Below are 114677 nucleotides of genomic sequence, written 5' to 3' on the forward strand. Positions count from 1 at the left end.
CAGTGTCTGCAAAGAGCTTGGTTGATTCCCTTCTACACTGAGGCTGCCATGTGCGTTAAAGTCTCTTATCCAACCATTTGCAGATATAGTAGCTGATTACACCTGCCAAGACAGAGACTAAAAACGAGTTGAACAAAAACATGCACCTCCTTCTGAATGAAAACTGCAGAAGGCACACACGGCACGATTATTATAGCATAGGTTGACTTTTTTAGGAAATTTCGTATAATGTAATTAGCTAAACGAGTTGAATAAAAACATGCAGGCCGTGGGAGTGGTTACCCACGGCCTTCGTGTTTTTAGTTTATCCGATAGTCTTGAAAGGATTTGATGGTTCCGGTCTCAATTCCGTGAATGAGTTCCCCGATTACCCGCGGGTCGGAATAGTCGAGCGGCAGGAAGCAGTCAGCCGCCTGATTGTAATAGTTGCGGACATCATTTTCAACTTCGAAGATATCCTCCGCAATCCGGGCTTTTCTGGCTTCATAGATACGGCCCGAACGAATGTAGCCCACGCTGGTAATGCTTCCCCAAAGGACGAAGAAGAACGACATCGCGACATGTGGCAGCAGCCCGGCTCCATAGAGCATCAGATAAACGGCAAACGTCACGAGGAAACCGCCCAACGCCCAGTGAAGCAGGGAAGGTTCCTGCCATTTGAGCTGCATGAGCCACAAATCTTCCATGACGGCGTATTTCCCGCGGATTGCCAGAAAATATTCTTTGAGCCGCTGCAACTCCGTCAGCAGTTTTTCCTTGTCGTCAGGAACTTCCGCTAATGCCTTGAGTTCTACTTTCTTCTGCTTTGTCCCTTCCATTCCGGAGGCTACAGACTCCCCACAGAAAGGGCAGCTCATCTGTCCCTCTTCCAATACACTTCCACATTTTCTGCAAATCATCGTTCTTCCTCCTTTCTCTCGTCTTTGCGTTGCTTGTTGCAATTATTTCTAGAAAAACCAACGATTTGAATGGTACTTTATTGGTATCTTATACTATTCGCCACAAAAATGAAATCCCCTGCTTTCGCGGGGGATTTTTTACAAATAATCTGATTTTCCCGTTATTTGGTCCGGAATTTGTTCACACTGTCTTTAAGTGAATCGGAGAAATTCGAAAGCTCCGTACTTGAGGCCGCACATTCCTCCGATACTGCCGAGTTGTCCGTAACAACGCCTAAGATATCTCGCGACAGGCTGTTCACCTGCTCCATCATCTTCTGCTGCGCTAGGCTCTGCTGGCGCAGTTGCTCGATTACCTTGTTGACCGCCTCGGTGTTCTCGGTAATACCCGACAGTGAATCGGCCGCAGTCCCCACAACTTTCGTTCCGCTTTCAATAGCAGAAAGTGCCTTGTTGATAAGCGTCTGGATATTCTGCGTGCTAAGAGCCGACTGCTCGGCCAGCTTGCGGACCTCCTCGGCGACAACAGCAAAGCCACGGCCCGCCTCGCCTGCACGGGCAGCCTCAATCGAGGCATTAAGTGACAAGAGTGCCGTCTGGCCAGTAATCTCATCGAGTGTGCCAAGAATCGATCGGATTTCTTCTGAGGCCGCACTGATATCATGCATGGCGGCCACGACATTGTCCATCTGCTGACGGCTCATATCGATGCTTTCATTCGTCAAGCGGCTCGACTCGCGCGCCGCCTCCACGAACGATTCAACTTTGGCATTTTCGGCCATCGTCTCATGAATCTTATTCTGGAGGTCCTGCACACTCTCATTCTGAGACATTGCCCCTTCCGCCAGACTCTGCGATACTTTCGATACTTCGCCAGAACTTACCGCTACCTGCTCAGCCATATCCCCCATACTTTGCATTTCTGCGCAAAGTGCCTCTCGAATATGATTGAGATTGCGCTGAATCGGCTCATAATCCCCGATATATTTCATCCGCGTTGTTGATACCAAATCGCCAGCAGCCATGGTATTGAGATTTTTCTCGATGTCCTGTACATAGCCGAGGATTGCCGTACGCATCTCGTTGAGTAAATCGTAGAGTGCTCCGATTTCATCACGGCGCGGGTAAGTAAACTTTTGCGACATGTGCCCCTTGGCCAGTTGATTCACACTTCCCTCCAGCGAATCAAGCGGCTCTACCACTCGCTCCTGGAAGGTGTAATAAACGCGGCGCAGTACCAAACCAACCGCTGCAATAAAAGCAGCCAGCAGCAGATAAAGAATTACCGCCATTACATCCACTAAGGTCTGTGCTGCCTCTACCATCTCATTAGTCTTAGCAAAATATGTCTCACTTACTTCCAACAGATGAGCCGCATCTTTTGACTTTTGATATTCGCTGATGGCTGGTTTCACCTCAGTCATCCAATACTTTTCCGCCGCATCGCGCTTTTCTGGAAAACTTCCTAAATGCATACGGCTGCCCAATCCCTGCAAAATGGACTCAACCCGCTGGGTCGTATCCGAAGCATCACTGCCTGCCAAAACCTGCTTAACGACACGCTGCGATCCACCGCGAACGACACCAGCATCATTGACTACTGCTACATAGCTGGTAAATAAATACAAACTTACCGCTACTACCACCACAACACCCACGACAATGGCAAAAACCTGCGCCAATAGCCGCTGAATCAAATAGGCAATCGTTTCCTGCTTGTTCATCATCGAAACACTCCTTTTCCCATAACCCTAAACGATAGAATAGCCATTCTCCCCAGTTATAAATCCCCTAAATATAATTGTAACAAAAAAATTCTCACCAGGTTGTGACATTTGTTACACCCCAGTGAGAATTTTATCGTTTTATGAATTATTTTTTATTCATTAGTAGCTTTTGGACGTCTTAGACCGGTCTAGCCTGAATTGATGCATCTTCGACCGGCTCATCGGCTTCCACAGCTTTTTTGACTTCATCTTCGGTCAAGCTGCTCTGCGCAACGAGTTCATCCACCCATTTGCCATGATGTTTGACTGCATAGCTAGCCTTAACCGTACCATCAAGCATGCCGTGGCAGGAATCCGGATTTACACCAACGGCCAGATAGATATGGCCAATGGCAGCCGCGAACCCAAAGCCAGCGCAAATGCTATGCAGCGGAATCATCCAAGTGCGGATGACAGGGCTTACCACGCCATCGCCAAACCAAAGAACAGCTCCCGAAATGACGAGCAATGCCCAAAGAACAGCCTGCAGCAGGATGTTCATCTTCTCGCCGCCGTTATAGAAGCTCTGCGGCGGAATGCCCTCAGGCTCTTTGCCGATAAGCTCGGCCGGGAACTTCTGATTGAACACGATATCATCGCGGCCAAAGCTTACGACTTCCTTGACCAGACGACGGATCCCATCATGAGCCGTAACCAGTCCGATAATCGGATTCAGGATGAAAATGACCGCAAATACACGATGTGCGTACTGAAGCGTTGCCGCACCAAAGGTATCATAGAGGAAACGGAACGAATCCGCATAGAGCGGCAGGGCCGTAAGCAGCAACATAAAAAAGGAAACCGCATTGATCCAGTGGAAATAAACGAAGCCCATTTTATGGCGTTTGATGTATTTCTTATTGACAATCATCTCATTTTTCCCCTTTCTCGCGATTTGCTAATTTCTTGAAAGCTGCCATACCCAGGACGCCGACAATGGCACCAGCACCAGCGATTTTTCCGAGCGGACGCACGACATCCTTCCAGAGATCGATGGAATTCGGCGTCTGCGGATTTTCCGGCAGGTCATAGACCGACGGTTTTTCCGGCAGTACATAGAGCATGTGGATGCCGCCCACGCCCTGCGGGTTGTAAACGTTGGCATCTTGATGGCCTTCCTGTTTGAGGATAGCCACCCGCTGTTCGGCGCGCTTGAGCATTTCCTCCTTCGTGCCGAAGCGGATTGCATCGGCCGTGCAGGTCTTCGAGCAAGCCGGCTCCATGCCCTCAGCGATGCGGTCAAAGCAGAGATCGCACTTCGTCGATTTATTGGTTTCGGCATTGACTTTCGGGACGTCGAACGGGCAGTTATGGGCGCAATAACCACAACTCACGCATTTATCCTGATTGATGACGACAGCACCATTGTCGAGCTTTTCAATAGCTTCTTCCGGGCAGCCCTTAGCACAGGCAGGGTCGCTGCAGTGCATGCACTGACGCTTGAAGAAATCCCAGTGGAATTTCCCGTCAGAATCCACGCGCTCGTTCATCTGGATGAGATTCCAAGTCGTCGGGGTCAATTCCTTATGGGACTGATACTGTCCTTCAAACGGCGTTGACATATCGGCCGGCAGGTCGTGCCACTGCTTGCAGGCAACCATGCAGGCACGGCAGGCGCTGCAGCGTGCCACATCATGCAGCATAGCGATTTCTTTTGCCATTATAGTTCTCCTTTCGTACTCGCAAATACACAGTTTTACGCATTAGCGAGCATTACGCTTCCTTTTTTCTGGAGACTTTTCTCCTCGCCGAGGAAATCGAGATGAATCGTCGCCCAATCCCGCAGATAGACCTCTTCCTCACCTTCCTCATTGTACGTTTTGAGGTAAGCATGACATTTGTCGCAGACGTCAAGGCGCATAGCAGCTTCGCCCTCAGGCTCTAAGATATGCATTTCCTTGAGGTCATCGTTGCCGCAATAGACGCAGCCAATGCGGGCGTAAGGCCAAACGGTATGACAGCCGTCGCAAGCGAGCACGCGGGCGCGGCCCTCCTGCTCCTTGCGCAGCTGCGCCAGGACCGGCTGACGTCCGCAGATTGGACAGTAATTGCGTTTCCAGCCAATGCCTTGCCAGAAAACTGGGTCTTTGAGCCCGGCGGGAACCAAGACTTCGACCAGCTGCCAGCCCAGCGTGCGAACCAGCACCTCATTGAGCTTGTTGTCCGCTGCAAACTGCTGGATTTCTGCATCTTCCTGCCGCAGCAGATAGTCGAAGAACTGCTGGATTTCCGTAAGCTCGGCCTCCGCCGTCCAGCTCTGCCAATTCTTAAGGGCAGCCTTCATCATGTCAGGCGCTTCGATGTCCTTGAGGGCTTCCAGGCAATCCCCCAGCGATACGGCGGCCACCTTGACCATCGTACGCTGCAGCTGCGGCTGCTGCAAAAGCGGCATGCCGTCTTTGACGATTTTTTTGATGTCATCCTTCTCAGGAAAGGAAACCGGCGAGACTGCACCTGTAAGGATTTTCTCCATAGCAAGCTGCAAATTGGCCGTTTCCACAAGGAAAGGGTGTTTCTTCAGATATTCATCCATGGGTGATTTCTTGGCGGTTTTCATAAAAGTCTCCTATATCATACAGATTATGCTTTCACGATGTTTACCAGGCAGGCCTTGAACTCCTGCTCCTGCGTATTCGGGTCGAGGGCATCGATGGTCAGGTAGTTGGTGCTCGGTCCTTTGGCCAGGCCCTTGAAGCCCCAGCTGTACGGCATCCAGACCATATGCGTCTCCTCGCCGTTGACGGTGAGCGGCTGCGCGCGTTTCGTGACCATGGCTTTGACCACGACAGCACCACGGGCCGAGCTTACTTTTACCTTGTCGCCCTCTTTGATGCTGAGCTTCTTGGCCAGCTGCTCGCTGATTTCGACGAAAGGCTCCTTGACGAGCTCGTTGAGCCACGGAATGTTACGCGTAACGGTACCGGAGCACCAATGCTCGGCAATACCCGAGCTCGTGAGTACGTACGGGAACTTGTCCTTCGTACCCAGCGGCTGTTTTTCCGGGACGCGCGGATATTTGACACAGGGGTTGAACTGCGCCAGTTCATTCGTATGCAGTGCATTGTGGGTCGGGCTTTCGACCGGCTCATAGAACTCGGGAATCGGGCCATCGACCGGCGTCGAGGACGCATCGCGGGTCATGCCATCGGGATTCTTGTCCTTATAGGTGGCAGCAAAGAGGCGGCCAATGCCTTCGCCGTTCATGCGGAACGGTTTCTGGCCGTCCGGCGTATCCGGGCCAGCCGTGCGGTTGCCAACGTCTGGTACATCGTAGCCGGTCCATTTGCCAGCTGCCGCATCCCACCAGACGAGCGGATGCTCTTTATCCTTCGGCGTACCATCCAGATTGCACGATGCACGGTTGTAAAGGATATGGATGTTATCCGGCCATACCCAGCCAAACTGCGGGAAGATACCGATATCGCCCGGATCTTCCTGGCCGCGACGTTTCGTGCGGTTGCCCTCGCGGCTGATATAGCCGGCATAAATCCACATGCCCGAAGCCGTCTCGCCGTTATCCTTGAGTTCGCCGATGCCATTGACGAGCTCACCCGTGGCCACATTGTAGCCACTGATTTCCTTCATGACGTCTTCGATATAGTTTTCCTGGGAGTAGTTCCAGGACATATACTTGATTGGCTCGTCCTTCTTCTCCGTGGAATCTTTATAGAGCTCGCGGATGCGCTTCCAAAGCATATCGTTGATGATATAATCCGGCTTGGAATCGCCGACCGGTTTCGGGCCCTGCATGCGCCACTGAATCAGGCGCATCGAGTTCGTAATCGTACCTTCGCGCTCAAGATAGGAGCAAGCCGGCAGGAAGATGACCTCCGTCTGGATTTCACTTGGGTTGTCGTCTGGACGGTTCCAGAACTCGGCCGTCTCATTGACGAAGATATCCTGTACGATAAGGGAATCCATCTTGCAGAGGCCATCATGGACCATCGTGAGGTTGGCATTCGTCATCTGCGGATTCTGGCCGCAAAGGTAAAGCGCATGCATCGTTCCCTTCCAGGCATCCTCGAAGATGGCATAGATGGAGTCCGGATGATTGCCGTTGCGGATAGCGCCATAGTCAAAGCCATAACCGTTCTCCGGCGTAGCATGCTCGCCGAACCAAGCTTTCGTCATGTTGACATACCATTTGCGGCGGAACGTACCAAAGGCCTCCGTCCATTTTTCCAGCGTCGGCGTCTTATGCGTCGGATGGACGAGATAGCCCGGCTGCATGTTGAACTCGATACCGAAGTCCGTCGATGCCTGCACGTTTGGCTGCCCGCGCATAGCGATGATACCGGCGCCGGGGATACCGACGTTGCCCTTGAGCAGCTGCATGATCGTAAAGCAGCGGATATTCTGAACGCCGACCGTATGCTGCGTCATGCCGAGTGCATACATGATGATGGCCGGTTTGTCGTTTTCAATCCAGATGGAAGCTGCCCGCTTGGCATCTTCCGCCTTCATGCCCGTGATATTCTCGACCATCTCAAGCGTATAGCGGCTGTAGAATTCCTTGAGGCGCGACATGACCGTATTCGGTGCAAAGAGGTCGTTGGCCTTCTGCGGCTTGCCATCAGCGCCGAGGGCATAGCCCCAGGTCTCCGTATTCGTGTAGGCCTTCTTCTCGGCATCATAGCCCGAGAACAGGCCATCATCGAATTTGAAATCATCGCGGAGCAGGCAGGCACCATTGGTGTTCTGAAGGACGTACTCCTTGTTGAATTTGCCGGATTCGAGCATCTCATGAATGATGTAGCCCATGAAGACGATATCCGTACCCGGACGTACCTGGAAGAAATCATCGGCAATCTTCGACGTGCGCGTGAAACGCGTGTCGACATGAACGATTTTCGAGCCGTTCTTCTCACGGGCAGCCATGACGTTTTTGAGGCCCATCGGATGGCACTCAGCGAGGTTCGAGCCCTCAATCCAGATGAGGTGCGTGTTCTTGATATCTGCCCACGGGTTCGTCATCGCACCACGGCCAAAGGCAGCGCCCAGAGCTGGCGGCGTATTGGCATGGCAGACACGGGTCTGGTTGTCGATGTAGACAACACCGAGGGCACGGGCCATCTTGATATTCTGATAGCATTCCTCGTTGTTGATCTGGGAACCGCCGATGAACGACAGGCCATCGGTACGGCGAACCTCATAGGTCTTGCCATCGATTTCCTCCGTCTGCTTCCAGCCCTTCTCACGCGCATTCTTCATGGCATGGGCAGCCTTGTCGATAGCTTCTTCCCAGCTGATTTCCTCCCAGTGGTCGCTGCCCGGTGCACGGTACAGCGGCTTTTGCGCACGCTCCTTTGAGTTTGGAATATGACCGTAACCCAGGCCCTTACTGCACAGAGCACCACGGTTAATCGGGCTGTCAACAGCACCTTCGAGCTGGACGAGTTTATCGTCCTTCACGTAGCCGATGACGCCACAGCCACAAGCACAGAAGTGGCAAATCGAGGTAAACTCGCGTGCACCTTTGAGCTTGAATTCTTTTGCGGCAGCCTTGACCTTCGGCATGTCGAGTCCCAGGCTGGCCATAGCCAGGCCAATCCCGCTGAGACCTGTGGCTTTCAAGAAGTCACGTCTGCTCAAATTCATCAAAACTTCCTCCTTTAGTCTCCTAAAACCATTTCTAGTATTTATAAAATCATCCATATCCCATAAAATCTTTCTATCCTTCATAGCACGAAGCTATGAAAAATCAATATGTGACATTTATGATTCTATGCAAAAATAATATAGCGTTTTATGCTTCTTTTTCGGCACAATCATCATCCGCGACGATAATCCGCTCCGGATTCGTGTAGATGCAGAAGCTGCCCGGACGCATCCGCGCCACCAGCGTAATCCCTAATTTCTTCGCCAGCCGCAGCGACAGCGTCGTCGGCACCGACTTGGCGGCAACGGCACCAATGCCCATGCGGCCAAGCTTCAGCATCATTTCCGACGAGCAGCGGCCGCTGAAGATGATGATTTTATCCGCAAGGTCAATCTCCTTGCGCAGGGACCAGCCGTAGAGCTTGTCAAAGACGTTATGGCGGCCGATATCCTCGCGGAATACGAGGATACGGCGCTGGCGCTGGTCGTAGAGAATACCGCTGTGCACGCCGTTGGTCTTCTCATGCGTAGCCGCGAGCTCCGACAGCAATTTATCGGCACAGGCCAGGATGTCCTGGGCCACAAACTGCACGGTACGCGGCCGCGCAAAGATGCGCTCGGGCGCGCAGTCTAAAATCTCACGCGCCGAATAGTAGCGCGGATCATCAGCGGCATGGGCTGCCCACTGCTGGGCGTCCGCCGTGGTCTCCACATGGGCCGTAAACGCTTTCTCGTCAATGCTGAGGCTTACCATATCGCTGCTGGTACGGATTTTCCCCAGCTGTGCCAGCACGCCCGTCACGAGATCCTCAAGGTCGCCTGGCGAGCAAAAGGAAGTCGTAAGCCTTTCCCCATTGAGATAAATATCCAGATAACGCTCAATCGACGTGTACTTGTGGTCTTCGACAATCTGCCCCTGCTGCGCATCATAGCGCGTCACGGGGAAATCGATAAGCTCTGTATCTCTTGGCTGCATGGCAAACTCCTCCTCGTAAAATCGAATCTCTTTCAGCATCAGTTTAGCTTTTCCTCCTGTTTCCTGCGACGATTTTTATCACAACAAGACGAAATCCGCTACTGCAATTGCCATGGTAACAAAGATTTTGTCCATTGGCAAACGACAAAAAAACCGGCCAACGGCCGGTTATAAATAAAAATAATCTTATCATTATTGATTTTTGTGTCATTTGTCCCATCGCCAAAAACCTGCTGATGAATAATCTGACAAATCGCTTAAAAGTCTTTTCCCATAAGGAATTTCACCAGTTTTTCCGCCTGGGCAATATCGTCAATATCATAACAATATACCTGCCCGGACAAAGCCTCCGGCACCTCACCACCGGCAAACATAGCCGCTGTATCCTCCTGGATGCTGGGGGTTCCCAATCCACGCCAGAGAGACAATGCAGGCATCGTCCCATGGTTCCGGCTCTCAATCAGCACCAAATCCACATTCTCAAGCCTAGACGCCATCGAAACCAGCGAGGCCCGCTTTTCGGTCCGCTGCTCGATGAAATAGCCCGCCGGAGATACGACGGCCACGGCATCAGCCCCAGCCTGCGCAAAGCGCCAGCTGTCCTTGCCCTCAGTATCAACCTCATAACCATGACAATCACCTTTAACGACACCAACGCGGATCCCCGCTGCGCGCAAGCGCGGAATCAGCCGCTCAATGAAGGTCGTCTTGCCGGTATTGGACACTGGTGCTGAAACCGTAACCAGCGGAACCTCGCGCCAGCTGTTGGCCAGCCGGCCGCGCACCAGCCGCATATCGGCGGGCGTGTTGGCATTGAAAAAACAATTGATACGCGGAACCGGCACCAGCTGATGCGGCACCGTATCGATAACCGCCCCGAGCTTCCGCTCGCCATTTGCCAGTGCCGCGGCAAAAACCGGCGCCAAATCACGATGATAGATGGCGGCCAGCGGCTGGCGACGGCCATCCGTCTCTGCCATCAGAGCCATCAGTCCAGTTTGACCAGTCAATTCTGCCCCCAAAGGATCCAAGGCCGAGAAGACAAAGAACGGCATATCGCAGGAAAGTGCCAAACCATATTGCGTAGGCATAGCCGAAAGTCCGCGGCGCAGGCCCTCCATCGGACCAAGATCTGCCTGTTCATCCACCAGCAGTTCAAACTCATACTGCTTCGCCAATGCCAAAAGTTCTGCCGTCGCCCGTTCCACACACAGGTATTTGCACGCGAAGGCCTGCCGCTGTGCCTTGCGCAGCAGCCACTCGAGCATCGATGCCCCATCGTATTCCAGCCAGCGTTTATCCTGCCCCATCCGCGAACTTTGTCCGCCCGCAATCAAAAGCAGGCTCAGATTTGCCGTATCCATATCACTTCCGCCCGCATTCGCCGGCATCGCCGCGCAGGATTTCGATGCCATGCTGCAATTCCGGCAGGACAAAGCCAAGACATTCCTCAACAGCCTTAGCACTGCCCGGCAGATTGACAATAAGGCTGCGGCGGCAGATCCCCGCCTGTGCGCGGCTCAGCATTGCCCGATGGGTAACCTGCATCGAAAGCGCCCGCATAGCCTCGGGGATTCCCGGTGCCAGCCGCTCGCAGACGGAAAGTGTCGCTTCTGGCGTGATGTCACGCGGCGAAAAGCCCGTGCCGCCAGTCGTGACGATAAGGCCGATACCACGCGCAGCATATTCCTTCATCTTCGCTTCGAGCGCCGCCTGTTCGTCGGGCAGGATAGTCATATCGGCCACCGTGTAGCCAGCTGCCTCAAGCATTTCCTTGACCTTCGGGCCGCTCTTGTCAACGCGCTCGCCGCGGCTTCCCTTGTCACTCGCCGTGATGATGGCTGCATCAAGCGGCAGTTTTTCGCCTGCCAGCACGAGTTCGAGCTCATCGCCAACACTCACGCGGCCGCCGCGCAATACGCGCGCAAAGACACCTTCGCGCGGCATGATGCAGTCGCCAACCTGCTCGCGGATGGCACAGCCCTTATGGCATTCCTTGCCAATCTGCGTGATTTCAAACCACGCATCGCCGGCACGAAGGCGCGTGCCAACAGGAAGTTCCTTAAACCGGAACCCTTCGGCAACGACATTTTCACCAAACGAACCGAACTTCACGTCGACGCCGAGCTTGCGGAAATCCTCGATTTCCTTGAGCCCCAGGAAACTGACCTGGCGATGCCACTTGCCCGCATGGGCGTCACCCTCAATGCCCCATTCCGTCTGAAACAGCACCGAATCCACCGGTGCCTTTAAAGTGCCCTTCTTTTCACTCACGCAAAGTGCCTGAATCTTTCCCATTGTCATCCTCCTACTTGAACCATTGCCCTGCTGTCGCGAGCTTCGTTATGTTTATCCAGAAAAAAATGTTCCTCGGGTTTATGATAGATGGCCTGATAAATGGCCAGCCGCAAATTATCATCACGAATGCCGCTGCGCAGCAGCTGGCGGATATCAAGACCTGTCTTTGCATTTAGGCAGAGCTTCAAAAAACCTTCTGCCGTCAACCGCACGCGATTACACGAAGCGCAGAATTTATGCTCCATCGCATCGATAAAACCGACCTCTCCCTTAAAGCCGGGCAGACGGTAGTATACCGCCGGGCCGTTAACGGCCCCTTCCTTTATTCCCGCCGGCTTCATCGTTCCATAGGCACGCTCGATCAGCTGGCGAACCTTATCCATGGCTACGCCCTTGTACCCAACGTCATAGGCACAGCCTATCGGCATCAGTTCGATAAACCGCACCTTGACCGCCTGGTTGCGGGCCATTCCCACCAGCGCGGGAATCTCCGCCTCGTTTACACCTTCAATCGGCACGCAATTAAACTTGATGTTTTCCATACCCAGTGCCCGCAGCTTTTCGATTCCCGTTTCCACGCGCTGATAGAGCGGACGCCGCGTAATCTCAGCAAATACCTCGGGCCGCAGCGTATCGAGGCTGATATTTACCCCGCTCAGTCCTGCCGCCACCAGCGGCTCTGCCAGTTCATCGAGCAATACCCCATTCGTCGTCAGCACGACCTGCTCAATGCCGGGCACCGCACGAATTTCACGCACAAGGTCAACAATGCCGCGTCGCACCAGAGGCTCACCGCCAGTCAGCCGAACCTTGCGCACGCCCAGCGAAGCCAAAGCCTGCACAACGCGCACGATTTCATCAAAGGTCAGGATATCCCCATGACTCAGCTTTTCGATACCGCCTTCCGGCATGCAGTAACGGCAGCGCAAATTACAGCGGTCCGTAAGCGAAATGCGAACGTATTCGATTTTACGCTGATATTTATCAATCATATCCTCATCCCAATTCCAAAACTCTATAGGAACGCAACGCCCTTAGAGCAATACGACATCCACTTCTGTCCCCGGTTCCAGCGGATCAGTTCCTGCCGGAATCGCCACAAAGGCATTGCAGCCAACTACCGAGAACAAACTCCCTGAAGCATGCTGCTGGGGAAGTCTTACCTTGCCATCCTCATAATACGCACGGATAAAGCGGCGTCCTTTGCTGGCCTTCGGAAAAGCATCCGTCAAAACGGCCTGCGCCTGGCGAAGGGCAATCTTCTCATCCCCGCTCAGCGCCACGAGCACAGGCCGCGCGATGAGCTCAAACGTCGCATAGGCCGCAAACGGATTGCCCGAAAGCGCAATGCCAAGCGTCTTTCCAAACGTATAGGCAATCGCAGGTCCGCCCGGTTTCATGCAGACACGCCAGAAGAGCCTTTTGCCAATCTTACCGACAACGCCATGCATGATATCCTTCTTGCCAACCGACACGCCGCCCGTCGTCAAGAACAAGTCGACTTTGTCCTGCCACTTGGCAATCGCCGCGGCAGCTGCCTCAACATCATCGGGCAGGATGCCGAGCACTTCCGGCTCAAAACCGAGCTCACGCAAACGGCTGCTTATCATATAAAGATTGCTGTTATAGATTTTGCCTGGTGCCAACGGCTGGCCCGGCTGCAAGAGTTCATCCCCGGTACTCGCAATGGCAACGCGCACCCTGCGGATGACCTTTACCTTATCAAAGCCCATGCTCGCCAGCGCTCCCAGATGAGCGGCCGTAAGCCTGGTACCTGCCTTGGCCAGTCTCGTTCCCTGCTTAATATCTTCGCCAGCAAAGCAGTAATTTTCATGATGCTTCATGACAAAGGGCACGAGCAGCATATCACCATCTGCCGTGACATCTTCCTGCCGTACGACACAGTCGCAGCCAGCGGGAATCGCGCCTCCTGTCATAATGCGCACCGCTTTCCCCGCCGGCACTGACCCGTCAAAATACTGGCCGGCACATTCCTCACCGATAATCTCGAACTTAGCCGGCTGGGCTGCCGTTGCGCCAGCAGTGCTGCTGGCCGCAAACGTATAACCGTCAAGCGGTGACCGGTCAAAGGGCGGATTGTCAAAAGGCGCCGTGTAATCCTCCGCCAAAGTGCGGCCCAAGGCCTCCAGCAAGGGAACTTCCTCAGCCTCGTGGACTTTGCTGACCCGTGCCAGCAGTATCTCAATGGCCTTTTCCAACGAAATATCCTGCATTGTATCCCTCCTTAGTGCTGGAACCCGCAAACCGGGAAATGACAGGTCTTGCAGTTCATGCAAAGACCACCGATACCAAAATGGCGAATCTCACGGCGCGTCAAGCGCTCGCCGGTCATGACGCGCGGCAGTACAAGGTCAAAGACCGTGCGCGCCGCATACATGACGCAGCCCGGCAGGCCCATGACCGGAATCGTCCGGCCCTCATGCGTAAGATACCCGAGCAAAAACATCGCTCCAGGCAGTACCGGCGCGCCATAGGTGATGATATCGGCTCCGGCATCGCGGATAGCCGCTGGCGTGCGGTCATCCGGGTCAACGCTCATGCCGCCCGTGCAGATAATCATATCCATGCCAAGGTCCACGAGTTCGCGAATCGCATCGCGCGTATGCTCCGTCACATCATCGGTTATGCGGTGCTCATCAATCTTGAGGCCAAATGGTTTGAGCTTTCCCGCAATGACCGGCGTAAACGTGTCCTCGATACGGCCCAGGAATACCTCAGTGCCCGTCGTCACGACGCCGACTTTGATATCTTTTTGATACGGGCGCAGGCGCAAAAGCGGCTTATCGCCAGCCACTTTTTTAACCTGCTCCATCTTATCCTTTTTGATGACCAGCGGAATCACGCGCATGCCGGCCAGTTTCTGGCCAGCCTTTACCGGCATGTTCTGCGGCAGCGTCGCAATCGTCACATCGTCAAGCTCATTGACATCATCAAATCTTGACTCGTCCACCTGGAAGACACCATCAACCGTTGCCGTGAGCTCGATCTTGCCCTCTTTCGGCTCCGAGGCCGTCATGTATTCGTTCTGGCAGAGCTGCCGCAGGATTTCGGCCGCATCGTTTTCATGCAGAACCGTATCGTCATTCTCCCATACATAGATGTGGTCCTTGCCGACCGACAGCAGTACCGGGATATCCTCCTCGGTAATCACATGCCCCTTGCGGAACACAGCATCCTTCGTCACGCCTTTGATGATCTGCGTGATGTCATGGCAGAGAATCTGTCCGACAGCATCTACGGTTTTCATTTCCTTCATACGGCCTACTCTCCTATCTTGCTCGCCAATTTCCCCATAAACACAAAAAGACTACCTTCCATTTGACAGAAAGATAGTCTTCACCTATTGCGCCAGCAAAGAACCCCTTTTCAAAAATGGAAGGTCCCAGCGTTTCCCCTGGGGCCCCGGCTAAATATCATAGCCACCCGTCGTGACCTTAGACATTTTCGCTCGGAGTCGTTAAATTCTGCTTCTATTATACACGAAAAACAGCTTTTTGGCTTATGATTTTTGTTACTTTTTTATATTTATTGCTCATCATCATTATTTCTGTTTATCTTTGCAAAGGAGCTGCGCTTTGGTGATGCCGCCTTCGCCGAACTTTGCCCGGATCTTATCGATGGCCGCATAAAGATTATCCTTTTTGGCTTCATCCTGGAACAAGCTAAGTTCCCTGCCATCATCAAAACCGGCCGTGCTGACGCCGAGCAAACGGATTCCGCGAAATAGCTGCAGCTCATGGAACAGGTCCAGCACCGTATGATAGATTTGCTCATCATAACAGGTCGCCTCGGGAAGCGTGCGGCTGCGCGTAAAAGTCTTGAACCCCGACGACAGGCGCAATTTGAGCTGAATCGTCCGCGCCTTTTCTCCCGCTTTGCGGAGCCGCCAGCCCACCTTGCAGGAAAGATCCAAGAGGACGCGTTCGGCATCTTCGCTGCACTGCAGATCCTCCGTAAACGTCATCTCCTTGCCGATGGACTTAGCCCGTTCCCGCGGTGCCACGACACGGTGGTCGATTCCCGCCGCCAGCTGGTGAAGATGACGCGCCATATTTTCTCCCACCTGCTGGCACAGATGATGGGGATCGGCCCGGTAGAGATCGCCAATCGTCCGGATGCCGAGGTTTGCGAGCTGTTCATTCATCCGCCTGCCTACGCCCCAAATGCGGCCAACCGGCAAGGGGTCGAGCACCTGCCGTATCTTGTCGTCGGTGATAATTACCAAGCCATCCGGCTTTTCAAGGTCCGATGCCAGCTTGGCCAGGAATTTATTCGGCGCAATTCCTACCGAAGCCACAATGCCGGTCTTTTCCCGAATCTCAGCTTTTAGCTTCTTCGCATAATGAAGCGGTGTTCCCATGATTTTTCCCATGCCCGTAAGGTCAAGAAACGCCTCATCGATGGACAAGGGTTCAATAACCGGCGAATAGCGGTCGAAGATGGCGAAAATCTGCTTGGAAACTTCAGCATAACGCGGATAATTGCCTTCGATAAAAATCCCCTGCGGGCAAAGCTGCTGCGCCCGCCCCATCGGCATAGCGGAATGAACGCCAAACTTCCGCGCCTCATACGAACAGGTCGATACTACTCCGCGTCCCGCCAGGCCGCCGATAATCAAAGGTTTCCCACGATATTCCTCATGGTCCAGCTGTTCCACCGAAGCAAAAAAGGAATCCATATCAACATGCATAACCAACTGCTTCACGCTGCATCCTTCCTTTCTCCGTTTGTTTTATTATATAAAAAGACTACCGAAAAGGCAAACACCTTTTCGGTAGTCTTAAATCAAACGCATTATCAAATGCGGAACTTTTTCAGTTCGTCCTGCAAAGCCTGCGATACTGTCGTCAAATTATGAGCCGACGAAGCAATCTCCTCCACCGATGCCGACTGTTCTTCGGTAGCGGCCGAAACCGTCTGCGTCTCACTCGATACGGAATTGCTGGCCTCACTGAGGCGGTCTGCCGTATCAACAATGCCGTCTGCCCCAATGGCAACCGTGTTGATACTATCGCTCATCGTCTTAATCTCTTCATTCATCTTCGCCATAAGGCCAACAATTTCCCCGAAGGTCTGACCGGCCCGGTCCATGATGACCACGCCGGATTTCGTCTCCTGATTTCCGGTCTGCATCGATACGACAGCAGCTTCGGTATCGGCCTGAATCCCATGAATCAGCGAAGCAATCTCCGTAACGGCCTCACTGGAACTCTCCGCCAGTTTGCGGACTTCATCAGCAACGACGGAGAAACCACGGCCGGCTTCACCAGCGCGCGCAGCCTCGATGGCGGCGTTGAGTGCCAACAGGTTCGTCTGCTCCGCAATAACCGAAATCGTTTCGACAATCTGGCCAATCTGCTGGGAACGTTCGCCCAGCGAAGCAACGACCTTTGCCGCTTCCTCAACCGACGCACCGATATTGCGCATCTGCTCTACAGCCTTGTTGATGGCCTCCGAACCATCATCAGCCTTCTGCTGTGCTTCACCAGCATGAGCCAGGACCGCATTCGTCCCCTCATTGACCTGGTCAATCTGCTTGCGGATTTCTTCTACCGTAGCCGTAGTCGTTGCCGCCATATCGTTCTGCTCAGCTGCCGACTGGGCTACCCGCGTTATCGAATCTGCGATCTGTGTTGCCGCCTGTGCCGACTGTTCCGAACCCTGGCGAAGCATTTCTGCCGCATTGTTCGATTCTTCAGCACTCTGCTGGATCTTGCGCATCATAGCAGCCAGACGGTCCATCACTTGGTTATAATGACCGGCTAGCTGTCCAAGCTCATCGCCGGAAAGAATCGGCGCACGATCGCGAAGGTTGCCGTCACCCATCTTCGAGGAAATATCCTCAAGCACACGCACACCGCGCGTGATGCTGCGTCCCAAATACATAGCCGAAAGAAGAATCATCACAAAGGCCAGCACGAGCAGGACAATACTCATAACTGCGCCACGATGGTAGAACGCTTCCGCCTCTTCGTTGGCTTCATTGGCGCTGTCGATATTCATCTTCGTAAATTCTTCGAGCGCTCCGGCAATTACATCGTACTGTTTGAAACCGTCTACTGTGATGCCCTGCATCATGGATTCCTTATTGCCGGCTTCCATATCCGCACGGATTTTCTTGTTTATTTCAAAATTCTTATCGAGCTCTTTTTTGAGCTGCTCGAACTTTTCCTTATTGACTTTGGCCTTCTCCGGATTGATTTTCATCTCACGGTCCAAAGCGGCTTCGTATTTTTCAATGCCTTTCGTGATGTTGTCCTGATGCATCATCGTATCTTTCAGGCATTTATCGAGCACTGCTTTATCCGTTACATGCGTGTACTTATACGCATCAAAGCGCATATTGGCCGAATCTTCATACATGCGATGCGACGCATCGGTCATAATCAGCCAGTTTTCCGTAATCTCCGTTGCCTTGTCGTTCAAGGAATTCAGGTTGTATATCCCCACACCACCTAATACACACGCGACAAGCATGACCACCGTAAAGGTAAGCCGAATCTTGGTACTGATTGTACAATCATTCCATTGTAAAAACATCCATAATCCTCCTAAATCTCCCACATTTCACTCAATTTCAATCATAAGCAATCACAGACCGTCATCCATTATAACATAGAAAGGTTCTGACAACAAAGGAAAAGTTTGCATTCGCAAGTATATCGGTTACTTTTCACCCCTCGCGGACAAATTTTATACATCTGATAATAATTATTGACTTTTACGTGCTTATAATGTTACGCTAATATATGGACTTTTTAAGGAATTGAGACTACTACATGGAATTAGCAATGGACACAACTAAGGAAAATGAATTGATTCAGGAGTTTCAACGCACCGGTGATCCCAAGCTTGGCTCCGAGCTTGCCGACCGTTATGATTATCTGGTCACCACGGCCTGCCGGACCCTCTATATGACTTGGGCCGACCACGAAGATATTTTACAGGAAGGGCGCATTGGCTTGTTTAAAGCGCTTCGCGATTTCAAACCAGAGCGCGGCGTTTCGTTTCGTTCGTTTGCCACCCGCTGCATCCGCTGTGAATGTATCTCGGCCATCAACAAAGCCAATCGCTACAAACACGCGATTCTCAATCAGGCGCTTTCCCTCAATGTCTCCGTCTTTGAGGACAACGAAAAGACCTGCTGGCTCGATACGATTGCCGACCAGGAAACGAAATCACCAGCGCACGACTTGATTATCCAGGATGATTTTGAAAGCTGTGAGGAAGTGTTAAAAAAAATTCTTTCTCCCTACGCCTATCAGGTATTCATTTCCCGCCTGCAGGGAAACAGCTATGAGCATATCAGCCAGCAGCTGCAGCACGACAGCAAATCCATCGACAATGCGTTGCAGCGCTGCCGCCGCCAGATTGCTCACTATATGGACAATCATGACGACATTGATATCGATGCGCTTCGTCACTTCTGCCAATATATCGCCAACTACTTCACGGACTCCGATGATTTGACGGCTACGGTATCGTAATGATTGCCGTCGAAACAAAAACAGAGCTTGTTATCCTCCGCAAGGGTAACAAGCTCTGTTTTTATTTGGCGGCCTCTGCTGCCGCTTTAAGGCTCTTTTCCATATTGGCCACAACCTCAGGCGTGACACTTCCCTGTCCAGCCCGCTTTAATATCTGCGCGTGATGCATGATGTCTTCGATGTTCTCGATGTAATCCCGCTCCGCTGCATAAAGCGTGGCAAAGATAGGCTCTTTGCCTTTTCCTAGCACCTTGTCGGCAAGCTTTTTGAGCTCCTTCAAGGTCTTTTTTTGCGTCAGGATAAAGCCAACATTCTCGCGCTCCACCCGCGCCAGGGCCGTATCTATCTTATCATGAAGCTGCTGGATTTCCCGCATATTGTCCTGCAGCATGCTGAGCTGCTCTTTCTTGCGGCGAAGTCCGGCAATTTCTTCCGGGGTATGATGATGATCATGGCTGTGGTCATGATGGTGCCCGCAGGCACAATGTTCTTCACACATTCTATCTCTCCTCAAAACTCATCCGTCGTAATTCACTGCTATCTATTATACAAGAATCCCTGGAAAAAGTCTTGAGAACTTAGCCCTCATTTCCGGCGATAGATAATATCCCGGCGCCAAAAATATTCAAACGGCAGGCTCAGGCAATGTACGAGCCGGGTAAAAGGGAACAGCATCGCCAGCAGCATCCACGATACCATGTGCAGCTGAAACACGATTGGTACCTCATCCATCAGCGATACATCCGGGTGCAGCATCAGCACGGAACGGAACCACGGCGAAATCGTTTCGCGGTAGTCAAAGGCCCCGGGAATATTCGACAGGGTTCCAAGCATGCCCGAAGCCAAGGTGATCAGCAGCACGAGATAAAGCCAGCGATCCAATTGGCTCGTGTTGACCTTCATGCGGTCACTGCCTGCAAAGCGGCGCTTTAGCAGCAGCCAAAAGCCGCCCAAGAACAGAATCCCTGCCGGAATGCCGCCGATAAGTGACATCAGATGATACGTATGCTCATCTGTCCCACCCATTTCCGTCACAAATTTCGGCACGAGAACGCCGACAAAGTGACCGCCAAACGCCATGAGAAGCCCCAAATGAAATAATGGATTGCCCCATTTGCTGTCGCGCTTGGATAAAAACTCACTGGACTTCGTCGTCCAGTTCCGCTCGAAATACGCATAGCGGACTATCGTGCCGCCCACGAGTATCGTCGAAGCGATATAGGGCAGCACGCCATACAAAAATCCCTTCATGCCGTCTCACTCTCCAATTCTTCTGCTGTCGTCAGAATGACGTCCAGCAAAAACGTATGCGCCAGTTTCGCTTCGGTAAAACGGCTGCGCAAAAGTTCTACCTTCGGTGCCGCCACCTTCAAAACACTGCTGGCCCGCTCACGCGGAAGCGAAGCCGTAAGCTCGAGAACCGCTGGCAAAAAATCCGGCAATTCCTTATTGGTGTCATAACCATTTTCCAAAAACAGCCGCTTAAATTCCAGCATATCCTTCGCCTGCCGGCCAAAATCCGTGCGGTTGTGCATCGTCAGATACAAATTGGTATTGGCCGAGAATTCAAATACGCGGACATACCATTCTTCATATTCCTTCTGTCCCATGTCCTCGATGTAATCGATGACCGCCAGCAGTTCCTCGCGGCTTTGCTGGTGGGGAGATTGCTCGGCCGTCTGCCGCGCATCGGCGAGGGATTCCCACCACTTAGCATCGGGGTAGTCCAGCAGATACGCCGCCAGCGCTAACGTCTCTTTATATTCCTGCATCTCAGCACCCCCCTGGGCAGTTATAGCCACAAGTTCCCTGTAGCTCACGAAGCTTATCCTGTGACTTTGCCGAGATTCCCGCCGGAATATTACAGCGGTCTTTATACTTGGCAATCGCCAGCAGGCGATACATATCCTTATAAACGACCACATCTTCTGCCAGCCGCTGAGGAATTTCCTCACCGGTCTCCTGACAGCGCATGACCAGGCGCATATCCAGAAGTTTCTGAAGCGACTGCGCCACGACCCCGGTATTGCCAGCACCGAAAAGTTCTGCCAGATAGGCCAGCGGAATGCGCATGTCGTGAACCTCAGGCAGATAGACATCGGCTTCCATGCGGCGCGTAATCGGCGAAAGCGGCGGCACATACCAGACCATTGGCAGCGTCCGGTATTCGGCATGCAGCGGCAGAGCAATCTTCCATTCCTTAATCAGCCGATAGACCGGCGAGTGCTGCGCCGCCTCGAGCCAATTGGCGGGAATGCCTTCCTTACGGGCCGCCTCAATAACAGCCGGGTCATGCGGGTCCAAAAGAATATCCAGAACGCTGTGGTAGATATTTCCTGCCTCGGGTTCCGATGCCGCTTCCTTAACCTTATCCATATCGTAGAGCAGTACGCCCATATAGCGAAGACGCCCGACGCAGGTATCGGTACAGATTGTCGGCAGGCCATTTTCCAACCGCGGGAAGCAAAATATGCACTTTTCTGCCTTATTGGTCTTCCAGTTAAAATAAACTTTTTTATAGGGGCAGGCCGGTATGCAGTGACGCCAGCCGCGGCAGCCGTCCTGAGAAACAAGTACGACGCCATCTTCCTCGCGCTTATAGATAGCCCCGGACGGACAGGCCGCCACACAGGCCGGATTCAGGCAGTGATTGCAGACGCGCGGCAGATATTTCATAAACAGGTCATGAAATTCCATCGTGATTTCACCGGCCATATTTTTGAGGTTGATATCCTGACGGACGGACTCGCCATCGGCCAAATCATCTTCCCAGTTCGGGCCCCATTTGATTTCCATGCGCTTTTGGGTTATCAGCGAACGCGGGCGTGCCACAGGCTGATGTTTTTTGCGCTTCGACGAAAGCAAGGATTCGTAGTCATAGGTCCACGGCTCGTAATAATCATCCATTTCCGGCTGCTCCGGATGATAGAACAGCTTCAACAGCCGTTCGGATTTCGAACCGGACCGCAGCTGGAGTTTGCCGTCTTTTAATTCCCAGCCGCCCTTCCATTTTGCCTGATTCTCCCAGTGTTTCGGATAACCGGTTCCGGGTTTTGTCTCCACATTATTAAAATACATATACTCCGCGCCCTGGCGGTTGGTCCAGACGTTCTTGCAGGCGATGGAGCACGTATGGCAGCCAATGCACTTATCAAGATTCATGACCATGGAAATCTGCGCTTTAATCTTCAAGCCAATCTACCTCCCCCTGCATCTTGCGGGCTACTACATACATATCGCGCTGGTTGCCTGTCGGTCCATAATAGTTAAAGCCATAGCTGAGCTGGCCATAGCCGCCAATCATATGCGTCGGCTTCATGTGCAGCCGCGTCGGCGTGTTATGCGTTCCGCCGCGCGTCCCAGAAATCTTCGACCCTGGGACATTGATATGGTTGTCCTGCGCATGGTGCATGTAGACTACGCCCTGCGGCAGGCGCGGCGTCACGACGGCACGGGAAACCACAACGCCATTATGATTGTAAAGCTCTACCCAGTCGTTGTCCTTGACGCCAAGTTCTTTGGCATCTTTCTCGTTAAACCAGACCGACTGCCCGCCGCGGAACAGCGTCAAAAGCTGTTGGCTGTCAAAGTACATCGAATGGGTACTCCACTTGTTATGCGGCGTCAGGTATTTGAGCGTGAGTTCCTTGCAGCCGCCAAGTTTCTGCTTAATCGGCGCATAGTCAAGGATTGGCCGGTATGTTGCCATCGCCTCACCAGCCTCGCGCATCAGTTCATGGTCAAGATAGAAATGCTGGCGGCCCGTATTCGTGCGGAACGGCAGCAGTTCTTCAATATTGGTCGTAAACGGCGTATAGCGGCGGTTCTGGTTGGAACCCGTAAACGTCGGTGACGTGATGGACTCCTTTGGCTGAACCGTCAGCTGCTCAAACGTAAAGCGCTCGCTTTCCCGGTCTTTAGCCAATCGCGTGAGATTGCTAAGCCCGGATTCCTTTTCACAAGCCTCCCAGGCTTTGACCGCCACTTTGCCATTGGTTGTCGACGACAGCCCTAAGACTGCATCCGCGGCCTGCTTCGCCGAATAAATCGACGGACAGCCATAGGAAATATACGCCTTGTTATCGATGAGGCCATTGCGCTTGCCGATTTCCCGGTACTCGTCCTCCGAACTCCAGGTCATCGCCTCAGCCCCCATCGTCCTGGCTACACCGGGGCCCAGCGCAATCCATTTTTCATAGAGCTTCGTGTAATCAAGTTCCGTCTCAATGAGATTTGGCATCGTCTTGCCCGGAATTGGCTCACACTCGCCCTTGCTCCAGTCGCGGATCTTGCCGTAAGGCTGGGCAATCTCCCCCTTCGTATCGTGCTGGATTGGCATGGCCACCACATCTTTGAGCGGTTTTAAGCCTGCTTCCTTGGCCACCTCCGATACCTTCTTGGCCAGTGTACGGAAGATATCCCAGTCCGTGCGGGATTCCCACATCGGGTCAACTGCCGCCTGGAACGGATGAACGAACGGGTGCATATCCGTCGACGAAAGATCATCCTTCTCATACCAGGTGGCCGTCGGCAAAACCACATCGGCATACAGGGCCGACGATGCCATGCGAAAATCGATGTCCACCAAAAGATCCAATTTCCCTTCGGCTGCGCCACCGGATTGTTCGAGCTCGGCCGCCTCGCGCCATTTGATTTCTGTGGGACGGGTGGCACACTCTTCCTCCGCAAACAGACTATTTTTCGTCCCCAACAGGTATTTGAGATAGAACTCATGCCCCTTAGAGGAGGAACCAATGAGATTGTTGCGCCACATAAAGAGATTGCGCGGGAAATTCTCCGGCGCATCCGGATCTTCGATGGCAAACTGCAAGCTCTTATCTTTGAGACTGTCGACAATGTACTGTTTGACATCCTTGCCCGCGGCCGCTGCCTCATCATGAAGCTGCTGGCCGCTCTTGTTGAACGTCGGATACGACGGCAGCCAGCCGAGCCGTGCCGCCATGACATTGTAGTCCCCCGCATGGCGGTAGCGCGGCGTCTCGGTCGGCGAGGTGATGTCGGCGACATCAATCTCATCGCTTCGCCATTGGTCGGTCGCAAAATAATAGAACGACGTCGAATTCTGCAGCCGTGGCGGCTTTTTCCAATCGAGGCCCGTCATGATGCGCTGCCAGCCCTCAGCCGGACGCAGTTTCTCCTGGCCAACGTAATGTGCCCAGCCGCCGCCATTGCGGCCCTCAGCCGCCACAAACAGCAGGTTGTTTAAAATGGCGCGGTAGACGATATCCGCATGGAACCAATGGTTGATGCCGCCGCCCATAATGACCATCGTGCGGCCGCCCGTCTTAATCGAATTATCCGCAAACTCGCGCGCCGTATGGATAACCGTATCCATCGAAACGCCGGTGTATTTCTCCTGCCATTTCGGCGTATACGGAATATCCTCTTCATAGGAAGCCGCAGCCTCGCCGCCCAACCCGCGGTCAATCGAATAGTTCGCCAAGGTCAGATCATAGACCGTAGTGACGAGTATTTCCCCGTCTTTCGTCTTAACCCGTTTAACCGGAACCGCACGCGTAAGCGTCCGCGATTCCCGCTCGTTGCCAAAGTACGGCAGTTCCAGCTCAGCCACCTCATCCATACAGCCGAGAATCGAAAGCTGCGGCAGGATTTTTTCGCCAGTATCGGCATTCTCCTCGCGAAGATTCCACTTCTCATGGCGGTCCCAACGATCACCAATCGTGCCGTTTGGTATGACAAGCTGGCCGGTCTTTTCATCGATGACATAATACTTGAACTCCGGATTGGCATCCTTGCGGCCAAAATCGGCAGCAGTCAGATAGCGGTCCGTATGGTATTTGCCATTTTCCTTTTTCACGAGACGCACGAGGAAGGGGAAATCCGTGTACTTGCGCGTGTAATCCAAGAAAAACTTGCACGGCTCACCCCAATAATATTCGTTGAGGATAACATGGCCCATCGCCATGGCAAAGGCCGAATCACTGCCGACTTTAAGCGGAATCCAGGTGTCAGCCACTGCTGTCGACTCCGCATAATCCGGCGATACCGAGACGACCTTCGTGCCCTTATACCGCGCTTCGGTCAAAAAATGCGCATCCGGCGTCCTAGTCTGGGGCACATTGGAGCCCCAGGTCATGATGTAGCCGGCATTATACCAGTCCGATGATTCCGGTACGTCCGTCTGATCGCCCCAAATCTGCGGGCTGGCCGGCGGCAAATCTGCATACCAGTCGTAAAACGAAAGCCCCGCACCGCCGAGCAGCTGGATAAAGCGAATGCCGCCTGCATACGAAAGCATCGATTTGGCCGGTATGACCGAAAAGCCAAAGATACGGTCCGGACCGTATTTCGTCGCCGTATGCAGGACCGAAGCGGCAACGAGCTCTGCCGCCTCTTTCCAATTCGAGCGCACAAAGCCGCCCATACCACGGGCTTTTTTATACTGTTTCATCTTCGCCGGGTCATTGGCAATACTGCGCCAAGCCTCCAGCGCCGTTTTATGCTGCTTTTTCGCCTCACGCCAAAGTTCCGCGAGCTCACTGCGCAGATACGGATACTTGATGCGGTGCGGACTGTAAAGATACCAGGAAAACGACGCCCCGCGGGGACAGCCGCGCGGTTCAAAGTCCGGCATATCCGGCCCGGTCTCCGGGTAATCGTGAATCTGATTCTCCCAGGCCACCAGCCCATTTTTGACATAGATATTCCAGCTGCAGGAACCTGTACAATTGACGCCATGCGTAGAATGAACGCATTTATCAAACGACCAGCGGTCGCGGTACATGTTTTCCCAATCGCGCCCGCCTTCATGGAGTTCTTGGTGTCCACTTGCCGACTTTTCTTTCGGAACAAGGTACTTGAACTTCTTAAAAATATTGCTCACGTTAATCTCCTTCCCAAAACATAACACCATTTTTTCTTATTTTATTCGAGTCTGTTTATTTTTCATGTGACAAACATCACTATTCAATGATAAAAATAAATCTGCTCCATTCTGTAACAAAAAGCATCGACAGTTTTGCGGGCAGGTTATTACACTACGATAGAACGTATCCCCATGAAATTGATTTGGTAAATATTTTAGGAGGAACTACTATGCCACTGGATAAGGAGCTCTCAAATTATTTAATGAAAGAAGGCATTTTCCAGCAAATGTTTGACGTCATCCGCCTAGTCGAGCAGGACGGACATTACGTCTGCAAATGCAATCACGATGGGTCCTGCACCATTACCGATGAAACCTGTTTTTCCGTCTGGGGCAAAAAACAGCGCTGCCACAACTGTGTATCGCGGCAAGCCTATGACGAAGAACGCCAGCACGTCAAATTCGAATACGCCAACAACCGGTATTTTTTTGTCATCGCCCGGCCCATCTGGCTCCGAGGGAAAAAATACGCCATCGAATTCGTGATGGATGTCACCAACCAGTTCACACCAAACAATCCATCTGAAGGCAATTTTGTCATGAACCTGATCCATGAACTCGAACGCGTCTCCTCACGCGACCCCTTTACCGGCTTATTCAACAAAAATTATCTGCAAAAAGAATTGACGCAAGCCTTAGCGAAGCGCCATACAGAAGCCCAGTCCGACGCCCCGCTTTACCTTGCCATTTGGGACATCGACAATTTCAAGCAGGTCAACGATACCTATGGTCACGATATGGGCGACAAAATCCTCTTGCGTGCTGCCCAGGCCTTGCAGCGCGGCATAACCTCCGAAGACGGCATCACGGCCCGCTTTGGCGGCGATGAATTTATGATACTGTTTCATAAGACCGACCGCAGCTATTGCGAGCATTTGCTGCGAGCTATCAAAAATGACATCGACCACCAGACCCACAGCGGCCTGCTTTGCAACGAATCTTCCTGTTTCCGCGTCTCCATCAGCTACGGACTAGCCGACGTTCATGCCTATCCCACAGCCGCCGAAGCCCTTCACGCCGCCGACCAGCAGCTTTATGCGCACAAGCGCAAAATCCATAAAAAGGATATTATTTAGAAGAAGGATTTTTCCCCTCCATCACGAAATAATACATTACCTAAAATGCTGAAGGAGGGATTCCTATGGAAAAGCAAATAGCCGTCTGGCTCTTACAGCGCGGCTATGCCGATGACCTTGAGCAGGGCATCCGCTTTGCCCAAGCCTTGGCCAATAAAGAATGCACCGAGGAAATGCTGGACGCCCTCGGCCATAATATCGATGTATTCATGTCAGTCGGCGGACCGGTAACAGCCGATAATCTTCTGCCGTTTCTGCTCGACAAATACAACATGGCCAAAAAGCTCATCCACTTTTGGAACGAAAATCCCAAAGATACCAATGCGATTTTCTTTTTCAATGAATGCCGCAAACATGGCATCAGCTAAACCGGCAACGAAGCCTTCCCACGTTCGGGAAGGCTTTTTTCTATCCAAAATACTGTTCTTGCCACTTTTTATACTAACGATATGGAAAAACATTCGAGGCCGCGCTTCGCCGCCACTAGGGGCAGTACCAACACTACGCGGGAGATGTTTTCCTAAACGAAATTTTTATCTTTAATTAAGCATCGAAAAAATTCAAAACGCGCTTCGCTTGGACGATTACATTTTTTCGACGAACGGGGAAGATAAAAATTTCGTTCTTAACGGAAAACATCAAACGCTCCGTTTATGGCACTGCCCCTAGCGGTGGCTGAGGTTAGAACAAACACAAACTTTTGCCTCCCCCTCTTGGGAAAGCCGCTTCATGTCGGCACTCCCCCAGGCGTCAAGGGGCACAGTCCCATAAGCGCAGCCTTGACGTTCCGCGATAAGCAAGAAATTTTTGCCGCGGGTTGTCACCGGCGGAGCGTTGGTACTGTGTCCCTTGACGCCGACGAAATGACTCGAACGCTCCCCATAAATTAAAATTTTGTCTTTGGCAAAAGCGGACAAGAACGATATAATAAAATTATTCACTAAGCAATTCGGAAAAGAATGGAGAATCTGTGTGGAAAAATCGTCGAAAATCTATCAAGAATATGTAGCCATCCTCCGGCGGGAACTTGTGCCAGCCATGGGCTGCACCGAACCTATTGCCATCGCCTATTGTGCGGCCAAAGCCAGAGCTGCCTTAGGTGAGCTGCCGGACAAACTCGAGATTGCCGCCAGCGGCAACATCATCAAAAACGTCAAAAGCGTCGTCGTACCGAATACGGACGGCCGCAAAGGTATCGAAGCTGCCGCCGCTATCGGCGTCGTAGCTGGCGATGAGACCGCCGCCCTCGAAGTCATCGCCCACGCCAAAGAAGAAGACAAAGCAAAACTCGGGGACTATTTGGCAAGCACAGCCATCACCGTCACCTCTACCGAATCCGACCACGTCCTCGACATCATCGTAACCGCCAGCAAAGGCAGCAATACCGCCTGCGTCCGCATCGTCAACGAACATACCAACATCGTCGAAATCACCCGCAATGGGGAAATCCTCTTCCAAAAAGAAATCGTCGATACGCCCGAAACAAACAAGCCAGACTATGATAGCCTGACCATCGAGGACATTTACGACTTTGCCATGACCTGTGACCTCGACGATGTCCGGGATATTCTCGAACGTCAAATCAAATATAACACGGCGATTGCCGCTGAGGGCCTCAAGAACAATTACGGTGCCAACATCGGTTCGACTCTGCGCAAAGCCTACGGGGATGACATCCGCATCCGCGCCCGGGCCATCGCGGCCGCTGGCAGTGACGCCCGCATGAATGGCTGCGAACTGCCGGTCATCATCAACTCCGGCAGCGGCAATCAGGGCATGACGGTTTCCCTGCCAGTCATCGAATACGCCAAAGAAGTTGGCGCTGATGACGAAAAGTTATTGCGCGCGCTGGTTCTTTCCAACCTCGTTACGCTTCACGAAAAAGAAGGCATCGGCCGACTCTCCGCCTACTGCGGTGCCGTCAGCGCCGGTGCTGGTGCCGGTGCCGGCATCGCCTGGCTCTGCGGCGGCGATTACAAAGCCGTCATCCACACGATTGTCAATGCACTGGCCATCACCTCCGGCATTGTCTGCGATGGCGCCAAAGCATCCTGCGCCGCTAAAATTGCCGCCGCCGTTGACGCCGGCATCTTAGGCTTTGAAATGTACCGCAACGGCCAACAGTTCTACGGTGGCGACGGCCTCGTACTAAAAGGCGTCGAAAACACCATCCGCAACATCAGCCGCCTCGGCCGCATCGGCATGAAAGAAACCGACAAAGAAATCATCAACATGATGATTGGCAAATAAAAAATGGATTGACTTGTCAAAATAAAAATTGACAAGTCAATCCATTTTTATTTGCGTCAATTATTCGCGGCGGCTTTTGCCATTTGCTTTAGAATGGATATTGCCCGCCCGCGGCTTGAATAATTTTCGGTCATTCCCACCAGAATAAAATGCTTGCCGGGCTGATAAACGATGCCGCCATCGTCATAAAGGCCATAAAGCTCTCCGGTTTTATGACAAATCATAACGCCCGGAAGCGCCGCCGGAAAACATTCCGTATCTGTCTGGCCTTCCAAATAACCGAGCATCACATCGTCAAGTTCAGGACTCACACAATTCCTATGGTATAGTTTCAGGAAAAAATGACCTAAATCATTGACCGAAGTATAATTTTCACGGCCTTCGGCTACGGCCTGGCTGTCCATCATCTTGCGCTGAAGAATCGTATCGGCATAGTCATTGCGCTTAATGTAGGCATTGATTTCCTCCATGCCCAAAAGGTCAATCATCATATTCGTTGCCGTATTATCGCTTTCGGTAATCATCAACCGCATGACGGTATCCAGCGTGAGTTCCGTTCCGCTGGCATAACCAGCCAATACACCAGCTCCGCCGACCTTGTCATAACTGTGCAAAACCAAATTTTGGTAAAGCGACAGCTGGCCATCCCTAACCTTTTCCATCGCCGTACCCAAAATAAACACTTTAATCATACTGGCCGAACGCATCTGTTTTGACTGATAACTGTACTCCTCGCGGTTTTCGCCTGGATACGCCACAAACAAAGCATATTGCGTGCTGTCTGAATTAGAAAGCGCTGTCACCGCCTGTGCCAGCGAATCATTGCTGACCTTCGGCGAAGCCGCGGCCGCCGCTTTACCATATCCAGCTGGCAAAACCATTGCCAGCAGCCAAACCACCAAACAACCGATAACCGTAAAACGCCGCATCAACAAACCTCCACCTCAATAATTATTAACGACAAAGCGGTAAATATTGGCCGCAATCGGCGAAGCTCCGCCAAACACATAGCCATGGTAGCCTTCCGAATTGCGGTAATACGGACTGCCATTTGACGGATAGAACGAATAATAGAGGTAATTGCCCGCATTTTTAACCGTACAGCGGAATGTATACGGACTGCGGCTCGAAATACTTACCGACTGCGTGATAAGATACGCATCCGTTCCATCGGTATACGTTCCCATGTAATAGTCACCGGCCTCTGCCGGAGCCGCCGGTGCCGCCGCCAAAATCAGCGCCGCTGCCAGTAAAACCGCCGAAAACAATCGTTTAACCATAATACCTACCTCCTCACTAGAAAACATTATCCTTTATTCTCTTACTTCTACTTCGTCATCACCCCTGCATTTCCTTCCAATGTCCATAATTAATCCCAACAAAGACAGGACCTGCATATCCTCAAAGATATACAAGTCCTGTCCCCAAACAATTCTCTTTAAAATTTTTTCATTTTCAATCCTGCGGCTACAAATACGGCACCAAAAAAGAAGGAAACACCACCCCAAATCGGCAAATCTCCATACGTTGATCCAGTACCAAACGTCATCAAGGAACCAAACCAATAAAATGCACCTGGCAACATTGTAACAATCTGGGATTTAGATTTCCGCGTTACCGCACCAATAATACCAGCCAACAGCATACAAAAAGCCAGCATCATTCCACTTGTACCACTCGTTGCTCCATTATCCTGCAAAGCATTGCTTATTCCAGCTGCACAAGATTGAAATAGAATCAATAAGCACAACACCATAGATATAACACTGATGATTAAACGTCCCGATGACCATACCGCCTTTTTTTCTTGCTGCCCGTTCGGCGTTGGGCTTCCACATCCTGGACAAAATGCCGCCTGCTCGGAGTATTCTTTACCACATTCTTTACAAAACACAAGCTTTCCCTCCAAATTCCCAAAAACGACCAATTATTGCGCAGGTTCTACTTTATCCAATTGTAAATCATACCCCATGATATCGCCGACTTCACGAATCGTGCCATAAATAGTTACCATCTGTCCTTTTTTGAGTTTCAAAACACTCTCTTTTAACGCATCATTTTTACTATCAATCTTACAGGAGACATGAATCATGGAATAGTTTTTATCCGTACCATCGAGCGTGATATATTTCACGTCAGAATCAATATTCTGCAGCTTTCCTGTCATCTTAACGTTTTTCTTTTTGTAATTCTGATTTGCTGCTGCAGCATTTTCTTTTGCCTCTTTTATCAGAACATTTATATCGGCGTCCTCATACACCTTTTCCTTAGACTTCTGCTCCGGAGCCGAGGATGACGACGATGTTTTATTCGATTGGGATGAATTCTCCTTGCTGTCACTACCACAGCTATTCACGAACCCTATGAGTAAAAATAAAGCAACAATACCCAAACAACCTATTTTAAGTTTACTTTTCTTGCCGCTTCCAGCGCCTGTCGCTCCACATTTGGGGCAAAACTGAGATTCCTCTTCCATTTTTGCACCGCACTTCTCACAAAATTTAGCCATTTGCAACTCCTCCTTATGTATCTTGCAAAATTTAGCCATACGTTTATACATATTCGGCTATGTGATTTATTTTCACTATTTCTACATAAAATACCTAAATTCCTCCTTATTTTTTAATTTTAAATCACGACTTTTTCATAATTTGATTACACACTATACTAATGAACAAGGAGTGATTCTTATGGACATCACCGCTTGTCGATTGCGTGAGCTTCGCAAAACGAAGCAAATGTCACAGGAAGATATGGCAAAATATCTTGGTATCACTCGAACGGCTTATAATAAGTACGAAAGCGGCGTCATCCAGCCCACGCGAAAGCTTCGCGAACTATCTGCCCTGTTTGGTGTCAGTACGGACTACTTACTCGGACATGAGGAATCATCACTGGAAGCACAAATTCGCACCATGGATCAACGCGCTGGCAATCAATTGCAAAAATATCTTAAGCTTAGCGAATCAGGCAAAGACATTGTAGATATTACGCTTGACGCTGTGTACGAACGTGAAAACCGTCCGAATGATTCCCAATAGCACATTGCATTAAACCACCGATACAGAACGTAGAAAGGCGTTCTTATCTCTTTTCCAGCTCAAAAAATATTCGGCATACAACAAGGCCCACGCACATTTCTGTGCGTGGGCCTTGTTGTATGCCGTTCCTGCTGTTATTTCACTTCACTGAGATTATCCTTATCGATAATCATCGGCGTGCAAAGGTACGCCGGGACAACAATTACCCCGTTGTTATACGATTTGACATCGTTGATATCCGGCTGGGTGCCTTCGACCACGGCTTTAATCATGCGGACGGTCTTGGCCACCAAAAGTTCCGGTGATTTATAAATCGTAATGGTCTGCTTGCCGCTCCGGATAGCATCGAGTGCCTGACTCTCCGCATCCTGACCGGTCAGCAGTGGCATTTCGCTATAGCCGCCCTTGGCGAGTGCATCGCGGATGCCGCCCGCCAGGCCATCATTCGGGGAAAGCACGACGTCAAGTTTAACGCCAGCGTCCGGCCCCTGCAGGAGCTTCGTCATACGCTCCGTTGCCCCTTCAGGCTTCCAGCCTTTGATTGCTACCTGGTCAAAACTCGTTTCCTTCGAGGGGATGATGAGCTGGCCTTTATCAATATAAGGTTTCAGCACTTCCATCGCGCCATCGTAGAACACATGCGCATTGTTATCCGCTGGGTCACCAGCAAAGATTTCCATATTGAACGGGCCTGCTCCCGTCTTCAGCTGAAGTTTTGCCTCGATGTATTCGCCCATGGCCTGCCCCACGGCCAGATTATCAAACGACGCATAATACGATACGGCATCGGTATTCATAATCAGACGGTCAAAGGCAATGACTGCCACTTTTTTCTCCTTGGCTTCTGACAGCACATCTTTGAGTGCCGTGCTGTCAACTGCTCCGATAACCAGGCATTTCGGGCTCTCGGCCAGCTGTTTTTTGATCTGGTCAATCTGCTGCTCCGGCGTATCGGCAAACTGCAAGTCCACCGTATAGCCTTCTTTTTCGAGCATTTCTTTAATGGTCTGGCCGTTTTTCTGCCAGCTGCTTGACGAGTTGGCAAAGGCCACGGCTACTTTTTTGTTATTGGTATCGCTGCTGCCACAACCTCCAAGCACCAATGTGCTGATGACCAAGAGCGCCAGGCAGAGTATCGTGATAATTTTCTTCATTGCAAGGTCTCCTTAAATCTTGAACTTCGCCGCCGACTCGGAAAGCTCTTCGGCCAGGCTGGCCAGGTTGCGGCTGGCATTGGCCACTTCGTCCATGGCCGCCGACTGTTCCTCGGTTGCCGCCGATACCGACTGCGTCTCCGACGCTACATCGTGACCGGATTTATTGATGCCTTCCATCACACCGACCAGTTCTTCGGCCTTAGCCGTGGATTTGCGTGCCTCCATGAGAATATCATCCGCATGTTTGGTCAAATTGGAAACGGCAGTTGAAATCGACTCAAACGCACTGCCGGCCTTCGAAACGACTTCACGGCCGCTCTTGACATCTTCCGTGCCCTTCTGCATGCGCATAACTGCCTGCTCCGTATCCTTCTGGATGGTCGTGATGAGTTCCGAAATCTTCTGCGCCGCCGTATTGGATTCCTCGGCCAGCTTGCGGACTTCATCAGCCACAACAGCGAAGCCGCGGCCGGCATCGCCCGCACGGGCTGCCTCAATAGCCGCATTGAGCGAGAGCAGATTGGTCTGCTCGGCGATGCCCGAAATCGTAACCGAAATCTGGCCTATTTCCTCCGAACGCTCTGCCAGCTTCTTGATAACCTCCGCCGAATCGGTTACCGAGTCAGCAATTTCGGCCATCTGGTCCACAGCACCGGCAATCGCATTCTTGCCCTCGGCGGCAATGCCTTCCACATTGCGGGCCGCATCAGCTGACGAAGATGCCTTATCCTGAAACCCATGAAGGCTGTCCGACATTTCTTGAATATCAGCCAGTGACTTGCTGACGGATTCGCCCTGAACGCTGGTATTTCCCGCTACATTCGTAATCGACACCGCCACCTGCTGGGTCGCCTGTGCCGATTGGCTGGCATTTTCCGTCAGCTGGTTAGCAAACGTCGACACTTCATCCGACGTCTGCTGGATATTCTTAATCAGTGCACGCAAATTCTTGATGGTGTCACCATAGGCCGCTGTAAGCTGGCCAAATTCATCCTGCGTCTTGGCCACTGCCTCAACCGTAAGGTTGCCGGCTGCCACTTCCTTCGAAACCGCCATGAGGTACTGGATGGACTTCATAATGGAAGAACTCAGGTAGAACGCCATAAAACCAGAAAGCAATACCACGAACAAAATGCAGACAATCAACGTCCATTTCGTCTGTTCGTATTTCTTGGATGCCTCAGCACTTTCCTTATGGATGAAATCCTTGCTGCTGTCGACAACGCGGTTGAGCTTATTCGTCATATCGGCATACTGCCCATTTGACTGGTCAAGCAGTTTGATTGCCTCATCCTTCTTGCCATCTTTGGACAGCTTGATGATTTCTTTGGTGTTCTGCTTATACTTTTCCCAAGTGCCGCGCATGTTATTGAAATCATCGCGGACATCGGGAGCTACAGCCGGCTCAATGGTGTCAAAAGCAATATCGAGCTGGTCGGCTTTCTTTAGCGTTTCCTGCGCCGCATGAATGCGGTTCGGCAGCGTCGTCGCCGTTACGACAGCATACTCTCCCTGACGATAATCCGCCAGCGTACGGCTGCTTTCCACACCAGCCAGCACACTGGAAAGATGTTCGGTCGCGATGCGCAATGCACCGCTGTTAATACTGTTCAGACTATACCCCGTATAGAGCCCATTAGCAAAAAAGATTGCAATGAGCACGCCAAAAACAAAAAACAATTTCTGACGGATGGTCAACTTGTCCACATTACCCACTCCTTACCTGTTGATAACCTTTTCTAATTATATCATAAAAAATAAGCATTTACTTCAAAATACGTAAAAATAAACCAAGAAATTTGAAGTATTTTCACATTTTTGTTCTCGTTTTTCTGCAATTTCACTCTCCTTCCCCCTTATTCCCTATTTTTCCATCTGTTCAATCCGTTAAGCGTTTTCTGCATACAAAAAAGCTATACGCTAACGATAATAGATTGTCTGGCTGCAATCAATACCGTTGCCTATAGCTTGTAACATAGTTTCGCTTCGCTTATCTTTTTTGTTCAACTGCTCATTCGATATTACAAACTTCCCGGCCGCAATTCTCACATTGGATAGCTTCTTTCAGGTAATCCAGGTCTTTGATGAAAATCAAATGACCGCGATATTCAATAATCCCTGCCTTGCGAAGTTCACTTAGCATGCGATTGAGACTCTCCCGGGCTGTTCCCGAATAGTTTGCCAATTCCTGATTCGTGAGCGGCACGGAAATCAGAATGCCGCCATCCACTTCCTTGCCATAACTGTTGGACAGGCGAATCAGCGTCGAATACAGGGCCCCCTTTTTCCCGTACAGGACAAGATCACGGAATTTCGAATGCTGTTTCCGCATATGCGCACTGATCAGTTTGAGCAGATTTACCGCCAGCTGCGGCTTTTTCTCGAGATACGCCTGCAATACCGGAAACTCAATGGCATAGACCTCCGCCGCACTCTGCGCCACAGCATTGAAGATATAGACGGGATTGCTCTCGTAGAGCGGCAGTTCACCGATTATGCTGCTGCGCGTTGCCAGCCGCAGGCTGAGCACCCGTCCCGACGATGCGTATTTCGTGATAAAAATCTGACCAGTCCGCACAATGTAGAAATATTTGGCCGGATTCCCTTCATGAAACAGGTACTCTCCATCATGAAGCATGACAACTTTGCCGGGGATTTCATAAAGCTGCCGGACTAACGATTCCATAGATTCCATGGCACTTACCTCATTTCCTATTTCTACTAATAGTTTACTAAAAAAAAGCTATTTTACCTGTAACATTTATCACAGTATCCGTGAGATTTGTTACTTACAGCTTGATGTTTTTTAATTATACTTGATGTAAATCATAAACTGGTTTGTGCGTATTTATTATTCTTTTAATCGACAGGAGTATGATTATGTCAGAAAACAATGTATTGCAGGTGCTCGGCGATAAGCCAAGCCGCCAGGAAATCCTGGCTCACTGGGAACCAGAAAACGAAGCATTCTGGAATGCCTTTGGCCAAAAGATTGCCAAGCAGAATCTCTACACCTCGACCTGGGCACTTACCCTATCGTTTGTCGTTTGGACGCTCTGGGCGACGATTGCCGCCAAGCTCAACGCCGTTGGGTTTCATTTTACCGATGAACAGATTTTCACTCTGGCAGCCCTGCCGGGACTCGTTGGTGCCACGGGCAGGCTTCTCTACACGTACCTTCCCGGACTAATCGGCGGCAAAAATTCCACCTTTATCACCACAGCCCTGCTGCTGCTCCCCATCATCGGGCTCGGCAATGCCCTGCAGGATACCACAACTTCCTACGATACCTTTGTACTGCTCGTATCCTTTATCGGCATCGCTGGCGCAAACTTCTCGGCATCGATGGCCAACATCGGCTTCTTCTTCCCCAAAGCCCATAAAGGTCTTGCCCTCGGCATCAATGCCGGCGTCGGCAACCTCGGCGTTTCCCTCATCTATCTGACGGCACCGCTTCTGCTGGGCTGGAACCTCTCCTCCTTTTTCGGACCGGGTCTCATAACCACCGATGGCACGCCACTTTTCCTGCAAAACGTCTGCTATTTCTGGGCGATTCCTACGATCCTCACGCTGGTGCTTATCTGGCTGTTCATGGACAATCTGCCGCTGCCCAAACAAAGTCCCAAATCCATTTTTTCGATTTTTGGCAATAAACACACCTGGCTCATGTGCTGGATTTATACCTGCGGCTTTGGCTCCTTCATCGGCTTTTCCGCCGCGTTGGGACTGCTCGTCACCAAAGAATTTCCGGAAATCTCTTTCTCCATGGCCTCTTTCCTCGGACCGTTTATCGGTGCCAGTGTCCGCCCGCTCGGCGGCTGGCTGGCCGATAAAATCAACAGCGGTTCCCGCATCACCCTGCTGTCGCTGTTTGTCATGCTCGCGGCCAGCCTGGCAGTTCTCGCCGGAATCCAGTCCCACAATTTCATGATTTTCTTTGGTGCGTTCCTGCTGCTGTTCCTGACAACCGGTTTTGTCAACGGAGCTTCGTTCCGCATGATTCCCTATATCTTCAACAATCCCTTCCACTCCTCGCTGGTCACAGGATTCACCGCAGCCATTGCCGCCTACGGCGCTTTCCTGATTCCAAAGATTTTCGGCTGGTCCTACTCCAATTTCCAAAGCGTAACACCAGCCTTTTACCTGCTCATCGCCTTTACGGCCAGCACCATTTTGATTACCTGGTGGTTCTATGACCGCAAAGGCTCTGGAATGAACTGCTAAAACAAAAGCCTTCCCCTGCACGGAGAAGGCTTTTGTTTCGCAGTAAATCCTGTTACAATATTGCTAGCTGTAAGAAAAAGGAGACGATATTGTATGGACCCACGCACAGGTCTTACCCATTTTGACGAGGAAGGACAGGCCATCATGGTTGATGTCAGCGGCAAACAGGAAACGAGCCGCACGGCCATTGCTACGGGACGCATAAAAGTCAATCAGGCCGTCTATGATGCCATTGAGCAAGGAACCGCGAAAAAAGGCGATGTGCTCGGCGTCGCCCGCGTCGCCGGCATCATGGCCGCCAAATCCACGAGTTCGGTCATCCCGCTCTGCCATCCACTGCCCATTGCCAAATGCAGTGTTGACTTCACGATGCTGCCCGGCGAATGCGCCGTTGAGGCCAAAGCGACCGTCAAGGTAACCGGCCAGACCGGAGTCGAAATGGAAGCACTTCATTCCGTCAGCGTTGCCCTGCTGACCATCTACGATATGTGCAAAGCCATCGACAAACGCATGGAAATCCAGTATATCCACCTCGATAAAAAGACCGGTGGCAAAAGCGGCGAATTTATCCGCTGAGAAAAATGCACAAAAAAATTCCGTTGCTCTGCCAAAGCGGAGCAACGGAATTTTTTATTTCTTACAGTTCGTCCTTCAGGACTTTAACTGCTGCGCTTGCGCCTAAACGGCAGCAACCAGCATTGATATAAGCTTCCATCTCTTCGCGCGTATGAATGCCGCCAGCAGCTTTCATGCCGACATTTTCATTGATATGCTTCTTGAAGAGGGCAATGTCTTCCAGCGTTGCACCAGCCGTACCAAAGCCCGTGGAGGTCTTGATGATATCAGCACCGCTCTCATTGACACATTTGCAAGCTGCGATTTTCTCTTCTTCCGTGAGGAAGCAGGTCTCAACGATAACCTTGAGTACGCGGTCACCGCAGACGCGTTTGAGTGCACGAATCTCTTCCGTAACATAGTCCGTCTCACCAGCTTTGAGCATGCCGATGTTGATGACCATATCGATTTCTACCGCACCATCAGCCAAAGCCTGTGCCGTCTCGGCAATCTTAGCAGCCGTGTTGCAGTTACCATTCGGGAAACCAACCACCGTTGCAATCTTCAGTGCATCGCCATATTTCGCCTTGATGCGCGGGATAAAGCAGGACGGAATCATGACCGTAGCTGCCTGATATTTTACAGCCTCATCACAGATACGCTGGATATCCTCCCAGGTAGCCGTCTGCTTCAGCAACGTATGGTCAACACGAGACATAATTTCCTTTGCGTTCATTTACAATTCCCCTTTCTCGGTATTGCATTCTTTACAATTCATATTATAATCCCGCTGTGAAATTTTGTAAATACGTTTTTGAAACTTTTTTCAAACTAGCATTTTCGCCGTATGCTGGTCAGTAATAAATGCCGTGGCAAAACCACCTTTGAGCGCCGCCCGGATTGCAGACAGGCGGTGCTTGCCGCCCGCGAGCATAATCCGCTGCGGTTTAGCCTTCAAATCTTCGAGCGCAATCCCTACGGTGCGCTCATCCACATGCGGTGCGCAGATTTCGCCCTGCTCGTTGTAAAACCGCGAGCACACATCGCCTACGGCATGGCGCTGGATAAACTTGCACTCTTCATCGTTGATATAATAACCGAGGTGGAATATGGTCGATTCCTTGCTGGCGGAACCAACTGTAAACACGGCAATATTGGCATCACGCCCCAGCTGCAAAATATTCCGGATGAATTTATCCTGGGATACGATGTCTTTGACTGCCACCGTATCAAACATCACCGGCAGCGGCAGATAATACCCCTGGGCCGAATAGGCCTGCGTAAACAGGTCGAGGATTTCCTGCGCATAAGTCCGGTTGTTGTTGAGGCTGATACCGCCTTTTAATTCGACGATTTTCGCATGCGGCATATTCTTGGCGGGCAGGCGTTTTGCCATCTCGTAGAGGATTTCTCCCCAGCCCACCCCAACGATATCATTATCTTTAATGATATCGCTGAGATATTCGGCCGCTACTGCGCCAATTGCCTTTTTCTGCTCGAGTTCCGTCTCCATGGGTGCGGCTGCTATTTTAACATAATCCAGCCCATATTTTTCCCGCAGCCGTTCCGCCAACGCTGTCATGCTTTCGGTGGGGTCAATAATCTTGATTTCCACATAGCCCTGTTCCTTGGCATGACGCAGCAGCCGCGAAACTGTTGGCCGCGACAAATTAAGGGTTTCCGCAATCTTCTGCTGACTCATATCGGATTCATAGTATAACTTGGCAACCGCAATACTCTGTCCGTCTTTACTTTCCATCCGCTACTCCTCTCAAGTTATACTGCGTTTACGTTTATTTCCCCGTATACCGATACACTTCGGTCCAGCTGCGCCCATAAGCACTGTAATAGTCGATTTCGCCGCCCTGGTCACCGGTACGCCAGCTGCCGCCACGCGGGTTATTTACGCCGCGGGCCTCAACGGTTTTGCCATTGCCAATATAGATGGCCACATGCGAATCCGGTTTGCAAAGGATATCGCCCCGTTTGAGATTGTCTTTGACTGCCGCCCAGGAATAGCGCGTAAATCCGCCGATTCGCTGCATGTCCGGCCAAATCGTATCCGCATCGCCGGTTTCCTGTTTGCCATTATACAAGCGGTAATAGTCCGGATTCTGCCGCCAGGCCGCAATGATTGGAAAACCTGCATGATCAAGTGCATGATAAACCAGTGACGAGCAGTCATAATCCGGGCCTTCCCGCGAACCCGTATACGGGCAGCTGGCCGTAGCATTTTCAGCTCCCTGGGAATAACCATGACTTGGGTCATCGGCGATAGCCATCGCCCACTGCACCGCCGTCTCGATATCGGCCTGCTGGCTGGCCGCTTCCGCCTTCGGTGCCTTTATCATATCCCTGCCGGCTTCGGCCTCCGCCTGTACCAGCTTGACGCTTTTTTGAACGACCTGACTGGCTGCCGGATTATCATTGCCAAAGCTTCCGCTCGCTACAAGACCGGCTGCCCCTAAGAGCAGCGCGCCTATCCCATACCATCTCTTTTTCATTTCTATCCCTCGCTTCCTGCTGTAGTTGTTCTTTTATCCTTATATTATACCATATCTTTATGAAACCTTTCGCAAAACAAAAACTGTGAGACAGCTATTTCTGCCTCACAGTTCTTTGCTTATTCTTATAAACTTCCCTTGGCAATCGCATTGGCCTGGGCAATTGCAGTATGCGCCTTATCGATTGACAAACCGAGTACGCGCAGCTGTTTGTCCGGATTATGGAAGCCCATGCTGCTCTCGGCAGCTACAAAATCCCAATACCACTGAGCTTCGCGCAGCGTCTGACGGGCGTCTGCGAGCTGCTCATCGGTTGCGCCGGCATCCATCGCCGCCTTGATTGCCTGATGGGCTTTGGCTACGGTCTGCCCGGCAATGCGCTGCAGCTTGAACGTGTTGTCCCCAATCGTCTTAACGCGCTTGGTCAGCGTCTCAGCGCTTTCCTGATGGCATTTCTGGCACGATTCCTGCGGCGTCAGCAGCGGATTGGTCATCCAATGCGAGGTGTATTTCTGACCATCCTTGCGCATATACGGCATATGGCAGTCGACGCAGGTAACCCCATTCATCGCGTGAATCGAATCCTGCCAGGTCTCGTAATCCGGGTGCTGGGCTTTGAGCATTGGCGTCTTGGAATCTGCATGAATCCAGTCCTGCTTAAATCCGCCCGCATGCCCATCCTGATAATACTGGTAGATTTCCTCGGCGTCAAAACCATTGTCCCACGGCTCAACGACGCGGCCATCTTCCTTGGCGAAGTAATATTCGTTATGGCACTGGCCACAGACATACGCGCGCATTTCGTTATGCGACGCCTTGCTGATGTCTACGCCACGGCGGGCCATAGCCTCGACAAAGCCCTGCTGATAAACACGCAATTCCATCGTCTCAGGGTCATGACAGCTCGAGCAGCCAAACCATTCATCATCTTTAATCGGAGCGGCAATCTCATCAAATGGCTTCGTAGCAAAATCCCAACCGCTCTCCTTGAAATAAACATCATACATGTAGGAACTCTTGCAGACGATACACGAGCCCTTCTGACCAGGGCGGCGTTTCGATTCTAAAATATCAATGCCTGCATAGGTATGACCACGGTCATCATCATACTGCAGCGCAAACTTATAGCCCTTGAAGTTCTCGATTGCCTCCGGCTGTTCCTTCAGATGATCCACCTTATCAGAACCGCCATAACCGGTCGGCGATGGATGCATCTCATTGTTCTTCATAAAGGACTCGTACTCAAGCGGGTAAGCATCCTTATACCCATCCTTTGTTAGTTGCTGGTCCTTAGGAATCTTCGCCAGTTTCACGCTGTCGTCATTCGGTGCTGCACCGATGCGAACCACGATAAAGCCGAAGAATATGAGGCAGACCGCTGCAATTCCCGCTAAAATCTTCTGTAGCTTACTCAACTTTTATCCCCCCTTCAAGATGGTTCGCGCCATGAGCGATACTGCTATGGCATTTCATGCAGTCCGCGCCAGTGTCGAGGTCAACACCAATCTGCGCATGAACATTCTTCATGGTATTCTCGTGACAGCGCAAGCAATTCGCATTGACTGTCTTCTTGCCATCCGCCGACAGCTTGATATGGGCCGGATAATCCCGCATCACCTCATGATAGGTGTCCACCATGCCGGTTCTCCCCTTCTCCATCAGGTAGATAGCCATGTTGTCATGGGGCAAATGGCAATCCGTACATTCCAGCTTGCTGTGCGTTGACTCAGCAAACGTCCAGGCTTCTGTCTTCATCGCATGACAAGTGCCGCAAAACTCAGGACTGCCCGAAAACGACATCATCGCCGCGCCAAAGCCACAAGCCGCCACACCAATGACGAATCCTCCCGCCAGACATGCCAACGTATGCTTTTGAAAAAGCTGTTTGAAATCCACTTCCGCTCCCCTCCTCTCACTTACGAAAATTATATCATTTGTCAAATTTATGTGATGTTGCTCACGCAACCTTTTGTCAGACTTTTTTCACTTATAAAAATTATTCTCGTAAAAAAATCCGGCGGCTCCATTACGAACCGCCGGACTATTGCTATTCCCGGATTATATTGTCTTATTTTTTGACTGCAGCCAGTGTTCCCACACAGACCAGCACACTGCCAAGCCACAACATCCAGATGAACGGTTTGGTGCTGATGCTGGCGGTTATGGCCTGCTGCGTTTCAGTTTCCAGCGACGGCAGGATTTCCAGCCGCGCCTGTTTCTGATCCGCTGAGACGCCGGTCAGGCGCACGCGTTTCTTGCCGCCGAAGACATCGACAGGCTTTGAGGTACCGCCCTCAAGCGTTGCCTGTATCGCCGGCTCGACACGCTCAATCGTTTCGCCATCCGTCACGGCAATCGCGGCCGTGACCAGCATTCTGCCGCCGCCCTGTTCCTCCATCTTGGCGCCCTCATAGCGATAAGCATAGAGATCATCCATTGCCATGCGGCCATGCTTTAAGATGAGTTCCTGACGGCCACTGTCCTTGGGTGGCGTTGGGGCGATGTAGATATCGCCCGCCAGCGTTTTGTCAATAGCCGGTTCGCGAGCCGCATCCTCGCCATTGGCGTGAAGTTTTGTCAGCGCACGCACCTCACGCCCATCGACCGTATAAATGTAGTACTTGGCACTCATATCATCGGCAAACTGCTGCCCTTTATAAACAATCTCATGACCGTATAGGGTTACCGGTTCGCCGACATTCAGCTCCCGCGAAGTGCTCTGGCTGCCACTGCCCGCCAGCACAATTGCCAACAGCGAAAGTCCCAGGCCAAAATGCGCTGCCATTCCGCCGAATCCCAGCGCTTTTTTTCGCCAGCTCAGTACCGATGCCGCCGCCCCAAGGACTGCCGCCCCTGCTAAGACAATCGGCAACAGCTGGCGAACGCCGGCCAGCCAGGAAATTCCCGCACCAGCGGCAAAGAAAATACCGAGCATCCTGCCCGCCACGATTTTACTGCCGTCCCCATAACGATGCAGGCAGGCAAAAGCGATACAGAACATCATGACAATTGCCAGCGGCAAAGTCGTACGCACATAAAAATCCGTATCGACAGCGGCCGGCCGGCCCACAAGCTGCGTCAAGAGCGGCATCGACATGCCAAGGAAAATCACCGCGGCAATAAAGACCAGCACCAGCGCACCCAGCAAAACAATAAACTCGCGGCTGTTATAGCCCGGATACATCTCGCCCTTCGGCAGTTTATTCGCCCGCACCGTCAGCAGGAGCAACCCGCTGACGAGAACGATGGCGTTGACTACGGCAATCGTCATGCCAATGCTCGTGCCACTGAAGGAATGCACCGAAAAGTCACCAAGAATGCCGCTGCGCGTCAGGAAAGTGCCATAGAGCACCAACGAAAACGCGAACACCGCCGCGAGGTGAACCATCGAAAGAACCGCCTCACGAACTCTGGCCACGCGCAGGACATGGATGAAGATACCGGCCACGAGCCAGGGAACCAGCGAGGAATTTTCCACAGGGTCCCACCCCCAGAAGCCGCCCCAGCCCAGCACTTTATAGGCCCAATAACCGCCGATAAAGATGCCGGCACCGAGGAATGCCCAGGCCACCAGCGTCCACCGGCGCGCTTGTTCGAGCCACTGCTTCGCCTTTTGATTCTCGATGAGCGCCGCCGCCGAGCAGGCAAAGGGAACGGCGAGCAAAGCGTAGCCAATAAAGATAACCGGCGGATGAATTGCCATCCACGGGTCCTGTAAAAGCGGATTGAGCCCAACGCCATTTTCGACCGCAGCCTCCTGCGGCAAGAACGGGCTCTTCGCCATGACCAGAAATGCCAGCAGCGCCTGCAGGAACATATACACCGCCATGCCCACAGACGTAAGCCGCTGGCGAAAACTCAGCATAACGCCTGCCACGGCATGAATCAGCAGCCACAGCAGGAACGACCCCTGCTGGCCAGCCCAAAAAGCTGAGAACTTGTACACCGCTGGAAGCTCAGCGGAGGAATAACTTGCCACATAAGCAATCTCGAAGTGATTGCCGAAAATAAGCCACATCAAATAACCGCTGGCACCAGCCGCCCCTGCAAGTGACAGCAGCGTAAAGAGCCGCCCCCAGCGTTCCAGGCGCTCAGCACGGGTGGCATAGCAAAGCAGCGCGCATAGGGACAGTGCCAAGGTCACTGCTAAAAATATCGTTCCTATCAACCGAGAATCCCTCCTACTTTTTCCCCTGCTGTTCGTACTTCGACGGGCATTTTATGAGCAGCTTATCCGCCTGAAATGCGCCATCCTTATACTTTCCCACGGCAACAATATGGTGCGCCTCATCAAATTGGTCTGGTTTTGCCCCATGATAGCGCACGGGCATCGTCTCGCCCGTATCTTCATCGCGGAGCGTAAAGACAAAATAATCCCCTTCCATATGTGGTGCCTCAGCCGACTCAGCCAGCAAGCCTTTGACCTGAACACTGCCTGAGGCCTTCTGCGCCTCCGCGATGCCGACGTACGGCGTAACCGAATCGACAAAGCTGTAGCCGGCATAACCGAGAAACGCCAGGATAAGAATCCCCAGCAATATTTTGCGATTCATGCTAATACCTCCTTATCCCGGCCGCTAACACTTTTTCGCACCAGCCAGGCATAAATAAGTGTCGCATCCAGCAGCCCAACCAGCAGTGTTGCAAGCATCACTGGTTCCATTGCTACCGAACCACTGCCATTGATAACCGGCGATGGATGCAGGGAAAAAAACAACCGCGGAATGATAAACACCAAAAACGGCACAGTCAAAAAAGAAAACAAGGCATAGACGGCCGACACCCGCGCCCGGCGCGTTGGTTCCGGCATGACCGCCCGTAGCGTCAAATATGCCCCATAAATCAGGAGCAGTACAAAAATCGTCGTCTGCCGCGGGTCCCAATTCCAATAAGCCCCCCAGGTCAGCTTAGAGAAAACCGCCCCGCTGACCGTTGCGAGCACGACAAAAATCAACCCGAATCTGGCCGACGCCGCACTTAGCGCATCAAAGCGCATATCCCGACGCCGCAGATAGCCTGCGCCCCAGCCGGCACTCATGAGAAAAGCCAGTACCGACACCCAGGCCACCGGAATATGGAAAAATGCAATGCGCACATAATTTCCCAGCCCCTGCGCTGGCGGCACTACCCAAAAGACAAGATAGAGCAGCACCACCGTCAACAAGCCAATACCTGCCAACAGATAATTTCCCTGTTTCAATTTCATCCACCCCATACTCATAGAAGGCATTCAGTCTTCATACCAAAGATAATCAAACAAAAGCGAAGCACCAACGGCCAGGATAAGGTCATAAAGTCCCATACCGACGAGGTACGAACCTGCACTATCCCCGCCGCCAAAGGCAGCGGCCGAAAGTGAAATAGCCGGCAAAAAAACCGGCAGGATAACCGGCAGCATCAATATCGAAAACAAGCCGCCATGAACGCTCGCCCCTGTCGTCAGCGCCGCAATCAAGGTACCGGCGGCCGCAATACCGCCGCAGCCCAGCAGCAAAGCAACGGTCAAAAGGCCCGGTGCCGTAACCGTCACGTCTAAGAGCAGCACGAACAGTGGCGTAATAAAGGCAGCCAGCGCCACCATGAGGAAAAACGTATAGAGCATCTTGCCCATAAGCACAGCCTGCGATGGGCCATAGATGCGAAGTGCCAGCAGCGTTCCCGCCGTGTCTTCATCGGCAAAGACGCGGTCAGCACCAGCCAGTGAAGCAAAGAACAGGATAACCCATAAGAGCGCCGCAAGCAGCCTTGGCTCAAGCGTCCCGCCCTGCAAGGCCATACTGACACAGGCCAGCGTCGTCAGCGAAAACATCAGCATCGCAGCCCAAGCGGCCTTGAAGCGCAAGCCAACCACCAATTCTTTCCGAAAGACGAGCTTAATGCCCTGCCAGCTTGATTGCTGCATCAGCTGCCGCCTCCTCCCGTTCGTCATTGGTCGCCCAACATACCAGGCGCCCCTCATCAGCCGCCTGACGAGCCTCGCGGAGAATAAGCTTCCGGCCTGCCGCATCGAGATTGGCCCCCGGCTCATCGAGCAGCCAGATATCTGCCCCCGATGCCAACAGCACCGCCAGCTTCAAACGCTGACGCATACCAGTCGAAAACTCCCCAGCAAACGCTGTACCGATTTCTTTTTCCCGCAGGCCTACGCGTTCGAGCAAGGCCTGATACGCTGTCTCATCAAGCGCTCTCCCCCTGAGTCCCAGCAAGAAATCCATATTTCCCCTGGCGGTAAGGCGCGGATAGAAGCGCAGCTCCGGCGTCACCATCGCCAGTCGGCGGCGCAGGCTGTCTCCCACCAGTTCTCTGCCATCCGCCATAACCACGACCCGCCCCGCCGTCGGCAGTAATAGATGGGCCGCCAGTTTTAGCAGCGTCGATTTGCCACTGCCATTTTGACCGGTCACGGCCACTATCCGCCCGCTGGCAAGTTCCGCCTGAATAGGACCAAATATCGTCCGGCCATGGAATCTCTGTATAACCTCTTCAAACCGTATCGTCACCATAGCTCAGCACCCAATCCGTTCCTTGTTAAGCTGCAGCCAGTCTTCACCAACCACCAGCATGCCTTCGGCTTTCATCGCCGCAATCTCCCGCGTCAGCGCACTGCGGTTGCACTCGATTTCCTTGGCAAGCTGTACGCGGCCGGGAACCTTTACCTGCTCGCAGTGGCAGCGACCCTGCCGCTGCAACAGATAGACAATCAGCCGCTCACGCAGTGTTTTTTGCGATAAGAGCTGAATCTTTTCCATCATCATGACATTCTTGCTGCAAAATGCCTCCAACAGATTCCGCATAACCATCCCATGCGTATGCCCCAGCTTGGGTCCCGCCACCAGCAGTGCTCGATACGGCACCCAAAGCACGATTATATCGGTAAGTGCCTCAATTGACGTATTATTATTGAGCTGAAACTGCGGCAAGATTGCCGAAGCACTGCCCATCATCCCACCGCGTTCGAGTTTATGACCAATCGACTCATTGCCAAAGCGGTCTTCGGCAATAACCTGTGCCTGCCCCTCAACGACTACCCCAATATTGGCATTCGGCTCATAGGCTTTTAGAATCCGCGTATGCTTTGCGTAGCGCTTAACCGACGCACCAGTGCTCTGAATAAAGCGCTCCACTTCCTCCGCCGAAACATCGCGGAACAGTGGCAACTCCTGCAAATCCAGCTGATAGCCGTTCATTCAATCCCCTCCTCATTTCCGCTGTAATTGGCCTAATTATAGCACTTATAATCACATACTTATGTTGCATCAGCAACTCTTTATAGCCATTATTCTACTCGTTCCCACAAAATCCTGCCTTGGTCATTTGCACAAAAAGGCAGCCCATTATCATGGACAAAACCACAATAACAGACTGCTTATAGCATTGGCCAAGCTTAGCCAATCATCTTTTTGATATCGTCTTCTACGGTCGTAATGCCGCCAATGCCGAAATTCTCCACGAGAACTTTGGCCACATTCGGGGACAGGAATGCCGGCAGCGTCGGGCCGAGGTGAATGTTCTTGACGCCGAGATGCAGCAGTGCCAGCAGGACGATAACTGCCTTCTGCTCATACCAGGCAATATTGTAGGCAATCGGCAGCTCGTTGACATCCTCAAGACCGAATACTTCCTTAAGCTTCAAGGCGATGAGCGCGAGACTGTAGGAATCGTTGCACTGGCCGGCATCGAGCACGCGCGGGATACCGCCGATATCGCCAAGATTCATCTTGATGTATTTATATTTTGCACAGCCAGCCGTAAGGATAACCGTATCCTGCGGCAAGGCTTTGGCAAATTCGGCATAATAGTCGCGGGACTTCATGCGGCCATCGCAGCCAGCCATGACGACAAACTTCTTGATTGCACCGGATTTTACTGCTTCAACGACCTTGTCGGCAACAGCAAAGACCTGCTCATGGGCAAAGCCGCCAACGATCTGCCCCTGCTCGAGTTCCGTCGGCGCTGCACACTTCTTTGCCATTTCAATAACCGGACCAAAATCCTTCGTCCCATCAGCCTTGGCAGCAATATGCTGGCAGCCCGGCACGCCCGTAGCTCCCGTCGTGAACAGGCGGTCCTGATACGATGCCTTCGGCGGCACAACGCAGTTCGTCGTCATGAGAATCGGGCCGTTAAACGACTCAAACTCCTCTTTCTGTTTCCACCAGGCATTGCCGTAGTTGCCCGCAAAATTCTCGTACTTCTTGAACTTTGGATAGTAATGAGCCGGCAGCATTTCGCCATGGGTGTAAACATCGACACCCGTGCCCTGCGTCTGCTCCAAGAGCATCTCAAGATCCTTAAGGTCATGACCCGAAATCAAAATTCCAGGATTCTTGCGCACGCCAAGATCAACTTTTGTGAGTTCCGGATTGCCATAAGTTTCCGTATTGGCTTTATCCAAAAGTGCCATACCATCGACACCCCATTTACCCGTTTCGAGCGTCAATGCCGTGAGGTCATCGCCCGTCAGGCTGTCATCGAGGAGTTTGGCCAGTGCCGACTGCGCAAAAGCGTCGATAGCCTCATTCTCATAGCCAAGGACATTAGCGTGTTTCTGATACGCTGCCAGGCCCTTGAGTCCATAGGTGATAAGCTCGCGCAGACTGCGGATATCCTCGTTCTCCGTCGCAAGAACGCCAACCTTGGCAGCTTTGGCATCAAAGCCGTCTTCCGTATCATTCCAAAGCGCTGCCTCGGGCAGATTTTCGCGATTGGCAAGACCTGCGAGCAGTTCCATCTTAACGGCCAACGTGTTTTTGATGCGCGCTACGATAGCTTCGCGGTCAAAATTGGCATTGGTAATCGTCACAAACAGATTCAACGTAATCTGGTGATTGACCTCTGCTGCCACTTTCTTACCTTCAGCGCGCAGACGCGTCGTGACTGCCGCCAACCCTTTCGTTACATAGATAAGGAGGTCCTGCATTGCCGCAACTTCCGGCTTCTTACCGCAGACACCCACCTGCGTGCAGCCCTTGCAGCCTGCCGTCTCCTGGCACTGATAACAAAACATCTTGTTTTCCATAAAATATCTCTCCTTTTCCGCCTGTGTTGCATTCGGAACCATAATACCCAAACCATATCGTTTGCTCTTCCTGACAAATCCAATTATAGCGGAGCCCCTTCCTGCAGGCTGTAACATTCGCTACAGGTATTCCTGACGCACAAAAAAAGACCCTCCTCAAACTGAGGAAGGTCAAAGTAAACGCTTCATTTTACACATTACGCACCAATGTCGACTCTGCTGCCAGCTTGTTTCTGGAAGTCTGCAAACTGCGTATAGGCTTTCTGCCGGGCCTGCATGATTTGCGCATTAACCTGCTGGAAACCACTCTTGCCGAGATTCGTCTCCGTGCCGAAATTCGATACCCGCGTAATGTCCGCCGTTGCTTTCATGCCCTTGGACAGGTTCTGTGCGCCTTGTTCCGCATCGGCTTTGATTTGCTGCTGGAACTTGCTGGAGCCAAGCTTGGTCTCATTGCCGAAGTTCGAAACTTCGTAATAAGACTTGCTGCGGTCCATCAGCATAGCAGTCTTGCTTTCACCAATGTTGATTATCGTGGAGTTCGCTTGCTGAAAAGCACTGCTGCCCAGTTTCGTCTCATTTCCAAAATTGGAAACTTTTGTATACGAAGCCGCTGCTTCACTATGCTCCTTCGCTACCTGTTGTCCCCTCGCGGTTACCTCGCGGTTCATTTGAGGGAAACTGGTCAGCGTCGTGATGCTAACCGCCGATATACCCATGATTATCCCTCTCTTTCCTTGTACATTTCCTTAATCCGTTATTCAATAGGTATATTTTCCTATCTACATTATAATATCACTTCCGGCTTTTTTCAATAGGTTTATCGTTGATTTGAAATTGTTTTAATTTGTTTACATTTATAAAAAAGGCGGTTCTTCCCGGCATAACCAGGAAGAACCACCTTCATGTATTGAATTAGAATTTGAATTTTGCCAACGCTTCCTGCTGTTTCTGGGCCAGAACTGCTAACGAATCACTGGCTGAAGCAATTTCCTGTGCCGAAGCGGACTGCTCCTCCGTGGCAGCCGATACAGCCTGCATCTCTGATGCTACCTGATTGCTGTATTCGCTGATGTTGGCCACTTCCGTCGTGATAGCTGCCGACTCTGCCGCCATTGCCTCAACAGCCTCATCCACCGTCTGAATCTGCTGCGATACGCCGTTAACGAGGCCATTGATTTCCTCGAACATCGAGCGCAGGCCTTCTACCGAACGCGCACCGGCCACAACCGCTTCGCGGCCATTACGCATCGAATCAACGGCATCCTCCGTATCACGCTGTATGTCCTTGATAAGACGGGCAATCTTTTCTGCCGATTCCTGGGACTCATGGGCCAGTTTGCTGACCTCTTCGGCAACTACCGTGAAACCGCGGCCATGCTCACCAGCACGGGCAGCCTCGATAGCAGCATTGAGTGCCAGCAGATTCGTCTGCTCAGCAATACCGGCCATCGTGTCGACAATTTCGCCAATTTCTTTCGAACGTTCACCCAGACGGTCAACGACCTCTGCCGAACCATTTACCGTTTTTTCAACGCTGCGAATCTGTTCAACCGATTCGCCGATAGCTACCGAACCATCGGCAGCGCGGCGGGCTGCCGATGCTGAATTGTCGGCAACTTTTGCCGACTGGGATTTTACATGGCTTACAGCCTGCTGTACGCGCTCAACCGACTCGTTGCTCTTGACAACAGCTTTCTGCTGGTCTTCGACCGAGTTTACGACATCCGAAGCCGACTGCGCAACCTGGGTCGAAGCCTGCGCTGCCTGATTGGAGCTTGCCGTAAGCTCCTCCGACGATGCGGCCAGCTGCTCGGACGATTCGCTGACATTGCGCATGAGTTTCGTGAGTTCGCCGCGCATCTGCCCCAACGCGCGGAGCATCTGGCCCAGCTCATCTCCGCGGTCAATCACCCCCTGATTGGCCATCCGGAAATCACCGTCACGCATCCTGTTGCAGGCAGTTACCGCTTTGCCCAACGATTCCGTAATATCGCGGATAATAATGACCGAAAGGCCGCCCAGAATGACGAATGCCACCAGCACCAGAATCATCGAGAAGGTAATCTGGTGACTGTTTCTATCCTTGATGTCGTTGTTGAGGTTTTCAGCGTTGTCATCGGCCACCTGACGCAAGCCCTGCAAGCTCTTGAGCAGGTCTTTTACCGTCGTGTTCTCGATTTTCTTATACGCCGTCCAGGCTTCCGCCTGCTTGCCTTCAGCTACCAAAGACTTAACATTCTGGACTTCCTTCATGTATTTTGCCCACAACGCTTCCGTATTCGGAATTTCTGCAGCTGCCCGTTCGGACTTCATGCCGATGACTTTGTACTTCTCCCAGTTTTCATTGTATTTGTTGATGCGTTCGTCCAAAGCCTCCTCGATGGCTTTGTCTTTCGGGTCAAGGATATGCTTGACAACGTTCATCTGAACGCCGCGCATCAGACTCATTTCCGAGCCCATCCAACGCGTGGCTTTCAGCTTATTGCTATACATATCTTCGATATCGGTGCTGGCCTTGCTCATTCCGTTATAACTTGAAATGCCCAATGCAGCCATACCGATAATCCCCACAAGTACCAAGACAAGAATCTTGTACCCCATTTTGATGTCTTTCAATCTCATTTTCTCACACTGCCTTTCTGCAGTGGTCCTACTTTCCCAGCTAGTCCCACTTTTCCGTTAATCATCTTTCTCTTCCCCAAAAAGATTGCATTGCCAATTTTAACGGAAAACAGCACCATTTACAAGCGTAAACATGTAGAAAAATACATATTCCCCTATATGAAAAAGTTATACACACTATTACTTATCGCTCTAACGACAAAAAGCCGCCGTCTCATACGCTTATGAGACGACAGCTTTTCTTCTGTAATATAAGTCTTTTAAAATTTGAAATGGGACAAAGTTTCCTGCTGTTTCTGGGCCAGTGCTGCCAGCGAATCACTTGCCGAGGCAATTTCTTCTGCCGATGCGGACTGCTCTTCCGTCGCAGCCGATACAGCCTGCATTTCCGAAGACACCTGGTTGCTGTAACCACTGATGTTGTTTACCTCGTCCATGATGGAGTTTGCTTCCTTGGTCATCGCATCAACGGCTTCATCGACCGTCTGAATCTGAACGGAAACGCCTTTGACGAGATTGTTGATTTCATCGAACATCGACCGCAGTTCTTCAACGGAACGCGCGCCCGATACCACCGCTTCGCGGCCGTTCTGCATCGATTTGACAGCTGCTTCCGTATCCTGCTGGATGCCTTTGATAAGCTGCGCAATCTTTTCCGCCGATTCCTGCGATTCGTGGGCGAGTTTGCCAACTTCTTCCGCTACTACCGTAAAGCCACGGCCATGCTCACCAGCACGGGCTGCCTCAATAGCCGCATTGAGCGCCAGGAGGTTCGTCTGCTCAGCAATACCGGCCATCGTATCGACGATTTCGCCGATTTCACGGGAACGGACGCCCAGACGGTCAACGACCTCTGCCGAACCTTTAACCGTTTCCTCAGCACTCTTGATGCGTTCAACCGAGTCATCAATGGATACCGAACCAGCAGCAGCCTGTTCAGCTGCCGAAGCCGAATTACCGGCTACCATGCGCGACTGCTCCTTGACGTGAGCCACAGCGCTCTGAACACGAGCTACCGACTCATTGCTGTTGACGACAGCTTTCTGCTGATTTTCAACCGTGTTGACGACTTCAGAAGCCGACTGGGCAACCTGCGTCGATGCTTGCGCCGCCTGATTCGAGCTGGCCGTAAGCTCCTCGGAGGAAGCTGCGAGTTGCTCGGAAGACTCGCTGACACTGCGCATGAGGTCATTGAGTTCCTTGCGCATCGCAAACAGTGCATTGGCCATAGCGCCGAGCTCATCGCCACGGTCGATGCTGCTTACGCCATCGGTACGGAAATCACCTTTTTTCATTGCTTCGCAAATGGCAACGCCACGATGAAGCGAGCTCGTGATATCGCGGATAATAACGACGGACAAACCAGCGAGCAATGCCAGCGCTACCAAGTTTACCATGAACGAGAACTTGATATGATTGGTATTGCTTTCCTTGATTTCCTGGTTGAGAATATCTGCATTATCATCGGCTACTTTGCGCAGAGCCTGCTGACTCTTGAGCAAATCTTCTGCCGTCGTCAGTTCAACCTTGCGAAAATGCTTCCAGGCCTCCTCTTTCTTGCCTTCCTTCACCAGGCGGCGTGCTTCCTGCACACCCTGCTTAAATTCATTCCACTTGGCTTCCGTATTCGGGATCTCCGCGGCAGCTTTGTCCGCCCGCATGCCCAGTGGCCGATATTCACTCCAGTAGCTTTCGTACTTCTGGATGTTTACATCAATCGATTCCTCTACCTTGGCATCATTCGGTTCTAAAATATATTCAACAGTGCTTACCTTGACGGCACGCATGAGACTGATTTCCGTTCCGAGCAAACGAGTGGCCTGCAATTTGCGACTATACATATTGTCGAGATCATCACTTGCCTTGCTCATACCCTGATAACTCGATAAACCGAGAGCTACCATACCGATGATGCCAATGATTACCAGCACCATAATCTTGTAACCAATACGAACGTCCTTTAATCGCATTCCTTCACTCTGCCTTTCTCTTTGCTGTTAAAAACTCTTGTCCCCAGATCCTTTTTCCTACACCCAACTGTTTTCGCATCCGAAAACGACACTTGCTAATTATACTCTGTGTCAGCACCTCCCACAATGTTAGGATTCTACAAAATTTAGGACTTTTGTCGGTAGTTTTCTACATTACGCTATTCTGAAAACTATCACTTTTCTTATTGATGCCATTTATAATAAAAAAGGCATCCCATAAATAGGATGCCTTAAACCTGTTGATTTTCTTCACTTTTGCTCGTTATGAGCCATTTTTTCAGCCTGCAATTGTTCTATCGTCAAATTTCGCAAATAGGACTTATGCTCTTCATCTTTTTGATAGACGAAACCTACATGACGCACGAATGGTTCAATCGTCGCAATCTTCAAAAGCGGCGTTACCACCAGCAGCTGCAAATCCATTTTGCGGAAGAGCTCCAGCCCAAAACGTGCCGACTCATCCGAACTCTTAAGGAAGGCCTCATCGATGACGACAAAGCGGAACGATTGCTCACTGGCCCGTTTTCCTTCGAGGCCAAAATTATACACGATACTTGCCGCTAGTATCGTATAGGCAAGTTTTTCCTTCTGGCCGCCCGACTTGCCGCCCGAATCCGTATAATGCTCATATTCCACATCCATGCCGGGAGCCGGGTCGCGCCACCGCTCAGATGCGGCGAACGTATACCAGTTGCGCACGTCGATGACCTCACGCCGCCAGCGGGCATCGATTTCCGTACAGCCAGGCCTTCCCTGCAGGCGCTCCAATATTTTCGCCACCTGCTGGAATTTCTGTTCACTGTAACTGTCATCAACAGCACCAGTCAGTGCATCATCGGTGCAGGCCCGCAGGTCACGGCGGAACTGCTGTATGGTATCGCTTACCGCATGACTGCATTCAATCTGGATATAGCGGCCCTCATTATAGTCAATCTCAGCCAACGAGCGGTTGATGCGCGCGATACGGTCTTCGATTTCCTGACAGGTGTTCTCCAAATGCGTCTGGAAAAGCGCAATCTGATTGATGGTATTTTCCTTCAGCAATTCCCGGAACCGTCCCTCAAATTTCGGCAAGTCGTCGGTGCGCAGGCGGTTGAGGACGGCGATATAATCCGCAGCTGCCTCCGGAGAACAGAGCAGGTCCGCACTCGCCTCGGGCCAATTCTGCCGGAACCCCGTCATCAGCCGCGTGAGCTCCTCACCATGATGACGAAGAATCTGTTCCTGCCGATGACCTTCTTCCTGCAGCCAAGCACCAAAGCGGGCCTGCAGCTTCGGCCGGCTGGTGAGTTCAAAGGTCTGATTGGGCAACGCCTCCGCCATATAGCGCTCCAGCAGCGGATATACCTCAGACTGCACCTCAGCAGGGGTCTCATTCATAAGCTCGGCTTCTACTATCATCTGTTCACGGGTTCCACGGCAGCGCTCCTGAATCCGGCTGGCTTCATCCTGCTTGGAACTTACTTCCTGCTGGCAGCGCGCCACCTGACGCACCAGGTCCTGCTCTTCCTCCTGGAGTTTGCGGTAAACGTCGTTCTTTTGCCGCAGTTCTTCCACACGCTGCTGAAGTTTTGCCAGCTGCTGATTTAGCGGCACAATGTCAAGTTCCTGAAAGCTCTTGACCTGGCCTGCCAGCATAATGGCGTCCTTTTCTCCCTGCAGCTTCTTCTGCGCCGCCTTATTCTTACGCAGCTTCTGCTGGAAAAATTTCTGTTCCTCGCGGATATTCTCGCGCTCCTCCTGCAAGGATTGGATTTTGCGCAGGTTAGAATACCCCAACACATAATCGCGGCGGTTATCGAGGTCCCGGCGGTCATCCTTTTCATGACGGCGGCCGTTAATCTTGACCTGTCCGTTGCGGGTCAGGGCAAACTTGGCCTGACGGAATTCCTGCATCGTCTCACAGCAGGTATGACGGAACCGTGTATAGAGCTCACTGCTCAGCCAGCCGCAATACGCCGACTCCTCTTTGAGCAGCAGTTTACGGCAGGCGGCATCCTCGGGCAGCGTTTCCAGATCCACGGATTCTACGTAGTCCGAAACGCGGAAATACACCAATTTCACATGAAGATTGTGCTTTTCCATCCAGCCAGCGACCTCACCGTAATGAGCATCGGAAACCAGCAAAGAAATACCGAAACCATGAAGCAGCCGTTCCAGCGCGCCTTCCCATTCGGCTTCTGTTTCCTTGACGGCCATAAGCTCCCCGGCAAAGGGCATCTCATCTTCCGCCAGCCCCAAGTCCTCACAAAGCTGCTTACGAATCTTGACATATTTATTCGGGATATTCGATTTGCGCTTTGCCAGCGATTCAATTTCCTCCGTCAGCTGCGCCTCCATCGCCACAGCCTCTTTGCGGTTGGCTTCAACAGCAACACTATCCGCCATCAAATCCTCGAGCTCCTGCTCGATGGACTGGCCGCGTTCCTGCATGTCCTGCTGATTCGTGCGGAAAGCCTCTGCCGAGGACGGCATCGCTAATGCGAGCAAATCAAGCTGTTGCTGGTATTTTTCCCGCACCAGTTCGCACTGGCCCTTTTGCTGCTGGCAAAGCTCCAGCTGGTGACGCACCTCGTCCAGCTGCTGGCCGCCATTGCGGGCCATTTCCCGGCGGACGCCGTCCAGCTGCTGTTGCAGACTGCCGAAGGTGCCTTTGGCATCCTGCAGGCATTTCTGCAGTCCGGCTAACTTTTCCTCGGACTGCTGCAGCATGCCCGCCTGCACTTTATACGCCTTGCCGGCAAACCAGCTGGCCAAATGCTGCTGCATGACGGCATTTTCCTTTTGCTTCTGGCCGGCAGCTGCGTATTCCTCACCGAGTGTTTCAATGGGCTGCAGGTATTTTTGCTGCTCACGGGCCCGCTCCACTGCCTGATGCGCCGCCTCGAGGTCATGGTACTGGCGCAGCATGACTTCGACCTCCTGCTCCGCATCCGGCACTTCGAGCATATTCTGGCGCACAAAGCCTGTGAGGCTGTCGACTTTTTTCATCGAAATCGTCTGCTGGAACAGATCCATTGCCTGAACCTGACGGATGCCGAAAATCTTGCGGAACTCACGCCCATACTGAGGATAGTCGTCAAAGGTCTTGATAAAGGAATCTCGTTCGAGCTGCTTGCGGAATGCGCGCATATCGCCGCCGATAGCCGAAAAGCGCTCCGTTATCGAAAGAGTCTTCTGCGCCAGCACGTAAAACCGCTTAGGCGAAGCCGCCGCCTCATCGGGGAACCAAAAGACCTGTGCCAGCGTCACCGTGCGGCCAAAATTCCGATCCGAGAACACGCCGAGAACGACGCTGTACTGGTCTTTGCCGCGCAAAGCCTCGGGACGGCCGCCACCATCTTCCGTGCGCTTCTGTCCATAATATCCGCGTACATACGAAGCCAGACTGCGTTCCTTGGCACTCGCATCCGCAGCCTTATTATAGGTCACCTTGCGCGGCGGCACCAAAAGCGTGATGATGGCATCGACTAATGTCGACTTTCCCGAACCGACATCACCGGTAAGCAGCGACGTATCGCCCGCAAGTTCCAGCGTCCAGACCTTCTGGTCAAAAGTTCCCCAGTTATAGACTTCAAGCCGTTGCAGACGGAAGCCGAGCGGGATGTCCTTCAGTTCAGTCGTCGTCTCGAATAAGTTCATCCATCATCTCTCCTTCCTCATTTTCCTCTTCGTCCGCTGCATCATGGCGCGCCTGCCCGTATTGTTCATACGCCTCCAATTTCCGCGCAAAATCATCCAGCCACTGCGCATCGACAAAGCTGCGCAAAACCGGACGCACTTCGTAATCCGTATCCTTGCCCTTGATTTTCAGCAAAAAGCCCATGCGCATCGCCGCGCGCACGAGATGCTCTACCGACTGGCGGTATTTCATCTCATTAATCTGCACCGGCAAAAAGGGTTCCATGCGGCGCAGAATATCCTCGAAGCTGATGACGACGCGGTCGCCACCGGCCGCCCGGTCATACTCAGCCAGCACCTTGCGCAACTGTACCAACAGCATCGACAGATTATAGCTCAGCGGATAGCGCGGCACAATATGCGGCAGACCGCTGCCTTCTTCCTGGCGCAGATAGGCATACTCGTCAAGCTCATCGATGATAAGCGTGAGGCCAATGCGACGGAAATAATCACGCAGTTCCGTCTGGCGGCTGGTAATATCCTGCCAAAGTGCCTCATCCCGTCCGCGGCTGACGATTCCCTTTAAAAGCATGACAGCCGCCCGCGAAAAAGCCTGCTCCTGCGGATTTTCGCCCATATCGGCTGCGTTATTCTCCAAATCCATATCTATGATTTCCTCCGAAATGTAACCCGATTACAAACGGCCATAAGCTTCTGCCCGTCGCGTTCAAATAAAATACGCTCTAATGCACTGCTGTCAAAAGCCTCGGCTTCTTCATGGCTGGCCAGTACCAAATACCCTAACAGCTCAGGCAATCCCTGCTGCAAAGGATGTACCGCCAGCACTTCCGCTAAGCTGACTTCCGGACGCTCAGCCAAAAGGTCATTGACATTTGTCTGAAGCTGCTCGCGGTCAACAATGACCTGATTGAAAATGGCCGAAAGCTCCCCATCTTCCCCACTGCCCGCCTGCAATACAGGACTCACGAGCTTTGTTGCCTGCGGCGGGGCAAAGAGGCGGCGCTCCATCGGCAGCTGTACGGCCGGCGCAATCTCCCGGATAGACGTAAATTCGCCCCCCGGCAGTTGGCCGCGCTTATCCACGGCACTCGTTTCGATTCGCTGAATCAGCTGGTAAATCGTCCGTTCCTCCTGCAGATACGCTTCATCGACATAGCGGCGCAGCTGGGCTGAGAGCTGCCCCAGTGTCTGCTGCACCGAACCTGCCGCCCGCACCCATTCCCGATTGATGGACATCAGCGGATGATCCGGCAGCAATTCCCGGATAGGCTCCGTCTTACTCAGCTGCGCCATCGTCTCCCGAAAGTCTTCCTGCTGCTGCGACAGCATCAAATAGCGCCAGAACGCCATAAAACTCCGCCCCTGCTCCGATTTGCGGATGATATCACTCTCATTGAATATCTTTTCCAGCAGTTCGCCCTTGCCCCGCGTCCACTTGACTACATCATCCTGTACTTTACGCGTAAGCTCGCGGAAGTTCTCCTCCACCTCACGAAAATCGGCCAATATCGCCTGGGCGGTGTCCTCGGCCTGCAAGAACCGCTCCTTGACCTGCACATCATCGAGCTGGGGTTTTACCACACCACTTGATTCGATTTCTGCTAACTCCGCCGCGATTTTTTGCTGCTGTTCGCGAAGATACGCCTTGCGGTGCTCCACATCGGTGTCTGTTTCCCGGGCAATTTCATGAAGCAGATTAAAAACCGTGCGCAAGCGCGACTCCGTACCGACAAAATCCTGCTTGTGCAAACTTACGAGCCACTCCACGGCCTTCTGGGCTGGAGCAGTAAGGTCATAATACCAGTCATCGTGATATTCATATTTCCGCAGCCAGCCATGATCGGGGTCAGACCAAATTTCCAAATAATCCTGCGGGGCACGGCCGAAAGCTTCCCCTTCCGTCTGCTGCTGCGCATCGTAGAGGAACATATCCAGATGCTCCAATAGTTCCTGCGCCTCAATGCCGCGGCGTTTGCCAGCAATAAACTCCCGGTAAAAAAAGGCCGCAATAAAGGCAGCCTGGTCGGCTGTAAGTAACCGCCAGGCTGCGTGATTCATGCGCAGATTGCGCAAATAATCGTATGTCATATAATCCGGAATCCCGGCCAAAACCATCGCCCCTTACTTGAACAAATCCAATAGCTGCTTGCCAATCAAAATGGTCGTCATAACGATAAACAGCGGCCGCACATATCCCGTACCCTTAGAGAGAGCCATGCGGGCCCCGCACCAGGCTCCAACAATCATCGAAAGCCCCATCGGAATCGCATAGGAAAAGTCTACGAGACCAAAATACGTGAAGAGCACCGCCGCCGAAATATTGCTGGCAAAATTCAGTGCCCGCGCATTAGCCGCCGCCCCGATAAAGTCAAAACCCACCAGCAAAAAGGCAAACAGCAAAAACGAACCCGTCCCCGGGCCGAAAAATCCATCGTAAAATCCAAATAAAAACGCCACAAGGCACGAGAGGATGAGCAGCCGCGCTGACATGCCCGCATAGTGATTTTCCCGTCCCCAGTCTTTTTTGGCAATACTGTAGATAAGCACAGCCACGAGCATGACCACCACCAACGGCCGCAGGATATCCGATGGTATCATGCGCACAGCCAGTACGCCTATCCCCGAACCAATCAGCGAAATCGGAAACAATCGCCTAATCAGCCACATATCCACCTTGCCCGATTTCACAAAGGTCACGAAACTCGTAAGCGCCCCCATAACGGCCGCCGCCTTGTTCGTCCCCAGCACGGTCACGGGCGGCAGTCCCGTCCACATCAGCGCCGGAATCGAAATAAGTCCGCCACCGCCGACTACCGAATCAATAAACGATGCCATAAAACCAAAAAACACCAGAAATCCCAGCGTCTGTATATCCAAAAACTCCATCCCCGCACCTCAATCCGTATCAATTCATTCCAGCCCCTATTATAGCAGAATCCGTTCCATACGAAAAGAAACCACCTGCAGATATAAAACATGGCTATTGCACGCATCGATGCAATAGCCATATTTTAACCGATTATTTTTCCTCTGGCACATACCAAAGTCCGTTGTTGTTTTTCTTTAAATACTCTTTGAACTCTGCCGAATGGTAGGCATCGATGATGTCCTTGACCCATTTGGCGTCTTTATCCTGCTCGCACACGACGAGCTGGAGCAGCAGATGTGGCAGGATGTCCTCGGTCAGCAGGGCGGTCTGCGGGTCGATTTTGGCATTGTAGACAATCGAACCGGTAATAACGATAAAGTCAAAATCCGTACGCACAGCTGGAATGTTGAGGGACTTCATCTCCGTGAACTGCAGATTATAAGGATTTTCGATAATGTCTGCCTGGGTCACCGTCGACAAGTCTTTCTGCGGGTCGAGTTTTATCCAGCCAGCCTTTTGTAATAGCGCATACGCTCGAGCCGTATTGGCCGCATCATTAGGCACGGCGATACGGTCACCGGCGGCAATTTCCTTCAGATTCGTTTTTTTGCCAGGGTAAATTCCTGCCGGTACCGTAGGAATCGGCGTGACGGCCGCCAATTTTCCGCCCTGCTTCTGATTAAAATTCTCCATATAGGCCGTGTGCTGCTCGACATTAAAGTCCACTTCGCCATCGTTTAGCACCACATCCGCCTGCAGCAAATCCGACATATCCTTACCGACCAGCTTATAGCCTTTCGCTTCCAAAATCGGCTTGACTCCCTGTTCAAACAATTCCGAGTACGGGCCCTGAGATTTGCTGTATACCAGTTCTTTCTTATCCGCACCATTATCATTCTGCGAGCCGCAGCCTGCTGCCAATAAAGTCGTAATCGCCAAAGCTGCTGCTATCCATTTTCTAAGTTTCATGATATATCATCCTTTCCCAATCATAACATCAATGACCACGAGCTTTTGCCGCAAAAAAATTTCCCGCCGACTGAATCAGCTGTACGAACACCACCAAAACAATAACGGTAAATAGCATCAGGGGAAAATTCATGCGCTCATACCCATAGGTCAGCGCCAAATCGCCTACGCCGCCGGCACCAATTGCCCCGGCCATCGCTGTAGCTCCCAGCAGACCAATCGTTCCGGTCGTGACCGATAAAATCAGCGAAGCCTTTGCCTCCGGCAGCAGGAAATACCAGATAGTCTCCCAGTACGATGCCCCCATCGATTTTGCCGTTTCAAATATCCCCGGGTTGACCTCCAAAAAGGAATTTTCGAAGAGCCGGGCCAGATACGGCGTGATGAAAACCACCAATGGCACCAAAGCCGCCGTAGTACCGATACGTGTTCCCACAATCAGCTTCGTCAGTGGCAAAATAAAGACCAGCAAAATGATAAATGGCACACTGCGGATGGTATTCACCAATGAATTCAAGAGCACATAAATGCGCCGGTTCGGGATAAGTCCCTGCTGGCGGCTTACCACCAGCGTCACCGCAATCAGCAGGGCCAATACTGTGCCAATGGCCAGTGCCACAAAAACCATATATAATGTCTGTTCTGCCGATAATACGAGCTGTTCCGGCGATACACCCAAATTTATCATACGGCCACCTCCTGCCAGACTACATTATGACGATCCAAATATTCCGTTGTGGCGGCCAGAGATTTTGCCGGCCCAATAAATTTCACGATAAATATTCCCAGAATCACCTGCTGCAATTCCGTTACCGCAGCAAATAAAACACTGCTTTCCACTGGAATCCGGCGGTTTATGTTATAGAGAATATTTTCCTTTGCCACCTCGCCTTGGAACCGCAGTTTGAGCAATTTGTATTCCCGCTTTTCCTGTTGCAAATCTGCCACCAAACTCTCTGGCAATTCGTCGGGAATAACTGTCCGTACAAATCGCTGGGTAATCGGCTGCTGCGGATTGCCAAACACATCGAGCACCGATCCCTGTTCTACGATTTGGCCGTTTTCCATCACCGCCACGCGATTGCAGATGCGCTGCACGACCTGAATCTGATGCGTAACCAGAATAATGGTAATTCCCAGCTTTTGGTTAATCTGTGCCAACAGCTGCAAAATGGATTCCGTAGTATCCGGATCCAACGCACTGGTTGCCTCATCGCACAGCAGGATTTCCGGATTGGTAGCCAGGGAACGGGCAATCCCCACGCGCTGTTTCTGGCCGCCGGACAGCTGCCAGGGGTAAGCATCTTTCCTGCCCTCCAGTTCCACAAACGCCAGCAGCTCCTCGACCCGCGCGGCTATCTGCTCTGCCGGTGTGTGATTGAGCCGTAACGGAATGGCAATGTTTTCGTAAACGGTACGGGATTCCAGCAGGTTAAACTGCTGAAATATCATGCCAATCCGCTTACGCACGCTGCGAAGTTCCTTCTCGGGATAATCTGCCAGCTTGCGCCCATCTAACTCGACAAAACCTTGGTCTGGCACTTCCAGCGCATTGACCATGCGCAGCAACGTGGACTTTCCCGCGCCGCTAAAACCGATAATCCCCCAAATCTGTCCTTTCTCTATCGTGAGCGAAACATCACGCAACGCCTTAACCTTCTGCGCATCACTCACAAAACTTTTGCTGACATGCGAAATCTTAATCATGTTTCCACACCTCCTGCCTGAGTGCCCCTTGGGCTAACCGGGCCATATAATCCGCAGCAGGATAAAGTGCCTGCGGGTCTGCCGTAAACTTCGGGTTATGATTGACAGGACCAATACCTGTACCGATAAGGGAAAACATCCCCGGAATCTTTTCCAGATAATACGCAAAATCCTCACCGCCTAATGATGCAGGCGCCTGCCGCTCAATCAGACTGGTATTTTGCGCCGTTTGACGGGCAAATTCATAGAGATGCGCATCGTTATAGGTTACTGGCGGACCAGCCACATAATTGACCACTGCCGTCCCGCCAAAGGATGCGGCCACACCTTGTGCGATTTCCTGCAGCCGCCGCTTGATAAACGCCCGCGCTTCAGGCGTCTGAGTCCGTACGGTTCCCTCGAGCTGTACTTTCCCCGGAATAACATTCCAGGTGTTGCCACCATGAAACTGGGTAACCGTAACCACCGCCGCCTCCAAAGGGCTTACATTGCGGCTGACAATGCTTTGCAAGCTCGTAACAAAGGATGCTCCCATAAGTATCGTATCGTTTCCCCGTTCCGGATGCGCCGCATGAGCTCCTTTGCCTTGAAATTCCACGTTGAACCGGTCCACGGCGGCCATAACCGGACCTGCCATAAGCCCTACTTCACCAACAGCAAACAGTGGCGACGTGTGCAAGCCAAAAATCGCCCGCACGCCATCAAGCACTCCCGTTTCCAAAATCTTTTTGGCACCGCCTGGTGCTTCTTCTGCTGGCTGAAAGATAAGAAGCACTTTTCCCGGAAGCTGAGCTTCCTCCCTTTTCAGCAACAGAGCGGCTCCTAAAAGAGCAGCGGCATGAAAATCATGTCCGCAGGCATGCATTTTTCCTGTCTGCTGCGACCGATAGGGTAAATCCGTCTGCTCCGCAATCGGCAATGCATCGATATCCGCCCGCAAGGCTATCAACGGCTCTCCCTGACCGACTTCCGCCACCAGACCGGTTGCCAATGGAAGGTCCAGGATTTTAATAGCTGCTGACACCAGGACATCCCTTAAGCGGCCAGTCGTTTCATATTCCTCATACGACAGTTCCGGGTGCTGGTGAAGCCAATAAAACGTTTCTGTGATTTTCTGCTTGATTTCTTCTCGATATCCATCGTCCAGCATAACTTGCCCCTCCATTCATACTTATCATATATGTTATATCAATATAATAACATCTTATCCGCTTTTGTCAACACTTTTGTAATAAATAAAGCTCTTTTCTTAAAATAATGTAAACAAAAAGCTATCATATCCGCTCACTCTGTATTTTTACCGGATAAATACTACCTGTTTTATATTGACTTTTATGAAATATAGCTGTAACATTGTAAACAATCTATGAAAGGAAGTCATTTATATGAAATCATTAGAAAAACTTAGCGCATTTATCTCCAAGTACATGGCTGTTTTCGTCATTCTCGTGGCAGCCATCGCCCTCATCCAGCCCTGGACGTTTAAATGGGCCGCACCAAAGATTACCATTCTTTTGGGCATTGTCATGTTCGGTATGGGTATGACCCTTCGCCTGCGCGATTTCAAGCTCGTTTTCCAGCGCCCCAAAGACGTCTTTATCGGCGCTCTGGCGCAGTTCACCATCATGCCAGCACTGGCATGGCTGCTCGCCAAGGGATTCGGCCTGCCGCCAGAACTGGCTGCTGGTGTAATCCTTGTCGGTACCTGCCCGGGTGGTACTTCTTCCAACGTCATGACGTATCTGGCCCGCGGCGACGTCGCACTTTCCGTCTCCATGACGATGACCACCACGGTACTTGCCCCGATTGTCACGCCGCTTCTTACCTGGTGGCTGGCCGGCGAATGGGTTGAGATTTCCCTTGCCGCCATGATGATGTCCATCGTGCAGGTCGTCATCCTGCCAATCGTTCTCGGCATTGTCATCAACAGCTTCTTTGAAGAAACCGTACAGAAGATTGTCAAGCTCCTGCCGCTTGTCTCCGTTGTTGCCATCGTCCTCATCGTCGGCGGCGTCGTTGCGGTAAGTGCGCAGCGCATTTTGGAAACCGGCCTGTTAATCATGCTGGTCGTCATGCTCCACAATCTGCTCGGTTACAGCATCGGCTTCCTTATTGCCAAAGCACTTCATATGAATGTTGCCAAGGCCAAGGCTATCTCCATCGAAGTCGGTATGCAGAACTCCGGCCTTGCCACCTCACTTGCCATGCTGCACTTTGGTGCCGCCGCCGCAATCCCCGGAGCAATTTTCAGCGTATGGCACAACATCTCCGGCTCGCTCGCTGCCAACTATCTTTCCAGCCGTATGAATAAGGATCCAGAACCAGCAGCTTACCAGGCAGCTGACGCAGAATAATACGTTCAAAAAAATGCGATGAAGTATAAATACTTCATCGCATTTTTTCGTTGAACGTATTAAATTATTTATCCGCCACCGCTGCTTTAGGCTCACCCTCGAACGCTTCCTCATCTTTCTTGTTGATGAGGCGGTTGAGCATCGGAACCGTCAGCGCCATGATAATCGTTACACCTAAGGTAACAAGACCAATCTGCGTAAATACTTTGCTGTATACCGGCAGCGTCTGCAACGGATCAACGACATCCTTCGATACCGTCGTAAGCGTTGCCACCCAGCCGCCAAGGATTGCGGCAATCGACGTAGTCAGGAACCATGCGCCCATGAGGAAACCGATGAGTTTCTGCGGCACGAGCTTCGATATCATCGACAGGCCAAGGCCACTGATGAGCAGCTCGCCGATAGACGACAGGAAGTAGGAACCAATCAGCCACCAAGCCGATACAATACCGGCCTCATTAGCAAAGTTTGCCGAAAAACCAACGACGAGGAACGATCCTGCCGTCAACAGCATACCCAGCGCAAATTTCGCCGGCATCGAAAGGTCTTTGCCCTCACTGCCAAAATGCGAATATGCCCAAGCCAGCACCGGACTTGCCAGCATAATCCAGAACGGATTGAGCGTCTGGAATACTTCCGCATTCGGAATCGCAATGCCGAGAACCGAGTGCTCCACATTCTTAATGGCAAAGAAATTGAGGGAGGTCGGCATCTGCTGATACAGCGTAAAGAAGATGATCGCCTCGACAATCAAAATCATTGCTGCTGCCATGTGACTGCGCTCAGCACCTTTGGCCTGGATAATCATCTTGAAGAATACACCATAGACCAAAACACCGATGATAAACAGCAGCCAATGGGCCACGGAAAGGTGGGAAAGCAGCCAGCTGGAGAATACCGTCATGACTACTACACCAACAAGCGTCAGCACGATTTTCTTCATCGTCAGCGGCTCAGCACCTGCCGGCGAATCGATGCCGCGAACCAAATAGCGGAAGCCCAAGAATCCGCCGACCGCCAGAATCAGACCCATAGCACAAATCATGAAGCCCAGAGACAGACCATACTGGGCGCCAATGATCGGAACCAGCAGCATCGAGATAAAGGAACCGATGTTAACTGCCATATAATACATCGTGAAGGCACTGTCCAAATCCTTTTCGTCGCCTTCATAGAGCTTCGACAGCAGCGAAGATGGATTGGCCTTGAAGATACCATTACCGCAGGCAATAGCGCCCAATGCCAAAAATACCATCGTCTTGTCGGCACCAGCCAGCGCCATCATCGCATAGCCGATCATCAGCACCACTGCGCCAAGCGTAATCGTGCGCTGGGTTCCCAGGATTTTATCGCCCAGGAAACCGCCCAGCGAGACGTAGCCATATACCATCGCACTGAATGCGCCAAAAACTACAAACGATTCTGCGTCTTCCATGCCAAGAGCTTTTACAAAAAAGCCAGCCAGTACAGCCTGAAGACCATAGTAACCAAAACGTTCCCAGAACTCAATGAAGAACAGCATATTAAATGCTTTCTTACGGTTCACTGGATGTGATTCAACCATAATTAATCTCCTAACTTTTTACCGGTGAATTATCTTCTCCATCGGTCTTATTTATTGTATTTTACCAGGAGACATTATAGCATAAATAAAAGCATCAGCAAAGTGGAGCAATGTGTAAAAACTGTTACTTAGGACCTAGTTCCTCCCTTTTTTCTACATTTTATAGACATTTATACTATTATCTCAGTACAAAAGGACATAAGTCTTTATTATATTCCACCTTACATCGTCCATCTCCAGTAGAAAATAAAACATAAAAAAAGTAAAAACTGTAACATTGTACCCCGTTCTATACATTACCGCAAAATGTCCATTTATTGAATACAGGCATCATTCCCTGTCTGTATCAGCGTTAAACCAGCAAAAATTGACAAGCCGCCCAATTTTGCTACAATTATTCTTGTATGTTCTGCAATATCGAATAGAAAGGATAATTCCATGCTTTATATCATCACCAAACTCGTTACTGAAGGCAATAAACAAGCCTTTTCCGTCATCGGTGCCGTCGATGACAAAAAAAAGGCGGCCGCCATCGCCGCCGAAGTCTACAAAAATTATAACAAAGTCGCTTCCTTCCAGAATATCGAGATGATTACCGAATGGCTGGCAACACGCCTTTCCTATTCCTTCCGTCTCGACAAGGACCACCGCCTGCAGCTGGCCATCACCGAACTGGAAGGCGAAACCCTGCCAGAAGATAAACAGGTAATCTTCAATGCCGCTGCCGAAGAAGACGAACTCATGCGCCGCGTAAGCCAGGCCTTGTTCGAAGGCAAGCACACGGCCGAACGCGGCGGACAGGCACCTTCCTGCCCCATCGACCAGTAAGGCGCAAACCTACAAAACGATTCATGAGATAAGCCTCGATTGATGCTGCTTGCCAATCGGGGCTTATTTCATTAGCTTTGGAACAACAAAAAAGCGCCGCATACGCGACGCTGTGATTTCAGGTGGTGGGCAGGGATGGATTCGAACCATCGTAATCCGAAGATGACAGATTTACAGTCTGTTCCCTTTAACCACTCGGGCACCTACCCACAATGGTGACCCAGGAGGGACTCGAACCCCCGACCCTTTGATTCGTAGTCAAATACTCTAATCCAGCTGAGCTACTGAGTCATAACATTGGTTATAAAAGATATTAAGTTGGAAATTGGTGGGCCCACTTGGACTCGAACCAAGGACCGACCGGTTATGAGCCGGTTGCTCTAACCAACTGAGCTATAGGCCCATTGTATATAGAAGCTTTTCAGCTACTAAGCAAAAATGGAGCGGAAAACGAGGCTCGAACTCGCGACCCCCACCTTGGCAAGGTGGTGCTCTACCACTGAGCTATTTCCGCATTATGGAGCGGAAAACGAGGCTCGAACTCGCGACCCCCACCTTGGCAAGGTGGTGCTCTACCACTGAGCTATTTCCGCATTTTGTCACCGCTTGACTCAGAACTTTCTGTGTCTCGCTGACTGACAAAATCTATTATAGCCATTCCTGCATACTTTGTCAAACACTTTTTTACAAAAATCGTAAAAAATCAACAAAAAATTTATTTTGCTTCTGGATTGTCCTCGGTACGCCACTGCCTCAGGATTGTTTCTGCCCGCTGGCGAACATCCGAAAGAACCGTTTCGCGCTGGTTTCCTGCAAGCTGGCAATCCGCTCCAGCTGTCTCCGGCTCAATTCCCTGGAAGGCCAATCCGGCCATCAAGCGCCGGAAGGTTTCCTCAGGGTCACGATACCAATGACTTCCGCGAATCCGCAGGAAATTCCAGCCCAAACGCTCAAGCACTGCCTGTTGGCAGCGTTCTTCGGCTGCCTGCTGGATGCTGCTGACCCAATGCTCGCCATCGCAGTCAATGGCCACCTTCTGCCCTTGGCCCAATACCACCATGTCAATGGTATAGGCACCTGCTGCAAAATGTTTCTCCACATGATAGCCATAGCGTACCAATTCGCGATATACCGCCGTCGCCAGCGAAGACTCCTCTGCCTCATTCTGCACAATTTCCCAAACAGGATTCTGGGCATACTCAATAAGGCCGCGGCGGATATCCCCCGGTTTCAAGTCCTCCACTTCCATGGAATGGAATATCCACAATTGGTCACGCACACGGCTGGCTGCTACATTGTAGCGCTTGCTCGTGCTGCCATTATGCCCTTCCGACAGCAACCGCATCGGACTGCCGTCTTCTGCGCTGTCCACCAGCGACAGGAAAATGATATCCCGCTCATCGCCCTGGAACCGCGCCGGATTGCCACAGAGAAACTGCCTTTCCTCCAGCACGCTAATCCCCAGGCGTTGGACGGCCAATTCCCGGATAACCTTTGCCTGCTCATCCCCCAGCATAGAGATTGCACCAAAAGTCTTTCCCTGATATTCCGGCTGCTCAAGGCAGGCCGCAAATACGGCCACAATTTCCTCGGCCTCCCGAAAGTTCCGTTTCTGAGATCCTTCACGCGAGCCTGCCACTTTCACATCTACCAGCGGCATCAAAGGGCTGCTGCCCGATTCACGAAGCGGACGGATTCGTCCATCATAGACCAGTTGATTGCTGTAACCGATAATCTCCGGCACACAGCGGAAATGCTCGGTAAGCATGCGCGCTTCAAAATTCATCTGCGCAATATCATAAAGCGAGGTGTCCATCGTATACAGGGAAGCATGCTTGATGACACCCTGTATGGATGATGCCTGCAGGCGGGTGATGTCTTCTGCCGTCACGCCGACAGCAGACGGGCTGACCTGTTTATCGTCGCCCACGATAATGACCTTTTTGCCAAAATAGAGCAGTGGCAGCGCCGTGATATCCGCCTGACTGGCTTCATCAATCAGCAATATATCGAATTTCTCGCTCTCCGGCTTTAAATTCTGCCAAACCCGGGAAAGCGGCATAATCCAGGCCGGAACTGCCGCCTGCGCCTCAAGCATACATTGACGGGCCTCACGGATATGACGCGCGGCATACTTGCCCTTTCCCCGGCCAATCTTAGCCACCGCCTTGCTCCAGCCAATCAGGCTGGACTGAAGATTGCTTCCCGATACCTCTTTGAGCAGATGATACCAGGACAATTTTTCTGCCAATTCAGTAGTCGTCTGATGAAGCCGCGCCGTCAAATCATAAATCTGCTGGGAAAGTTCCCGCATATCATCCTGCGGCACATCGTCAAGCTCCTGCTTGAACTGCTGGTAAAGCCAGGCCGCGGACAAATTCTCTGGCGGAACCGCCCCTGCAAAGCCTTCGGCCTGCTCGCGGATATACTGCGCCCACAGCGGCGCGGCCGTTGCCAGCCGCTCTATAAGCTCCTGGCGGCGAAGATAGCGTTCCTTTAGCATATCATCCGCAGCCAGCCGCTCATAGGCCTCAGCATAGAGCTCGGCATCGCCTTCCAGCAGTGCCTTGGCAAACAATCTGGCCACGGTCCCATCTGCCGACAACACGGCCATACGGGTAGCTTCCAACGGGTCTTCTGCCTTGCCGTCTTCCTCGCAAAGTGCCAACAGGCGTTGCCAGCGGGGGAAATCCTCCTCCAGCCAGGAGAGCTGCTCCTCAAGTTTTTGATGAGGCGTTAGATAATTTCCACCCTCGTAAACAGCATCGGCAATAACGCCGGCACGGCGCCAGCGAAGCATCAGCTCATCCCAAACCCTTGGATACCAGTCAAGCAGTTCCTTTATCTCCTGCCAACGGGCACTTACGAGGTCATCGATATCATCTTCATTCCGGGCCAGTTCCTCATAGGAAATCATGCCATAAGGCACGAGCAGCTGCGACCACTCACGCCGCACGGTCTCGCGCGCCTGATGCAGCGATACATACTGCATCGCCAGCTGGCAGTCGCTGCGGCTGGCCAACGGCCTGCCATCGATCAAAAATCCCTGCTGAACTTCCTTCCAGTCACTATGCCGCAGCCGGTTCCAAAGCGAAAGTCGGCCGTCGGCATCAAAAGCCTCTGCCAGCTCTGCCAACAGCTGAATCAAATCTTTATCCAACGGCCGGTGAAGCTTATAGTCAAACTCCCGTCCGAAAAACCGCGTCATCGACTGCTGTTTTAGCTGCTGGACCTTGCCGATATCCCGGCCGAGCATCTCCCAAACCTCACGATGCGCACCGCCCTGCCGTCCAGCCAGCACAGCTTCCCGCGCCCACTCCTGCTGAAACCTTGAAAAGTCAATCGTCTGGTACAGCGCATTCGTCTCCTGCAGCATGTCCTGGGAAAGCTCTTCGGTTACGCGGCAGCCCTTGCGCAGGACATGTCCTTCGCCATCGAGGGATACTTCGGGAAAGCTTGCCAACAGCTCTTCTTTTTCCTGCTGCCTGGCAATCGCCTGCCCCAAAGCTGCCGCCGCCTCAGCCGGTATCAGCAGCTTCGTCCGGTCCGGTAAATTCTCGCTGAGTTCTGCCAGCAATTGCGCATCAAAGGCAGCATTTGACGCATAAAGCTCCAAAAACTCCGCCTCCGAAAGCGGCAGCGATGCGCCCTCCTCGATTTCGCCTGGAATCACACCGGAAAGTTCCTCATGCTCGTGCAGAAACGCCGCCATCCGCGACAGCGACCAGGCTTTCCCATCCAACAGGAAATAGTCCCGCCGGGCCTCCATCCGCTGGATATTTTCCTGACGCGTGCGCAACTTCCCCAACTGCCGGAGCAGTTCATGGCGCTCTGCCGTCAGCTTTTCTGCCGCCTGATACATCTCCTCGGCCGAAAAGCGGGAGAGCCGCTCACAAATTCCGCTGACCGAACGCTCCATATCCTTGCGGGAATCTTCCAGCAGCGACACACAGAGGTCCTGTATGCCTGCGGGCAGCTTTTCCTTCAGCACGGAAAGGGCTTTTGCGGTAGCACTTGTCACCAGTACCCGCTGGCCCTTGGCCAGAAAATGCCCCAACAGATTGGCAATCGTATGGGTCTTGCCGGTCCCCGGCGGCCCCTGAACCACCACGGCCGGCGCCTGCTCAATTTTGCGCGCAATCGCCAGCTGCTCAGCATTCGCCTGCTTCGTAAGCAGAATATCTTCGGCCTCACCACGGATGTCCTCGAGACTCACCGTCATTGGCTCCGACGGGGCCTTGCCATAGTCAGGATCTACAATCTCCAACAGCGCCGTCGGCACTTCGCCATGATTGTCCACATAGGCCATCATGCTGGCAATCGCGCGTTCGAGCCCGGCATTGTGGCGGCGCAGGAACAGCACCTGCCGGGGATAGACCAAATACCAGTCCGTGGGCAGGATGTCAAAGCGCTTTTCGGCAAAGCGGCAATTGGGAGTCAGCGCAGGAACAGCTTCCTGTAAAAATGTGACCAGTTCCCCATCCAGCGGGTGAAGGTCTGCCTCATCGAGCTTCCCCGAAAACGCACGGATTCCCTCCCCCTCTATCCCGGGAATATCCTGAAACATGTCGCCGTAAAGTTCCGTCGGATAATCCGTGTCGAGCAGCTGCATCGTTCCCTTCTTATCATAATGAAGGCGAACCCGTTTCAATACAATCGGATGATGAATGGCAGCATCCAGCCCGCTGTAAAACATGCCGTCACCCACCATGAGCTCCAGCTGTTCCGGCTCCTGGCGGCAGCGGTCATATAATTCATAAAGGGTCATGAACAATGCCTGCGTGCGGCTTTTAACCATCTCGCCAGCCCGCCACAAAGTACGGCGGCGCTTCCAGTCCTCAAACGCCGCAATGCGCACGCCCGAATCCACAAAGCGCTCGGTAATCTCACCCAGCCGCGGGTCCTTGCGCATCCGTTCTTCGCGGACCTCAATATCCACCGTCTCAAAGTTGCGCCAATCCGGTGTACGCACCCAACCGACCAAATCAAAGGGCATCTCCGGGCAGGCCGTAAATTCCGGCTTCTCAACCTCCAGCAGGACCCCGTCATGGCCCTCTTCGCCGGAATTTTTCCAAAGATGGATGCGCTTCGGGTCTATCGGCAGCTCATCAAAGAACAACGTCCATTCCTGTTCCTTGATATTCCGGATCAAATGCTGACGTAAGCTGCATACCTGCCGGATATAATCAAATAATTTCAATACTTTTTTCTGATTATCCATACATTCCTCGAATTCATCCACTTAATCCACACAAAACACATTGTTATCCCCAAAAATCTTTCTTTATCCACACGATTGTGGATAAAGATGTGGATAACCTCACGATTTTTCCAATACTCTGCCTCTATTCTACTGATTTTTCCGCTTGAGTGCAATAAAAAAAGCCCTGGCATTGACCAATAAAGCCAATGCCAAAGCCAATTGACAGATTTATACACAGGGGGATGTGGATAATCATGCTGCCTGTCCTGTTTTGCCCTCCCAAGTCACTTTATCGGCCCCATCGGGCATAATGACATGGTTGTTATACACAACGCTCATGCGGGTTGCTTCTGCCCGCTCATCCTCAGATGCCTTAGGATTGCGGCGAATCTCATAAACCTCATGCGACACCTGCTTTATCGCATAGGATTGCGCCGTATGGAATTGAAGCTCTACCCTGACACCTTCCGGACTCATGAGCTGCGCATTGATTCCCTGATAGAACTTACCACCCCAGGCGTTGCGGAATTTGATCACAGTAAAGCCCGAGGCTTCCAACTGGTGCAGCGCCTTTGGTACGCGATCCGCATAAGATTTTTCGTCGACCACCAGCGTATACCGCAGCACATCACTGATTGCCCCGGCGGCCGTATCCAGACTCTCATGATTGGCCTCTGCATCCGCCAGTATTTTTCCCGACAGACTGTCGGCGCTCTTGAAACGGTTTTCTAATCCTTCCAGATAGGAACCCTCTGTTTCGAGCTGCTGCATGGCAGCCGTGATACCGTCCTCGGCCTCTCGTGCCCTTAACAGGAGCTGCGCTGCCAAAACATCCGCCTGTTCACGCCGTTCCCGGCGTTTGCCCGCCGCTTTTGCCTCGCGGCCATCGCTGAAATCGGCCAATTCCACCACAGCGGCCAAAGATTCGTCACTAGCTGCCGCGGCATAACCGCGTGAAACATTCACGGGCGCTACCACCGCCATCATCAGCATTACCGTTGCGGTGAGGGTACGGGCTGCCCAGCCTGCACGAAGCAGCTTACGGGCAGAATATCTCGATAACTTCTGTTTCATGTCGTATTTCATACTATACCTCCAAACCATTCATATTCATGCTGGTTTTCTCGGCTTCAGCTTACGACATTCATTATATAGAACGATTCTTGAAACAAACTGGTTGATAATGAAAACTATATGAATTCCCGTCGTCACACCAGTTCATCGGCGTATTCATCCCCCAGGATATCCCGGATTTTTTCTTTCGCCTGCAACCTTACTTCATCGGTAATATAAAGCTGTGCCAATACAATTGCCGCAGCTATAACAGACGCATCGTCCGTATACCCCATCAAGGGAATAAAATCAGAAATCACATCAATCGGCGAAATCAAGTAACCCAACGCACCATAGATTCCCACTTTGACTTTCGTCGGGCAATTGGGCTGTTTCGTCACATAATAAAGCTGCAGTGCCTGGTAAATAATTTTTACGCCTATCTGCGCCGCATTCTTTTTTATCTTATTCCAAAATCCATCTTCCGAAAATTTTTTTTCGTATTTTTCCGGGTCGATTTTCTTTAATTCCTCTTCCGATACATGAATTTTTTCCGCCATAGGATAACCTCCCAGCTGATAAAAAAACGATGCCAGGTCCAACAAAAGGGCTCAGCATCGTCTTTCCGTAATTTCTTTTTACTTTTTGAGCGTTTCCAATACAGCGCTCGGACTCATGTTTTCTTTCTTCATGAACTCAAGCAGTTCTTTATAATCGGTCTTTGCTTTCTGCTCATTAAGTTCAGCAAGCTCAGCTTTCAATTTTTTGAGCTCAGCCTGTTTCTTAGCAATTTTTGCCTCAATCTTAGCGATTTTTTCTTCGTAATTTGCAGTTCTAGCCATTTGCCATTCTCCTTTTAAATAATCTTGAATCGATTACCTTTATCTGCTCTCATTATACAAGATTATCCTTAAAAAGACAAAATATTTTTCTATACAAATGCTTAAAAACGATTAAACCATTCCTGTATTTCATCGCCCTTTAATTTTTGCTGCAAGGCCAGCTGCAACAATATCCGCGCTTTTTGCGGATTTAAACTCTCACTATGGAGAATTTTTGCCGCTTCATAAGATGGCTCGGCAACCGTTACCTGTCCTGCATAGCCACGGGTACTGCGAACTACAGTTACGCCATCTTCTACCGCCTGCGCCAGCTTTTTTTCGACCGGTGCCGGCAGGCTTCCATTTCCCATGCCAGCATAAATAATCCCTTGGGCACCAGCTTTTACAGCAGCTTCCACCAAAAGGCCATCATCGCCAGCATATCCGTAAAGAATCCGCACATCGGGAAGTTCCTGAATCGTTTCGCTAAGCTTCAGGCTCCCGTCAAGATGCGTGTATTCACTGCGGCGGGTAAATTTCACCACACCGTCGTCCACACTGCCCAGCGAGCCGCCATTAGGCGACTGGAAAGTATGGACGGACATCGTATGCGACTTGGTAACATCATGTGCCCCATCGATTTGGTTATTGGTCACCACCAAGACGCCGCGGTCGCGGGCTTCCGGGCTGACGGCCACCCGCACGGCATCGAGGAGGTTCAGCGGACCATCCGCACTGATGGCCGTAGCCGGACGCATCGCCCCCGTCAGTACGATGGGCTTGTCGGTACAGGTCAGCAGGCTCAGCAGATAGGCCGTCTCCTCCATCGTATCCGTACCATGGGTGATAACCACACCGTCAATCCCTTCGAAAGCCAGCAGTTCATTGCAGCGGCGCGCGAGTTTAAGCTGGATTTCCTGGGTCATATCCTTGCTGTCAATCGCGGCAATCTGCTCGCCAGATACCTCCGCCAGTTCACGGATTTCCGGCACCGCCGCCAAGAGGGACTCAATGCCAATAGCACCGGCCTGATACCCGGTCGTAGCCGTATCCGATTCCGCACTGCCCGCAATCGTACCGCCTGTTGCCAATACATAAATCTTTTTCATGCTCAAGCCTCCCTAGTTGCTGCGACATGTTCCAAAATCCAGGCCATCAGATGTTCCTCAACAGGGCAACCCGTATAATCCGCAGCGTTCTTGGTATCGTCATGCGCATTTCCCGACGCCACACCAACATCTGCCAATTCGAGCATTTCGTTGTCATTTAAATAATCCCCAGCGGCAATAATCCGATAATCTTTCCACTCCGGCAGACTGCGGATTTTCTCCACCATCGTCCCCTTGGAAACTCCTTTGGCAACAAATTCGTAGTAATTCACTTCAGAATAAAAACTGTTGGTTAATGCATCGATGCCAAATTTCTTTTCCAACCGTTCCACACGATGAAGGACTGCCGGTTCGGCACAAATAAAGAATTTGAGCCACGGCGTTTTATCCGTATCCCGAAGTTTATCGAGCGTGCAGTGCTCGTATTTATAATACTCAAACGGCAGCCGCGGATCATCGTATTTCTCATTGCTGATGATATGGCAATTATCTGCCGTATACACCTCAATACAAGCATGCGGAAATGATTCCCGCACCGCTTCGGCAAAACGCGGCCAAATGGTCTTATCCTCTGCCGAAAGCAGCGGACAGGTTGCCAGAATTTCTTTTTTATTCCAATCGTAGAGCATCGAACCATTGAAGAAAATACTCGGCGCGTTAATTGGCAAATCTTTGACATACCCTTCCGCGGCCTCTGGCGTGCGGCCCGTGGCAATGGCAAAACGGCCGCCTCCTTCCACAAACCGCTGCAGCGCTTCTTTATTTTCCTCCGAAATCACCCCGCCGCGCGGAATCAGTGTCCCATCGAGGTCGCTTATCAGCAAAATATTTTCATAAGGTTTCAAACCGCATTCCCCTTCCTTTACCGAATCAGTTCATTAATAATTATACCTGCAAGGAGGCAATACGGAAAGAACTTTCTCATTAGAAAAAGAAACCATGCATCATTTTTCGCGTTTTCGCAGGCCATGACGCGTCCGCCATTGAATCAGGATATGACGAATGGCCATAAGCGGATGATGCCAAAGCATCCGCGGGCCGCTATAACGCATAATCGTCAAAATCAATTCCCGCTGCGGTTTCGCATAACAATGAATCGGGCAAACACTGCAAAACGTCTTTACCGCCATGCGCGGGCATCTGGCAATGCGGATATCCGCATAGGCCGCAATAGCTTCACAATCCGGACACAGCTCGTTCCCGGATTCCCGAATATGATGATGGCCATGGCAATATATCTTCATGATTTCCTGCACCGTTTTCCGCTCTGCTATGCGTTTTGCTTCGACATTCATAACAATCCCCTGCCCTTCTTTATCCAGAAATTATACCACAAATGAAGTTATCCACCAGGTAGCGGATGTTACGAATCGTTTCTGTGGATAGCTGTGGATAATCCCCAGACTTTTTAACACCTTATCCACAGATTTTCAGCAATCATCCACAGTGTTTCTGTGGATAAGTATTTCAGGTACTAAAAAATGCCCCTGCCAAAAGCAGAGGCATTTCCCTATACGATTAGCTTGCTACACTCACATCAGCCGGTTTTTCCTGAAAGCAGGAATACACAAAGCCGAAGGCAGCCCCGAGCAAGGCCGGAATTACCCAGCCCATGGTAATGCTGTAGAACGGCAGGTACGCCGTCAAAAATTCGTTAACGCCCGGCAGCTGAATGCTGGCCGCATTGAGGCCATCGATGATGGCAAATACCATCGTGCAGTTCATCGCACCGCGATAGACGCTGCGGCGCCAGTCAATGAAACGGTCGAACAACGACAGCAGAACAAACACGATAACCAATGGATAAATTCCCACGAGGAACGGAATCGTCAGCGTGATAATCTGAGTCAGACCGACATTGGAAGCGACAAAGCTGAACAAGATGCTAAAGAGCAGCAGGCGCTCATAGGAAATCTTATTCTTGAAGAGCTTGTTGAAGAACCAGGCCGTACCTGACGTGATACCACAGCAAGTGGTAAGGCAGGCCAGCGAAATGATAACGGCCACCAGCAGGTTGCCAGCCGGACCAAAGAAAATCGAGATAGCCGCCGCCAGCAGCTGGCCGCCATTTTCCGAATGGCCAAGAACGCTGGCACTCGTCGCACCGATATAGGAAAGCGAACCGTAAACCATCGACATCAGCACTACCGTAATAAGACCGGCAATCAGGCAAACCTTACCGATTGCCCGGTTAGAGGTAACACCACGCATGCGGATGGCATTGACAACCAGCGTACCGATTGCCAGCGAAGCCAAAAGGTCCATCGTCTGATAGCCATCCTGGAAGCCCTGGACAAACGGCGTGTTAATATAAGCTCCCGTCGCATCGAGAATATCTCCGAGCGGCGTCATAAATGCCTTGGCAAACAGAATAACCAGAAATACCAGCAAAACCGGCGTCAGCATCTTGCCCACGCGGTCAATCAGCTTATTGGGATTCAGCGCCAGATAATACGAAGCAGCGTAGAAAATTGCCGTATAGATTGCCTGGCCAAGCACCATATTGTCAGCCGTCAGGAACGGACGGATACCGATTTCAAAAGAAACCGCGCCCGTACGCGGCATCGCAAACAGCGGTCCAATAGTCAGATAGAGGATGACCAGGAGCATCGTCGCCATCCACGGATACGTCATCTTGCGGATGAATTCGATATATTTTCCACCCTGCAGGGCAATTGCCGTTATTCCGAGCAGCGGCAGGCCTACGCCCGTCACCAAAAAGCCAATCATTGCCGTCAGCACATGGTCACCAGCGGCCTGACCAAGAGCCGGCGGAAAGATAAGATTTCCAGCACCGAAGAAGATGGAGAACATCATGAACCCGACGGTTAAGATTTCTCCCTTAGACATTTGATTCATACTAACACCCTTTTCTTTTTGCAAAGAACCCGTTTGTCCTTTTGCAGTGAACATTCTCGAGCACAAAAAAATTCATGTCCAAACCGAGCGAACATGAACGAGGCCCTGTCTTTCTTAAGCGATAAATGCATTATAGCATAAATGTACTTTACAATGCAACATTCAATTTCTTTGTCCACTGTAAATGTGTAAACTTACGTTTTTTTTCTTTTTTTGCTATACTATGCTATACTGATCATAAAATCGCGAGCATTACAAAGGAGGATTCATAATATGGCTGAAGAACAAGCTGAACAGGAAAACGTCCCCGCTAAAAATACAAATGAACAAGAACTTGACCCTATTGTCACGCAGGCGCATGGCGTGCAGCAGCAGGTAAAAATGGAAATCCTCAAAATGATACACAGTGGCGAAAGCCCCTTCGACATCATCTATCATATTGCCAAACGCCTTGAAGATGTATCCGGCGAACCAGGCTATGCCAAATACGTGGAAGACCAGATCCGCGCCGTTTACGGTTTTGCCCTCGAACATGTAAAACCAATGAAGGATGAACTGCACGAAGTCGAAGAACGCCTCAAGCGAATTGAAAAGTCTTACGAAAATCCGGATTTCACCGAAGAGGAACACATCCGCATCGGCTTTGCCATCAACCGCCACAAGAAAAACATCGAACGCCTCAAGGTCATGATTCAAAAAGCCGAGGCCGACCATGACGATATGACCATCGTCAAAAATTAAAAAAGGAGCGCAGCATCGCGCTCCTTTTTTATTCCAACAGGGTAAATTCCTGTTCAAATTTTGCTACTTCTTCCGGATTTATTGCCCGCAGACGTTCCCGGATTGCTTTTAACTGTGCCCTCTCCCTGGCCAGCGGCGTAATATCCTCCATGACCAGATAGAGAAGCGTCCGCATGTTTTCGGCACAGATGACGCTGGCCCGCATCCGCACCCATACCACGCTGCCATTGCTGCAGCGGCGGCGTATCTCAGCTTCACAGCCATTCTTCTTATCGACCGCTTCGCGGATTAACTGCCAGAACTTCTCCTGGTCTTCCGGCATAATCCGGTCCATAATCTCATTGTCAGGGCCATAAACCTTCTCGCGCGGGTCGCCGAACAGTTTAAAATACCCATCGTTGACACGCAGGATTTCCAGACTGCTGCCCACGAGCTCATAGAGCCCGATTGCTCCGCCCGAACTGTTGAACAGCACCGTCAGCTGTGCCGACATAGTCATCATATCAACCGTTTCATCGGTTCCCAGATGCACCAATACCGGGTCGCTGCTATACCCCTGGTCAACCAGACCCTCATAGACATCCACCGGCACCGGCTTGGAATAGAAGAATCCCTGAACGCATTCACAGCCAATAGTCCGCAGGAAATCTGCCTGCTGCTGGGTCTCTACGCCCTCGGCAATAACCGGTATATGCAGCCATTTAGCCATACGAACCACAGAATTCAATATATTGCCACCGCGGCCATTATCTTCTTTATCACTATCCGCCAGGAACTTGAGGTCAATCTTTAATATATCGACCGGCATGTCCTTGAGCATGTTAAGTGACGAATACCCGCTGCCAAAGTCATCCATCAGAATGGGGAAACCTTTTCCCTGCAGCTGTTTGGCAATCTCGATAATCTGCTGCGGATTCTCCACATAAGCGCTTTCCGTAAGCTCCAATTCCAGATAGCGCGGCGGAATCCGGTATTTCCGGATGAGATTTTCAAAGACCTGTACAATGTTGGGACTGTACAAGTCAATGCGTGATACATTAACAGAAATCGGCAGTATAGGCCGACCTTTGTCCATATCCTCCCGCAGGAGCTGGCAAGCCCGTTCCCAGACATATTTATCCAGCTGATAAATAAAACCGTTCTGCTCAAAAACCGGAATGAACTTCGCGGGCGAAATAAATCCCAGCTGAGGATGAAGCCAGCGAACCAAAGCCTCAGCACCTATGACCTTCTCACTCATGAGTTCGTACTTCGGCTGCAAATAGACCAGGAACTCGCCCCGCTGCAGCGAACCATGCATATTATTTACGATGACCTGTTCATTGACAATACATTCGCGCATGTCTTCATCGTATTCCCCACAGAGCACCAGCCCGTTGTGCTGGGCGCGGGAAAGTCCCATCGATGCACGGTCCATCATCGTTGTCACCGAAAGTTCCGGGTCCCGTACCGTATAGACACCAAAATAGAATTCGATACGATAATCGAGCGCAAAGGATTCGGCCAGCATTTGCAGCGAATGAATGAGATGCTCCCGGACATTGTTTTCCGTCGGATAGCAAAGCAGGAAATTATCCGCATAAAGCCTGCCATACGCACAGGGATCCAAACGGATACTCTTCAGGAAATGCGCCACATATTTCAAAAGCTTATCGCCGGTTTCCTCACCAAAAAGGTCATTGATAACCTTGAAACGGGCAATGTTGAAACGCATGATTTCAAACTCAGTATGAGGATTCTCCTCAAGAATTTCCGCCGTCCGCCGGCAAAAAGCCTTCTTATTATATAACCCTGTCAAACGGTCATGACGAAGGTTGTACAAAAACGTCGCGTGGGTCTGTTTGAGTGGTGACAGATTCGTGATTACCGCGTTGAACGTTCCCACGCCTGTCGCCTTATCGAAAACATAGCGGCCGCATTCCATACACCAGATATAACTGCCATCCTGACGGCCTAACCGGTACTCAACCTGATAGGTATCGGTTTTGAGCAGCTGCCGTTTTATTTCCGCCCGGCTCGGCTGGAAATCATCCGCATGGATAATCCGCTGGATTTGCCCCTCAAGGCTGGCACCAAAATCCGCACTCGACACATATCCCAGCATCCGCCACAACTCATCGCTGTAATAATCAAGCGGCAGGCCCTTATCCGGACGATACTGGACATAGGCGCAATTGACATAAGAGGAAACCATATCCACAATTTCCTCCATCGTGGATTCGTTTTCCCCGCCGCGATTGAGCAGCCGCGAACTTACCACCTGATAGGTCAATTCCTGACGCATATCCCGCTGAAAATGCATGCCGCAAATCTGCCGCCCGGCCTCGGTATCGCGATAGATTACCAAGACCTGATGCATGTTGCGCATGCGCTCATTCGTCGAATAGACTACATTGGCACGGATAGTCAGCCCTTCACCGGTATTACTTTCGACGCATTTCAGCTTCGTGACACGGCAGGAATCAATATCCTGATGCATCTTCCGCAGGAGTTGTTCTGCCTTTACCTTCCCCGTCGCATAAGTCTCAGAATGAATACCAAAAAGAATGACATCCTCCGTAAATAATTTCTGGATGTCGGTGATATTGCCAAACTCGTAGTATTCTCTCAATATTCTTTTCGTCAAGACGACGGTCTTGCTTTGATCCATCAACATGCGTCCTTTCGGTGATTTGAACAGCTTCATCCGTTAGGATAACCTACTGCTATCAATTAACAATAATTATAGCATAATTCTTTTAAAAAATGTTAATAAATGTTACAAAAGTAGATTAATTAATACATTATCCTGCCAATAAAAAAGAAGCCCTTCCAATTTAGCCGGAAGGGCTTCTTTATGAATTGACAATCAGTCTAATACGTAGACCTGTACATCGCGGCGGCCAAAGTTCATGCACTCACTATAAGTTTCCATGCAAAGGTCAATGCGTTCACCACGGATTGCGCCGCCCGTATCAGCAGCAATAGCAACGCCATAACCCGGGATATATACGCGGGACCCCAGCGGAATGACCCGCGGGTCAACCGCAACTACGCCGCGCGTAGCCGGAATTCCCATTGCCGTAAGGCCCTCCGGGCTGCCATCCGTTGGCAGGTAAGCCGTTGCTTCCATCGTATAGACAGCGCGATAGCTCGTCGAGCCATTCTCCGTCTGTACTTTGGGTTTCATCATTTCTTCACGCTTCAGAGCCAATGCCTGAAGTTTAGCGGCATTGTCTTTAACAACTATGTCTAAGTTCTCCTCAATTTTCGTATCCAGCCCCGGAGCCGCTTCAACGTCTTCCAGGTTGTAGCCCAACTCGATAAGGGCGTCTCCTACGGTCTGTTTGCTGGTCATAACTTCCTTTTTCTGACCTTCGTACGATACAGTTACCGGGACCGCACGGTAAACTGTGATTTTCGTGTTCCTATCATTGATTTTTTCCATATGGAATTCATCATTGGCGCTAAGTTTCACGCCAGCCCGCGAAAGGATGTAATCCGGGCTCGTATGGGTTGTGTTCGTAGTAATAGTACGTCCATCTACTTCGATGGACACCTGGTGTATATTCGTTGGAATTGTATTGCGGGTAAAACCCGTCGTCATCATCATCATGGCCGCCAGCATAAAGCAAAGCACCATTTTCTTTTCTTTTTTGTTGAATGTAATAAGTTTCGTTAAACTCATTGAAAGCCCCCTTTAAATTTTGCGTGAAGAACTTCAAGAAGTATACCATGTGGCAAACTTGCTTGTCAAATCCAACGTATCTATTCTCCCACTTTACGCTGAAAACAAGCTGAAAAATGGGAATAGAAAAGTGGTGGAGGCCTCTTTTGTGAGGTCGTCCACCACTTTTGCTAAAAATCCATGATTTTCGGGGCTTAAAGCCCGTATAATTCCTCCGCATTCTGTGAGGTTTGTTTTGCCACGGTTTCCAACGAAATTCCCTTGATTTCGGCTACTTTCTCCGCCACAAAACGGACGAAAGCGGGTTCATTTTGTTTGCCCCGCATGGGAACCGGGGCCATATAAGGTGCATCGGTCTCCACCAAAAGGCGTTCCAGTGGAAATTTCTGAACGATTTCCGGCAGTTTGGCAGCATTTTTAAACGTCAGCGGCCCATCTACGCCGATGTACCACCCGAGCTTCAACAGCTCCTGCGCCATTTCGAAACTGCCCGAAAAACAATGCATAACACCACGGATTCCCCTGCCCTCGCGCTTGAGAATCGAAAGGGTATCCCCATGGGCCTCCCGGTCATGAACACAGACCGGCAGATGGAGCTGGCGGGCCAAATCGAGCTGGCGGATAAATACCTGCTGTTGCAGCTGGCGCTTTTCCTGGTCTTTTTCCCAGTAGTAGTCCAGCCCGATTTCACCGATTGCTACGACCCGTGGCTCTTCCGTCCAGGCGGCCAGCTGGTCATCGTCACGGCTGGTCATGGGAAAGGCTTCCTCCGGATGAATGCCGACACCGGCATAAACGCCCTCATAGGCCGCTGCTAGTTCCACCGCTTTCGCGGAGGACTCGAGTGTATCGCCCATATTGATGAGACGCGTCACACCATTTTCCCGGGCCCGTTCGATTGCTTCCTGCTCATGCCCGCTGAATTTCGCATCATTGAGATGCGTATGGGTATCGACGAGCTCTATCATTTTACGACTGCTCCTACCGGCATATCTACGGACAGGACTTTCAAGTCATCTCCTGCCGATGCAGCCAGAACCATGCCATGGGAAACTACGCCACGGATTTTCGCCGGCTTAAGGTTTACCACCATAACAACATTTTTGCCGATGAGGTCGGCCGGTGCATAGTGTTTCGCAATGCCCGATACCAGTTCGCGCTGTTCCGAACCCAGGTCAACCTTGAGTTTCAGCAGCTTTTCCGTTTCCGGAACCGGCTCTGCGGCAAGGACCTTAACAACGCGGAGCTGCACTTTGCTGAATTCATCAAAGGTGACTTCGCCGTTATCGGCTTTCTTTTCTGCCTTTTTTTCCTTTTTCTGCTTAGGCTGTTTGGCCTGTTTCGACTGTTCCTCTTTCTCGACTTCAATGCGCGGGAAGAGCTGCTCCGGTGTGCCAACCTTGAGGTCAGCCGGCGTGCCGCCCCACTGGCGGATATCGTCGAGCTGGACTTCTGCGAAAGCCTGCGGCAGATTGAGCTGCTGCCAGATGCGCTCAGCCGTGACCGGCATGAACGGCGCAATCAGCACGCTGATATGACGCAGGGATTCAACGAGGTTGTACATGACATTTGCCAATTCCTGTTTCTTCGTCTCATCCTTAGCCAGTGCCCAAGGTGCCGTCTCGTCAATATATTTGTTGGCACGGCTGATGAACGCCCAAACCTTTTTGATGGTAAGCGACAATTCCATCTTCTGCATATTCTCGTCAAAGAACTTGACCGTCTCATCGGCATCGGCCTTCAGGGATTTATCGATGTCACTCTCGCCCTGCGGAGCCAGCACCACACCGTCCTGGAACTTGCCAATCATATTGAGCGTACGGTGCAGCAGGTTGCCCAGGTCGTTAGCCAGGTCGCTGTTGATGCGCTGAATCAGGGCATCACGCGAGAAGTTGCCGTCCTGACCCAGATTGATTTCGCGGAGCAGGAAGTAGCGGATAGCATCGGCACCAAATTCTTCGATAAGGCCAATCGGATCTACGACATTGCCCTTGGACTTCGACATTTTGTCGCCATCGACAATCAGCCAGCCATGGCCATAAACCTTCTTCGGCAGCGGCAGATCCAGCGCCATCAGGATGCACGGCCAAATGATGGTATGGAAGCGGACGATTTCCTTGCCGACGAGATGCAGGTCAGCCGGCCAGAATTTGTTGAACTTCTCCGGGTCATCGAGGAAGCCAATCGGCGTCAGGTAATTCGTCAGTGCATCGAACCAAACGTAGATAACGTGTTTTTCATCGATAGGAACCGGGATACCCCAATCAAACGACGTACGCGAAATGCAGAGGTCTTCGAGGCCCTGTTTGATGAAGTTTATCATCTCGTTGCGGCGGGATGCCGGCTGGATGAAATCCGGATGCGTCTCGATGTAATCGAGAATCTTATCCTGATAGTTGCTCATCTTGAAGAAGTACGCTTCCTCGGAGACTTCCTGAACCGGGCGGTGGCAGTCCGGGCAGCAGCCGTTTTCATCGAGCTGATGCTCCGTCCAATAGCTCTCACACGGCGTGCAGTAAAGCCCCTTGTAGGAACCTTTATAGATATCGCCCTTGGCATAGATGCGGCGGAAGATTTCCTGAACCACTTTCTCATGACGTTTCTGAGTCGTACGGATGAAGTCATCATTGCTGATGTTCAAGAGTTTCCAGAGGTTCTGGAAACCGGCAACGATTTTATTCGTGTATTCGATTGGCGTTACGCCTTCCGCCTCAGCCTTCTCCTGGATTTTCTGTCCATGTTCATCGGAACCGGTCAGAAAGAAAACGTCCTCACCAGCCAGACGATGGAAGCGCGCAATAGAATCCGCAATCGTCGTGCAATAAGCATGACCGATATGCAGCTTGGCACTCGGATAATAAATCGGTGTCGTAATGTAAAATGGTTTTTTCTCTGTCATGGAAAATGATCCTCCTTATAATAAACCCGCTAATGATTCGGGTTTTGGTCTATCTTTTCTATTATAACGCCATTGTTCAAATTTTGCCAAAGGCAAAATCTTCCAATTAGCATTTCAGCTTTGCCATAGGCAAGGCCGTCACCTGATGACACGTTTTTACCGTCACTGTTCTTCTGCCGCCAGCATTGCCTGATAGACATCCCGGCGGCTCAGGCCCAATTTCTTGGCCGTTTCCCGCATCGCCGACTTCTTATCCAGACCGTCCGCCATCAACTGCCCGCAAAGCGTCACGGGATCCTGCGGCAGCTGCTCGTCTTCCGCGCCCAGCTCATCCTCACTGGCGCCTTCCACCACAATGACATATTCTCCCCGCGGGTCGTTTTCCTGATAGTACGCCAAAAGTTCCTGCAAACTGCCCCGGCGGAACTCCTCGAACTTTTTGGTAAGCTCGCGTCCGAGCACCGCCCGACGGTTTCCGAGCCCCGCCTCAAGCTGCTTGAGCGTCGCCTTCAAGTGATGCGGTGCTTCATAAAAGATCAACGTCCCCTCATAGCCTTTGACCCGTGCCAGCGTCTCCTGCTGTTTTTTTGCCGTCTTGGGCAAAAAGCCCACAAACGTAAACAAGGTCGTATCGAGCCCCGAGCAAATCAGCGCCGACAGCCCGGCATTGCATCCCGGCAGCGGCGACACGCGAATGCCTGCCTCAATCGCCAGCTCGGCCAGATGGCTGCCGGGGTCGCAAATCCCCGGAAGCCCCGCATCGCTGACACAGACCAGGTCATGCCCCTGCTGCAGGTATTCAATGAGTTCCGGCCCCTTGGTAAATTTATTATGCTCGTGATAACTGGTCAGCTTCGTATGAATATCAAAATGCGTCAACAGCTGACGCGTATGCCGCGTATCCTCGGCCGCAATCAGCTCCACTTGCCCGAGCATGCGCACGGCCCGGTAAGTCATATCTTCCAAATTGCCGATTGGCGTCGCACACAGATAGAGCGTCCCCATCGTCTCTTCGCTACTCATTCTTTTTCTTCCTCCATGCCGTAAATCTGCAGGATTTCCTCCGTATAACTGCCATCTTCCCGATGAACAATGAGCGGTGGCAGTACCTTGAGCCCGCCGGGGGCAGCCCCCACCACGGCTTCAATCAGCATCATATTCGGCGCCTTGCCGTCTTTGGGCTGAACCATCTGCAATCGTTTGGGCTCCATCTGGTGCTCGTGAAGGCTCACGATGATTTCGCCCAGCCGCTCGGGCAGGTGAACCATGGCAAACCTGCCGCCAAAGCGCAGCGCAAAACGAGCCGCGCTGACCACATCGTCAAGCGTAGCCGTAAACTCATGACGGGCTCTGGCAACTCCCGATATTTGATTGACCTGCCCATGGGCTACGGGACGATAGGGCGGATTGGCCACCACCACATCAAAAGACTCCGGGGCATAAAGCTCCCGGATTTGACGATAGTCGCCGGACTTCACAAAAATCCTGTCTTCGAGTTCATTCATCCAGACATTCCGGGCCGCTACGTCCGCCATGACCTCGTTTAATTCAATGGCATCGACACGCGCTACTTCATCGGCAATCAAGAGCGGAATCACGCCCGTTCCTGTTCCCAGGTCTAATACCTTCTGCCGGCTTTTCCACGATAAAAAGTGGGCGAGCAGCACCGCATCCAGCGAAAAGCAGAATTCCTGCGTATTCTGGATGATGTGCCGCCCGCTCCTCATCAAATCGTCAAGCCGTTCATTTTCTTTCAGGCTGACGTTTCTCATTCTTTACTTTCCTTGCCTCCACCATTATTGCCGCTGCCATTTTTCTCACGGGATCCCCGTGGACGGCGGTCACGGCGCTGGCGATTGCCGCCTTCGCGGTTCTGTTTCTCATGCTCGCCCCGTGGACGGCGGCGATTATGGGAATTGCCTCCGCGATGCTCCTTATTCTCCCGGCCCTCGCGGTTATCACGCCGGTTATCATCTTTTCGTTTCTCACGCGGCCGGCGGTTGCGCTCACGGCGCGGACGCTCCTGTTCCTGCCGTTTCTCGCCATTGTCAGAAGCCGCCGGTGCCGCGATGATCTCGTCACTGGAAGTATCGAAACTTTCGAGCGTATCGCCTTCCTCATCTTTTTCGATGACATCTTCCCACGACGCGACAATCGTGCGGCTGTTATCCAAGAGAATCGTAGCCGTACGCCGCTGCTGATTGAGCGAGATTACCTTGCCCTCGCCCTCTAAGGATACCACCCGGCTGCCCTGCGCCGGAGCCAGCACCTTTTTCGGCTTCTTATGGCAGTTCTCGCAGTAGCAGTCATTCTCATATTTAAGACAACACATAAGGCGCCCGCAAATTCCCGAAATCTTCGTCGGATTCAAGGAGAGATTCTGTTCCTTGGCCATGCGGATAGAAACCGGCTCGAAATCCCCCAGGAACGATGCACAGCAGAGCGGACGGCCGCAGCAGCCGATTCCGCCCATGAGTTTCGCCTCATCGCGAACACCAATCTGGCGAAGTTCGATACGCGTACGAAATACCGACGCCAAATCCTTGACCAGATTGCGGAAATCAATACGCCCATCAGCCGTAAAGTAGAAGATAATCTTATTCATATCGAAGGTGTACTCAACCTCGACCAGCTTCATCGGCAGCTTGTGTTCCTGAATCTTCTTTTCGCAAATGCCGAAAGCCTCTTTCTCCCGCTTCTTGTTATCCTCCAAGCGCTGGAGATCCGAAGCATTCGCTATCCGATGGACAATCTTCAACGGCTGGGTGACTTCGCTGTCCTCCACCTCACGTGGGCCAAGAACCGTCAGGCCACACTCCATGCCGCGGGCAGTCTCCACGATAACACGCTGTCCTGCCTCAATTTCCAGATTGCCCGGGCCGAAATAATATATCTTTCCCGCTTTCTTGAAGCGGACTCCGATGATTTTCTGCAAAATTATCCTCCTACAACCTTTATGTCAAATCGCGTATACGCAATAAAAAACCTTCCATCTGCAAGCGCAGGTTTACGTTTGCCTGCAAGCGCCGCTGCATTTCCCGTACCTGGCGCAGCATCGCAAATATCTTATGCTCTGGGAAGCGCGGCAACAGCTTCGCCAGCTGTACGCGGCAATCCTGATGATACAAAAGCGGGCTCGCCCCATCCTCGTAAAGCACCAGCATATCACGCAAAAGCATATTAAAATACAGGAACCACTCCACGAGCTTTTCCCGGTCTAAATCGCCTTTTTCCTTTGCCAGCTGCCAAAGCTTATCCATGTCCATCGAGTCCAGCTGGGAAAGGACCGACAAGGCATCATTGCGGAGCGTGAGTCCGCCATTTTCGAAAAGCGTCACCGCACGGCCCAGGCTCCCGTCCGCCAATGCCGAAAGCTCAGCCGCATCTTCTGCCGGAACGCCGCGTTCCTGCAAAGCCGATGTCATCGCCTCCACGGGCAGCATGCCAAAAGCTACCGGCATACAACGGGACACGATAGTGTCTAAAAGCGAACTGCGCATACTGGTAACCAGAATAAAGGTTACCTGCCCCTCTGGCTCCTCCAGCGTCTTCAAAAGGCTGTTGGCCGCGGCCTCATTCATGCATTCAACGTCATCCAAAAGCACCACGCGGCTCTTAGACATAACCGGATAGCGGGAAGCCACCGTCTGCATCTCACGAATCTGTTCAATACGGATGACTTTTGCGGACTTGCCGCGGACTTCCGGCAGCACTTCATAATAATCGGGATGGCTGGACAGCCGCATCGACTGGCAGGACTCACAATGACCGCAGGGGCCATCGTCCGTCTCGCAAAGGATGGCTGCCGCCAGTGCCTGCCCCAGCATTTTCTTGCCAATACCATCCGGACCGGTAAACAACAGGGCATGCGGCAGGCGCCCCTCCCGGAGCATCGTCCGCAGCTGCTGCTTTTGCTTTTCATGCCCGATGATTTTATTCCAACTGAGTTCCATTACATGTAAAGGTCCACGAGCATCCCGCGGATTGCATCATGGCTGGCGACAATATCCAGCTGGCTGGCCTGTCCCAGGCGGATTTTCTCCGCCATTTCCTCCAGCCGTTTGTCAATCTTGCGGACAGTGGTATATACCTTCTGACGGCCCATGCGGTCCCAGCCGGCCTGCGTGTGGAGCTCATACATATGATTGACCGCCTCACCGACAAAGTTCTTGATGAGCGTGCGGTACGACTTCAGTTCATCGTAAGTCGGCGTCTTGGAAAGCCGCGCCCCCTGTTCATCAATCTGCCGGAGCAGCTTGTCGAGCTGTTCCGTTGTCACCGTTTCTTCCTGATTGCGCAGTTCCGTGCTGAAATCAGTGTCCATGTCACGGACACGCTCATCCTCGCTGCTGCGGCTCACGGAGATTGACGGCCCTTTTGTCGTCATATTATCTATTTTCATCGGCATAATGTATCACCTGCTTTTCGTTTCAATGAATAAGTCCTAAAGCGTATACTTGTCCATAGTTTCCTATTATTGATTATACCGTTTCATCTGGCAATATGCAATATAAAGAAAAGGCCGTCAGGCCTCTGCCTGACGGTCAAAACCGGCATTCCGGATTATTTGCTTTTATGCGGATTATGCGCCTCATATTCATCCTTGATGCCCTCGATGATTTTATCATGGCGTTCCTGCTCCTGACGCAGCTGGCGGTTGTACTCTTTCTCGCCAATCTGTCCATGGCGCTTCTGGTATTTGAGCGCGCGGACATTCTGCTTATGCGTCATATCTTCTTCGTTCATGCGATGGCTGTACTTATTGCTCGTTCCGTCTTCAAACGTCTGCTGCGCATGGTGACGATGTGCCTCCGAAACGCCCGACAGAGAAACCGTAGCAATGCCAAATCCCATCATGCCAGCCATTGCCAATGCTGTAACTTTCTTTTTATCAAACTTCATGTTCATGACTCCTTTACCTCAAAATTTTATCTTGGGTATTTCCCTTCTTTGTTTTAAAGTATAGGAATCTTGAATTGGAGCTTCCTTAAATAAAAATGATGTTTTTCCTTATATTTTTCTTACAATACCATTAAGGAAAATACCGCATGACGGCTATCAGCACAATCCCTCATCGAGCAGCTGCTGAATCTTGACCATAACGCCAGCTTCGACATTACTCTTGGCCGTGAAGCGGGCAACCTCCTTGATGGCCGGATACGCATTGGCCATGGCATAACTGTAATAAACCGACTCCAGCATCTCCTTATCGTTCATATAGTCGCCAAACGCTGCACATTCTTCCGGAGCCAGGCCCAGACGTTCCTGAATCTTGCGTACGGCCATACCTTTATTGGCTCCAAGGTTAGTAATATCCACCCAATAGGCACTTGCCAATACTACCTGCATCGAGCTTTCGTAATGCTTGAGCAGCGGAAAAATCTTCGTATCGGCATCCCCGTCAGCCGTGAAAAAAGAAATCTTAATCGGGTCATCGTCAACGTCTTCAAAGCAGTCGACCAATTCGATTTCGCTAAAATATTTCATGAGCTCATCCATGTATTTTTCCGGCTGCTTATCCTTGAGCAGATAAACTTTTTTCTTGCCGCAAAACACATTGTAGATGTCCGGCTTGTCGTTTACGCTGTTGACAATTTCCATTGCCTTATCCCGCTCAATGACATCCGAAAAAAGTTCCTCTCCATGCTGGCGGACCATCGTGCCATTGTCGCTGACAAAGAGGAACGTATCGGCATACTTGGGGAAGCTGTCCACCAGCGAGTAGTATTGACGGCCACTGGCCGGCGCAAACATAACCCCGCGGTCATGGAGTTTTTCCATCATGGCATCAAATTCCGCCGGTAACCGGCCCGCCTCATCCAGCAGCGTCCCATCCATATCCGACAAGATTAATTTAATCATTACACGTTCCTCATTTCCAGAATTACCCAAGATTCGTTATTTCATTCAAAAGCTAGTATTGATTTTACCATAAACACACAAGGTTCGTCTAATGACAAATGTACCTATTCCGCTCGTAAATAGCGCACTGCAGCCAGCCCGGCTTCCGCTCCCTGATAGACGGCTTTTGCCACCTGCCGCAAACCGCCGGTGCAATCTCCCGCCGCAAAAATACCGGGAATATTGGTGGCCATCTGTTCATCTATCTTGATAGCATTTCCCTCGAGCATTACGCCGAGCTTCCGCGCAAGCTCGGTGCTGCCGGCAACCCCAACCGCCAAGAATACACCATCAACCGGCAAAACCGAACCATCCTGGAAACGCACCTGCTGTACCCGGCCGTCCCCCTCCACAGCCGCCAATTTTCCCGGATGGATTGATAGCGTCTCCGGGACTGCACAGGCGGGTTCTTCTCCATTGGTAAGCAAAGTCACCTCCGACGCATGCGGAAGCAGTGCCGCCGCCTCATGCAGCGCATATTCGCCAGCACCAATGACCGCCACCTTCTTTTGGCGATAGAAAAACGCATCGCAAATCGCACAATAGCTGATGCCCTTTCCCTCAAATTCACGGATGCCAGGAACCGGCAAAGTTTTATGCGCTGCCCCAGCGGCTAAAATGACGCTGTCGGCCTCAAATCCCTCTTGCTCCGTTTCCACCCGGAAGCTATGAAAATCATCGGCAAAATTCACGGCAGCCACATCGCCTTCGCGAAATTCCACGCCGATGCGTTTTGCCCCATCGATTCCGCGTGCCAGGAGTTCCACTCCGCTTACCGGTTCTGCCAGCCCATAGTAATTTTCTATCAAATGGGCTTTGGCTAAACTGCCGGTATCCTTCCCGCTGGAAATCACCGTTACTTCAGCGCCTCCGCGGCGTGCGTAAAGAGCTGCCGATACACCGGCAGGACCTGCTCCAATGATAACAACTTTTGCCATTCCCGATACCCCCTGCATTTTTTTCTTCAGTATAACACAAAAGTGACAGACTCTTTGTGAGCCTGTCACCTTTGTGTTGTGATGTGTGTGTTTATCTAAATTTTAGGAAAGGGTACGCGTATTTATCAGCCCAGTTTCAGTTTGTCCTGTGCGGAGACGTGGCGGTTGAAGCCAACTTCCTCTTTCGTCAGGCCAAGAGCCAGACCTACGAGCTGCTGCAGGTGCAGGATAGGAACCTGTGCCTGGGAATGAACAGCCTCACGGCCCTCCGGCTCGTACATATCGAGCTGCATCTGGCAGAGCGGGCACGGTGTAACCAGTGCACCAGCGCCAGCGCGGTCAGCGCTGTCAACAATCTCACCCGTAGCCTTGAGCACATCGTGCTCAGCAGCCAGCTGGGCATGGAAGCCGCAGCATTTGCGGTTTGCATCGAACCAAACCGGCTCTGCGCCGAGTTTGCGGACGAGGCGCTCCATGTACTCCGGATGTTTGCCATCACCATGGTCCATGACCTCCTGCGGACGCAGGATATGGCAGCCATAGTAAGCAGCGACTTTATAGCCATTAAGCGGATTTACAATCTTGCCATCCAAGAGTTCCGGATGGTCATCAAGAATCCAGAGGAAATGCGTAATCTGGCTCGTGCCTTTGTACTCATACGGATGACCGGACTCCTTGAGAATGTTGTTGACTTTCTCGCGAAGTTTCTCATCCTTATCCAGGCGGGCTTTAGCCGTACGGAGCTGCAGCGTGCAAGTGTTGCAGACCGTCATGATATCGCAACCCATATTCTCGGCAATGGAAATGTTGCGAGCATTGACAGCCAGTGCAGCCAAATCATCAACACCCTGTGCATGGGATGCACCACAGCAGGTCCAGTTTGGAATCTCTTCGATTTCAATACCGAGTTTCTCGCAAACTTTTTTCAAGGACGTATAAGCTTCAGCAGCAGCGCCTTCGAGGACGCAGCCCGGGAATAATGCGTATTTCATAATCAATTCTCCTCCTTCGATGCTGCTTCTGCGTTCTTAACGATTTTACGGATCGTGTCGATCTCTTTGTTGACCGGATGCTTATCCAGCGGATTCATCTTGCCAACGCGCATGAGGCGCAGAGCCATCGGCGCACGCAGACCGGCGGCGAAGAAGCCCTCGGACTTGATGTTGAGCTTCGACTCGTCGAGCGTACCGGAATCGCTGATATCATCATAGATAGCTTTCGCATGGCGGGCACCAACGTTATCATCGAGGCCCATCTTGAACGTAGCTTCTTTGAGTTTCTCGATAGCACCAGCCGGGTCGAGACCTTTCGGGCATTTTGCCGTGCATTCCTGGCAGTTGAAGCAGCGCCAGAGGCCAGCATCAACAACAGCCTTGAGATGCTCTTTCGGGTCCTTATCACGGGAATCCCGCGTGATTTTGGCAGCCTTGACGAAAACGAACGGGTCAAGGAAGTCATCCTGATTCCAGGAGTTCTTGTTGCACTCGGATACGCAGGAACCGCAGAGGATACAACCGGCGAGTTTCTTGAATTTGTTAAACTCTTCCGGAGACTGCTTGCAGCCTTCCTCAGCCGAAAATTCAGCTTTCGGATGAACCGTCGGTTTGATTTTCTTGATGCGGGCATATTTCGGGTCCCAATCGACAATGAGGTCGCGGATGACGCGGAAGTTGCCCAGCGGCTCAATGGTGAGCTCATCCGTATCATAGCGTTTCATGAGGTTCTCAACGAGAATCTCGCAAGCGAGCTCAGCGTTGCCGTTGACGCGGACAGCACAAGCGCCGCAGATGGAAGAACGGCAGGAGCAGGTAAACGAAAGGGTCGGATCCTGATGCTCTTTAATCTGCGTCAGGGCCTCAAGTACCGTCATACCAACCGTAACCGGGAGCGTGTAATCCTGCACCCATTTTTTATCTTCAACGAAGCGATGGATTCTAAGCTTTACGTCCATGATCAATACTTCCTTTCTTTCGGCTGATATTTCGTAATAACGACATCTTTATACTCGGCACGATACTCGCCCGTCTTCTGATCTTTGAAGATAAGCGTATGCTTGAGGAAGTTCTTGTCGTCACGTTTCGGGAAATCACGACGGGAATGACCACCGCGGCTCTCTTTACGAGCCAGTGCACCCTGTACGATAGCATGGGAAATCTGCAGCAGGTTTCCGAGCTCAATGTACTGCTCAAAGGCCGTGTTGTAAACATGGGAGGAGTCACCAACATAGCAGTGTTTGTACTCTTCCTCGAGGGCCTTGAGTTCCTGCGTAGCCTGATTCAGCTGGTCTTCCTGACGGTATACGCCAGCTTTGTACCACATCGTATTGACCATGGCATCACGAATCTCCGGTACGGTCTTGCCGCAGCCTTCCGGACGGCTCGTGACTTCTTCAAATCTATCTTTCCATTTCTGGCAGTCCTGAGCCAGCTTGTCCTGGCTGCCAGCATAATTATGCTCTTTTGCGTAGGCAGCTGCACCGTCGCCGGCCGTATGACCAAAAACGAGTACCTCCGACAGGGAGTTAGCGCCGAGGCGGTTTGCACCATGTACGGATACACAGCTGCACTCACCAGCGACATAGATACCCGGTACGCGCGACTCACCCGTATGGAAGTCAGCCATCTCGAGGCCGCCCATGGAGTAATGGCAGGTCGGGGCAATGAGAACCGGCTCTTTCGTGATGTCGACACCAGCGAAGCGTTTGGAAAGGTCAGCAACCTGGCCCAGACGCTCGCGGATACGCTCAGCCGGAATAACCGTGAAGTCCATGTAGACACCAGCATGGATGCCCTCGCCGACACCACGGCCCTGCTCGATTTCCGTAGCAATAGCACGCGCTACGATATCACGCGTAGCCAGCTCTTTCTTCTCCGGCGCATATTTTTCCATAAAACGCTCGCCATTCTTGTTCTTGAGCTGTGCACCCTCGGCACGGCTGGACTCGGACAGCAGGACGCCATTAGCCGACAGGCCCGTCGGATGGAACTGTACCATTTCCGGATCTTTGAACGGAATACCAACATTCATGCCGGCAACGATGCCGTCACCCGTGGAGCTGTACGGATTGGACGTACGAATCCAGTACACACGGCCATAACCGCCCGTTGCAATGATAACAGATTTTGCCGGAACGCCGATGAGGTTGCCCGAGCGCATATCCATAGCGATAACACCGTTGAGCTGGTCGTTCTTTTCGCCGCTCATGCTGATTTCAAGCATCTGGCACTCCGAGATGAAGTCAATGCCATTTTCCAGGCACTGCTCGAACAGCGTGTGAACCATAGCATGACCAGCGCGGTCCTCAAAGTAGGAAGCACGCGGATGGGAATGACCGCCCATCTTGCGCTGATGGAAGCAGCCGTCTTTCTGGCGGTTGTACGGATAGCCCATATAGTCCATCTCGTAGATATTTGCGCCAGCACGCTCTGCAAAGTACTCAACAGCATCCTGGTCGCAAAGATAGTCGCCACCCTTGATGGTATCAAACACATGCGACTCGACCGTATCCGTCGGATCGGATACACCCGTAACACCGTTCATGCCGCCCTGTGCCATCGTCGAAGCCGAACGCGTCGGTACGAGCTTCGTCATAACAGCAACTTTGAGGTTCTTGTTCTCAGCGGCTGCCAAAGCGGCACGCATACCAGCACCGCCACTGCCGATAATCAGAACATCATAAGTAATGTCACCTTTTTTGACCTTTTCTGGAATATTGTTACCATTCCAGGTGAAGTAAGAACCTGCAGCCACAACGACACCGGCTGCTGCCGCGCCCTTTATAAAGGTACGACGTGAAATCTCCTTCGACATAGTATTCCCTCCTAAACACTTCCCAATACACAACAATTTTCTCAAATTATTAACTAGAATTATTTTACATAAAAAAAAGCTATCGGGGAAATACATACTGCTTATATCGCCTATTCAAAAAAACAATACCCGCCAAGGAGGATTGCGAGATATCCGTATTTTCAGTTATTTTTTTAGAGAAAATGCATCATCCAAATCTTTTTTCATACACAAAAGGCTGCTGCACGTTGAATTTACGTGCAACAGCCCCTTGTTTAGTATAGACAAACGGATTACCGTTTCAACAGCGCAATAAACGTCTTCGCTGCCTGCGAAAGATGCTGGCCGCGGCCATAAGCTGCCACGAGCTGCCGCTCCTCCACATTTTCTTCCAATTCAAAGAAGAAGGGCGCTTCCTTCCAACGCCAGCCGCGCACGAGCATATCCGTTACCAAAGTAATGCCTAGTCCGGCCATGCAGAGTTCTGCCGCATCAATGATGCTGTTGGCCTCAAAGACCACATCCGGCTCGCACTGCGTTTCCTGGCATAAATTCCGATAGATATGCGCCATCCGCCGGCTTTCCTGCAGCTTAATGAATGGCTGCTTGTGAAGCCGGGCAAAGGAAAGCGTCGGGTAAGGCGTTATCTGACGGCCGCCAAAGCGGACAGCGAAAGGATGGTCCATCGGTACGGCCAGCAAGGTACGCTCCTTCAAAAGTGGTATCGAAGCAAAATTCTTATCGGGCAGCGGCTCATAGAGCAGCGCAAAATCGACTGCCCCCGCGAGTACGTCCTCCTTGAGTTCCCACAAGCTGTGCTCCCGTACGGTCAACCGAATCCCGGGATAATTCCGATGAAACTCGATAAGAGGCTGGGTCAGATAGCACGAAGACCGCGTCCGCGAGCTGCCGATACAGAGATTCCCCGTGCGAAGTTCTGACAGGTCGGCCGTTCCCTTGACCAGTTCCTGCTTCAGCCGCTGAATCTCCCGAGCCTTTTCCACGTAAATCTCGCCAGCTGGCGTAAGCAGCAACGGCGTCTGGCTGCGGTCAAACAGAGCCTCGCCGAGCTCCCCTTCTATCTTTTTTATACACTGCGATAACGACGGCTGCGAAACATAAAGGTGCTTGGCTGCAGCCGAAAAGGTGCCATCTTCTGCGACCTGCAGTACACTCCGCCATTCATGCTCATCAATCAAAAGCCTAACTCCTCCTTATGGGCCTGCATTCCCTCAATGCAGCACTGCATAACATCCCCCGGCTCCATGCCGAGCATTTCAAATCCTTTCTTGATGGTTTCCCGGCTGCACTTTGCCGCAAATTTCTTATCTTTGAATTTCTTCTTAAAGGATTTGAGTTCCATTCCATCCATCTTTTCCGGACGCATCAAGGCATAAGCCTGCACGATTCCGGTCAGCTCATCCACCGTATAGAGACTCTTCTCTATAGCCGACAGCGGTTCTGCCTCCTCGGTCGTAATTCCCCAGCCATGCGAAATAATTGCCCGGATATCCGCTTCTTCAACACCTTCATCTGCCAGTAGTTCGCGCACATGATGACAATGTTCATCCGGATACTTTTCATAATCGACATCATGAAGGTATCCGATTGCTTCCCAATGCTCTTTGTCTTCACCAAAATGCTCTGCCATTGCGCCCATAGCTGCGCTGACAGCAGCCGCATGGGTAAAAAGATGCGCCTCTGTCGTGTGTTTGCTAAGTATTTCTTTTGCCTTGGCCAACGTCAAACTACTCATTCTGTAACCTCCCGGTGCTAAAGAAGCTTAAGTATCGTAATTATGTAAATTATTATACGCTTTATTCTGCCGCATCGTCAACAAAACGGCCGAGTACGTAAAAAGTACCATGCGCCTTGGCAAACAATTTTCCTGCTTCATCACGGATTTCACTTTCCAAAGTCATGGTATGGCGACCATCATGAAGGACCGCCCCCGTGGCGATAATCCTCGTGGTCATCGGCACCGAATGCATAAAATCCATGCAAAGATTCATGGTAACGACTTTCTTATTCCGTGCCAGTGCCGCTGCTCCCATCGCCGTATCTGCCAATGTCATAAGAGCTCCCCCGTGGATAATACCGTAGAGGTTCGTATGCTCAGACTCCACCATCAACTCCAACCGGACGCCGCCATCGGCTGCCGGCACGGCCTCAGCATGGATATACTCCAGGAACGGATTCTTGTGATAGAACGCAACGATATGCTGCTGCATTTTCGTCATAGATTTATTCTGCTCCGTCAAACCATCACGACCTTTTTACAATTATGATATCTTCTATAATATATCTTCTATAATAACGCCATTATCCCTTTTTTGCCAAAAACGGCCCTTCGCATTGACCGGACTGCACCATGACAGGCCATAAATACGAAGGACCGTTTTCAAAGGCTTATTAACTTGTTAGAGATAGATTTCGCAATCGTCTTCGACTTTTTTGCAATTCAGCCGGACTTCTTCCATAACCGACTTGGCATCATATCCATCTTCAAATTCCACTTTCATCTTCAACAGCATAAAATTGATTGTCGCCATCTTTACGCCTGGCGTTTTGTTCGCAGCTTCTTCCATGAGATTCGCACAATTGGGACAATCCACATCGATTTTATACGTTTTTTTCATGTCGCTTTCCTTTCTGCCACTGACTTCCTTCACGTTATTTCTCGGCACCATCATCGCCCGCATGGCATTAAGAACGGCTAATACCATGACGCCTACATCGGCAAAGATTGCCGCCCACATATTCGCCAGGCCAACCGCGCCCAGAACCAGCACAATGACCTTGATACCGATTGACCCCCGGATATTCTGCCGGACAATTCGCATCGTCTTGCGGGCAAGGCGCTGAGCCTTGGCCAGCTGCAGCGGATTGTCATCCATCAGCACCACATCAGCCGCCTCAATGGCAGCATCTGAGCCCATAGCTCCCATCGCGATGCCGACATCGGCCCGGGATATTACCGGCGCATCATTGATGCCATCCCCCACAAAAGCCAATTTGCCCTGGCTGCCGGCTGCCTGTTTTGCGGCCAGCAGTTCTTCTACCTTCGTCACTTTGTCAGCTGGCAGCAGTTCACTGTACACCTTATCGATTCCCAGCTTACCTGCCACCTCGGCTGCCACTTTTTCCGCATCGCCAGTCAGCATAAACACCTCGGCAACACCATTGCGGTGCAAAGCCTCAACCGCCTTGGCCGAGTCTTCCTTGACGACATCCGAAATCACGATATGACCAGCATATTCCCCATCCATGGCAACATGGATGATAGTGCCGGTATGCGTACAATCATGCCATGAAATGCCTTCTGCTTCCATCATCCGGCTGTTGCCAACACTAATTTTGTGGTCATTGACTCTGGCCCGGACGCCATGACCGGCGATTTCTTCTATATCTTCTACCGCACAGTCATCGGCTTCGTTGCGATATGCTGCCTTAAGAGACGCCGCGATGGGATGCGTTGAAAACCGCTCCACATGCGCAGCCAAATGAAGCAGCTGCTTTTCATCCATTTTTTCCGGATGAACTGCCGTAACCTCAAACACACCTTTCGTCAAAGTTCCAGTCTTATCAAAGACCACCGTATCGACAGATGCCAGCGCCTCCAGATAGTTCGAACCCTTAATCAGCACACCTTGGCGGCTGGCACCGCCCAGCCCGGCAAAGAAGCTGAGCGGAATGCTGATAACAAGCGCACAGGGACAGCTGATAACGAGGAACGTAAGCGCGCGATAAAACCACATTCCCCACTGCGGCGCCCCACCTAACAGAAAAAGCTGCCAAAGCGGCGGCAAGAGTGCCAGCGCAATTGCCGCATAGACGACGACCGGCGTATAGACGCGGGCAAATCGCGTGATAAAGGCTTCTGAGCGCGACTTGTTGGAACTTGCCTCTTCTACCAATTCCAATATTTTCGATGCCGTGGATTCCTCAAATTCCCGGGTTGTCCGAATCCGCAACAGGCCATTCTTATTGATGCAGCCGCTTAACACTTCATCCCCGGGATTTACATCCCTTGGCAGGCTCTCACCAGTTAAAGCAACGGTATCAAGACTTGACTGCCCCATGGTCACGACTCCATCCAGAGGAATCTTTTCGCCTGGCTGGACAACAATTATCGTCCCGGGCTGCACTTCCTCTGGATCAACTTTTTCCAGCTGGCCATTCTCCTTTTCGATATTGGCATAGTCCGGACGAATATCCATGAGTTCGCTGATATCGCGGCGGCTCCTGCCCACCGCATAGCTTTGGAACCACTCGCCCACCTGATAGAACAACATGACCGCGATACCTTCCGTATAATCGCCGTCTTCATAAACAGCTAGTGCCATAGCACCGATGGTAGCGATTGCCATGAGCAGGCTTTCATCAAAGGCCTTGCGGTTCTTCACGCCTTTGGCAGCTTTCAGCAGGACATCATAACCAACTACCAGATAGGGCACCAGATAAGCGGCAAATCGCCAGCCCCCCGCCAACGGAGCATAGGCTAACACTGCCAGCATCACTGCAGCTGCGATAATCCTCACCAAATTGCGCTTCTTTTTATCCATCCGTCTCACCTCACGCCTTCCTCTTAATATATGAACAACAATTCATTTGTTGAATTAATTATAGCAAAAAATTCCAGCCAGTCAAGATTATTTTTCCGATATGCTAAAATAATAGTGCAAGAAAACGATTGGAGGTATTTTATGAATTGTATCGGCTTTCCCCCCAGTATCGATGATAACTGTCATACACTGATTCTCGGTTCTATGCCTGGTGTTACGTCACTAGCGCAGCAGCAGTATTACGCGCATCCGCAAAACCGCTTTTGGCCCCTGATGGCCCAGCTGCTCGAAGAAGCAGCTGTCCCGCTGGATTATAACCAGCGGCTGCAAATGCTCCTGCGCCATCACATCGCTCTTTGGGATTCCATTGATTCCTGTGAACGCGACGGCAGTCTTGATTCGGCCATAAAAAATGAGCAGGGCAATGATTTCACTGCCCTGCTGGCAAACTATCCTCATATCAAAACCATCTGTTTCAATGGCGGTAAATCCGCAGAGGCCTTCAAGCGCTATAATAAAGCCCTGCTGGCCCGAACCGATATCACCTTTCATGCCATGCCATCTACCAGCCCGGCCAATGCCCGGTGGCGCATGGAAATGCTGGCCGCCAAATGGGGCGAAGTCATCCGCCCATGATTATTTGATAAATCTGACCTCACGGCAGATTTCTTCATAGACTTCTTCTTTTCGTTTGTTGAAGATGACCTTGTTCTCCTCGAAGATATTATTCCCATGCGTGTCAATCGACACAATGAGCGGGCCAAATTCTTTTACCTTGCTGGTCCACAGGGTTTCCGGCATGCCCAAATCCTTCCACTGCGCATCGATGATTTCTTCTACACAGGTAGCGGCTACTACCGCACAGCCTGCAGGAAATACGCAATGTATCGCCTTGTAATCGCGGCAGCCGCGCATCGTTCCGTCACCCATACCGCCTTTGCCGATAATCAGCCGGACACCAGTCTCCTTGATAAATTCCTCTTCGAATTTTTCCATCCGCATGGAGGTCGTCGGGCCCACGGTAACCATCTCGTATTTATCCTCCCCCAAAGGCCGGATAATCGGCCCGGCATGAAGGATGGCGCCATCTTTTACATCTACCGGCAGCGGCCGTTTCTCTTCAATGACACGGCGGTGCGCGACATCGCGGCAAGTCGTCAGCCTGCCCGTCAGATAAATGACATCACCGACATGAATATCTTCCAAATCCTCAGCCTGAATCGGCGTTGTAAGTACTTTCTTTGCCATCAGAAATCCACCTCCGAATGGGAATCAATCGTATAGTTCAAGTCCTTATCGAATACGATGTGGCCGCGGCGGTGCGACCAGCAGCCGACATTGACCGCTACGCCGATAACCGACGGATGGCGGGCGCTATTTTCGATATTTACCCCTAACACGGAGTTCTTCCCCCTGAGTCCCTGCGGGCCAAGGCCAATCTTATTGATGCCAGTTTCCAGCAGCTGTTCCATTTTTGCCGCCCGCGGATTGGGATTATGGGATCCGATAGGACGCATGAGTGCCTTCTTGGAATGAAGGGCCGCCACTTCCACCGAAGTGCCAATGCCTACGCCTACGAGCAGAGGCGGACAGGCATTTAACCCATAACTGGTCATGACATCAAGCACGAACCGCGTAACGCCTTCATAACCTTCTCCTGGCATCAATACTTTGGCATGTCCCGGCAGCGAGCAGCCGCCCCCGGCCATATAGGTGTAGATTTCACAGTCATCCCGCTCGGGAACTACATCCCAAAACAACGAGGGAATCCCCAAGGCTACATTTTTGCCCGTATTGTATTCGTCAAACGTTTCGACCGCGTTATGACGAAGCGGTGCCTCCTTGGTCGCCCGGATTACGCTTTCGCGAAGAATGCCGGACAGCTCACTCATATAGGGAAAGTTTGCGCCGCATTTAAGAAAGAACTGAATGGCTCCCGTATCCTGACAGCTGGGACGATTGAGCTCCTGCGCGAGTTCCTGATTCTTCAGCATGGTCTGATAGATTGCTTTTGCCAGCGGCTCTTCTTCCTGTCCAGCCAATTCGGCAATCTTTTCCCGGACATCATCCGGCAGCCGTTTTCCCGTAAAGGCGACAAACTTTGCCACGATGTCTGTCATACGTAGTACCGCATCATCTTTTGTCATACTATCGTTCCCCCTTAGCACCTGTCTCCATATAATCACCTGGAATACTTCGTGCCGGGAACAGCTTTTTCCTGCCGTCTGTATTCTTGTATACATAACAACAGAATATTGACAGAATAAAAATCGCTGATTATAATAAAGCCATCAACCAACAAACAAGAGGCAATGACGCCCCAGAGAATCAGGTACCGGATTCTCTGGGGCTTTTCTGTCCTCCGAAAGGTTGATTGTCTGTCAAGTATCATAGGCATGCCAATTTCCCGATTGACATGCCGCAAAGAGACAATGGCGTCTCATGGATTCCCGCGGAATCTGTGGGACGCTTTTTATTTTCCTCGTTATTCTTATCCCATATTACCGCTATTATCCACTTATTGAACGAAAGGATTTGATTTCCATGATTGATACGGGCGATACGGCTTGGGTCCTCATCAGTGCAGCCCTGGTCTTCATTATGACTCCCGGACTTGCCTTCTTTTACGGCGGCATGGTTCGCAGCAAAAATGTACTGACTACCATCATGCAGAGCTTTTTCATCGTTGCCATGATTTCGGTTGAATGGGTACTGATTGGCTACACCATGACGTTCGGCGCCGATATCAACGGCTTCATCGGCAGTCTCGACAAACTCGGCCTTGCTGGCGTCGGCTTGAACGTTCTCGAAAATGGCACGATTCCAGAACTCGCCTTTGTTGCCTTCCAGTGCATGTTCGCCGTCATCACCCCGGCCCTCATCACTGGCGCCTTTGCCGAACGCATGAAATTTGCTGCTTTTGCTGTCTTTATCCTTCTCTGGGCTGTCTTCATTTACAACCCGATGGCTCATTGGGTATGGGGCGGCGGCTTCCTGGCCGAACTCGGTGCTCTTGATTTTGCCGGCGGCCTCGTCATCCACATTCTCTCCGGTGTTTCTGGACTTACCCTCTGCATCCTGCTCGGCAAACGCAAAGGCTATGGCCATACCGCTATGATTCCTCACAACCTGCCGATGACCGTCCTCGGTGCTACGCTTCTCTGGTTTGGCTGGTTCGGCTTTAATGCCGGCAGTGCTCTCGGCGCCAATGCTCTGGCTGCCAATGCCTTCGTAACCTCCCAGGCTGCTGCCGCTGCCGCTACCGTTTCCTGGGTATTGGCCGAATGGAAATTCAATGGCAAACCGACCATTCTCGGTGCAGCTTCCGGCTGTGTCGCAGGTCTCGTCGCCATCACCCCGGCAGCTGGTTTTGTCGCACCGCTTCCCTCGGTTATCATTGGTCTTGTCGGCGGCGTTGTCTGCTTCTTCGCCGTTGCAGTTCTTAAAGAAAAACTCGGTTACGATGATGCCCTCGACGCCTTTGGTGTTCATGGCATCGGCGGCACCTGGGGTGCTGTTGCCACGGGTCTCTGGGCTACCACCGAAATCAATCCGGATGGTGCCAACGGCCTGCTCTTCGGCGAAACCCATCTTTTCACGGCACAGCTCGTTTCGATTGTTGTCGCTTATGCCCTGGCTATTGCCGGCACCTACGTCCTCTATAAGATTGTCGCTGCTTTGATGGAAACCCGCGCTTCCGAAGCCGAAGAACTCACGGGTCTCGACATCGTCGAACACGGCGAACGCGGCTATGCCCGTTCCGTCATGACTGGCAGCCCGATGCTTGGCAGTTTTGAAGACTCCAGCGAAATGCTTGCCAACACCGTCATGAGTATCAATGCACAGAAAGGATAAGGTGGCCGCATGAAAATCACAAAAATTGAAATCATCACCCGCTCCAGCAAACTCGATGACCTCATGCGCGCCCTCAACGAAATCGGCGTACTCGGCATGACGGTAAGCCAGGTATTTGGCTGTGGCCTGCAGAAAGGCCACGAAGAAGTTTACCGCGGGAAAAAATACGATATCAATCTCGTACCAAAGATCAAGATTGAGACCGTAATCTGCGAAGTTCCCGTCGAGAAAGTTCTCGATACAGCTCAGAAAGTCCTGCGCACTGGCAGCTTTGGCGATGGCAAGATTTTCGTTACGGAACTTACCGATGCTGTCCGCATCCGTACCGGCCAGCGCGGTGCTGAAGCGATTAAAGATATCCCCGGTGAGAAAAAAGAAGCATAATCCACTCGCGAAACGAAAAATACCGATGACTCCTCGGCAAGAGTCATCGGTATTTTTTTACTCACATATTGTCCAGCAGCATCGCCCCCACCGTATCATATACCTTCGCTGCAGCTTCCTGCATAAAAGGCTTGGCTGTTGCTACCGTAAATCCGTGGAATCGTTCAATCATCGGCAAATCATTTTTATCATCACCAATAACCAGTAGTTCCTTATCCTTCCAAGCGCCAGAATCAAGCATCTTTTGCAGCCCCCAGCCCTTATCGCTCTCCACATAGTTGATATCGAGATAACTGCGGTTGATATTGCCGCCAAGGCTTGGATATTTCGCATGGATATCATCCGAGACCTGCTGTGCTTGCTCCGGGGTATCAAACTTCATGCTGATTTGAACCACATCGGAAAGCTTTAGTGCCTGTTCCACCGTAATTGGCGGAATCAATTCGATCGGAATCAACGGATTGGGCCGGATACTATACACCTCATGAGCCGTAAACACCAGCAGGGAATAGTGCTCATCCTGCACAATCTCCATCGAAAGGAGCCCCTGTAAAACCTCCGGCGCAATTGCCTGGCAGTGCATCATATTCCCTTGGGCATCCAGCGACACCGCACCATTATTGCAAACGAGAAAATCCAGCTGCAAATCATCATATTTCGCCAACGCTTCACGAATAAGCGAAAGCCCCCGTCCCGTGGCAATGCCAAATTTGTTGCCAGCCTCCTGCCAAACTTTTATCGCCTTGATATTTTCCTCGGGAATAGGCTCACCGATGGGGCAAAGGGTTCCGTCAAAATCCGTTGCTGCTATTTTCATTCCTGCGTCCTCCTGCTCGTTCGTTTATTCCTATCATATCACAAAAGAGGTTTGCCGCAAAAGCAAACCTCTTTCTTATCCCTCGTTTTATCGCTATTGTTCAAGTGCCGGTTTATACTCGGAATTTTGCTGCCATATCCTGCAGCTCGGAAGCCATCTTAGCCAAAGACTGCGAAGCTGCCGCAATTTCCTGCGTTGAAGCCGACTGTTCCTCCGTAGCGGCCGAAATTGACTCCGTCTGCTCGGCGGTCTTGCGGCTTACCGCATCAATGCTGTTTACTGCGCTTTCAATCTGCGAACCGCCCGCCGATACAACCTGTACCGCCTCATCAATCGCTGCCATACGCTCTTTGATGGCCGCAACACGCTGCATGATACTATGGAACTCCTCACCTACGGCGCGGATTGCCTCAGCACCATTCTGTACTTCGTCACTACCAGCCTGCATACTGCTTACTGCCTCGCCAGTACCGCGCTGAACCGCACCAATGCGCTGGCGGATTTCCTCCGTAGCTGCCTGGGACTGCTCGGCCAGCTTGCGCACCTCATCGGCAACCACCGAGAAACCACGCCCCTGTTCGCCAGCACGCGCCGCCTCAATCGCCGCATTAAGTGCTAACAGATTCGTCTGCTCAGCAATGCCGGAAATTGTATCGATGATGGCACCAATCTCCTGCGAATGTTTGCCAAGTTTTGCTACAACCTCTGCCGAATCGCCAACACTCGATTCAATCTTGCCCATGCGGTTTACCGCCTGCTCCATCAAAGTCTGGCCGTTGCTGGCGGCATGTGCTGCTGCCACCGTCATTTCCGTAATCTGCTGAATCTGGGCCACGACACCGTCGAGCTTAGCTACCACATCCTGCACATTCCGTGCAGCCTTGTCGACATGCCCTGTCTGGTCCGAAACACCGGCAGCAACCTCCGCTACGGTCTGGGCCACATTCGTAGACGCATCCGCCGACTGCTGGGCACTTGCCGTCAGCTCCTCACTCGAAGCTGCCACCTGCTCAGAAGTAGCACTCATCTGCGTGATAAGCTTCTTGATATGTGCCTTCATCGCATTGAATCCGCGTCCAAGGTCACCGAGTTCATCCGCTTCAAGATTCACAAGGTCTTGGCCACTCAAGTTGCCTTCTGCCAATTCCGCAGCATGTTCCTTAAGCTCCAAAATACGACGCGTTATGCCCGTTGCAAACTGCAGGCAGGCAAAGACAATCAGCATGATGCCCACCAGCGTCAAAACGCCATAGGTCCATTTTAATGCGGTAAGCTGGCTGTAAATGACCTCCTCCGGCACGAGAATTCCAACAATCCAGTTGGTACTGGGGATTTTCGCATAAGCGAGGACCATATCCTCCCCATTTTTCTCGACTGTAGTAAATCCGGTGTCCTGCTGCGTCATGCGCTGATATTCCTGCTGGAATCCCGGCAAATCAGCGGCATTCTTGTTCAGCGCATCCTGGTCTTCCGTAGCGATAACGTTGCCGGCATTGTCGAGGATGTAGCCAACACCCTCCCCCTGATATTTGAGGTCCTTAACCTCTTCACTGAGGATATCCAGGAAAATATCTTCACAGACAGCACCTCGATATGCACCAGCAGCATTATGATACGGTGCGGCAATCGATACCACCAATTTTCCCGTAATACGGTCGACATACGTATCCATAAATTCTACCTGGTCCGATGCCTTCGGCAGCTTATAAAACCGCATGGTAAGCGGATTGAGCTTCGGGGCCAGATTGCCGGCACGATACCCTACAATAGTGCCATCACTGTTGCCCACCACCAAATCCGAAACAGAATTTGCATCCTCACCAGCTACTGCCAGTAAGGACCGCAATTGCTCTGGTGACTTCGTACCATCATCCTGCTTGGCCATAAGGTTTGCCGCCGATACTGCCACCTGCTTCTTAGCCAGCAGCCAGCCATCCAGTTTATTGGCTGCCCCTTGCATCGTATCGGTAATTTCCCGTTCGACGCTGCTACTGAGATGACTGCTGGCAAGATAGTATCCCACACCAGATACAATTGCCATGATTACACCGGCCACACCAGCCAGTGCAAAAAATTTTTGTTTGATACCCATTTCCTTTCCTCCTTAAAACATAAGCATTTTCTTATTTTATTCTAAAAATGTATCAATTTCAAGGACATTATGTAAATTTGTAACGATAAGCGAGACATTTTTACACACAAAAAATGCGTACAAGCCAGTAACTTACTAAGCCTGTACACATTTAACCATTTATAAAAATTTTTCCTTAATTCATGGTCACAACGTGGCAAATCCACTCATCAAACCGTTGCACTGAACAAGGAACCGGCAGCCACCTGATTGCCTGCCGTATAGGCCTTAGGAACCCAGCTGCCCGCAACCTGCAAATTCTGCTGCTGCTGAACCGTTGCCCCACTAAGCTTTGTTTCGGAAATAATGCGTCCGCCCTGCATCTTCCGGACGACCAGCGTTCCATCCGGCAATAACTTCGTAACCGTAATCGCACCTGCCGTTTGATTCTCCTCGGACTTTGCCCGCGCCGTTGCCTCGGCTAGAACTTCACGAAAACCAGTTGACGCTTCCTTGCTCTTATTGCCCGCGGAGGAATCTGAATACTGATTATCATAATGCAAGGCACTGATACTGCTGATTGCATGAATCCCCATATATATTCCTCCTTTGCCTTCATACATAATCTTTCTTTTTTTACATTATCTATCGGCAAGATTAGAACTCTATGGGATTTATGTAAACTTTAAGACAAAAATAATGCCGCCTTAACAAAGGCGGCATATCTCATGCAGGTTTAATTTTCCTCACTGTTCGTCGGAAAAACGGCGGCGGAAAAGTTCGGACTCTTTTCCCTTGCCCTTGAATAACAATGCGCACATTTCCTCAATCGAGAGCTTATCCACATCGGCAATCTCAATCACCAGCACCGAATCCTGCGCATGCATCTCACCGACTGGCAAGCACATATACTTCTCGGGGACTGCGGTTATTTCCCCTTTATAATCTTTGATTTCGACCTGCTGTTTTTCCGGCAGGATTGCCAGTAATTCCGATAGTACAATCATGTCAACACATTCCTTCGTTTTCTAGTTTGTCCTATATATCATTCGCGATACCAGCACCAAAATCCTGCCTGCTTTTTGCCGCTTCGTTATTTCAGTTTTACCAGCTCATACTCCCGGGTACCCATGCCGATTTTCTCCGCATGTTCGAGCGTTTCTTTCCAATGAACATTCGGATTGTTGTCCATAAACACATCATGGTGATGATGCCAATCCGGCTGTTTCAGATTATCGCCCAGCTGGCTGTTTTCGATAGCCGTCATCTTCTGGCAGGCATCCACACAAGCCTGGTCAATTGCCACAGGGTCAAAAGAAGCGAACATGCCAATATTCGGCAGGATTGGTGCATCATTTTCCCCATGGCAGTCACAGTTCGGCGAAATGTCCATAGCCAGGCTCACATGGAAGCAGGGACGATCCTGGACAACCGCCTGCGCATACTCTGCCATCTTCTTATCCAACAGGTCGCCCGCATCCCACTGTTCGTTGCGGATTGCCGAAAAACCACAGGCACCGATACAGCGGCCACAGCCTTTGCAAAGATCTGCGTGGATGACTGCCTTGTTGTTCTCATAGGTAATGGCATTGGAACCACACTCTTTGGCACATTTGCGGCAACCACGGCAGCGGTCAGCATTGACGACACATTTCCCCGAAGAATGCTGCTCCATCTTACCGGCACGGCTTCCACAGCCCATGCCAATATTCTTGATGGCGCCGCCAAAGCCTGTCATCTCATGTCCTTTGAAGTGAGAAAGGCTGATTACAATATCCGCATCCATAACGGCCCGGCCGATTTTGGCGGCTTTTACATACTCACCATTCTTAACAGGTACTTCAATATCATCCGTTCCCTTCAGGCCATCGCCGATGATGATCTGACAGCCTGTAGTCGTGGGATTGAATCCATTGAAATTCGCACAATCCAAATGCTCCAGGGCATGCTTACGACTGCCCGGATAGAGCGTATTGCAATCTGTCAGAAAAGGAACACCTCCCTGCTCTTTGACGATATCAGCAATGACCTTTGCATATTGCGGACGGAGGAAGGCCATATTGCCAAGCTCACCAAAATGCATTTTGATGGCCACAAATTTGCCCTCCATATCAATTTTCTTAATGCCAGCAGCAATGCACAGCGTTTTAAGCTTTTGCAGCAGACTCGTGCCCACCTGCACGCGAAAATCGGTAAAATAAACGTTAGCTTTCTCCATTATGAACTCCTCTCAAATACAACACAGGGCAGTTAAACACAGGGTTGACGATAACAGAAAACAACCGCCAATGGCTTTCTCGTCACCAATTGGCGGTTATTTCCTGTCTTTTGTTATCTTTTCCATGTACCTTTTCCCATGGGGTTCTTACCAGCCCATCGGAATCTCCTCCCCTTGCTTATTGACATGCCGGCTGCTATTGGAAAGCCCTGAACTTCTTTCCTTTAGCTTACTTCTACTATACCCGAATTTTAGCTAGATGTCAATAAGTTTTCAGAGTTTTTAATGTATTCTGTACACAGTAAGATATCCCGCGCTTACGCTGCCATTTCTTACTGCAGGAATTTTTCCCGCTGCTCCCTTGCCTGAAACTGCAAATAAACCACCGTTTCAATCGGCGTCAGATTGGTGGTAGTAGCACTGGTTGTCTGCATAGTCAGCAAATTCCCATCGGTATTATAGAGCTCCTCTTCCATTACCAGGCGGTAATTATTGCGCTCATTCCGGATGCGGCTGCCAGAAAAACGCTCTACCAAAACATAGCGGCAGCCAGCCTTCTTTTGCTCTGCACAAAGAGCAGCAATACTCTTCTTATCACTCTTTTCCGGCAGGATAACAGGAGCATACTCCTGTTGCAGCAATTCCCGCAGGGTGCGCCGCATATAAGGCAAATCCTGCTGGAGCTTTTTATCCAGTTTAAACTCAAACGGAGCAACATAAAGGCCGCCACTTAGTCTTGCCGGAGTTCCCTGCAGCGTTGGCGGCATTGGGTCGGTTTCTGGATGGGTATCCTGATACGTCCGCAGGCTCTGGTCGAGATAGAGAACCATATCATGAGCAAACCGCTCTGATTTATTATTCTTCCAGACAATCTTTTTCCCGAATTGAACAAATCCGCCGGTTAACGACTGCAAAACACTCTTGACCGGGTCAGCCGCCATCGTAATCCGCGTAAGATTCATCTTATGTTCATACCGGCGCGCAAAAGTTTCATTGCCTACGGCTGGTGCGCCAAAGGTGATGACCTGCAGCTGCTCGGGGCGGACGCCCAAATCGGCGAAACGGGCAGCGGCCAGCGTTGCCGAGGCTCCACCGAGGCTATGACCAGTCAAATAAAGGATTTCATCGGGATTTCCCCGCAGTTCCTGCGCCAGGAATTCCCCAGCCGTCCGGTTGCCAAACTCATCCAGCGGCTGCTGGAAGAGTGCTACTTGAACGTAATCATTAAACCCTTGATGTACGAGCGGTTGGGAGCCATTGTGTTCCCCTAGCGCAGCAGCCTCCTTAAATTGCTGTGGTGTTTTCCCGCCAAACAAGACACGTTTGACCCGGAAATCAATCTCGGCATCTTTTAACCGTTCAGTGCCTGGAAAAGCCAGAAAATAGACCGACTGTTTTCCCGGAAGATTGCGCGACACCAAATGAAAGCGTCCGTCGGCTACACGATTGATATTCTCCCGCGAATCAAAATACCAGCCGCTTTCCTCCAGCCATTCACGAGTTAAAAGGTTGAGCCCGTCACTATAAGACGCCAGCGAAACCAAGCTTGAGGTAAAGTAAAGCTCTGCCTCCTGCGGCGTTATCGCAGCAGCCAAACACCGCCACGGCACGAACAAACTAACAAGCAGAATATAAATGCTTATGCCTATTGCCCGAACGATTCTCATCGGTACCCTCCTTGCATAGACTTATGGTACAAGAAAAGCCCAGACAAAAGTCTGAGCTAAAATTTCAATGGTGCGGTCGATGGGACTTGAACCCATACGTCTTGTGAACACTACCCCCTCAAAGTAGCGCGTCTGCCAATTCCGCCACGACCGCAAGAACATGGTGCGGATGAGAGGACTTGAACCTCCACGATGTCACCACCACTAGTACCTGAAACTAGCGCGTCTGCCGATTCCGCCACATCCGCATATTTAATTGTCATTCGATATAAGCACCGAATCAACATGTAATATTATAAGTGAAATACCATTCATTGTCAACACTTTTTCTACAACAATTTTAAAATTATGGCACTAAAATTTAAGCAGCCTGGAAACTAAAAAACCATCTGATATTACTATCAGATGGTATACAAATCATATATGGTGCGGTTGATGGGACTTGAACCCATACGTCTTGTGAACACTACCCCCTCAAAGTAGCGCGTCTGCCAATTCCGCCACAACCGCATATAAGCAAAAATCAATATGGTGCGGACGAGAGGACTTGAACCTCCACGATGTCACCACCACTAGTACCTGAAACTAGCGCGTCTGCCGATTCCGCCACGTCCGCATAATAACTATTTAATTACCCGCCTTCATAAAAGGTGGTGCCGAGGACCGGAATCGAACCGGTACGGTTGTTTCCAACCGACGGATTTTAAGTCCGTTGCGTCTGCCAGTTCCGCCACCCCGGCAGTAACATATCAATAATGGAGCGGGTGATGGGAATCGAACCCACGTGATCAGCTTGGAAGGCTGGAGCTCTACCATTGAGCTACACCCGCAAATAAAACAAGTGGAGCTGGCGAGAGGAATTGAACCCCCAACCTGCTGATTACAAGTCAGCTGCTCTACCAATTGAGCTACACCAGCTTGAAAAAATGGTGCCTCCGAGCGGAATCGAACCACTGACACGGGGATTTTCAGTCCCCTGCTCTACCAACTGAGCTACAGAGGCATTTTAACAAGTTGCATATATATTTATAACGCCATAAGGCGTTAAAAATCAAAATGGCGACCCGAAGGGGACTTGAACCCCTGACCTCCGCCGTGACAGGGCGGCATTCTAACCAACTAAACTACCGGGCCATAATATGGTGGGCGATAACAGGATCGAACTGCTGACATCCTGCTTGTAAGGCAGGCGCTCTCCCAGCTGAGCTAATCGCCCATAAAATGGTGACCCACCACGGAATCGAACCGTGAACCTACTGATTAAGAGTCAGTTGCTCTGCCAGTTGAGCTAGTGAGTCATGATAAATGGTGACGCGTATGGGATTCGAACCCATGAAGCCGCCGTGAAAGGGCGGTGTCTTAACCGCTTGACCAACGCGCCAAAAACAATCAAGTGGAATGATGTTAAAAAATGGTGGCTCACCCGGGATTCGAACCCGGGACACCCTGATTAAAAGTCAGGTGCTCTACCAACTGAGCTAGTGAACCATATCTGGCTGGGGTAGCTGGACTCGAACCAGCGGATGCGGGAGTCAAAGTCCCGTGCCTTAACCGACTTGGCTATACCCCAATCACCCCAGGGTATGAACAAAATGGCTCCTCGAGCAGGATTCGAACCTGCGACAGCCTGATTAACAGTCAGGTGCTCTACCGGCTGAGCTATCGAGGAATCAAAACCGGCAATTACCTATCCTCCCAGTCCGTCTCCAGACAAGTACTTTCGGCCTCTGTATGCTTAACTACTGTGTTCGGTATGGGAACAGGTGGAACCATACAGGCATCATCACCGGATA

The 114677-nt window shown here is 51.4% G+C and carries 98 protein-coding genes, 20 tRNA genes, 1 rRNA gene and 1 riboswitch; of the genes, 13 read left to right on the forward strand and 106 right to left on the reverse strand.

The genetic code is table 11. The features are described from left to right. Positions 1 to 299: 299 nt before the first annotated feature. The 14 genes from FZ040_RS08890 to FZ040_RS08955 form a co-directional block, all read right to left on the reverse strand. Positions 300 to 899: a hypothetical protein gene (locus FZ040_RS08890; RefSeq protein ID WP_149171670.1), complete on the reverse strand. Its 600-nt coding sequence runs from the start codon at positions 897 to 899 to the stop codon at positions 300 to 302. A gap of 161 nt (positions 900 to 1060) precedes the next feature. After that, a complete protein-coding gene (locus tag FZ040_RS08895) occupies positions 1061 to 2626 on the reverse strand; it encodes a methyl-accepting chemotaxis protein (RefSeq protein ID WP_255448821.1) in 1566 nt (521 codons plus the stop codon). 178 nt (positions 2627 to 2804) lie between these two features. Then, positions 2805 to 3536, reverse strand: a complete 732-nt coding sequence (locus FZ040_RS08900) for a formate dehydrogenase subunit gamma (protein ID WP_149171671.1) — start codon at positions 3534 to 3536, stop codon at positions 2805 to 2807. Between the two features lies 1 nt (position 3537). Beyond that, positions 3538 to 4326 carry a 4Fe-4S dicluster domain-containing protein gene (locus FZ040_RS08905; protein WP_149171672.1) on the reverse strand — a complete coding sequence of 263 codons (789 nt, stop codon included), beginning with the start codon at positions 4324 to 4326 and terminating at the stop codon, positions 3538 to 3540. Positions 4327 to 4361: 35 nt separating this feature from the next. Further along, positions 4362 to 5222, reverse strand: coding sequence for a formate dehydrogenase accessory protein FdhE (locus tag FZ040_RS08910; RefSeq protein ID WP_149171673.1), 861 nt, complete (start codon positions 5220 to 5222; stop codon positions 4362 to 4364). A gap of 23 nt (positions 5223 to 5245) precedes the next feature. Continuing rightward, positions 5246 to 8263, reverse strand: a complete 3018-nt coding sequence (gene fdnG, locus FZ040_RS08915) for a formate dehydrogenase-N subunit alpha (RefSeq protein WP_149171674.1) — start codon at positions 8261 to 8263, stop codon at positions 5246 to 5248. A gap of 148 nt (positions 8264 to 8411) precedes the next feature. Continuing rightward, positions 8412 to 9239 (reverse strand): formate dehydrogenase accessory sulfurtransferase FdhD, encoded by an 828-nt coding sequence (locus FZ040_RS08920; RefSeq protein WP_149171758.1) that lies wholly within the window; start codon positions 9237 to 9239, stop codon positions 8412 to 8414. Positions 9240 to 9496: 257 nt separating this feature from the next. After that, positions 9497 to 10654 carry a molybdopterin-guanine dinucleotide biosynthesis protein B gene (gene mobB, locus FZ040_RS08925; protein ID WP_255448822.1) on the reverse strand — a complete coding sequence of 386 codons (1158 nt, stop codon included), beginning with the start codon at positions 10652 to 10654 and terminating at the stop codon, positions 9497 to 9499. Continuing rightward, positions 10605 to 11537, reverse strand: coding sequence for an MOSC domain-containing protein (locus FZ040_RS08930; RefSeq protein ID WP_149171676.1), 933 nt, complete (start codon positions 11535 to 11537; stop codon positions 10605 to 10607). The genes mobB and FZ040_RS08930 overlap by 50 nt, the downstream gene beginning before the upstream one ends. Positions 11538 to 11539: 2 nt before the next feature. Further along, on the reverse strand, positions 11540 to 12529 hold the full coding sequence (gene moaA, locus FZ040_RS08935) for a GTP 3',8-cyclase MoaA (RefSeq protein ID WP_149171677.1): 990 nt from the start codon (positions 12527 to 12529) through the stop codon (positions 11540 to 11542). A gap of 42 nt (positions 12530 to 12571) precedes the next feature. Beyond that, positions 12572 to 13771: a molybdopterin molybdotransferase MoeA gene (locus FZ040_RS08940; RefSeq protein ID WP_149171678.1), complete on the reverse strand. Its 1200-nt coding sequence runs from the start codon at positions 13769 to 13771 to the stop codon at positions 12572 to 12574. Between the two features lie 11 nt (positions 13772 to 13782). Continuing rightward, positions 13783 to 14814, reverse strand: a complete 1032-nt coding sequence (locus FZ040_RS08945) for a molybdopterin-binding protein (RefSeq protein WP_149171679.1) — start codon at positions 14812 to 14814, stop codon at positions 13783 to 13785. Positions 14815 to 14901: 87 nt separating this feature from the next. Then, positions 14902 to 15024: riboswitch (molybdenum cofactor riboswitch) on the reverse strand. A gap of 75 nt (positions 15025 to 15099) precedes the next feature. Continuing rightward, entirely contained in the window at positions 15100 to 16263 is a 1164-nt protein-coding gene (locus FZ040_RS08950; RefSeq protein WP_149171680.1) for a DNA polymerase IV, read from the reverse strand. A gap of 92 nt (positions 16264 to 16355) precedes the next feature. Beyond that, positions 16356 to 18098, reverse strand: a complete 1743-nt coding sequence (locus FZ040_RS08955; protein ID WP_149171681.1) for a methyl-accepting chemotaxis protein — start codon at positions 18096 to 18098, stop codon at positions 16356 to 16358. 239 nt (positions 18099 to 18337) lie between these two features. Between FZ040_RS08955 and FZ040_RS08960 the strand changes: the two genes are divergently transcribed. Then, positions 18338 to 19045 (forward strand): sigma-70 family RNA polymerase sigma factor, encoded by a 708-nt coding sequence (locus FZ040_RS08960; RefSeq protein ID WP_149171682.1) that lies wholly within the window; start codon positions 18338 to 18340, stop codon positions 19043 to 19045. Between the two features lie 61 nt (positions 19046 to 19106). On the opposite strand, the gene FZ040_RS08965 is transcribed toward FZ040_RS08960, so the two are convergent. From FZ040_RS08965 to FZ040_RS08985, 5 genes are all read right to left on the reverse strand, one after another. After that, positions 19107 to 19544 carry a hypothetical protein gene (locus FZ040_RS08965; RefSeq protein ID WP_149171683.1) on the reverse strand — a complete coding sequence of 146 codons (438 nt, stop codon included), beginning with the start codon at positions 19542 to 19544 and terminating at the stop codon, positions 19107 to 19109. An 86-nt stretch (positions 19545 to 19630) separates the two neighbouring features. Then, entirely contained in the window at positions 19631 to 20296 is a 666-nt protein-coding gene (gene narI, locus FZ040_RS08970; RefSeq protein WP_149171684.1) for a respiratory nitrate reductase subunit gamma, read from the reverse strand. Continuing rightward, positions 20293 to 20817 carry a nitrate reductase molybdenum cofactor assembly chaperone gene (gene narJ, locus FZ040_RS08975; protein WP_149171685.1) on the reverse strand — a complete coding sequence of 175 codons (525 nt, stop codon included), beginning with the start codon at positions 20815 to 20817 and terminating at the stop codon, positions 20293 to 20295. Before narJ ends, narI begins: the two co-directional genes overlap by 4 nt. A 1-nt stretch (position 20818) precedes the next feature. Then, on the reverse strand, positions 20819 to 22237 hold the full coding sequence (gene narH, locus FZ040_RS08980; RefSeq protein WP_149171686.1) for a nitrate reductase subunit beta: 1419 nt from the start codon (positions 22235 to 22237) through the stop codon (positions 20819 to 20821). Then, entirely contained in the window at positions 22227 to 25910 is a 3684-nt protein-coding gene (locus FZ040_RS08985) for a nitrate reductase subunit alpha (RefSeq protein WP_149171687.1), read from the reverse strand. Before FZ040_RS08985 ends, narH begins: the two co-directional genes overlap by 11 nt. Positions 25911 to 26122: 212 nt before the next feature. Here FZ040_RS08985 and FZ040_RS08990 point away from each other — a divergent pair, with 212 nt between their 5' ends. The 3 genes from FZ040_RS08990 to FZ040_RS09000 all read left to right on the forward strand — a co-directional run bounded on the left by FZ040_RS08990 (position 26123) and on the right by FZ040_RS09000 (position 29278). Continuing rightward, positions 26123 to 27028 (forward strand): GGDEF domain-containing protein, encoded by a 906-nt coding sequence (locus tag FZ040_RS08990; protein ID WP_187620294.1) that lies wholly within the window; start codon positions 26123 to 26125, stop codon positions 27026 to 27028. 65 nt (positions 27029 to 27093) lie between these two features. Continuing rightward, positions 27094 to 27396, forward strand: coding sequence for a hypothetical protein (locus FZ040_RS08995; RefSeq protein WP_149171689.1), 303 nt, complete (start codon positions 27094 to 27096; stop codon positions 27394 to 27396). A gap of 604 nt (positions 27397 to 28000) precedes the next feature. Beyond that, complete coding sequence (locus FZ040_RS09000) at positions 28001 to 29278, forward strand: L-cysteine desulfidase family protein (protein ID WP_149171690.1); 1278 nt, start codon at positions 28001 to 28003, stop codon at positions 29276 to 29278. A gap of 56 nt (positions 29279 to 29334) precedes the next feature. Here FZ040_RS09000 and FZ040_RS09005 read toward each other — a convergent pair whose 3' ends face one another. The 4 genes from FZ040_RS09005 to FZ040_RS09020 all read right to left on the reverse strand — a co-directional run bounded on the left by FZ040_RS09005 (position 29335) and on the right by FZ040_RS09020 (position 31787). Then, positions 29335 to 30207, reverse strand: coding sequence for a serine hydrolase (locus FZ040_RS09005; protein WP_149171691.1), 873 nt, complete (start codon positions 30205 to 30207; stop codon positions 29335 to 29337). Between the two features lie 15 nt (positions 30208 to 30222). Next, the gene (locus FZ040_RS09010; RefSeq protein WP_149171692.1) at positions 30223 to 30558 is read right to left on the reverse strand and encodes a hypothetical protein; all 336 of its coding nucleotides are present in this window, start codon (positions 30556 to 30558) and stop codon (positions 30223 to 30225) included. 158 nt (positions 30559 to 30716) lie between these two features. Beyond that, positions 30717 to 31172, reverse strand: a complete 456-nt coding sequence (locus FZ040_RS09015; RefSeq protein WP_187620295.1) for a zinc-ribbon domain-containing protein — start codon at positions 31170 to 31172, stop codon at positions 30717 to 30719. Positions 31173 to 31205: 33 nt separating this feature from the next. Next, complete coding sequence (locus FZ040_RS09020) at positions 31206 to 31787, reverse strand: zinc ribbon domain-containing protein (protein WP_255448823.1); 582 nt, start codon at positions 31785 to 31787, stop codon at positions 31206 to 31208. A 181-nt stretch (positions 31788 to 31968) separates the two neighbouring features. On the opposite strand from FZ040_RS09020, the gene FZ040_RS09025 reads away from it, so the two are divergent. Continuing rightward, positions 31969 to 32319, forward strand: a complete 351-nt coding sequence (locus tag FZ040_RS09025) for a helix-turn-helix domain-containing protein (protein ID WP_149171694.1) — start codon at positions 31969 to 31971, stop codon at positions 32317 to 32319. A 134-nt stretch (positions 32320 to 32453) separates the two neighbouring features. Here the strand turns inward: FZ040_RS09025 and FZ040_RS09030 are convergent, their stop codons facing one another. The 3 genes from FZ040_RS09030 to FZ040_RS09040 all read right to left on the reverse strand — a co-directional run bounded on the left by FZ040_RS09030 (position 32454) and on the right by FZ040_RS09040 (position 36162). Further along, a complete protein-coding gene (locus tag FZ040_RS09030; protein WP_149171695.1) occupies positions 32454 to 33473 on the reverse strand; it encodes a substrate-binding domain-containing protein in 1020 nt (339 codons plus the stop codon). A 12-nt stretch (positions 33474 to 33485) separates the two neighbouring features. After that, positions 33486 to 35183: a methyl-accepting chemotaxis protein gene (locus FZ040_RS09035; RefSeq protein ID WP_187620296.1), complete on the reverse strand. Its 1698-nt coding sequence runs from the start codon at positions 35181 to 35183 to the stop codon at positions 33486 to 33488. 304 nt (positions 35184 to 35487) lie between these two features. Then, the gene (locus tag FZ040_RS09040; RefSeq protein ID WP_081342301.1) at positions 35488 to 36162 is read right to left on the reverse strand and encodes a Crp/Fnr family transcriptional regulator; all 675 of its coding nucleotides are present in this window, start codon (positions 36160 to 36162) and stop codon (positions 35488 to 35490) included. A 194-nt stretch (positions 36163 to 36356) separates the two neighbouring features. On the opposite strand from FZ040_RS09040, the gene FZ040_RS09045 reads away from it, so the two are divergent. Together FZ040_RS09045 and moaC are read left to right on the forward strand one after the other, a co-directional pair. Further along, on the forward strand, positions 36357 to 37700 hold the full coding sequence (locus FZ040_RS09045; RefSeq protein WP_149171697.1) for an MFS transporter: 1344 nt from the start codon (positions 36357 to 36359) through the stop codon (positions 37698 to 37700). A gap of 93 nt (positions 37701 to 37793) precedes the next feature. Beyond that, entirely contained in the window at positions 37794 to 38276 is a 483-nt protein-coding gene (gene moaC, locus FZ040_RS09050; RefSeq protein ID WP_149171698.1) for a cyclic pyranopterin monophosphate synthase MoaC, read from the forward strand. 61 nt (positions 38277 to 38337) lie between these two features. Here moaC and deoC read toward each other — a convergent pair whose 3' ends face one another. The 23 genes from deoC to FZ040_RS09165 form a co-directional block, all read right to left on the reverse strand. After that, a complete protein-coding gene (deoC, locus tag FZ040_RS09055) occupies positions 38338 to 38991 on the reverse strand; it encodes a deoxyribose-phosphate aldolase (protein WP_149171699.1) in 654 nt (217 codons plus the stop codon). Between the two features lie 90 nt (positions 38992 to 39081). Beyond that, entirely contained in the window at positions 39082 to 40014 is a 933-nt protein-coding gene (locus FZ040_RS09060) for a sugar-binding transcriptional regulator (protein ID WP_149171700.1), read from the reverse strand. 34 nt (positions 40015 to 40048) lie between these two features. Continuing rightward, the gene (locus tag FZ040_RS09065) at positions 40049 to 40759 is read right to left on the reverse strand and encodes an NlpC/P60 family protein (protein WP_149171701.1); all 711 of its coding nucleotides are present in this window, start codon (positions 40757 to 40759) and stop codon (positions 40049 to 40051) included. Between the two features lie 125 nt (positions 40760 to 40884). Beyond that, on the reverse strand, positions 40885 to 42174 hold the full coding sequence (locus FZ040_RS09070; protein ID WP_149171702.1) for an ammonia-forming cytochrome c nitrite reductase subunit c552: 1290 nt from the start codon (positions 42172 to 42174) through the stop codon (positions 40885 to 40887). Then, on the reverse strand, positions 42167 to 42655 hold the full coding sequence (locus tag FZ040_RS09075; protein WP_149171703.1) for a cytochrome c3 family protein: 489 nt from the start codon (positions 42653 to 42655) through the stop codon (positions 42167 to 42169). The genes FZ040_RS09070 and FZ040_RS09075 overlap by 8 nt, the downstream gene beginning before the upstream one ends. A gap of 172 nt (positions 42656 to 42827) precedes the next feature. Further along, complete coding sequence (gene ccsA / locus FZ040_RS09080) at positions 42828 to 44927, reverse strand: cytochrome c biogenesis protein CcsA (RefSeq protein ID WP_149171704.1); 2100 nt, start codon at positions 44925 to 44927, stop codon at positions 42828 to 42830. A 13-nt stretch (positions 44928 to 44940) separates the two neighbouring features. Continuing rightward, on the reverse strand, positions 44941 to 45312 hold the full coding sequence (locus FZ040_RS09085) for a cytochrome c maturation protein CcmE domain-containing protein (RefSeq protein ID WP_149171705.1): 372 nt from the start codon (positions 45310 to 45312) through the stop codon (positions 44941 to 44943). Continuing rightward, entirely contained in the window at positions 45309 to 45965 is a 657-nt protein-coding gene (locus FZ040_RS09090; RefSeq protein WP_149171706.1) for a cytochrome c biogenesis protein, read from the reverse strand. The genes FZ040_RS09085 and FZ040_RS09090 overlap by 4 nt, the downstream gene beginning before the upstream one ends. A gap of 24 nt (positions 45966 to 45989) precedes the next feature. Next, positions 45990 to 46661, reverse strand: coding sequence for a heme exporter protein CcmB (locus FZ040_RS09095; protein ID WP_149171707.1), 672 nt, complete (start codon positions 46659 to 46661; stop codon positions 45990 to 45992). Then, positions 46633 to 47262 (reverse strand): ABC transporter ATP-binding protein, encoded by a 630-nt coding sequence (locus FZ040_RS09100; protein WP_149171708.1) that lies wholly within the window; start codon positions 47260 to 47262, stop codon positions 46633 to 46635. The genes FZ040_RS09095 and FZ040_RS09100 overlap by 29 nt, the downstream gene beginning before the upstream one ends. Positions 47263 to 47265: 3 nt before the next feature. Continuing rightward, positions 47266 to 47946 carry a Crp/Fnr family transcriptional regulator gene (locus FZ040_RS09105; RefSeq protein ID WP_149171709.1) on the reverse strand — a complete coding sequence of 227 codons (681 nt, stop codon included), beginning with the start codon at positions 47944 to 47946 and terminating at the stop codon, positions 47266 to 47268. Between the two features lie 197 nt (positions 47947 to 48143). Beyond that, positions 48144 to 49778, reverse strand: coding sequence for a hydroxylamine reductase (gene hcp, locus FZ040_RS09110; protein ID WP_149171710.1), 1635 nt, complete (start codon positions 49776 to 49778; stop codon positions 48144 to 48146). Between the two features lie 197 nt (positions 49779 to 49975). After that, positions 49976 to 50497: a hypothetical protein gene (locus FZ040_RS09115; protein WP_187620297.1), complete on the reverse strand. Its 522-nt coding sequence runs from the start codon at positions 50495 to 50497 to the stop codon at positions 49976 to 49978. Positions 50498 to 50693: 196 nt separating this feature from the next. Further along, positions 50694 to 52403: a methyl-accepting chemotaxis protein gene (locus FZ040_RS09120; protein ID WP_149171711.1), complete on the reverse strand. Its 1710-nt coding sequence runs from the start codon at positions 52401 to 52403 to the stop codon at positions 50694 to 50696. 260 nt (positions 52404 to 52663) lie between these two features. Next, positions 52664 to 54373 (reverse strand): methyl-accepting chemotaxis protein, encoded by a 1710-nt coding sequence (locus tag FZ040_RS09125; protein WP_149171712.1) that lies wholly within the window; start codon positions 54371 to 54373, stop codon positions 52664 to 52666. A 270-nt stretch (positions 54374 to 54643) separates the two neighbouring features. Further along, positions 54644 to 58036 (reverse strand): ATP-binding protein, encoded by a 3393-nt coding sequence (locus FZ040_RS09130; protein ID WP_149171713.1) that lies wholly within the window; start codon positions 58034 to 58036, stop codon positions 54644 to 54646. Further along, positions 58011 to 58679: a DUF4194 domain-containing protein gene (locus FZ040_RS09135; protein ID WP_149171714.1), complete on the reverse strand. Its 669-nt coding sequence runs from the start codon at positions 58677 to 58679 to the stop codon at positions 58011 to 58013. The genes FZ040_RS09130 and FZ040_RS09135 overlap by 26 nt, the downstream gene beginning before the upstream one ends. 2 nt (positions 58680 to 58681) lie before the next feature. Further along, a complete protein-coding gene (locus FZ040_RS09140; protein WP_187620298.1) occupies positions 58682 to 60145 on the reverse strand; it encodes a DUF3375 domain-containing protein in 1464 nt (487 codons plus the stop codon). 12 nt (positions 60146 to 60157) lie between these two features. After that, on the reverse strand, positions 60158 to 60922 hold the full coding sequence (locus tag FZ040_RS09145; RefSeq protein ID WP_187620299.1) for a TSUP family transporter: 765 nt from the start codon (positions 60920 to 60922) through the stop codon (positions 60158 to 60160). A gap of 133 nt (positions 60923 to 61055) precedes the next feature. Continuing rightward, a complete protein-coding gene (locus tag FZ040_RS09150) occupies positions 61056 to 61874 on the reverse strand; it encodes a MetQ/NlpA family ABC transporter substrate-binding protein (RefSeq protein ID WP_149171716.1) in 819 nt (272 codons plus the stop codon). Positions 61875 to 61902: 28 nt separating this feature from the next. Further along, positions 61903 to 62562, reverse strand: a complete 660-nt coding sequence (locus FZ040_RS09155) for a methionine ABC transporter permease (RefSeq protein ID WP_149171717.1) — start codon at positions 62560 to 62562, stop codon at positions 61903 to 61905. Next, positions 62559 to 63581 carry a methionine ABC transporter ATP-binding protein gene (locus tag FZ040_RS09160; protein ID WP_149171718.1) on the reverse strand — a complete coding sequence of 341 codons (1023 nt, stop codon included), beginning with the start codon at positions 63579 to 63581 and terminating at the stop codon, positions 62559 to 62561. The genes FZ040_RS09155 and FZ040_RS09160 overlap by 4 nt, the downstream gene beginning before the upstream one ends. After that, positions 63574 to 64731, reverse strand: a complete 1158-nt coding sequence (locus tag FZ040_RS09165; protein WP_149171719.1) for an amidohydrolase — start codon at positions 64729 to 64731, stop codon at positions 63574 to 63576. Before FZ040_RS09165 ends, FZ040_RS09160 begins: the two co-directional genes overlap by 8 nt. 235 nt (positions 64732 to 64966) lie before the next feature. Here FZ040_RS09165 and FZ040_RS09170 point away from each other — a divergent pair, with 235 nt between their 5' ends. Next, positions 64967 to 65935 (forward strand): bile acid:sodium symporter family protein, encoded by a 969-nt coding sequence (locus tag FZ040_RS09170; RefSeq protein WP_149171720.1) that lies wholly within the window; start codon positions 64967 to 64969, stop codon positions 65933 to 65935. 64 nt (positions 65936 to 65999) lie between these two features. Here FZ040_RS09170 and FZ040_RS09175 read toward each other — a convergent pair whose 3' ends face one another. Then, the gene (locus FZ040_RS09175; RefSeq protein WP_149171721.1) at positions 66000 to 67499 is read right to left on the reverse strand and encodes an oligopeptide:H+ symporter; all 1500 of its coding nucleotides are present in this window, start codon (positions 67497 to 67499) and stop codon (positions 66000 to 66002) included. A gap of 438 nt (positions 67500 to 67937) precedes the next feature. Between FZ040_RS09175 and FZ040_RS09180 the strand changes: the two genes are divergently transcribed. Then, positions 67938 to 68327 carry a hypothetical protein gene (locus FZ040_RS09180; protein WP_149171722.1) on the forward strand — a complete coding sequence of 130 codons (390 nt, stop codon included), beginning with the start codon at positions 67938 to 67940 and terminating at the stop codon, positions 68325 to 68327. Between the two features lie 123 nt (positions 68328 to 68450). Here FZ040_RS09180 and FZ040_RS09185 read toward each other — a convergent pair. The 13 genes from FZ040_RS09185 to brnQ all read right to left on the reverse strand — a co-directional run bounded on the left by FZ040_RS09185 (position 68451) and on the right by brnQ (position 79372). Further along, a tRNA-Tyr gene (locus FZ040_RS09185) sits at positions 68451 to 68536 on the reverse strand. Positions 68537 to 68540: 4 nt separating this feature from the next. Next, a tRNA-Arg gene (locus tag FZ040_RS09190) sits at positions 68541 to 68618 on the reverse strand. A gap of 35 nt (positions 68619 to 68653) precedes the next feature. Then, positions 68654 to 68730, reverse strand: a tRNA-Ile gene (locus FZ040_RS09195). A 36-nt stretch (positions 68731 to 68766) separates the two neighbouring features. After that, a tRNA-Gly gene (locus FZ040_RS09200) sits at positions 68767 to 68841 on the reverse strand. Between the two features lie 4 nt (positions 68842 to 68845). Beyond that, positions 68846 to 68920, reverse strand: a tRNA-Gly gene (locus tag FZ040_RS09205). 122 nt (positions 68921 to 69042) lie between these two features. Next, on the reverse strand, positions 69043 to 73548 hold the full coding sequence (locus tag FZ040_RS09210; protein WP_149171723.1) for an AAA domain-containing protein: 4506 nt from the start codon (positions 73546 to 73548) through the stop codon (positions 69043 to 69045). A 234-nt stretch (positions 73549 to 73782) separates the two neighbouring features. Continuing rightward, positions 73783 to 74616, reverse strand: coding sequence for a hypothetical protein (locus FZ040_RS09215; protein WP_149171724.1), 834 nt, complete (start codon positions 74614 to 74616; stop codon positions 73783 to 73785). A gap of 122 nt (positions 74617 to 74738) precedes the next feature. Further along, entirely contained in the window at positions 74739 to 75143 is a 405-nt protein-coding gene (locus tag FZ040_RS09220) for a YkvA family protein (RefSeq protein ID WP_149171725.1), read from the reverse strand. 78 nt (positions 75144 to 75221) lie between these two features. Further along, a complete protein-coding gene (locus tag FZ040_RS09225) occupies positions 75222 to 75425 on the reverse strand; it encodes a protein kinase (protein ID WP_074515286.1) in 204 nt (67 codons plus the stop codon). Positions 75426 to 75526: 101 nt separating this feature from the next. Next, entirely contained in the window at positions 75527 to 76513 is a 987-nt protein-coding gene (locus FZ040_RS09230) for an asparaginase (protein WP_149171726.1), read from the reverse strand. 2 nt (positions 76514 to 76515) lie between these two features. Continuing rightward, a complete protein-coding gene (locus FZ040_RS09235; RefSeq protein WP_149171727.1) occupies positions 76516 to 77358 on the reverse strand; it encodes an HAD family hydrolase in 843 nt (280 codons plus the stop codon). A gap of 99 nt (positions 77359 to 77457) precedes the next feature. Then, entirely contained in the window at positions 77458 to 77808 is a 351-nt protein-coding gene (locus tag FZ040_RS09240) for a nitrous oxide-stimulated promoter family protein (RefSeq protein WP_149171728.1), read from the reverse strand. A 223-nt stretch (positions 77809 to 78031) separates the two neighbouring features. Further along, positions 78032 to 79372 carry a branched-chain amino acid transport system II carrier protein gene (brnQ, locus tag FZ040_RS09245; RefSeq protein WP_149171729.1) on the reverse strand — a complete coding sequence of 447 codons (1341 nt, stop codon included), beginning with the start codon at positions 79370 to 79372 and terminating at the stop codon, positions 78032 to 78034. 273 nt (positions 79373 to 79645) lie between these two features. Between brnQ and FZ040_RS09250 the strand changes: the two genes are divergently transcribed. Further along, a complete protein-coding gene (locus FZ040_RS09250) occupies positions 79646 to 80113 on the forward strand; it encodes a hypothetical protein (protein WP_439653917.1) in 468 nt (155 codons plus the stop codon). A 28-nt stretch (positions 80114 to 80141) separates the two neighbouring features. Here the strand turns inward: FZ040_RS09250 and FZ040_RS09255 are convergent, their stop codons facing one another. The 19 genes from FZ040_RS09255 to FZ040_RS09345 all read right to left on the reverse strand — a co-directional run bounded on the left by FZ040_RS09255 (position 80142) and on the right by FZ040_RS09345 (position 101872). Next, complete coding sequence (locus FZ040_RS09255) at positions 80142 to 82763, reverse strand: EAL domain-containing protein (protein ID WP_187620300.1); 2622 nt, start codon at positions 82761 to 82763, stop codon at positions 80142 to 80144. Positions 82764 to 82961: 198 nt separating this feature from the next. Further along, positions 82962 to 83780 carry a G5 and 3D domain-containing protein gene (locus FZ040_RS09260; RefSeq protein WP_149171731.1) on the reverse strand — a complete coding sequence of 273 codons (819 nt, stop codon included), beginning with the start codon at positions 83778 to 83780 and terminating at the stop codon, positions 82962 to 82964. A gap of 194 nt (positions 83781 to 83974) precedes the next feature. Continuing rightward, positions 83975 to 84748 (reverse strand): TatD family hydrolase, encoded by a 774-nt coding sequence (locus FZ040_RS09265; protein WP_187620301.1) that lies wholly within the window; start codon positions 84746 to 84748, stop codon positions 83975 to 83977. Beyond that, positions 84745 to 86679, reverse strand: a complete 1935-nt coding sequence (gene metG, locus FZ040_RS09270) for a methionine--tRNA ligase (RefSeq protein ID WP_149171732.1) — start codon at positions 86677 to 86679, stop codon at positions 84745 to 84747. The genes FZ040_RS09265 and metG overlap by 4 nt, the downstream gene beginning before the upstream one ends. Before the next feature lie 162 nt (positions 86680 to 86841). Next, positions 86842 to 87702, reverse strand: coding sequence for a 16S rRNA (cytidine(1402)-2'-O)-methyltransferase (gene rsmI / locus FZ040_RS09275; RefSeq protein ID WP_149171733.1), 861 nt, complete (start codon positions 87700 to 87702; stop codon positions 86842 to 86844). Further along, positions 87699 to 88451 (reverse strand): tRNA1(Val) (adenine(37)-N6)-methyltransferase, encoded by a 753-nt coding sequence (locus FZ040_RS09280; protein ID WP_149171734.1) that lies wholly within the window; start codon positions 88449 to 88451, stop codon positions 87699 to 87701. Before FZ040_RS09280 ends, rsmI begins: the two co-directional genes overlap by 4 nt. Then, entirely contained in the window at positions 88448 to 89614 is a 1167-nt protein-coding gene (locus FZ040_RS09285) for a PSP1 domain-containing protein (protein WP_149171735.1), read from the reverse strand. Before FZ040_RS09285 ends, FZ040_RS09280 begins: the two co-directional genes overlap by 4 nt. A 19-nt stretch (positions 89615 to 89633) precedes the next feature. Further along, a complete protein-coding gene (gene holB / locus FZ040_RS09290) occupies positions 89634 to 90632 on the reverse strand; it encodes a DNA polymerase III subunit delta' (protein WP_149171736.1) in 999 nt (332 codons plus the stop codon). Next, positions 90632 to 91087: a YaaR family protein gene (locus tag FZ040_RS09295; protein ID WP_149171737.1), complete on the reverse strand. Its 456-nt coding sequence runs from the start codon at positions 91085 to 91087 to the stop codon at positions 90632 to 90634. Before FZ040_RS09295 ends, holB begins: the two co-directional genes overlap by 1 nt. A 155-nt stretch (positions 91088 to 91242) precedes the next feature. Further along, positions 91243 to 91581, reverse strand: a complete 339-nt coding sequence (locus tag FZ040_RS09300) for a hypothetical protein (protein ID WP_074515273.1) — start codon at positions 91579 to 91581, stop codon at positions 91243 to 91245. Between the two features lie 156 nt (positions 91582 to 91737). Continuing rightward, a complete protein-coding gene (locus FZ040_RS09305; RefSeq protein WP_149171738.1) occupies positions 91738 to 92541 on the reverse strand; it encodes an HAD family hydrolase in 804 nt (267 codons plus the stop codon). 104 nt (positions 92542 to 92645) lie between these two features. Further along, positions 92646 to 93518, reverse strand: a complete 873-nt coding sequence (locus FZ040_RS09310; RefSeq protein ID WP_295098764.1) for an NAD(P)/FAD-dependent oxidoreductase — start codon at positions 93516 to 93518, stop codon at positions 92646 to 92648. 125 nt (positions 93519 to 93643) lie between these two features. After that, positions 93644 to 94510, reverse strand: coding sequence for a CoB--CoM heterodisulfide reductase iron-sulfur subunit B family protein (locus FZ040_RS09315; protein ID WP_149171740.1), 867 nt, complete (start codon positions 94508 to 94510; stop codon positions 93644 to 93646). Between the two features lie 2 nt (positions 94511 to 94512). Next, positions 94513 to 95469 (reverse strand): succinate dehydrogenase/fumarate reductase iron-sulfur subunit, encoded by a 957-nt coding sequence (locus FZ040_RS09320; protein WP_149171741.1) that lies wholly within the window; start codon positions 95467 to 95469, stop codon positions 94513 to 94515. A gap of 2 nt (positions 95470 to 95471) precedes the next feature. Continuing rightward, positions 95472 to 97328: an FAD-binding protein gene (locus FZ040_RS09325; protein ID WP_149171742.1), complete on the reverse strand. Its 1857-nt coding sequence runs from the start codon at positions 97326 to 97328 to the stop codon at positions 95472 to 95474. A 272-nt stretch (positions 97329 to 97600) separates the two neighbouring features. Continuing rightward, positions 97601 to 98506, reverse strand: coding sequence for a LysR family transcriptional regulator (locus tag FZ040_RS09330; RefSeq protein WP_149171743.1), 906 nt, complete (start codon positions 98504 to 98506; stop codon positions 97601 to 97603). Next, positions 98503 to 99063, reverse strand: a complete 561-nt coding sequence (locus FZ040_RS09335; protein WP_149171744.1) for an HD domain-containing protein — start codon at positions 99061 to 99063, stop codon at positions 98503 to 98505. The genes FZ040_RS09330 and FZ040_RS09335 overlap by 4 nt, the downstream gene beginning before the upstream one ends. 61 nt (positions 99064 to 99124) lie before the next feature. Continuing rightward, positions 99125 to 99547: a PaaI family thioesterase gene (locus FZ040_RS09340; RefSeq protein WP_149171745.1), complete on the reverse strand. Its 423-nt coding sequence runs from the start codon at positions 99545 to 99547 to the stop codon at positions 99125 to 99127. A gap of 180 nt (positions 99548 to 99727) precedes the next feature. Beyond that, positions 99728 to 101872 (reverse strand): heavy metal translocating P-type ATPase, encoded by a 2145-nt coding sequence (locus tag FZ040_RS09345; protein ID WP_149171746.1) that lies wholly within the window; start codon positions 101870 to 101872, stop codon positions 99728 to 99730. 141 nt (positions 101873 to 102013) lie between these two features. Here FZ040_RS09345 and FZ040_RS09350 point away from each other — a divergent pair, with 141 nt between their 5' ends. Next, entirely contained in the window at positions 102014 to 102508 is a 495-nt protein-coding gene (locus tag FZ040_RS09350; protein ID WP_149171747.1) for a DNA-deoxyinosine glycosylase, read from the forward strand. On the opposite strand, the gene ttdB is transcribed toward FZ040_RS09350, so the two are convergent. Beyond that, a complete protein-coding gene (gene ttdB, locus FZ040_RS09355) occupies positions 102509 to 103120 on the reverse strand; it encodes a L(+)-tartrate dehydratase subunit beta (protein ID WP_149171748.1) in 612 nt (203 codons plus the stop codon). It lies immediately after the preceding gene. Next, the gene (ttdA, locus tag FZ040_RS09360; RefSeq protein WP_149171749.1) at positions 103120 to 104019 is read right to left on the reverse strand and encodes a L(+)-tartrate dehydratase subunit alpha; all 900 of its coding nucleotides are present in this window, start codon (positions 104017 to 104019) and stop codon (positions 103120 to 103122) included. Before ttdA ends, ttdB begins: the two co-directional genes overlap by 1 nt. Before the next feature lie 295 nt (positions 104020 to 104314). On the opposite strand from ttdA, the gene FZ040_RS09365 reads away from it, so the two are divergent. After that, positions 104315 to 105727 carry an ammonium transporter gene (locus FZ040_RS09365; RefSeq protein WP_439653918.1) on the forward strand — a complete coding sequence of 471 codons (1413 nt, stop codon included), beginning with the start codon at positions 104315 to 104317 and terminating at the stop codon, positions 105725 to 105727. Between the two features lie 9 nt (positions 105728 to 105736). Then, positions 105737 to 106111, forward strand: coding sequence for a P-II family nitrogen regulator (locus FZ040_RS09370; protein WP_149171750.1), 375 nt, complete (start codon positions 105737 to 105739; stop codon positions 106109 to 106111). Positions 106112 to 106172: 61 nt separating this feature from the next. Here the strand turns inward: FZ040_RS09370 and FZ040_RS09375 are convergent, their stop codons facing one another. From FZ040_RS09375 to rrf, 22 genes are all read right to left on the reverse strand, one after another. Further along, entirely contained in the window at positions 106173 to 106928 is a 756-nt protein-coding gene (locus tag FZ040_RS09375) for an HAD hydrolase family protein (RefSeq protein WP_149171751.1), read from the reverse strand. A gap of 112 nt (positions 106929 to 107040) precedes the next feature. Further along, positions 107041 to 109020 (reverse strand): methyl-accepting chemotaxis protein, encoded by a 1980-nt coding sequence (locus FZ040_RS09380; RefSeq protein ID WP_149171752.1) that lies wholly within the window; start codon positions 109018 to 109020, stop codon positions 107041 to 107043. Between the two features lie 209 nt (positions 109021 to 109229). Then, complete coding sequence (locus tag FZ040_RS09385) at positions 109230 to 109595, reverse strand: hypothetical protein (protein ID WP_149171753.1); 366 nt, start codon at positions 109593 to 109595, stop codon at positions 109230 to 109232. A 150-nt stretch (positions 109596 to 109745) separates the two neighbouring features. Next, complete coding sequence (locus FZ040_RS09390; protein ID WP_149171754.1) at positions 109746 to 110006, reverse strand: hypothetical protein; 261 nt, start codon at positions 110004 to 110006, stop codon at positions 109746 to 109748. An 86-nt stretch (positions 110007 to 110092) separates the two neighbouring features. Further along, complete coding sequence (locus tag FZ040_RS09395) at positions 110093 to 111217, reverse strand: DUF362 domain-containing protein (RefSeq protein ID WP_187620302.1); 1125 nt, start codon at positions 111215 to 111217, stop codon at positions 110093 to 110095. Positions 111218 to 111549: 332 nt separating this feature from the next. Next, on the reverse strand, positions 111550 to 112884 hold the full coding sequence (locus FZ040_RS09400) for a lipase family protein (RefSeq protein WP_149171756.1): 1335 nt from the start codon (positions 112882 to 112884) through the stop codon (positions 111550 to 111552). A 68-nt stretch (positions 112885 to 112952) separates the two neighbouring features. Next, positions 112953 to 113038, reverse strand: a tRNA-Leu gene (locus FZ040_RS09405). Positions 113039 to 113045: 7 nt separating this feature from the next. Next, a tRNA-Leu gene (locus FZ040_RS09410) sits at positions 113046 to 113132 on the reverse strand. Positions 113133 to 113308: 176 nt separating this feature from the next. Next, a tRNA-Leu gene (locus FZ040_RS09415) sits at positions 113309 to 113394 on the reverse strand. A 19-nt stretch (positions 113395 to 113413) separates the two neighbouring features. Continuing rightward, positions 113414 to 113500: transfer RNA gene (locus FZ040_RS09420), tRNA-Leu, on the reverse strand. Positions 113501 to 113535: 35 nt separating this feature from the next. Further along, positions 113536 to 113624: transfer RNA gene (locus FZ040_RS09425), tRNA-Leu, on the reverse strand. A gap of 16 nt (positions 113625 to 113640) precedes the next feature. Beyond that, a tRNA-Gly gene (locus FZ040_RS09430) sits at positions 113641 to 113714 on the reverse strand. 12 nt (positions 113715 to 113726) lie between these two features. Next, positions 113727 to 113802: transfer RNA gene (locus tag FZ040_RS09435), tRNA-Thr, on the reverse strand. 9 nt (positions 113803 to 113811) lie between these two features. After that, positions 113812 to 113887 (reverse strand) — tRNA-Phe (locus FZ040_RS09440). A gap of 54 nt (positions 113888 to 113941) precedes the next feature. Further along, positions 113942 to 114018, reverse strand: a tRNA-Asp gene (locus FZ040_RS09445). A 6-nt stretch (positions 114019 to 114024) separates the two neighbouring features. Continuing rightward, positions 114025 to 114100, reverse strand: a tRNA-Val gene (locus FZ040_RS09450). A 6-nt stretch (positions 114101 to 114106) separates the two neighbouring features. Continuing rightward, a tRNA-Lys gene (locus tag FZ040_RS09455) sits at positions 114107 to 114182 on the reverse strand. Between the two features lie 8 nt (positions 114183 to 114190). Beyond that, positions 114191 to 114265 (reverse strand) — tRNA-Glu (locus tag FZ040_RS09460). Between the two features lie 31 nt (positions 114266 to 114296). Then, positions 114297 to 114372, reverse strand: a tRNA-Lys gene (locus FZ040_RS09465). A 5-nt stretch (positions 114373 to 114377) separates the two neighbouring features. Then, positions 114378 to 114454, reverse strand: a tRNA-Gln gene (locus tag FZ040_RS09470). A 23-nt stretch (positions 114455 to 114477) separates the two neighbouring features. Next, positions 114478 to 114553, reverse strand: a tRNA-Asn gene (locus FZ040_RS09475). Positions 114554 to 114558: 5 nt separating this feature from the next. After that, a 5S ribosomal RNA gene (rrf, locus tag FZ040_RS09480) occupies positions 114559 to 114675 on the reverse strand. Between the last annotated feature and the right edge of the window lie 2 nt (positions 114676 to 114677).

Source organism: Pseudoselenomonas ruminis (assembly GCF_008271295.1).
Taxonomy (GTDB): domain Bacteria; phylum Bacillota; class Negativicutes; order Selenomonadales; family Selenomonadaceae; genus Selenomonas_A; species Selenomonas_A ruminis.

What these genes read in the sequence shown, in the direction of transcription:
- FZ040_RS08890 (WP_149171670.1), bottom strand. Translation starts at nt 899, where the DNA reads ATGATTTGCAGAAAATGTGGAAGTGTATTGGAAGAGGGACAGATGAGC.
- FZ040_RS08895 (WP_255448821.1), bottom strand. Translation starts at nt 2,626, where the DNA reads ATGATGAACAAGCAGGAAACGATTGCCTATTTGATTCAGCGGCTATTG.
- FZ040_RS08900 (WP_149171671.1), bottom strand. Translation starts at nt 3,536, where the DNA reads ATGATTGTCAATAAGAAATACATCAAACGCCATAAAATGGGCTTCGTT.
- FZ040_RS08905 (WP_149171672.1), bottom strand. Translation starts at nt 4,326, where the DNA reads ATGGCAAAAGAAATCGCTATGCTGCATGATGTGGCACGCTGCAGCGCC.
- FZ040_RS08910 (WP_149171673.1), bottom strand. Translation starts at nt 5,222, where the DNA reads ATGAAAACCGCCAAGAAATCACCCATGGATGAATATCTGAAGAAACAC.
- fdnG (WP_149171674.1), bottom strand. Translation starts at nt 8,263, where the DNA reads ATGAATTTGAGCAGACGTGACTTCTTGAAAGCCACAGGTCTCAGCGGG.
- FZ040_RS08920 (WP_149171758.1), bottom strand. Translation starts at nt 9,239, where the DNA reads ATGCAGCCAAGAGATACAGAGCTTATCGATTTCCCCGTGACGCGCTAT.
- mobB (WP_255448822.1), bottom strand. Translation starts at nt 10,654, where the DNA reads ATGGCATCGAAATCCTGCGCGGCGATGCCGGCGAATGCGGGCGGAAGT.
- FZ040_RS08930 (WP_149171676.1), bottom strand. Translation starts at nt 11,537, where the DNA reads ATGGGAAAGATTCAGGCACTTTGCGTGAGTGAAAAGAAGGGCACTTTA.
- moaA (WP_149171677.1), bottom strand. Translation starts at nt 12,529, where the DNA reads ATGATTGATAAATATCAGCGTAAAATCGAATACGTTCGCATTTCGCTT.
- FZ040_RS08940 (WP_149171678.1), bottom strand. Translation starts at nt 13,771, where the DNA reads ATGCAGGATATTTCGTTGGAAAAGGCCATTGAGATACTGCTGGCACGG.
- FZ040_RS08945 (WP_149171679.1), bottom strand. Translation starts at nt 14,814, where the DNA reads ATGAAGGAAATGAAAACCGTAGATGCTGTCGGACAGATTCTCTGCCAT.
- FZ040_RS08955 (WP_149171681.1), bottom strand. Translation starts at nt 18,098, where the DNA reads ATGTTTTTACAATGGAATGATTGTACAATCAGTACCAAGATTCGGCTT.
- FZ040_RS08960 (WP_149171682.1), top strand. Translation starts at nt 18,338, where the DNA reads ATGGAATTAGCAATGGACACAACTAAGGAAAATGAATTGATTCAGGAG.
- FZ040_RS08965 (WP_149171683.1), bottom strand. Translation starts at nt 19,544, where the DNA reads ATGTGTGAAGAACATTGTGCCTGCGGGCACCATCATGACCACAGCCAT.
- narI (WP_149171684.1), bottom strand. Translation starts at nt 20,296, where the DNA reads ATGAAGGGATTTTTGTATGGCGTGCTGCCCTATATCGCTTCGACGATA.
- narJ (WP_149171685.1), bottom strand. Translation starts at nt 20,817, where the DNA reads ATGCAGGAATATAAAGAGACGTTAGCGCTGGCGGCGTATCTGCTGGAC.
- FZ040_RS08990 (WP_187620294.1), top strand. Translation starts at nt 26,123, where the DNA reads ATGCCACTGGATAAGGAGCTCTCAAATTATTTAATGAAAGAAGGCATT.
- FZ040_RS08995 (WP_149171689.1), top strand. Translation starts at nt 27,094, where the DNA reads ATGGAAAAGCAAATAGCCGTCTGGCTCTTACAGCGCGGCTATGCCGAT.
- FZ040_RS09005 (WP_149171691.1), bottom strand. Translation starts at nt 30,207, where the DNA reads ATGCGGCGTTTTACGGTTATCGGTTGTTTGGTGGTTTGGCTGCTGGCA.
- FZ040_RS09010 (WP_149171692.1), bottom strand. Translation starts at nt 30,558, where the DNA reads ATGGTTAAACGATTGTTTTCGGCGGTTTTACTGGCAGCGGCGCTGATT.
- FZ040_RS09020 (WP_255448823.1), bottom strand. Translation starts at nt 31,787, where the DNA reads ATGGCTAAATTTTGTGAGAAGTGCGGTGCAAAAATGGAAGAGGAATCT.
- FZ040_RS09025 (WP_149171694.1), top strand. Translation starts at nt 31,969, where the DNA reads ATGGACATCACCGCTTGTCGATTGCGTGAGCTTCGCAAAACGAAGCAA.
- FZ040_RS09030 (WP_149171695.1), bottom strand. Translation starts at nt 33,473, where the DNA reads ATGAAGAAAATTATCACGATACTCTGCCTGGCGCTCTTGGTCATCAGC.
- FZ040_RS09040 (WP_081342301.1), bottom strand. Translation starts at nt 36,162, where the DNA reads ATGGAATCGTTAGTCCGGCAGCTTTATGAAATCCCCGGCAAAGTTGTC.
- FZ040_RS09045 (WP_149171697.1), top strand. Translation starts at nt 36,357, where the DNA reads ATGTCAGAAAACAATGTATTGCAGGTGCTCGGCGATAAGCCAAGCCGC.
- moaC (WP_149171698.1), top strand. Translation starts at nt 37,794, where the DNA reads ATGGACCCACGCACAGGTCTTACCCATTTTGACGAGGAAGGACAGGCC.
- deoC (WP_149171699.1), bottom strand. Translation starts at nt 38,991, where the DNA reads ATGAACGCAAAGGAAATTATGTCTCGTGTTGACCATACGTTGCTGAAG.
- FZ040_RS09060 (WP_149171700.1), bottom strand. Translation starts at nt 40,014, where the DNA reads ATGGAAAGTAAAGACGGACAGAGTATTGCGGTTGCCAAGTTATACTAT.
- FZ040_RS09065 (WP_149171701.1), bottom strand. Translation starts at nt 40,759, where the DNA reads ATGAAAAAGAGATGGTATGGGATAGGCGCGCTGCTCTTAGGGGCAGCC.
- FZ040_RS09085 (WP_149171705.1), bottom strand. Translation starts at nt 45,312, where the DNA reads ATGAATCGCAAAATATTGCTGGGGATTCTTATCCTGGCGTTTCTCGGT.
- FZ040_RS09090 (WP_149171706.1), bottom strand. Translation starts at nt 45,965, where the DNA reads ATGAAATTGAAACAGGGAAATTATCTGTTGGCAGGTATTGGCTTGTTG.
- FZ040_RS09095 (WP_149171707.1), bottom strand. Translation starts at nt 46,661, where the DNA reads ATGCAGCAATCAAGCTGGCAGGGCATTAAGCTCGTCTTTCGGAAAGAA.
- FZ040_RS09100 (WP_149171708.1), bottom strand. Translation starts at nt 47,262, where the DNA reads ATGGTGACGATACGGTTTGAAGAGGTTATACAGAGATTCCATGGCCGG.
- FZ040_RS09105 (WP_149171709.1), bottom strand. Translation starts at nt 47,946, where the DNA reads ATGAACGGCTATCAGCTGGATTTGCAGGAGTTGCCACTGTTCCGCGAT.
- hcp (WP_149171710.1), bottom strand. Translation starts at nt 49,778, where the DNA reads ATGGAAAACAAGATGTTTTGTTATCAGTGCCAGGAGACGGCAGGCTGC.
- FZ040_RS09115 (WP_187620297.1), bottom strand. Translation starts at nt 50,497, where the DNA reads ATGGGTATATCGGCGGTTAGCATCACGACGCTGACCAGTTTCCCTCAA.
- FZ040_RS09120 (WP_149171711.1), bottom strand. Translation starts at nt 52,403, where the DNA reads ATGAGATTGAAAGACATCAAAATGGGGTACAAGATTCTTGTCTTGGTA.
- FZ040_RS09125 (WP_149171712.1), bottom strand. Translation starts at nt 54,373, where the DNA reads ATGCGATTAAAGGACGTTCGTATTGGTTACAAGATTATGGTGCTGGTA.
- FZ040_RS09130 (WP_149171713.1), bottom strand. Translation starts at nt 58,036, where the DNA reads ATGAACTTATTCGAGACGACGACTGAACTGAAGGACATCCCGCTCGGC.
- FZ040_RS09135 (WP_149171714.1), bottom strand. Translation starts at nt 58,679, where the DNA reads ATGGATTTGGAGAATAACGCAGCCGATATGGGCGAAAATCCGCAGGAG.
- FZ040_RS09145 (WP_187620299.1), bottom strand. Translation starts at nt 60,922, where the DNA reads ATGGAGTTTTTGGATATACAGACGCTGGGATTTCTGGTGTTTTTTGGT.
- FZ040_RS09150 (WP_149171716.1), bottom strand. Translation starts at nt 61,874, where the DNA reads ATGAAACTTAGAAAATGGATAGCAGCAGCTTTGGCGATTACGACTTTA.
- FZ040_RS09155 (WP_149171717.1), bottom strand. Translation starts at nt 62,562, where the DNA reads ATGATAAATTTGGGTGTATCGCCGGAACAGCTCGTATTATCGGCAGAA.
- FZ040_RS09160 (WP_149171718.1), bottom strand. Translation starts at nt 63,581, where the DNA reads ATGATTAAGATTTCGCATGTCAGCAAAAGTTTTGTGAGTGATGCGCAG.
- FZ040_RS09165 (WP_149171719.1), bottom strand. Translation starts at nt 64,731, where the DNA reads ATGCTGGACGATGGATATCGAGAAGAAATCAAGCAGAAAATCACAGAA.
- FZ040_RS09170 (WP_149171720.1), top strand. Translation starts at nt 64,967, where the DNA reads ATGAAATCATTAGAAAAACTTAGCGCATTTATCTCCAAGTACATGGCT.
- FZ040_RS09175 (WP_149171721.1), bottom strand. Translation starts at nt 67,499, where the DNA reads ATGGTTGAATCACATCCAGTGAACCGTAAGAAAGCATTTAATATGCTG.
- FZ040_RS09180 (WP_149171722.1), top strand. Translation starts at nt 67,938, where the DNA reads ATGCTTTATATCATCACCAAACTCGTTACTGAAGGCAATAAACAAGCC.
- FZ040_RS09210 (WP_149171723.1), bottom strand. Translation starts at nt 73,548, where the DNA reads ATGGATAATCAGAAAAAAGTATTGAAATTATTTGATTATATCCGGCAG.
- FZ040_RS09215 (WP_149171724.1), bottom strand. Translation starts at nt 74,616, where the DNA reads ATGAAATACGACATGAAACAGAAGTTATCGAGATATTCTGCCCGTAAG.
- FZ040_RS09220 (WP_149171725.1), bottom strand. Translation starts at nt 75,143, where the DNA reads ATGGCGGAAAAAATTCATGTATCGGAAGAGGAATTAAAGAAAATCGAC.
- FZ040_RS09225 (WP_074515286.1), bottom strand. Translation starts at nt 75,425, where the DNA reads ATGGCTAGAACTGCAAATTACGAAGAAAAAATCGCTAAGATTGAGGCA.
- FZ040_RS09230 (WP_149171726.1), bottom strand. Translation starts at nt 76,513, where the DNA reads ATGAAAAAGATTTATGTATTGGCAACAGGCGGTACGATTGCGGGCAGT.
- FZ040_RS09240 (WP_149171728.1), bottom strand. Translation starts at nt 77,808, where the DNA reads ATGAATGTCGAAGCAAAACGCATAGCAGAGCGGAAAACGGTGCAGGAA.
- brnQ (WP_149171729.1), bottom strand. Translation starts at nt 79,372, where the DNA reads ATGAATCAAATGTCTAAGGGAGAAATCTTAACCGTCGGGTTCATGATG.
- FZ040_RS09250 (WP_439653917.1), top strand. Translation starts at nt 79,646, where the DNA reads ATGGCTGAAGAACAAGCTGAACAGGAAAACGTCCCCGCTAAAAATACA.
- FZ040_RS09255 (WP_187620300.1), bottom strand. Translation starts at nt 82,763, where the DNA reads ATGGATCAAAGCAAGACCGTCGTCTTGACGAAAAGAATATTGAGAGAA.
- FZ040_RS09260 (WP_149171731.1), bottom strand. Translation starts at nt 83,780, where the DNA reads ATGAGTTTAACGAAACTTATTACATTCAACAAAAAAGAAAAGAAAATG.
- FZ040_RS09265 (WP_187620301.1), bottom strand. Translation starts at nt 84,748, where the DNA reads ATGATAGAGCTCGTCGATACCCATACGCATCTCAATGATGCGAAATTC.
- metG (WP_149171732.1), bottom strand. Translation starts at nt 86,679, where the DNA reads ATGACAGAGAAAAAACCATTTTACATTACGACACCGATTTATTATCCG.
- rsmI (WP_149171733.1), bottom strand. Translation starts at nt 87,702, where the DNA reads ATGAGTAGCGAAGAGACGATGGGGACGCTCTATCTGTGTGCGACGCCA.
- FZ040_RS09280 (WP_149171734.1), bottom strand. Translation starts at nt 88,451, where the DNA reads ATGAGAAACGTCAGCCTGAAAGAAAATGAACGGCTTGACGATTTGATG.
- holB (WP_149171736.1), bottom strand. Translation starts at nt 90,632, where the DNA reads ATGGAACTCAGTTGGAATAAAATCATCGGGCATGAAAAGCAAAAGCAG.
- FZ040_RS09295 (WP_149171737.1), bottom strand. Translation starts at nt 91,087, where the DNA reads ATGCCGATGAAAATAGATAATATGACGACAAAAGGGCCGTCAATCTCC.
- FZ040_RS09300 (WP_074515273.1), bottom strand. Translation starts at nt 91,581, where the DNA reads ATGAAGTTTGATAAAAAGAAAGTTACAGCATTGGCAATGGCTGGCATG.
- FZ040_RS09305 (WP_149171738.1), bottom strand. Translation starts at nt 92,541, where the DNA reads ATGATTAAATTAATCTTGTCGGATATGGATGGGACGCTGCTGGATGAG.
- FZ040_RS09310 (WP_295098764.1), bottom strand. Translation starts at nt 93,518, where the DNA reads ATGGCAAAAGTTGTTATCATTGGAGCAGGTCCTGCCGGTGTATCGGCA.
- FZ040_RS09315 (WP_149171740.1), bottom strand. Translation starts at nt 94,510, where the DNA reads ATGAAATACGCATTATTCCCGGGCTGCGTCCTCGAAGGCGCTGCTGCT.
- FZ040_RS09320 (WP_149171741.1), bottom strand. Translation starts at nt 95,469, where the DNA reads ATGGACGTAAAGCTTAGAATCCATCGCTTCGTTGAAGATAAAAAATGG.
- FZ040_RS09325 (WP_149171742.1), bottom strand. Translation starts at nt 97,328, where the DNA reads ATGTCGAAGGAGATTTCACGTCGTACCTTTATAAAGGGCGCGGCAGCA.
- FZ040_RS09335 (WP_149171744.1), bottom strand. Translation starts at nt 99,063, where the DNA reads ATGAGTAGTTTGACGTTGGCCAAGGCAAAAGAAATACTTAGCAAACAC.
- FZ040_RS09340 (WP_149171745.1), bottom strand. Translation starts at nt 99,547, where the DNA reads ATGACGAAAATGCAGCAGCATATCGTTGCGTTCTATCACAAGAATCCG.
- FZ040_RS09345 (WP_149171746.1), bottom strand. Translation starts at nt 101,872, where the DNA reads ATGGATAAAAAGAAGCGCAATTTGGTGAGGATTATCGCAGCTGCAGTG.
- FZ040_RS09350 (WP_149171747.1), top strand. Translation starts at nt 102,014, where the DNA reads ATGAATTGTATCGGCTTTCCCCCCAGTATCGATGATAACTGTCATACA.
- ttdB (WP_149171748.1), bottom strand. Translation starts at nt 103,120, where the DNA reads ATGGCAAAGAAAGTACTTACAACGCCGATTCAGGCTGAGGATTTGGAA.
- ttdA (WP_149171749.1), bottom strand. Translation starts at nt 104,019, where the DNA reads ATGACAAAAGATGATGCGGTACTACGTATGACAGACATCGTGGCAAAG.
- FZ040_RS09365 (WP_439653918.1), top strand. Translation starts at nt 104,315, where the DNA reads ATGGATTCCCGCGGAATCTGTGGGACGCTTTTTATTTTCCTCGTTATT.
- FZ040_RS09370 (WP_149171750.1), top strand. Translation starts at nt 105,737, where the DNA reads ATGAAAATCACAAAAATTGAAATCATCACCCGCTCCAGCAAACTCGAT.
- FZ040_RS09375 (WP_149171751.1), bottom strand. Translation starts at nt 106,928, where the DNA reads ATGAAAATAGCAGCAACGGATTTTGACGGAACCCTTTGCCCCATCGGT.
- FZ040_RS09380 (WP_149171752.1), bottom strand. Translation starts at nt 109,020, where the DNA reads ATGGGTATCAAACAAAAATTTTTTGCACTGGCTGGTGTGGCCGGTGTA.
- FZ040_RS09385 (WP_149171753.1), bottom strand. Translation starts at nt 109,595, where the DNA reads ATGGGGATTCATGCAATCAGCAGTATCAGTGCCTTGCATTATGATAAT.
- FZ040_RS09390 (WP_149171754.1), bottom strand. Translation starts at nt 110,006, where the DNA reads ATGATTGTACTATCGGAATTACTGGCAATCCTGCCGGAAAAACAGCAG.
- FZ040_RS09395 (WP_187620302.1), bottom strand. Translation starts at nt 111,217, where the DNA reads ATGGAGAAAGCTAACGTTTATTTTACCGATTTTCGCGTGCAGGTGGGC.
- FZ040_RS09400 (WP_149171756.1), bottom strand. Translation starts at nt 112,884, where the DNA reads ATGAGAATCGTTCGGGCAATAGGCATAAGCATTTATATTCTGCTTGTT.